Annotated in this window: 111 protein-coding genes and 2 pseudogenes (2 of these 113 cut by a window edge); 14 read left to right on the plus strand and 99 right to left on the minus strand. The window is 46.9% G+C overall.

Annotated elements, in window-relative coordinates:
• Positions 1 to 538, plus strand: the final stretch of a protein-coding gene (locus tag NYE54_RS18525) for an S-layer homology domain-containing protein (RefSeq protein WP_339265210.1). It extends 1,865 nt beyond the left edge of the window; 538 of the gene's 2,403 nt are visible here — the last part of the coding sequence; the start codon falls outside the window, past its left edge; it ends in the stop codon at positions 536 to 538.
• Between the two features lie 279 nt (positions 539 to 817).
• Here NYE54_RS18525 and NYE54_RS18530 read toward each other — a convergent pair whose 3' ends face one another.
• Genes NYE54_RS18530 through NYE54_RS18540 form a run of 3 tightly spaced genes read right to left on the minus strand, consistent with a single transcriptional unit; the run spans position 818 to position 2,158 of the window.
• Positions 818 to 1,411 (minus strand): YdeI family protein, encoded by a 594-nt coding sequence (locus tag NYE54_RS18530; protein ID WP_339265212.1) that lies wholly within the window; start codon positions 1,409 to 1,411, stop codon positions 818 to 820.
• A 12-nt stretch (positions 1,412 to 1,423) separates the two neighbouring features.
• Complete coding sequence (locus tag NYE54_RS18535; protein WP_215157030.1) at positions 1,424 to 1,984, minus strand: pyridoxamine 5'-phosphate oxidase family protein; 561 nt, start codon at positions 1,982 to 1,984, stop codon at positions 1,424 to 1,426.
• A 24-nt stretch (positions 1,985 to 2,008) separates the two neighbouring features.
• Positions 2,009 to 2,158, minus strand: coding sequence for a hypothetical protein (locus NYE54_RS18540; RefSeq protein WP_339265214.1), 150 nt, complete (start codon positions 2,156 to 2,158; stop codon positions 2,009 to 2,011).
• A gap of 287 nt (positions 2,159 to 2,445) precedes the next feature.
• On the opposite strand from NYE54_RS18540, the gene NYE54_RS18545 reads away from it, so the two are divergent.
• Positions 2,446 to 4,500 (plus strand): serine hydrolase domain-containing protein, encoded by a 2,055-nt coding sequence (locus tag NYE54_RS18545; protein ID WP_339265216.1) that lies wholly within the window; start codon positions 2,446 to 2,448, stop codon positions 4,498 to 4,500.
• Positions 4,501 to 4,574: 74 nt separating this feature from the next.
• Here the strand turns inward: NYE54_RS18545 and NYE54_RS18550 are convergent, their stop codons facing one another.
• Together NYE54_RS18550 and NYE54_RS18555 are read right to left on the minus strand one after the other, a co-directional pair.
• On the minus strand, positions 4,575 to 4,979 hold the full coding sequence (locus NYE54_RS18550; RefSeq protein ID WP_339265218.1) for a nuclear transport factor 2 family protein: 405 nt from the start codon (positions 4,977 to 4,979) through the stop codon (positions 4,575 to 4,577).
• Between the two features lie 109 nt (positions 4,980 to 5,088).
• Positions 5,089 to 5,556, minus strand: a complete 468-nt coding sequence (locus NYE54_RS18555) for a DinB family protein (RefSeq protein WP_339265219.1) — start codon at positions 5,554 to 5,556, stop codon at positions 5,089 to 5,091.
• Positions 5,557 to 5,750: 194 nt separating this feature from the next.
• Between NYE54_RS18555 and NYE54_RS18560 the strand changes: the two genes are divergently transcribed.
• Together NYE54_RS18560 and NYE54_RS18565 are read left to right on the plus strand one after the other, a co-directional pair.
• Positions 5,751 to 6,653 (plus strand): LysR substrate-binding domain-containing protein, encoded by a 903-nt coding sequence (locus tag NYE54_RS18560; RefSeq protein ID WP_339265221.1) that lies wholly within the window; start codon positions 5,751 to 5,753, stop codon positions 6,651 to 6,653.
• 195 nt (positions 6,654 to 6,848) lie between these two features.
• A complete protein-coding gene (locus NYE54_RS18565; protein WP_339265223.1) occupies positions 6,849 to 7,772 on the plus strand; it encodes an LD-carboxypeptidase in 924 nt (307 codons plus the stop codon).
• 306 nt (positions 7,773 to 8,078) lie between these two features.
• Here NYE54_RS18565 and NYE54_RS18570 read toward each other — a convergent pair whose 3' ends face one another.
• The 4 genes from NYE54_RS18570 to NYE54_RS18585 form a co-directional block, all read right to left on the minus strand.
• Positions 8,079 to 8,339 carry an ATP-binding domain-containing protein gene (locus NYE54_RS18570; protein ID WP_339265225.1) on the minus strand — a complete coding sequence of 87 codons (261 nt, stop codon included), beginning with the start codon at positions 8,337 to 8,339 and terminating at the stop codon, positions 8,079 to 8,081.
• A 400-nt stretch (positions 8,340 to 8,739) separates the two neighbouring features.
• A complete protein-coding gene (locus NYE54_RS18575) occupies positions 8,740 to 9,720 on the minus strand; it encodes an aldo/keto reductase (RefSeq protein ID WP_339265226.1) in 981 nt (326 codons plus the stop codon).
• Positions 9,721 to 9,781: 61 nt separating this feature from the next.
• Complete coding sequence (locus tag NYE54_RS18580) at positions 9,782 to 10,189, minus strand: MerR family transcriptional regulator (RefSeq protein WP_213646652.1); 408 nt, start codon at positions 10,187 to 10,189, stop codon at positions 9,782 to 9,784.
• A gap of 51 nt (positions 10,190 to 10,240) precedes the next feature.
• A complete protein-coding gene (locus NYE54_RS18585) occupies positions 10,241 to 10,807 on the minus strand; it encodes a sugar O-acetyltransferase (RefSeq protein WP_339265230.1) in 567 nt (188 codons plus the stop codon).
• A gap of 181 nt (positions 10,808 to 10,988) precedes the next feature.
• On the opposite strand from NYE54_RS18585, the gene NYE54_RS18590 reads away from it, so the two are divergent.
• Positions 10,989 to 11,732 (plus strand): SDR family oxidoreductase, encoded by a 744-nt coding sequence (locus NYE54_RS18590; protein WP_339265232.1) that lies wholly within the window; start codon positions 10,989 to 10,991, stop codon positions 11,730 to 11,732.
• A 268-nt stretch (positions 11,733 to 12,000) separates the two neighbouring features.
• Here NYE54_RS18590 and NYE54_RS18595 read toward each other — a convergent pair whose 3' ends face one another.
• The 12 genes and pseudogenes from NYE54_RS18595 to NYE54_RS18650 form a co-directional block, all read right to left on the minus strand.
• A complete protein-coding gene (locus tag NYE54_RS18595) occupies positions 12,001 to 12,420 on the minus strand; it encodes a DUF4181 domain-containing protein (RefSeq protein WP_339273557.1) in 420 nt (139 codons plus the stop codon).
• Between the two features lie 30 nt (positions 12,421 to 12,450).
• Positions 12,451 to 12,528 (minus strand): annotated as a pseudogene (locus tag NYE54_RS18600) (glycosyltransferase); the annotation flags it as partial.
• A gap of 37 nt (positions 12,529 to 12,565) precedes the next feature.
• Complete coding sequence (locus NYE54_RS18605) at positions 12,566 to 13,444, minus strand: AraC family transcriptional regulator (protein WP_339265234.1); 879 nt, start codon at positions 13,442 to 13,444, stop codon at positions 12,566 to 12,568.
• Between the two features lie 90 nt (positions 13,445 to 13,534).
• The gene (locus NYE54_RS18610; protein ID WP_339265236.1) at positions 13,535 to 14,413 is read right to left on the minus strand and encodes an ADP-ribosylglycohydrolase family protein; all 879 of its coding nucleotides are present in this window, start codon (positions 14,411 to 14,413) and stop codon (positions 13,535 to 13,537) included.
• Positions 14,414 to 14,465: 52 nt separating this feature from the next.
• Entirely contained in the window at positions 14,466 to 15,998 is a 1,533-nt protein-coding gene (locus NYE54_RS18615; RefSeq protein WP_339265238.1) for a DUF4179 domain-containing protein, read from the minus strand.
• Positions 15,992 to 16,555, minus strand: coding sequence for a sigma-70 family RNA polymerase sigma factor (locus NYE54_RS18620; protein ID WP_076321556.1), 564 nt, complete (start codon positions 16,553 to 16,555; stop codon positions 15,992 to 15,994). The genes NYE54_RS18615 and NYE54_RS18620 overlap by 7 nt, the downstream gene beginning before the upstream one ends.
• A 125-nt stretch (positions 16,556 to 16,680) precedes the next feature.
• Complete coding sequence (locus tag NYE54_RS18625; RefSeq protein WP_339265240.1) at positions 16,681 to 17,502, minus strand: DUF5643 domain-containing protein; 822 nt, start codon at positions 17,500 to 17,502, stop codon at positions 16,681 to 16,683.
• Positions 17,503 to 17,785: 283 nt separating this feature from the next.
• Positions 17,786 to 19,036, minus strand: coding sequence for an MFS transporter (locus NYE54_RS18630; RefSeq protein WP_339265242.1), 1,251 nt, complete (start codon positions 19,034 to 19,036; stop codon positions 17,786 to 17,788).
• A gap of 119 nt (positions 19,037 to 19,155) precedes the next feature.
• Entirely contained in the window at positions 19,156 to 19,551 is a 396-nt protein-coding gene (locus tag NYE54_RS18635) for a VOC family protein (RefSeq protein ID WP_076321559.1), read from the minus strand.
• A gap of 632 nt (positions 19,552 to 20,183) precedes the next feature.
• Positions 20,184 to 20,681, minus strand: coding sequence for a DinB family protein (locus NYE54_RS18640; RefSeq protein ID WP_339265244.1), 498 nt, complete (start codon positions 20,679 to 20,681; stop codon positions 20,184 to 20,186).
• Positions 20,682 to 20,914: 233 nt separating this feature from the next.
• Positions 20,915 to 21,145 carry a hypothetical protein gene (locus NYE54_RS18645; RefSeq protein ID WP_339265246.1) on the minus strand — a complete coding sequence of 77 codons (231 nt, stop codon included), beginning with the start codon at positions 21,143 to 21,145 and terminating at the stop codon, positions 20,915 to 20,917.
• Positions 21,146 to 21,262: 117 nt separating this feature from the next.
• Positions 21,263 to 22,039 (minus strand): TerC family protein, encoded by a 777-nt coding sequence (locus tag NYE54_RS18650; RefSeq protein WP_339265248.1) that lies wholly within the window; start codon positions 22,037 to 22,039, stop codon positions 21,263 to 21,265.
• Positions 22,040 to 22,678: 639 nt separating this feature from the next.
• Between NYE54_RS18650 and NYE54_RS18655 the strand changes: the two genes are divergently transcribed.
• Positions 22,679 to 23,086 carry a FixH family protein gene (locus tag NYE54_RS18655; RefSeq protein WP_339265250.1) on the plus strand — a complete coding sequence of 136 codons (408 nt, stop codon included), beginning with the start codon at positions 22,679 to 22,681 and terminating at the stop codon, positions 23,084 to 23,086.
• 6 nt (positions 23,087 to 23,092) lie between these two features.
• Here NYE54_RS18655 and NYE54_RS18660 read toward each other — a convergent pair whose 3' ends face one another.
• Both NYE54_RS18660 and NYE54_RS18665 read right to left on the minus strand, forming a co-directional pair.
• Positions 23,093 to 23,779: a sulfite exporter TauE/SafE family protein gene (locus NYE54_RS18660; RefSeq protein WP_339265252.1), complete on the minus strand. Its 687-nt coding sequence runs from the start codon at positions 23,777 to 23,779 to the stop codon at positions 23,093 to 23,095.
• The gene (locus NYE54_RS18665) at positions 23,770 to 23,952 is read right to left on the minus strand and encodes a hypothetical protein (protein WP_339265254.1); all 183 of its coding nucleotides are present in this window, start codon (positions 23,950 to 23,952) and stop codon (positions 23,770 to 23,772) included. The genes NYE54_RS18660 and NYE54_RS18665 overlap by 10 nt, the downstream gene beginning before the upstream one ends.
• Positions 23,953 to 24,166: 214 nt before the next feature.
• Here NYE54_RS18665 and NYE54_RS18670 point away from each other — a divergent pair, with 214 nt between their 5' ends.
• Positions 24,167 to 24,706, plus strand: coding sequence for a hypothetical protein (locus NYE54_RS18670; protein WP_339265256.1), 540 nt, complete (start codon positions 24,167 to 24,169; stop codon positions 24,704 to 24,706).
• A gap of 87 nt (positions 24,707 to 24,793) precedes the next feature.
• Here NYE54_RS18670 and NYE54_RS18675 read toward each other — a convergent pair whose 3' ends face one another.
• The 13 genes from NYE54_RS18675 to NYE54_RS18735 form a co-directional block, all read right to left on the minus strand.
• Entirely contained in the window at positions 24,794 to 25,426 is a 633-nt protein-coding gene (locus NYE54_RS18675; RefSeq protein ID WP_339265258.1) for a flavin reductase family protein, read from the minus strand.
• 153 nt (positions 25,427 to 25,579) lie between these two features.
• Entirely contained in the window at positions 25,580 to 26,005 is a 426-nt protein-coding gene (locus tag NYE54_RS18680; protein ID WP_339265260.1) for a disulfide oxidoreductase, read from the minus strand.
• Between the two features lie 511 nt (positions 26,006 to 26,516).
• Positions 26,517 to 28,061 carry a right-handed parallel beta-helix repeat-containing protein gene (locus NYE54_RS18685; RefSeq protein ID WP_339273559.1) on the minus strand — a complete coding sequence of 515 codons (1,545 nt, stop codon included), beginning with the start codon at positions 28,059 to 28,061 and terminating at the stop codon, positions 26,517 to 26,519.
• A 177-nt stretch (positions 28,062 to 28,238) separates the two neighbouring features.
• Positions 28,239 to 28,553, minus strand: coding sequence for a thioredoxin (gene trxA, locus NYE54_RS18690; RefSeq protein ID WP_339265262.1), 315 nt, complete (start codon positions 28,551 to 28,553; stop codon positions 28,239 to 28,241).
• Between the two features lie 55 nt (positions 28,554 to 28,608).
• Positions 28,609 to 29,499 carry a class I SAM-dependent methyltransferase gene (locus NYE54_RS18695; RefSeq protein WP_339265264.1) on the minus strand — a complete coding sequence of 297 codons (891 nt, stop codon included), beginning with the start codon at positions 29,497 to 29,499 and terminating at the stop codon, positions 28,609 to 28,611.
• Positions 29,500 to 29,888: 389 nt separating this feature from the next.
• Complete coding sequence (locus NYE54_RS18700; RefSeq protein ID WP_339265266.1) at positions 29,889 to 30,728, minus strand: SUMF1/EgtB/PvdO family nonheme iron enzyme; 840 nt, start codon at positions 30,726 to 30,728, stop codon at positions 29,889 to 29,891.
• A 294-nt stretch (positions 30,729 to 31,022) separates the two neighbouring features.
• Positions 31,023 to 31,658 carry a glycoside hydrolase family 11 protein gene (locus tag NYE54_RS18705; RefSeq protein ID WP_076321573.1) on the minus strand — a complete coding sequence of 212 codons (636 nt, stop codon included), beginning with the start codon at positions 31,656 to 31,658 and terminating at the stop codon, positions 31,023 to 31,025.
• A 111-nt stretch (positions 31,659 to 31,769) separates the two neighbouring features.
• Entirely contained in the window at positions 31,770 to 32,048 is a 279-nt protein-coding gene (locus NYE54_RS18710; protein WP_339273756.1) for a hypothetical protein, read from the minus strand.
• The gene (locus NYE54_RS18715) at positions 32,032 to 32,505 is read right to left on the minus strand and encodes a MerR family transcriptional regulator (RefSeq protein ID WP_339265268.1); all 474 of its coding nucleotides are present in this window, start codon (positions 32,503 to 32,505) and stop codon (positions 32,032 to 32,034) included. Before NYE54_RS18715 ends, NYE54_RS18710 begins: the two co-directional genes overlap by 17 nt.
• 143 nt (positions 32,506 to 32,648) lie before the next feature.
• Complete coding sequence (locus NYE54_RS18720) at positions 32,649 to 33,062, minus strand: hypothetical protein (RefSeq protein ID WP_076321575.1); 414 nt, start codon at positions 33,060 to 33,062, stop codon at positions 32,649 to 32,651.
• A gap of 183 nt (positions 33,063 to 33,245) precedes the next feature.
• Positions 33,246 to 33,350, minus strand: a complete 105-nt coding sequence (locus tag NYE54_RS18725; RefSeq protein WP_015735743.1) for a DUF6254 family protein — start codon at positions 33,348 to 33,350, stop codon at positions 33,246 to 33,248.
• A gap of 80 nt (positions 33,351 to 33,430) precedes the next feature.
• Positions 33,431 to 34,177, minus strand: a complete 747-nt coding sequence (gene map / locus NYE54_RS18730; protein WP_339265271.1) for a type I methionyl aminopeptidase — start codon at positions 34,175 to 34,177, stop codon at positions 33,431 to 33,433.
• Positions 34,178 to 34,203: 26 nt separating this feature from the next.
• A complete protein-coding gene (locus NYE54_RS18735; RefSeq protein ID WP_339265273.1) occupies positions 34,204 to 34,962 on the minus strand; it encodes a TetR family transcriptional regulator in 759 nt (252 codons plus the stop codon).
• 302 nt (positions 34,963 to 35,264) lie between these two features.
• Between NYE54_RS18735 and NYE54_RS18740 the strand changes: the two genes are divergently transcribed.
• Positions 35,265 to 36,140 (plus strand): hypothetical protein, encoded by an 876-nt coding sequence (locus tag NYE54_RS18740; RefSeq protein ID WP_339265275.1) that lies wholly within the window; start codon positions 35,265 to 35,267, stop codon positions 36,138 to 36,140.
• A gap of 95 nt (positions 36,141 to 36,235) precedes the next feature.
• On the opposite strand, the gene glyA is transcribed toward NYE54_RS18740, so the two are convergent.
• On the minus strand, positions 36,236 to 37,477 hold the full coding sequence (gene glyA, locus NYE54_RS18745; RefSeq protein ID WP_339265276.1) for a serine hydroxymethyltransferase: 1,242 nt from the start codon (positions 37,475 to 37,477) through the stop codon (positions 36,236 to 36,238).
• 151 nt (positions 37,478 to 37,628) lie between these two features.
• Here glyA and NYE54_RS18750 point away from each other — a divergent pair, with 151 nt between their 5' ends.
• Entirely contained in the window at positions 37,629 to 39,059 is a 1,431-nt protein-coding gene (locus tag NYE54_RS18750; RefSeq protein ID WP_339265278.1) for a PLP-dependent aminotransferase family protein, read from the plus strand.
• Between the two features lie 61 nt (positions 39,060 to 39,120).
• Here NYE54_RS18750 and NYE54_RS18755 read toward each other — a convergent pair whose 3' ends face one another.
• The 9 genes from NYE54_RS18755 to NYE54_RS18795 all read right to left on the minus strand — a co-directional run bounded on the left by NYE54_RS18755 (position 39,121) and on the right by NYE54_RS18795 (position 46,792).
• Positions 39,121 to 40,353, minus strand: a complete 1,233-nt coding sequence (locus NYE54_RS18755) for a benzoate/H(+) symporter BenE family transporter (RefSeq protein ID WP_339265280.1) — start codon at positions 40,351 to 40,353, stop codon at positions 39,121 to 39,123.
• Between the two features lie 21 nt (positions 40,354 to 40,374).
• Positions 40,375 to 41,118 (minus strand): YggS family pyridoxal phosphate-dependent enzyme, encoded by a 744-nt coding sequence (locus NYE54_RS18760; RefSeq protein ID WP_339265282.1) that lies wholly within the window; start codon positions 41,116 to 41,118, stop codon positions 40,375 to 40,377.
• Positions 41,119 to 41,381: 263 nt separating this feature from the next.
• Positions 41,382 to 42,857, minus strand: a complete 1,476-nt coding sequence (locus tag NYE54_RS18765; protein WP_339265284.1) for a DUF4179 domain-containing protein — start codon at positions 42,855 to 42,857, stop codon at positions 41,382 to 41,384.
• Positions 42,844 to 43,371 carry a sigma-70 family RNA polymerase sigma factor gene (locus NYE54_RS18770; protein WP_339265286.1) on the minus strand — a complete coding sequence of 176 codons (528 nt, stop codon included), beginning with the start codon at positions 43,369 to 43,371 and terminating at the stop codon, positions 42,844 to 42,846. Before NYE54_RS18770 ends, NYE54_RS18765 begins: the two co-directional genes overlap by 14 nt.
• 273 nt (positions 43,372 to 43,644) lie before the next feature.
• On the minus strand, positions 43,645 to 44,205 hold the full coding sequence (locus tag NYE54_RS18775) for a hypothetical protein (protein ID WP_339265288.1): 561 nt from the start codon (positions 44,203 to 44,205) through the stop codon (positions 43,645 to 43,647).
• Positions 44,206 to 44,316: 111 nt separating this feature from the next.
• A complete protein-coding gene (locus NYE54_RS18780) occupies positions 44,317 to 44,610 on the minus strand; it encodes a hypothetical protein (protein ID WP_339265289.1) in 294 nt (97 codons plus the stop codon).
• A gap of 299 nt (positions 44,611 to 44,909) precedes the next feature.
• On the minus strand, positions 44,910 to 45,125 hold the full coding sequence (locus NYE54_RS18785) for a helix-turn-helix transcriptional regulator (protein WP_213646620.1): 216 nt from the start codon (positions 45,123 to 45,125) through the stop codon (positions 44,910 to 44,912).
• 9 nt (positions 45,126 to 45,134) lie between these two features.
• Positions 45,135 to 45,617 (minus strand): DUF2975 domain-containing protein, encoded by a 483-nt coding sequence (locus NYE54_RS18790; protein ID WP_339265292.1) that lies wholly within the window; start codon positions 45,615 to 45,617, stop codon positions 45,135 to 45,137.
• Between the two features lie 260 nt (positions 45,618 to 45,877).
• Positions 45,878 to 46,792, minus strand: a complete 915-nt coding sequence (locus tag NYE54_RS18795) for an arginase family protein (RefSeq protein ID WP_339265293.1) — start codon at positions 46,790 to 46,792, stop codon at positions 45,878 to 45,880.
• A 106-nt stretch (positions 46,793 to 46,898) separates the two neighbouring features.
• On the opposite strand from NYE54_RS18795, the gene NYE54_RS18800 reads away from it, so the two are divergent.
• Positions 46,899 to 47,240 carry a helix-turn-helix domain-containing protein gene (locus tag NYE54_RS18800; RefSeq protein WP_339265295.1) on the plus strand — a complete coding sequence of 114 codons (342 nt, stop codon included), beginning with the start codon at positions 46,899 to 46,901 and terminating at the stop codon, positions 47,238 to 47,240.
• Between the two features lie 136 nt (positions 47,241 to 47,376).
• Here the strand turns inward: NYE54_RS18800 and NYE54_RS18805 are convergent.
• Positions 47,377 to 47,678, minus strand: a pseudogene (locus NYE54_RS18805) (hydroxylamine reductase); the annotation flags it as partial.
• A gap of 172 nt (positions 47,679 to 47,850) precedes the next feature.
• On the opposite strand from NYE54_RS18805, the gene NYE54_RS18810 reads away from it, so the two are divergent.
• A complete protein-coding gene (locus tag NYE54_RS18810; protein WP_339265297.1) occupies positions 47,851 to 50,175 on the plus strand; it encodes a helix-turn-helix domain-containing protein in 2,325 nt (774 codons plus the stop codon).
• Between the two features lie 61 nt (positions 50,176 to 50,236).
• On the opposite strand, the gene NYE54_RS18815 is transcribed toward NYE54_RS18810, so the two are convergent.
• From NYE54_RS18815 to NYE54_RS18835, 5 genes are all read right to left on the minus strand, one after another.
• Positions 50,237 to 51,253 (minus strand): glycosidase, encoded by a 1,017-nt coding sequence (locus NYE54_RS18815; RefSeq protein ID WP_339265299.1) that lies wholly within the window; start codon positions 51,251 to 51,253, stop codon positions 50,237 to 50,239.
• Positions 51,254 to 51,329: 76 nt separating this feature from the next.
• Positions 51,330 to 52,943, minus strand: a complete 1,614-nt coding sequence (locus NYE54_RS18820; RefSeq protein ID WP_098745742.1) for an extracellular solute-binding protein — start codon at positions 52,941 to 52,943, stop codon at positions 51,330 to 51,332.
• Positions 52,944 to 52,996: 53 nt separating this feature from the next.
• Entirely contained in the window at positions 52,997 to 53,908 is a 912-nt protein-coding gene (locus NYE54_RS18825; RefSeq protein WP_076321589.1) for a carbohydrate ABC transporter permease, read from the minus strand.
• A 16-nt stretch (positions 53,909 to 53,924) separates the two neighbouring features.
• Positions 53,925 to 54,914, minus strand: coding sequence for an ABC transporter permease subunit (locus NYE54_RS18830; RefSeq protein WP_339265302.1), 990 nt, complete (start codon positions 54,912 to 54,914; stop codon positions 53,925 to 53,927).
• Between the two features lie 684 nt (positions 54,915 to 55,598).
• The gene (locus NYE54_RS18835; RefSeq protein WP_339265303.1) at positions 55,599 to 56,075 is read right to left on the minus strand and encodes a GNAT family N-acetyltransferase; all 477 of its coding nucleotides are present in this window, start codon (positions 56,073 to 56,075) and stop codon (positions 55,599 to 55,601) included.
• A 335-nt stretch (positions 56,076 to 56,410) separates the two neighbouring features.
• On the opposite strand from NYE54_RS18835, the gene NYE54_RS18840 reads away from it, so the two are divergent.
• Positions 56,411 to 56,536, plus strand: a complete 126-nt coding sequence (locus NYE54_RS18840; RefSeq protein ID WP_339265305.1) for a hypothetical protein — start codon at positions 56,411 to 56,413, stop codon at positions 56,534 to 56,536.
• Between the two features lie 362 nt (positions 56,537 to 56,898).
• Here NYE54_RS18840 and NYE54_RS18845 read toward each other — a convergent pair whose 3' ends face one another.
• From NYE54_RS18845 to NYE54_RS18905, 13 genes are all read right to left on the minus strand, one after another.
• Positions 56,899 to 58,296 carry a DUF4179 domain-containing protein gene (locus NYE54_RS18845; RefSeq protein ID WP_339265307.1) on the minus strand — a complete coding sequence of 466 codons (1,398 nt, stop codon included), beginning with the start codon at positions 58,294 to 58,296 and terminating at the stop codon, positions 56,899 to 56,901.
• Positions 58,256 to 58,789 carry an RNA polymerase sigma factor gene (locus tag NYE54_RS18850; RefSeq protein WP_339265308.1) on the minus strand — a complete coding sequence of 178 codons (534 nt, stop codon included), beginning with the start codon at positions 58,787 to 58,789 and terminating at the stop codon, positions 58,256 to 58,258. Before NYE54_RS18850 ends, NYE54_RS18845 begins: the two co-directional genes overlap by 41 nt.
• A gap of 229 nt (positions 58,790 to 59,018) precedes the next feature.
• Entirely contained in the window at positions 59,019 to 60,476 is a 1,458-nt protein-coding gene (locus NYE54_RS18855; RefSeq protein ID WP_339265310.1) for a S8 family serine peptidase, read from the minus strand.
• Between the two features lie 160 nt (positions 60,477 to 60,636).
• Positions 60,637 to 63,555, minus strand: coding sequence for a hypothetical protein (locus NYE54_RS18860; RefSeq protein ID WP_339265311.1), 2,919 nt, complete (start codon positions 63,553 to 63,555; stop codon positions 60,637 to 60,639).
• Between the two features lie 108 nt (positions 63,556 to 63,663).
• Entirely contained in the window at positions 63,664 to 65,004 is a 1,341-nt protein-coding gene (locus NYE54_RS18865; protein WP_339265313.1) for an extracellular solute-binding protein, read from the minus strand.
• 44 nt (positions 65,005 to 65,048) lie between these two features.
• Positions 65,049 to 66,203: a biotin/lipoyl-binding protein gene (locus NYE54_RS18870; RefSeq protein WP_339265315.1), complete on the minus strand. Its 1,155-nt coding sequence runs from the start codon at positions 66,201 to 66,203 to the stop codon at positions 65,049 to 65,051.
• Between the two features lie 36 nt (positions 66,204 to 66,239).
• Positions 66,240 to 67,118 (minus strand): carbohydrate ABC transporter permease, encoded by an 879-nt coding sequence (locus NYE54_RS18875; RefSeq protein WP_339265317.1) that lies wholly within the window; start codon positions 67,116 to 67,118, stop codon positions 66,240 to 66,242.
• A 17-nt stretch (positions 67,119 to 67,135) separates the two neighbouring features.
• On the minus strand, positions 67,136 to 68,002 hold the full coding sequence (locus NYE54_RS18880) for a sugar ABC transporter permease (protein WP_339265319.1): 867 nt from the start codon (positions 68,000 to 68,002) through the stop codon (positions 67,136 to 67,138).
• A 175-nt stretch (positions 68,003 to 68,177) separates the two neighbouring features.
• The gene (locus NYE54_RS18885) at positions 68,178 to 68,882 is read right to left on the minus strand and encodes a DUF421 domain-containing protein (RefSeq protein ID WP_339265320.1); all 705 of its coding nucleotides are present in this window, start codon (positions 68,880 to 68,882) and stop codon (positions 68,178 to 68,180) included.
• A gap of 88 nt (positions 68,883 to 68,970) precedes the next feature.
• Entirely contained in the window at positions 68,971 to 69,447 is a 477-nt protein-coding gene (locus NYE54_RS18890; protein WP_339265322.1) for a YqeG family HAD IIIA-type phosphatase, read from the minus strand.
• A gap of 197 nt (positions 69,448 to 69,644) precedes the next feature.
• On the minus strand, positions 69,645 to 70,601 hold the full coding sequence (locus tag NYE54_RS18895) for a hypothetical protein (protein WP_339265324.1): 957 nt from the start codon (positions 70,599 to 70,601) through the stop codon (positions 69,645 to 69,647).
• A gap of 303 nt (positions 70,602 to 70,904) precedes the next feature.
• A complete protein-coding gene (locus NYE54_RS18900) occupies positions 70,905 to 72,266 on the minus strand; it encodes a HAMP domain-containing sensor histidine kinase (protein ID WP_339265326.1) in 1,362 nt (453 codons plus the stop codon).
• Positions 72,263 to 72,940, minus strand: a complete 678-nt coding sequence (locus tag NYE54_RS18905; RefSeq protein WP_339265327.1) for a response regulator transcription factor — start codon at positions 72,938 to 72,940, stop codon at positions 72,263 to 72,265. Before NYE54_RS18905 ends, NYE54_RS18900 begins: the two co-directional genes overlap by 4 nt.
• Before the next feature lie 258 nt (positions 72,941 to 73,198).
• On the opposite strand from NYE54_RS18905, the gene NYE54_RS18910 reads away from it, so the two are divergent.
• The gene (locus NYE54_RS18910) at positions 73,199 to 73,591 is read left to right on the plus strand and encodes a hypothetical protein (RefSeq protein ID WP_339265328.1); all 393 of its coding nucleotides are present in this window, start codon (positions 73,199 to 73,201) and stop codon (positions 73,589 to 73,591) included.
• A gap of 243 nt (positions 73,592 to 73,834) precedes the next feature.
• Here NYE54_RS18910 and ptsP read toward each other — a convergent pair whose 3' ends face one another.
• The 20 genes from ptsP to NYE54_RS19010 all read right to left on the minus strand — a co-directional run bounded on the left by ptsP (position 73,835) and on the right by NYE54_RS19010 (position 97,766).
• Positions 73,835 to 75,598 (minus strand): phosphoenolpyruvate--protein phosphotransferase, encoded by a 1,764-nt coding sequence (gene ptsP, locus NYE54_RS18915; RefSeq protein ID WP_339265329.1) that lies wholly within the window; start codon positions 75,596 to 75,598, stop codon positions 73,835 to 73,837.
• Positions 75,598 to 75,867, minus strand: coding sequence for an HPr family phosphocarrier protein (locus NYE54_RS18920; protein WP_339265331.1), 270 nt, complete (start codon positions 75,865 to 75,867; stop codon positions 75,598 to 75,600). The genes ptsP and NYE54_RS18920 overlap by 1 nt, the downstream gene beginning before the upstream one ends.
• A 58-nt stretch (positions 75,868 to 75,925) precedes the next feature.
• Positions 75,926 to 76,660, minus strand: a complete 735-nt coding sequence (locus NYE54_RS18925) for an SIS domain-containing protein (RefSeq protein WP_076321606.1) — start codon at positions 76,658 to 76,660, stop codon at positions 75,926 to 75,928.
• A gap of 36 nt (positions 76,661 to 76,696) precedes the next feature.
• Positions 76,697 to 77,455: a creatininase family protein gene (locus NYE54_RS18930; protein WP_076321607.1), complete on the minus strand. Its 759-nt coding sequence runs from the start codon at positions 77,453 to 77,455 to the stop codon at positions 76,697 to 76,699.
• Positions 77,456 to 77,469: 14 nt separating this feature from the next.
• Positions 77,470 to 78,462: a phosphotriesterase gene (locus NYE54_RS18935; protein WP_339265333.1), complete on the minus strand. Its 993-nt coding sequence runs from the start codon at positions 78,460 to 78,462 to the stop codon at positions 77,470 to 77,472.
• Between the two features lie 74 nt (positions 78,463 to 78,536).
• Positions 78,537 to 79,832 carry a PTS ascorbate transporter subunit IIC gene (locus NYE54_RS18940; protein WP_076321609.1) on the minus strand — a complete coding sequence of 432 codons (1,296 nt, stop codon included), beginning with the start codon at positions 79,830 to 79,832 and terminating at the stop codon, positions 78,537 to 78,539.
• Positions 79,833 to 79,855: 23 nt separating this feature from the next.
• Positions 79,856 to 80,119 (minus strand): PTS sugar transporter subunit IIB, encoded by a 264-nt coding sequence (locus tag NYE54_RS18945; RefSeq protein WP_076321610.1) that lies wholly within the window; start codon positions 80,117 to 80,119, stop codon positions 79,856 to 79,858.
• Positions 80,116 to 80,559 (minus strand): PTS sugar transporter subunit IIA, encoded by a 444-nt coding sequence (locus tag NYE54_RS18950; RefSeq protein WP_339265338.1) that lies wholly within the window; start codon positions 80,557 to 80,559, stop codon positions 80,116 to 80,118. Before NYE54_RS18950 ends, NYE54_RS18945 begins: the two co-directional genes overlap by 4 nt.
• A 35-nt stretch (positions 80,560 to 80,594) precedes the next feature.
• On the minus strand, positions 80,595 to 82,682 hold the full coding sequence (locus NYE54_RS18955; RefSeq protein WP_339265339.1) for a BglG family transcription antiterminator: 2,088 nt from the start codon (positions 82,680 to 82,682) through the stop codon (positions 80,595 to 80,597).
• A gap of 380 nt (positions 82,683 to 83,062) precedes the next feature.
• Positions 83,063 to 87,004 carry a polysaccharide lyase family 8 super-sandwich domain-containing protein gene (locus NYE54_RS18960; protein ID WP_339265341.1) on the minus strand — a complete coding sequence of 1,314 codons (3,942 nt, stop codon included), beginning with the start codon at positions 87,002 to 87,004 and terminating at the stop codon, positions 83,063 to 83,065.
• Between the two features lie 322 nt (positions 87,005 to 87,326).
• Positions 87,327 to 88,298 (minus strand): metallophosphoesterase family protein, encoded by a 972-nt coding sequence (locus tag NYE54_RS18965; protein WP_339265343.1) that lies wholly within the window; start codon positions 88,296 to 88,298, stop codon positions 87,327 to 87,329.
• The gene (locus NYE54_RS18970) at positions 88,273 to 89,520 is read right to left on the minus strand and encodes an MFS transporter (protein WP_339265344.1); all 1,248 of its coding nucleotides are present in this window, start codon (positions 89,518 to 89,520) and stop codon (positions 88,273 to 88,275) included. Before NYE54_RS18970 ends, NYE54_RS18965 begins: the two co-directional genes overlap by 26 nt.
• Positions 89,517 to 90,335 carry an MBL fold metallo-hydrolase gene (locus tag NYE54_RS18975; RefSeq protein ID WP_339265346.1) on the minus strand — a complete coding sequence of 273 codons (819 nt, stop codon included), beginning with the start codon at positions 90,333 to 90,335 and terminating at the stop codon, positions 89,517 to 89,519. Before NYE54_RS18975 ends, NYE54_RS18970 begins: the two co-directional genes overlap by 4 nt.
• A gap of 265 nt (positions 90,336 to 90,600) precedes the next feature.
• Positions 90,601 to 91,368 (minus strand): DeoR/GlpR family DNA-binding transcription regulator, encoded by a 768-nt coding sequence (locus tag NYE54_RS18980; RefSeq protein WP_339265348.1) that lies wholly within the window; start codon positions 91,366 to 91,368, stop codon positions 90,601 to 90,603.
• A gap of 104 nt (positions 91,369 to 91,472) precedes the next feature.
• A complete protein-coding gene (locus tag NYE54_RS18985; protein WP_339265350.1) occupies positions 91,473 to 92,024 on the minus strand; it encodes an aldo/keto reductase in 552 nt (183 codons plus the stop codon).
• A 126-nt stretch (positions 92,025 to 92,150) separates the two neighbouring features.
• Positions 92,151 to 93,359 carry an MFS transporter gene (locus NYE54_RS18990; RefSeq protein ID WP_339265352.1) on the minus strand — a complete coding sequence of 403 codons (1,209 nt, stop codon included), beginning with the start codon at positions 93,357 to 93,359 and terminating at the stop codon, positions 92,151 to 92,153.
• Between the two features lie 143 nt (positions 93,360 to 93,502).
• Positions 93,503 to 94,087: a TetR family transcriptional regulator gene (locus NYE54_RS18995; protein WP_339265354.1), complete on the minus strand. Its 585-nt coding sequence runs from the start codon at positions 94,085 to 94,087 to the stop codon at positions 93,503 to 93,505.
• A 187-nt stretch (positions 94,088 to 94,274) separates the two neighbouring features.
• The gene (locus NYE54_RS19000) at positions 94,275 to 94,610 is read right to left on the minus strand and encodes a hypothetical protein (RefSeq protein WP_339265356.1); all 336 of its coding nucleotides are present in this window, start codon (positions 94,608 to 94,610) and stop codon (positions 94,275 to 94,277) included.
• 596 nt (positions 94,611 to 95,206) lie between these two features.
• The gene (locus NYE54_RS19005; protein ID WP_339265358.1) at positions 95,207 to 96,199 is read right to left on the minus strand and encodes a phosphotransferase; all 993 of its coding nucleotides are present in this window, start codon (positions 96,197 to 96,199) and stop codon (positions 95,207 to 95,209) included.
• A 361-nt stretch (positions 96,200 to 96,560) separates the two neighbouring features.
• Complete coding sequence (locus tag NYE54_RS19010) at positions 96,561 to 97,766, minus strand: MFS transporter (protein WP_339265360.1); 1,206 nt, start codon at positions 97,764 to 97,766, stop codon at positions 96,561 to 96,563.
• A gap of 125 nt (positions 97,767 to 97,891) precedes the next feature.
• On the opposite strand from NYE54_RS19010, the gene NYE54_RS19015 reads away from it, so the two are divergent.
• Positions 97,892 to 98,506 carry a TetR/AcrR family transcriptional regulator gene (locus NYE54_RS19015; RefSeq protein ID WP_339265362.1) on the plus strand — a complete coding sequence of 205 codons (615 nt, stop codon included), beginning with the start codon at positions 97,892 to 97,894 and terminating at the stop codon, positions 98,504 to 98,506.
• 110 nt (positions 98,507 to 98,616) lie between these two features.
• Here the strand turns inward: NYE54_RS19015 and NYE54_RS19020 are convergent, their stop codons facing one another.
• From NYE54_RS19020 to NYE54_RS19085, 14 genes are all read right to left on the minus strand, one after another.
• Complete coding sequence (locus NYE54_RS19020) at positions 98,617 to 99,708, minus strand: hypothetical protein (protein ID WP_339265364.1); 1,092 nt, start codon at positions 99,706 to 99,708, stop codon at positions 98,617 to 98,619.
• 138 nt (positions 99,709 to 99,846) lie between these two features.
• Positions 99,847 to 100,650, minus strand: coding sequence for an ABC-2 family transporter protein (locus NYE54_RS19025; RefSeq protein ID WP_339273561.1), 804 nt, complete (start codon positions 100,648 to 100,650; stop codon positions 99,847 to 99,849).
• Positions 100,651 to 100,662: 12 nt separating this feature from the next.
• Complete coding sequence (locus tag NYE54_RS19030) at positions 100,663 to 101,472, minus strand: ABC-2 family transporter protein (protein WP_339265366.1); 810 nt, start codon at positions 101,470 to 101,472, stop codon at positions 100,663 to 100,665.
• On the minus strand, positions 101,469 to 102,452 hold the full coding sequence (locus NYE54_RS19035) for an ABC transporter ATP-binding protein (RefSeq protein ID WP_076321627.1): 984 nt from the start codon (positions 102,450 to 102,452) through the stop codon (positions 101,469 to 101,471). The genes NYE54_RS19030 and NYE54_RS19035 overlap by 4 nt, the downstream gene beginning before the upstream one ends.
• Positions 102,453 to 102,512: 60 nt before the next feature.
• A complete protein-coding gene (locus NYE54_RS19040) occupies positions 102,513 to 103,688 on the minus strand; it encodes a radical SAM protein (protein WP_215159469.1) in 1,176 nt (391 codons plus the stop codon).
• Positions 103,660 to 104,766, minus strand: coding sequence for a hypothetical protein (locus NYE54_RS19045; protein ID WP_339265369.1), 1,107 nt, complete (start codon positions 104,764 to 104,766; stop codon positions 103,660 to 103,662). Before NYE54_RS19045 ends, NYE54_RS19040 begins: the two co-directional genes overlap by 29 nt.
• 22 nt (positions 104,767 to 104,788) lie before the next feature.
• The gene (locus tag NYE54_RS19050) at positions 104,789 to 106,303 is read right to left on the minus strand and encodes a hypothetical protein (protein ID WP_339265371.1); all 1,515 of its coding nucleotides are present in this window, start codon (positions 106,301 to 106,303) and stop codon (positions 104,789 to 104,791) included.
• Positions 106,290 to 106,565, minus strand: a complete 276-nt coding sequence (locus tag NYE54_RS19055) for an acyl carrier protein (protein WP_076321631.1) — start codon at positions 106,563 to 106,565, stop codon at positions 106,290 to 106,292. Before NYE54_RS19055 ends, NYE54_RS19050 begins: the two co-directional genes overlap by 14 nt.
• A 553-nt stretch (positions 106,566 to 107,118) precedes the next feature.
• Positions 107,119 to 108,378: an MFS transporter gene (locus NYE54_RS19060; RefSeq protein WP_339265373.1), complete on the minus strand. Its 1,260-nt coding sequence runs from the start codon at positions 108,376 to 108,378 to the stop codon at positions 107,119 to 107,121.
• Positions 108,379 to 108,577: 199 nt separating this feature from the next.
• Positions 108,578 to 108,988, minus strand: a complete 411-nt coding sequence (locus tag NYE54_RS19065; protein WP_339265375.1) for a DUF6157 family protein — start codon at positions 108,986 to 108,988, stop codon at positions 108,578 to 108,580.
• A gap of 986 nt (positions 108,989 to 109,974) precedes the next feature.
• Positions 109,975 to 111,741: a sugar-binding domain-containing protein gene (locus NYE54_RS19070; protein WP_339265377.1), complete on the minus strand. Its 1,767-nt coding sequence runs from the start codon at positions 111,739 to 111,741 to the stop codon at positions 109,975 to 109,977.
• 37 nt (positions 111,742 to 111,778) lie between these two features.
• Entirely contained in the window at positions 111,779 to 114,253 is a 2,475-nt protein-coding gene (locus tag NYE54_RS19075; RefSeq protein ID WP_339265379.1) for a family 43 glycosylhydrolase, read from the minus strand.
• A 5-nt stretch (positions 114,254 to 114,258) separates the two neighbouring features.
• Positions 114,259 to 115,095, minus strand: coding sequence for a carbohydrate ABC transporter permease (locus tag NYE54_RS19080; protein WP_215159481.1), 837 nt, complete (start codon positions 115,093 to 115,095; stop codon positions 114,259 to 114,261).
• Between the two features lie 11 nt (positions 115,096 to 115,106).
• On the minus strand, positions 115,107 to 115,343 hold the 3' end of the coding sequence (locus NYE54_RS19085) for a sugar ABC transporter permease (RefSeq protein ID WP_339265382.1). The gene runs 657 nt beyond the window's last position; only the last 237 of its 894 coding nucleotides appear in the window; its start codon lies off the right edge, out of view; its stop codon occupies positions 115,107 to 115,109.

Below are 115,343 nucleotides of genomic sequence, written 5' to 3' on the forward strand. Positions count from 1 at the left end.
CGAGATCGAGACTTCGGATCCATCGCTCATCCAGTTAACCGCCCGTGATCATGGCATCCATGTAGCACCTGTTCCGAATGTCGATCAAGACCGCCCGGTCTCCCTGATCTTTAAAGTTTTCGAGAAGGATGCAGAAATCGACAAAGTCGAATTGCCCATCCGATTTGATTCCGAGCCTCCAACGGTTACAGAAGTTACTTACGACAGCGCTCAAGGACTCTTCTTATTCCAATCCAGTGAACCGGTATACTCTTATCCTCAGACCATTCAACTAAGAGCACAAGTGGATTATTCCGGTAACGGCGATTTCAGCCAAAATTCCATCGATATCTTCCCGTTAGTGGACGGAGAAGACTTCAATTTAGAAATCACACTGGATAAACGCGCCGTCACGCTCCAGCTTACCCCTATGGGCATTTCCAAGCTGGCCACCCAGCTTCCAGGTGGAAAGTTCAAAATCATGATTAACGGCATGAGTGATTTCGCTATGAATTGGCAGCCGGAGATTCATATCATTGACGCGCCGGAAACACCATAAACAGATGGAAGCCCGGATTTTTCAAGGAAGTACCCACGTTGTTCATTGCTACTCGTATATCCTCACTCTCGCAAAGTTAGATGGATTTGTTGTGTAAAAAGAGTTGAATTCCCTTCCAACATACAAAATCCCACTGATTCTTAATTTGATCAGTGGGATTTATTATCTGTGCGGACCCTTTAGATGAATATGTATTAATTTACTATATAACAGGCAGCACCTTTGTATGTGGGGCAGAACTGAGTCAAATACTCCAGGCTGTTGCTCGTGTGTTGTCGATCAATCATTTAATCCCTTTCCATTCAAGATATGCGGGATATATTTTTCAACCCTGGACTCTCGCGTTTTGGATTGCTTGGGTGCAGAAAAATGCAAAATGTAGGCTCTTTGCCGTCCCGGCGTTAATGCTTCAAAAGCCGTTTTTAAGCCTTGAATTTCAACGAATTTACTTTCTAATTCTTCCGGTATGATATATTCCGTATTCTTTTTAAAGCTCACTTGCAAACCGGCTTTCTCAACTTCGATGGCTTCAACAATATATGTTTTCAGGATAAGTTGCATTTCATCGATCTCTTGAACATTGGTGAACCGAATCTGACGCGCTGCCTGAACATTCGCCGTTTGCTGGATTAGGATTCCATGGGGATCTTTTAACAACGCGCCTTTGTGAAACAGAAGCGCACAGTAATCCTTAAAGCCATGAATCAAAACAATGTTTTTGTTATCTAACGTGTAACAAGGATGCATCCACTTAAAATCCTCGGTCAGTCCGCAGTCAAGAACGATTTCTCTCAGCAGATTGAATTCTTCCTTCCACTTCTTAAGCTTGTTAAAATAGGGATCAATCTTGGAATTCCTTTCACCGTTTGTCATAAGCTACCCCCTTTATGTCCTTGTTCGTTTCGCTAGAGATGTCGGCAATTGGTCGAGGCTGCTCAAATTCTTTTCTTGCCAGTAACTGTTCAAGCCTTCTTCACCTTTGTGCTCCGCCCACCGTTGGAGTGTTTCTCTCTCCTTTTCGTACGACATGAATGGTACCGCATAACCGCAGGACGTCTGGACTTTATGTATATCGACTGTAATGATCTGCCGGACTCCAGGCATCGGCTCGAACATTCCGTATAACAACTCCCACTCGGTGTGTTCCGGAAGAATTACCGTTCCGGTTCCGTACAGGCGCAGAATATTCGGAGGTCCCTGGAATGCGCAGAACATCATTGTGATACGACCGTTCTCTTCGAGATGGGCACTGGTCTCATTGCCGCTCCCGGTCAAATCCAAATATGCGACCTTACGATCGGACAAAATCCGGAACGTGTCGTATCCCTTCGGCGACAGGTTGACGTGCCCATCCCGCGACATGGGAGCCGTGCCGACAAAAAACAGGTGCTGCTTTCGGATAAAGGCCATATGCTCGGGGAGCATGGCCGGAAACTGTTTTCCCATCGTATCCCCTCCGATGAACTTGTATTAGGTTCGATTCACGCGTGAACACCGACCCAGGTCGAGCGCTCTGAGGCGTTCGGACGGATCGCTGGCTCCGGTCGTGATCTCGCTCTTGGCTATACGTTCATTGTATTCGAAGCCGCCACATAAGTATAATATATTCTTATCACGCATACATACACTCCGGTTATGAATAAGGCGACTAACTCTTCACAACTGTTACGGATGCGCTCTGCCTCGATTATAGTAATGCCTTGTTCGTTATCGACCAACAACATGCCCTTACATTTTACAACTGAATTTCCCCTCCCCCGCTTATTTATACATCGATATCTAACCCATATCTCTAACGAATCTTGCGTCCTGCTTCCTTTTTACTTTGACTTTACTTCATTTTTACTCCCATCTATTAAGCTAACGTGAGGTAGTAAATACCGAATTTATTTTAGGAGGAATTATTAATGAAGAAGATAGCTTCTGTGTTAATCACCGCTATGCTTTTTGCATTACCGGTTACACCTACTTTTGCTCAAGCGAATCATGATACTGTTAAGCAAAAGGCTCAAGCACTGGCTTCGGAGATGGTGTCCAATTATGATGTAAGTGGCTTGCAGTATGCGATTATGGATCATGGATCCATTGTGTTATCCGATAGCGCTGGTGTATATGATAAAGCTACCAAGGAACCGATAAACAAAGACACCATGTTTGGAATAGGCTCAGTCAGTAAAATGCATGTATCTGCTGCAACGATGATGTTAGCTGATTCGAATCAAATTGATATTGATAAACCACTGATCAAGTATATCAAGGAATTTAAAATGGCGGATGAACGATATAAAAAGATTACACCACGGATGTTAATGAATCATTCTTCAGGGCTTTACGGTAGTCACTATGCGAATAGTATATTTTTTGATGATAATGATACGAAAAATCATGATGAATTATTGGTAAAATTACAATCAGAAGTTTTAAAGTCAGACCCAGGCGAATATTCAGTATATTGTAATGATGGCTTTCAACTGCTTGAATTATTGGTTGAACGAGTAAGCGGTTTGAGTTATACCGAATTCATTGAACAATATATTAGCACCCCGCTGAATTTAGACTCTACTAAAACGCCACTCGATTCATTTGATAGAGAACGGCTGGCAAAAACTTATTTTCCTGGAATGAATCAGGCTTTACCCGTTGAGAATGCCAATATCCTTGGGACAGGAGGCCTATACTCCACGGCGGAAGAAGTAAGTAAGTTCGCTGAAGTATTAATCGGGAATCGAACGGATATTTTATCCGAGAAGTCAGCAAAGTCTATGCAGAACCATGAGTATCGAAATGGAATCTGGGTTTCTGAAGAGACTAACACCGTGAATTATGGTCTTGGTTGGGATGCCGTTCGTTTAGCACCTTTTAGTGATTACGGAATAACGGCATTATCCAAAGGTGGGGATACTGTTATGTATCACGCAGCTTTGACTACCCTACCCGATCATGATATTTCTATAGCTGTGCTTTCATCGGGAGGGAACTCAATTTTCAATAATGTGTTTGCATCTAACGTTTTATTAGAATATTTAAAAGATAAAGGCATTATTAAAAATATTCTACCCGAAAAAAGATTTGAGTCTTCCTTGAAAGTAGAAATGCCATCGGAATATCTCTCTTATTCTGGAGTATACGGTTCAGTGGGCACGACAATAAATATTGGAATTAAGAACGGAGAGATTGATTTACCTGCTCTATCAGGGGGAGAGATACCACCACAAAAATATGTATACACGGGCAATGGACAATTTAAAAACAAGGATGGAAATGTAGCCATTAGTTTTGACCAACAAAAGAATGGAAAAACCTATTTAAAGGTTAACGCGTATACGAATCTTCCGGGATTAGGTCAAACCGTTGCGGTAATGTATGAATATCAAAAGCTGGATCCCAATCCTCTAAATGATACAACTAAAAAGGTATGGGAGCATAGAAACGGAAAAAGTTATTATGCATTGGATGAAAAGATAACTTCTGGATTTTATCTAGCACCACAGGTCCTAAATAAGAAAATATCCGTTGATGTGGAACATGGGTACGCAAACGGCACTAAGATTGTGGATGAGAATCAAGCCGTAAACGCAGTTGAAATTCCTATCATGTATGGAAGGGATGTATTAGATTTGAAGTTCTATACATTGAACCGTACGGAGTATGTAATGGTCAATAGTCAATCCTATATCAGTGAAGATGCGATTCAACCCATATATGCAGGGAACTCCTCGATCAGCAGCATACCATTCAATGGTCAGGCTGTTTGGTATAAGATTGATGAAAAATCAGCCAATCGAGCCATGACTGTGGAGGCCCCTTCAAGTGGAGGATTTGCCGTTTATGACGGAAAGGGAAATGTTGTGAACTTTTCAAAGGCAAGCAACAATCACTCGGTTGTACTGCCTGAAAGCGGGATGATCGTTTTTGGTGGTAAGGCGGGAGATGTATTTCAAATTAATCTGAAGGCTAAGTAGGCTAGAACTTGTATTGGGAAGCCTTGAGCCGAATGGACCCGGCTTCCCAATATGCACGGCAGTGTTTATATCGATTATGGGGTCTCGTAGTTTTTTAACGGCATACCTACGTATTCCCGGAAGGAGCGAATCCGCTCTCCCTCGAACTCGAAGACGATTGCAAGCTCATTACGAAAAGGCCGCCCATTTAACAAACCTTCCGAGCGAAATACCACCACCCCGTTGTCCTCACTCTCAAGCTCGATGAGCGGAGTCAGTTGCATCTGAAATACGGAGCGCTCGAACCTGATCAATTCCTCGAACCGCTCTTTGCCTTGCTGTTCGTGGTTCCATCCCTCTAACGGAAGCGGAACGAAGAAATGGAAATCTTCCGTAACCGTTGTAAGAAAATCGGCTGTGTCCCCTGTTTCTAAAGCCTGCTTAAAAGCATCAAACACTTCACAAGTTCGGGATTGGACTGAGTCTAGAGATTTCTCCATGAACAAATCCTCCTTATTAAAGGTTTATTGTACTCTCTAAATATTGAGTTTACATTGAGTCGTTTTGATTGGTGAGACGCCATGTAAAAGGAATCTTGTTTAACATTGGTTAGTGCGACACAACCTTTAGCTGGCTCGATATCGTTCCAAGGTGAATGGCTTCGTGAATCAGAGCGAAGTTGAACAACTCGCCGGCGGTGTTGAATTGGAACGGGCCCAAAGCATACGGATTCGAAAGCTTCTCCCCCAGCATTTCAGGTGTCAACTCAGATAAGCGAGAAAGCTGCGCGGTTAACAACTCGACCAACTCTTCCTTCGATGGAGGAGTAAACGTCCAGTCCAAGGGCTTTGTTCCAGAGTTAAACAGCGTTTCGTACGAACCCGGTATAGCAGCCGGAGAGCCGAAGCTTAGCGTAGAATACTTATCCATCCAATAAATCACATGGCCGACATTCCAACGGATTGTATTGTTGAATCCTAGCCCTTGAATGTCGAACAGTTCCTCAGGGATCGCCTGCACCTGCTGCAGCACCAATTGACGTACGGTTGTTGCCGTGTTGATAACCATGTCAGACATGTTAATTTCCTCCTTTGTTATGAGAACCTTTTGCTATTCCCAGTTTAGATCTCATAGAACCTTCCATCAATGCAGTGGGCGTTACCGGAACGTTAAGTATCAATTAACGATTATTCGTTGACAGAAAAACAAGATGGAGCAACAATAATCAGTGAACACGATCCAGCGATACAATAGAAAGCAGGTGAAAATCGATGGAGTTAAAACAACTGCAATATTTCATGGCCATATGTGAAGAGCTTCATTTCACGAGAGCAGCCGAAAAAATGGGTGTCAGTGCACCCAATATCAGTCAGCAGATAAGAAGATTGGAAGAAGAATTAGGGGTTCTGTTGTTCGATCGTGTGGGTAAAACAATTGTTCTTACAGACGCTGGAGCAATTCTTCGTGAACATGGTGCTGCCGTGTTCAGGCATCTGCAGCAAGCGGGCGACGCCATTGCTGATCTGAAGCAAATGCAAGGCGGATCTCTTTCCATCGGGGTCTTGCCGGGTGACGCGGATCTCATGTTTAATGCCTTGCTACTGAACTTCCATCAAACCTATCCCACTATCTCCCTGTCCCTTTTGGAAACCACAAAAGTAACAGAACAAGCTCTGGACCGAAGCATCGATGTCGGCGTAACCATTGGACCTGTTATCGATGATCGTCTCACGTCAATTCCTCTGTTTCATGAAGAGTTCTCATTAGCAGTAAATATGAATGATCCCATTGCCACGGAGAACTTCATCCCCTTGAAGAGGTTACAAGCCTTAAAAATGGTCATGTTTCCAGCCGACCACCAATGCCGGAAGCTGATCGACCGATTTTGCATGGACAACGGGTTTACTCTGCAGCCGCACATGGTGACAACAACGTTATCTTCCCTCCTTCAGATGGTACAGAGCGGAGTTGGCGCTTGTGTTCTGCCGCGACTTCTATTGGAGAATCTTCACAATCCCGACATCAAGGTTGTGCACCTGAGGAACCCTACGCCATCTCAGGACATTTGTCTGATCTACCGTAGCGACAGGTATGTCGGATACGCCATGCGTACGTTTATCAAAACTTTGAGAGCCTACATCGAGACAGCTATCCAACATTCGAAGTCTTCATAGAAGGCAGCACTTTTCTGATCCTTCGGCGATATAGCAAGAGAAACGAGCCGGCAAAGTCTGCCCCACTTCTTCTATCTCAACACAGAATACGTTCATTCAAAATCTTTTTTAGTACTGCACTGCAAATTTAGTCAATATATTCTAAAGACACGATCACGATGGCTTCTTCTATTTTCAGGGAAGGAAGAAATGGATATGCCGATACGTCCGCCTATCTTGCAGAGCGGCGATACCGTTGGAATCGTTACCTTAGGTAGCCCGCTCGCTGCAAACATCATTAATGCACGAATCGAATATTTGAGAGCAATGGGGCTTAATGTTGTTTTGGGTCAATATGTATATGCGCAGAATGGATTTCTTGCTGGCACAGACGAGCAGCGGGCTTCCGATTTAATGATGATGTTTCGAGATGAGCAGGTCAAAATGATACTGCCCACAAGAGGTGGTACAGGAGTGGCCGGAATTCTTCCGTACCTTGATTATAATGAGATACGAAATCATCCAAAAATCGTTACAGGTTACAGCGACATCACGGTACTATTAAATGTACTGCATCAATACGTGGATCTAATAACATTCCATAGTCTGCTGCTTATTGACTTCAAACCCGAAACGCCCGCTTATAATTTCGATCAGTTTTTTTCTGCGACATCCGTGTATTCATTAACCCGGTCCATCTTGAATCCGCCGGAGATGCCGCTGATAAGCCATGTTCCGGGCAACGTTACGGGGCAGCTTGTAGGTGGTAATCTGACATCGTTTGTCGATACGTTAGGCACGCCTTTCGAAATCGATACACGGGGTAAGATTCTCGTTCTTGAAGAAACACATGAACCCACCAATACCGTCTACAGGTACTTGAATGATTTGAAGCTTGCCGGTAAATTTCGTGATTGCATCGGCATTATTATGGGAGAATGCTCAGGTTGCCAGGCGGCTTATGGCAAATCCTATGAAGATGTAATCAACGAATTTGTTGTACCTCTCGGTAAGCCGCTTATAACGAACCTTGCTACAGGTCATGGTGTTTATAAAGCCGCTTTGCCGATTGGCGCAACCGTTAATCTCGATTCAGTCCATAGTAGAATAACTATAGTTGAACCTACCGTCAGCGTTTGACATCGGAAAGACGATGAGCTGTGTCATGTCTAGCGACAAACCTCGCAGCGCGGAGTCTGCAAAGAAAGTCCTCTGCCCGTAATGTGTACGGCTCAGACGAACAAGCAGCAAAAAACAGCCTTGGCCGACGAACGGCCAGGGCTGTTTACATATGAGCGGTCGGGGCCTATGTTTGCGTAGGAGCTTACATGATCTTGCTTTCTTCTCACTCGAGCTGTCTATGGATGGTCGAGGAACAAATTGATCTGTTTTCGAAAATTAGCTGAAACTTGAGCAGCAATCTCGAAGAGAGTCATCCCCAATCCATCAATATGCTGCTTGCTCATACAAATCAACAGGCAATGCCTGCACGAACGGCGACCAGTCGCCCGTTGCATATACATGAAGCCGGTGCATGGCACGTGTACATACTGTATATAGAAGTTTGCGATCGTTTTCCCGGCTGTAAGCTCGAGATGATGCCTCATAAATCAGAACCGCATCAAACTCAACACCCTTGGCGAGATATAATGGAATGACCATCGCTCCTTTTTCAAAGGTAACCGTCTCCTTTGTAATGAGCTGCAACTCTTCCCTTCCTTGCACCTGTAACGACTCAAAGGCTGCGCGGCTTTCAGCCGCAGTCTTCGTAATGACGGCAATAGAGTCAGGCCTTCGACTTTAAGTGCCTCGATGTCTTTCAGTATACGTTCGTCACGCATCTCTCCGCCCTCCACCTTCATAAGAAGAGGTTTCGGTCCGCTCCTTTCAAAAGGGACGATTTCCGTTTTTTTTTGCGTTCAATTGATTTTTTATATTCTTGGCGTATCTGCCAATTTTTTTTATTTTCCCGTAAAATCGAACTCGCTCGCCCCCTCCCTATATAAAATAGAAAAAACCGAGTTGTAGGTAGAGGTCCCGCAACCCGGTTTTATCAATGTTTGTCCGCTGCTCTCCTCTATCGATACCTTTTCCTAACAAGCTCAGATTATAACGCGCCCACAACCCGGTGAGGTACATACGGCTCTTCAAGGGAGGCAATCTCCTCCAGTGTAAGATTGACCGAAAGAGCAGCTGCAGCGTCTTCGAGATGCGATATTCTGGTCGCACCGACGATGGGAGCTGTAATCGGTTGCTTTTGCAGCAACCAGGCAAGGGCAACCTGTACACGTGGAATGGCTCGCTCTACCGCAATCTGTGCAACCCGTTCCACAATCACCCGATCGGCATCGGCAGTGGCATCATACTTGGATTTTTGAACCATGTCGGTTTCGGAGCGATGCGTCGATTCTGACCAATCGCGTGTCAATCGTCCCGATGCTAGAGGGCTGTAGGGGATCACGCCGATTTTTTCAGATTTGCACAGCGGCAACATTTCGCGCTCTTCCTCGCGGTAAATGAGATTGTAATGGTTCTGCATCGAAACGAACCGCGTCCAGCCATTCATCTCGGCGACATGCTGCGCTTTTAGAAACTGCCACGCATTCATGGCTGAAGCTCCGATATAGCGGACCTTTCCGGCTTTCACCACATCATGTAGAGCCTCCATCGTTTCTTCGATAGGCGTATCATAGTCCCATCGATGGATCTGGTACAGATCGACATAGTCGGTACCCAAGCGTTTGAGGCTTTTGTCGATTTCACTAATGATCGCTTTCCGGGACAGCCCCATGCCGTTCGGTCCTTCGTGCATACGGAAATGAACTTTCGTAGCGAGGACGATTTGATCCCGATTTGCATAATCCTTCAATGCGCGGCCCACAATCTCCTCACTTGTACCGTCTGAGTACACATTCGCCGTATCGAAAAAGTTGATGCCGAGCTCCAATGCCTTTTTTATAATGGGACGACTGTTCTCCTCGTTAAGCACCCATTGATGCACCCACCGCTCTGCTACGCCAAATCCCATACATCCAAGACAGATGCGGGATACGTCGAGTCCGGTATTCCCTAGTTTCACATATTCCATGAACATCCCTCCTTAAATTTAAGTCTACCCCCTGGAGTTATCTCCAGGTCACGAGTGACAATCAGCATTCTGCGTCTTCCACAAATTTATTGAAAAGATTTTTGTTTTTTCCCAATTTGCGACTTTCCTCGTAGAATTGAATTTTCTTCTCTAACAATTTAAGATTCTCTTGATATATATTTAATTTAGCTCTGACTTCCTCTTGATGGTTATATAATATTTGCAATAATTCGTCTAATCCTTCTTGTCCTTTCTCCAAAAGATCGATGTATTTTTTAAGATCTTCTAACGACATCCCTGTTTGCTTCATGTGTAGAATGAATTTGAGCCAGTTCCCATCTTCGTCTGTATAGAAACGGATCTTGTTAGAATCTCTCTTGGGCACTACTAATCCCATTTTTTCATAGTAACGAAGTGTATGCTCACTAGTTCCTAATATGCGAGCCATTTCTCCTATTCGATAAGACATATGTCCATCCCTTTCATTTTACCCTTGAAAGTATCTCCTCGAATGAAACCTCTATTCTTCAATGGTTTTAATGATCTTTGCGGGTACGCCTGCAACGATTGTATGATCAGGAACATCTTTTGTAACCACAGCCCCGGCCGAAACAATTGAATTTTCGCCCACCGTTACACCAGGCATGATGGTTGCTGCAATCCCTATCCACGCCCCCTTTTTTATAACAATTTGTTTTGAAAAGGTTGATCTTCTTTGAGCTGGAGATATCGGGTGATTGATAGTCACAAGGTTTACTTTAGGACCAATTAACACGTTATCTTCAATCGTGATACCTCCCCGATCCATGAATGTACATCCTTGATTAATGAAAACCTTCTTCCCTACTCTAATACTTTGACCGTAATCCGTGTAAAACGGAGGAAGCAATTCAAATGTATCATCCACTTTACTCCCCGTTAACTGGCTAAAAAGTTCTCTAACTTTATTTTTGTTGTGATAACCCGTATTTAACTCTGCAATTAGCTTCTGTGCACGTTCGATAGCATCTGCCATTTTATGAAATTCAGGGTCACGAAGTGAAATGACCTCACCTGCGCGATCTCTTGCAAAAATGTCCTGGTTCATCCTATACGCTCCCTCGGAATTTTTTATGTTTAATGAGAAATTCCTCTTTACCGTAACACCTAGAGTTAACTCTAAGTCAAACAAAAAATTCAATCAGAATACAGCTTGACTTAAAGTCTGCTCAAAGTGATAGCCTTATAACACCTTACGAGGTAAATATGTTGGAAAAGGGGAACATTTTATGTCAAATGTAAAAGACCAAGTTGTTATTATTATGGGAGCATCCAGCGGAATAGGTGAAGCGACAGCACGTAAATTAGCAGAGCAAGGAGCCAGATTAGTCATTTCAGCTCGCCGTGAAGATCGTTTGAAGAAGCTTAAAGCTTCCATGCCCGATGCAAGCATGGCGTATCAAACCGCGGATGTAACAAATGATGAAGAAGTGCAAAAAGTTATCAATTTGGCAATGAAGGAATATGGACGAATTGATGCTATCTTTAACAACGCTGGTATTATGCCCACAGCTCCGCTCGCTGAGAGCAGAAAACAAGAGTGGAAAGCCATGTTGGACGTAAATATTATGGGCGTTTTGAATGGAATCTCAGCCGTTTTACCAATCATGCAAAAGCAGCATTCCGGAAAAATTATTACAACATCTTCGGTTGCTGGTCATGTTGTTTATCCAGATTCGGCTGTTTATTGTGGTACGAAATTTGCTGTAAGAGCAATTATGGAGGGACTGCGTCAAGAAGAAAGAGAAAACAATATTCAATCCATCGTTATTTCTCCTGGGGCAGTTGATACAGAACTATATACGTCCATTCATCATGAAGAGAATCGAAAGTGGGTACAACAAAATTCTGCTAACCCTGAGCTCAGCATGAAATCCGAAGATATTGCAGATGCGGTTGCTTATGTAGTAGGAACACCAAATAGCGTATCCATAAGCGAAATGGTTATTCGTCCAACAAAGCAGCCTATTTAAATACATCTCATGATTCAGCGAGTGGTTTTATTAGCAACCATGGAAATTAATATCATTATCAAGAAAGAGATTGTCCTTCAAGTCACAAAATGTGACCTCAGGCAACCTCTCTCTCATTTTACAAGCTCTGTCCAATTCGAAGGTGCAGCGGGCTCTGCCCAAGTCAGAGAAAGCAACCCTTTCGAGTGACTATGGAAAGCTTAAACGGCTCTTAATGGTTTGTTTTAGATAAAAAAGTTTCCTATAGAATTTCCGTGTTCTTGTGTTGTCACACAAATAGCTCGACACCAAGGAAAAAGAGAAAGCCGCTAACACTTGTATAAGCACTGAGGAGGTATTGTTTGGAATCCTTATTGAGGCGTCTTTCAACAACGGATCGGAATGCATGTAGAATAGCTATTACAAGAATAACGTCCTGATAAGCCGATAATCTCCATTCCATAACAAACCTCATGTAGAAAAGGCCGATTAGAAAAACAACTACAATGATGGACTCCCCAATTAGATGAAATCGATTAATATGCTTATACAGCAACCCATCTGAATCGTAGGATACCTTCAGCTTTTTTTTGATCCATAAGTACCCGGACGAAACGACGATCGCATACAAAATGATACTGAGTAGGAACATTCTAAAGTCCCCCTTTCCCAAAAAAATTACACTTATCTGGTAATGGAGGTTTATCATTCCTTTAAAATACACTATTTTCTTATTTGAATCAATACGTAAACAAAAGACGATTTCCGTAATCAACTGAAGGTGCGTATACAGCATATCTTGCAGCGTTTTAAACTCAATTAACAAGAAAAAACACTCGTAATGGAGTGTTTTTCTACCGGACTACTTTAATTACAGGAACCCATAACTCGACTTTTTTTTCTTCTGTAAACACCTGTTTTTCTATACCTACTTCGATATCAGGACCTACTTGTATCACTGGCCCTTCAACTTGCTCATACCCTGAGGAAGGAAACCATTCTCCATAAATACGGTGCCATTTCTCCTTCCCCCACGGGACCATAACTTCAAATACGACCCATGTCATAGCTGGTACAGATAATTTAGAGAAGTATTCTGGACAGGGTTCTGTTGAAGCAACTCCCATGTAATAATCAAAATCTTGCTTCAGTCGTATTGCATCTCCAACATTCACATGCAAAATTCCATATGGTTCTAAATTGTTAAGTGCTTTCAATAAGTTGTACGTTTCCTTGTCTGTTGATCCCCAGACCTGTGCCACACCAGGATGTTCTCCAGAATCTACTGGTGTAACTCTATTACTTATCCCAACCACTTGAAATGCGTCCTTTTGCTCAATTCTAAACCTCATGGGCTCACTACCTCCTATTGATAATCGGAAGGTCATTGGAGGAAAAGCTTGTAGTGAATGGCTGGTATTTCTTGCCTCTGTTGGTGTAATTCCATGTAATCCTTGAAAAGCGCGAGTAAATGCGTCTGGAGAATTGTAACCGTACTTAATGGCAATATCGATCACTTTGACTGTTCTGTCCTGCAAATCAAATGCTGCGAGCGTAAGACGTCTGCGGCGAATATATTCTTGAAGAGGAATACCTGCCAGGTATGAGAACATTCTTTTGAAATGAAAAACCGAACAGTAAGCACGTTTAGCTATCTCTTGTTCATCAATCTCATTCTCGAGATTCTGATCGATGTAGTCTAATGCTTCATTTAAATTTTCGAGCACATTCATCCAACGACCTCCCTTCATCCTTAGAATAGCAGGGAATGATATTAGACATCCGGCAGATCCTGTTCAATTTCTGCAGGGTGACAAACAACTCTATGAAGTTTTCAGTGCATACAGCTGCGAAATTATCCGATCGAGTCTCTCTTGGATGAGGATCGCTTCCACATATCGGGCAGGAATCCCATCATATCCGTAGTAGATACCTGCCATCCCACCCGCGATGGCGCCGATGGTGTCGGAATCTTCTCCTAGATTTGCCGCCTTCTGTACGACTCCTGCAAAATCTGATGTATGGAGCAAAATATGTAGTACCCACCGGAAGGTATGCACCACAAAACCGCTTGCCGGGCAATCCGGCTGTGCTTCAATGATGCCTTCGTATTCGCTTCCCACCACCTCGGCCATGATGGCTGCTCTTAAATTTTCGCCCTGTAGAAGGCGTTGCGCCATTCGGTTGTACATGACGCAGACTTCGGCGCACCTTGGATCATAATGCGTCATCCGTGACTGCAAGATTGCCACTCGGTCAATATCCACTAGGTCCTTATAGGCAAGAGCCGCCGGCAGGCAGCGCATGAGGGATCCATTCCCACCGCTTTGCCCTATATCCATGTGCGCAACAAAGGCCGCTTCAAACCAGTCTCCCTCGTATTTTTGAAAAACATGACGGATGATATTCCCTATGTCTTTGGGCCGTGATTGGTACCATTCCATAAAGAAACGCCCGATCGCCTCCAGCGGCTCATCAGGGTTTTCCAGTATCCCTTCTGCCACGCAAAGCGTCATCATCGTATCATCGGTCACTTCCCCTGGTTCCAACTGCCACACCCCGCCGCCGATAATCTCCGTCAAATAACCGTGCTTCTCCTTAATCTCTCGCTCGCTCATAAACTCCGTCGTTCCACCAAGAGCGTCGCCTACAGCCACTCCGTACAGGCCGCCCTTGATGCGATCATATAATTTGTTATCCATGCAACCACCTCATATTCATGTCAGAAAGGAATCAAGTAGTGCTTCTTCACGGTCATCGTAGTGAACGGATAGGAATTGTAATGTCTTGGTTTATCCGGACCGGGGCAGCTTCCCGGTACATTACAATTTCATAGGTTTCCAGCTTGGGAGCGAAAACTCGTACTTCATAGTAATCGTCCTGTTCGCTTCTCACTCGTGCTTCCCCTGAATCTATCCCGATGCCTTTATCGAAACGCTCCTGTAATTCGGGATTTAAACTCCCTTTGGCTTCAGGGTACATTGCAAACAAAATACCCAAACGCTTGTTATGATCGTTACTTTCCTTTTTAATTTTCAACCGCAAATAGTCGTTCTTGTAACTCGCCCCGATTATCGTTAACTCCTGGTCTTTAAAGCGGACTTTCTTTGGATACGTTTCGTCTAGCGAAAGGGTAAACGATCCGCCCGGGCTCTTTTCTGTCAGTAGCACTTGATCCAAGTGCAGCGTAAGAGAATTCACCGACTCATCGAAGTAAGGGGAGCCGGTAAACATAAGCTTGTTGCCGTTCATCCGTTTCCCACCAGGAACATCCACCATGTTTTGCGGGGTGTCCGTATGCAATTGGTATTTCTTCCCCTTATCATCCGTTACAAATGGGGCGGCGCCAGAATGGCCGAATAACAGATAGTAATTCGCTTCATCCGCGATTTTGATATCGAGATAGGTATTGGTCGGTGTAATTTTTATATGCTCCAGCGTCATTTCCCGCAAATCCGGATCCCCCGCCACCTTGACGGTCTGATGAATCGGTATGATGCGATCCTCCAACCAGTCCGTATGATGAAAAGGAACACTCATCTTGAGTGTATCTGTTGTTTGTTTACCGTCTTCATCAACGTAGGGTCGAATACCGATTTCAAATTGCAATTCTTTAGGGTTTTGGTTTAAAAACATGTTGACATCCTCTGGATTTACTTCACCAATCCGGCTGATGACCAGTATCGGCTCCTTTGCATCACCGCTCGATTCGATCACAACGCTAGCGCTGCTGCCTCCATCAGCAATTTCAGGAATATTTACGGAATAGATCGGTGCTTCCCTGTTAAGATCTAAACTGCCGTCCTGTCTTTTAAAGACATGTTGTTTCAAACGGTCGGATTTAATGAACACTTTATATGACAGCCTATCGCTCGTCAAATATACATCGCTGATGCTGACTGTCACCCCATCAAACTGTTTCACGACAGGTTCAAACGGACTGTAGCCATGGGATTGGGCGTTCTCAACGCCATCATGACCGCGCAGCGTGTCCAGCCAATCCGAAACGATGGAGAAGCCGGGAATCCCTTTGACCATAGCGGCAAGAGCCGGAGACTTCTGCACGGTGAAACCCAGAGATAAGGCCAATACCATGCAGGCTGCAGCTATTGTATACCTTCTTCTGCCGCTTCGCTGCCGGGGCTTCGTCACCACCATGTCCTCCTCCGGCTGCTGATAACAAAGCGGTACCTCCTTGGCAAATTGAATTAAAGAATCAGGAAGCGGAATTTCATCTAACGATTGCTGTATATTTTTCTTCAGCTGCCGTTCATCCTGGTTTAACATTCGATCACCTGCTCCATTTTTAGTCGGGATGCCGTTTGGCTCAGCTTTAGTCTGGCGGCATGAAGCCGCGATTTAACCGTCCCGGCCTTGATGCCCAGAACGTCGGCGATCTCATCGATGGATAGCTCCTGGTAATAATACAGCGCAATGACGGACCGATGGTGGATGTCCAGTGACATGACGCATTCCAGCAGTTCGGATCCCCTCTCTTTTTTCAGTACGGCTTCGAGCGGTGATTCATGCTCGTCCGGAAGCTCCAGCTCATCGATATTTCCCGAAACATTAGCGTGGCGTGACCTTTGTCTGACCAGATCCAATGCACGGCAGGCCGCCAAATGATTGAACCAGGATTTGAAATTCCTTATTTTCTTCCCTTTGATAATGGCTTGATAAGCTTCGATCAGCGTGTTCTGTACCGCATCCTCAGCCAAATGAGTGGAGCGCAAAATAGCCGCGGACGTACTGTATACTCGGCTCAGCAGAGGTTCCACCAGCTTAAAAAAAGCATCTTTATTGCCTTTCCGGCACAACTCAAACAATCGTTCTTCGCTTTCCATCCTGTCAACTCCCAAAAGTACTATACAATAAAGGCGAACAGAATGGAGGTTCGGTTCATTATTTGTGCAAAAAAAAACAGAAACGGCACTGATGGCCGTTTCTACTTCCTGCATATGGTTGGCTTTTACTGGAGCTTAATCCTCATCTCCAACTCTTTCAAAAACGTAACAGGCGTCATTCGCTTAGTCATCACCTGAAGGGCCGCATTTCGATCAACCGCCGGGAATTCAAGTTCGTAGCGGTAGACACCGTCTTTTAAGCCGATCAATTCCTTACGAGTTAAATCCAGGGCCTTTCCATTTTCCACGAGCCAAGTTCCAACGTTTTGAATGGATGCCGTCTCCCCTTCGATCGACAACGTTAGCACGGTCCGGTTCTTTTCGAATTTCACACCCGTTACGGTCATGGTTCCGATCTTGCCCTGATCCAGCTTAACCGGATAGGTATCCGATAGCTTCGCCGTTACGGTGGCTTTTTGCGCTAACTTTGTACTTTTATCATCATAATTGCCTCCTACATAGGGCTTGATGATAAGTTCCTTCGGTTTGCTCTTTAATGCCCCCAGTTTCTCTTTATAATAACGGTCAAACGTGCCATCCGGTTTTTCGCGCATTTTGTCTTCCGCCTGAATACGGTCGTAAATCCATCCGTTGCTGTCCATGACGACATAGTTCATAAGCATAATATTGCGGTCCATTTTCGGATCCATATTTTCAGGGACATTCCGTGAAATGACATATTCCGTGAATTGCGGAGTAGCTGTTAAAGATTCCAGTTCAAATACGGCTCCCCCGTATTCCTTTATAATAGCCGGATTCAGCTTGAATCCGGAGCTTACTACGCTTTGCCCTGCTTCCGCTTGGGAAGCCGCATGAACGGCGTGCGACGACAAAGTTCCTCCGATTAATAACGCTGTACTTAGATATACAATGGTTGTTTTTTTCATGATTATTTCCTCCTTTATCTGATGAAACAAAACACATATCCGGGCTCCTTTATCAATTTGGACCAAGATGATGCATTGTTGTTTCTACACTATAGGCGAAGGAAATAACAAGAAGGTTCAGACAGGAATCATTTTAGTCCGATGGATAGATTGCAAGTTACGCCATACTGACCGTAGCTTCATAGGCTGCTTGCGCTGAAAGTTAATCACCAGAAAATGAAGAAGAACCGACTCATTTTTCATAGCCGGCTCTTTTGCATCAAACCTTATAGATATCGCAAGACTAAAACTCATGTGCAGTAAGTACGTTATCCGGCGCTTTTTGGTTCATAATCGGCACCATGACCAGTGCTCCAAGAAGAAATAGGAATCCGGCTCCGCCATATATCGTACTCAGCGAAAAGGCATCCTTTAACGCACCAGCGAAAGACATGGAAATGACCATCATGCCTACGAACATCGGATTCAGAACCCCATTCACCCGACCGACAATGGAAGCATGTGACCATTTCAGGATCATGGTGCTGATTCCGATATGAATGCAAGGGAACACTAGCCCATTCAGAAATTGAACGGTCAGCGTGACCGTAACGCTCGTCGAATAACCGACAATGGCTGTGCAGACCGCGCCTGCGAGCATGCCTATTGCAAGAAGAACCTGCGGCGGAACCCGCTTCGCAAAGACGGCAACGATCCCCCCGCCGATCAGCATGGCTACGCCATTCACCATCAGCAGATATTGCAGGAACTCCTCGCTCCTACCCAGCCGCTCCGTTACGATAAACAGGTTGAGAGCCTGGGCTACGCCAACAGCAAGTCCTGCGAGAATGAACGCGAGTCCGAGCATGCGCAGCACTTGGCTTTGCCAAACATAGCGGAAGCCTTCCGCGAAATCTTTACGGAATTGCCCTTTGACTGCGGCCGTTTGAGATTTCATATTATCCTCAGGAAGGCGAATCAGGACGAGTGCGGAAAGCAGAAAGACCACGCCCATCACAGCGATTGATGTTTCAAGTCCAAACGTGCTGTAAACGAAGGTGCCAAGCATAGGGCCAAGCACCATGAAGATGGCCATCAGCGATTGAAACAAAGCCATCCCTTGCTGCAGTTGTTCTTCGGACACATGATACTTAAATAACCGCATACTTGAAGGTTGCGAGAACTGCGAAAGAATAGCCGAGATGAATGCGACAAGGTAGACGGATTGCCAAGAACCGAAATGTATGGTAAGAAGCACTACGAATACCGATACCGCGGATAATAAATCGCACCAGATCATCGTTCGCTTTGGCCTCCAGCGGTCCGCAAATGTACCTCCGATGAACGAAAAAACAAAAATAGGTGCGAATTCTGCTACGCTGATAAGCGAAATGGCGTATGGATCGTTATTTGTTCTATCCGCAACATACAGGAGGATCGCGAAATTACGTACCCAGATGCCGATCTGCAGGAGTACGCTTGATAATAAAATCGTCTGCAGGAACCGATTGCGTAGAAGGCTTGGTGCATTGGTGCTTTTGTCGTGCCTATTCAATCTTTTCAACCTCCAATTTGTCTTTAAAAGATGTCCGCCTTGATTATGGGTATGTCTCTCCTTTCCATTCCTTATTATAAGGACCTCATCATCGTTGACCTCCGCCTGAAGACTGAAATCTATAACAATTGCTGCGCTATCTCCCAAACATGTCCTGCCGGATCTGTGAAGGCAGCAGTGCGTACCCCCCACGGTCGATCCACTGGACCATTAAGTAGAGCAACACCTTGTTTATTCAATTCATTACATACTGCATCCACATCTTCCACCCTAATGGTAAACTGGAAACGAGATCCGGATTCTCGGCTTGCAACTGTTCCAGGATGGATCAGACCGTATGCCTCGGAAATATTCAGGAGGTTAATGCTCATATTTCCGAAATCAAATACTGCAGACACTTCGTCTTCATATGTGGCGGAAAATCGAAATACTTCTTGATAGAACGCTCTCACCCTTTGCAAATCCTCCACAAACAACGTTATAACATCTACATTCATCGACCCTAATGTCTTCATACGTACACTCCTTCAACAATCAGATTAAATGGAAGGTTTTACACTATCTGATTTGGACCAGCGTTTCCCGTTAACGTCAGTTGGTATTTGGAAAAATCAACGCCATCAGGACCGTGCATGATAAACTCCCGTGTACCGTCCGGCTTCATATCAAACTGCTGAATAGTCATCGTAAAACCTTGTGGCCCCACCACTTCGATAGGTGTTCCTCTTTCGTCCAAACATCAAACACAAGATCACGTGAAGCATCAAATACGCGGGTGATCACTTTGTTTGTTGCATTTGTTTTGGCTCATGTCCATCCCTCCAATATGAATGTGACTTGTTGACAACTCCTATTTTCGATCATAGCAAATTAATAATGCATGGATTTCTTTTAGATTGCTCTTTTGAATAACACAATGATTACACTCGAAAACGCCCAGTTCCTTTAAATAATTGATTCAATAAAACTGCCCGTTATCTTCAGGTTTGGCTTCTAAGGCCGATTGGAATTAGAGTATCATCTGCTCAGTTAGAATATAATTTTTTGTCTATATCCGCTGACAAAAAAAGCCGCGATTTCCGCGACTTCGTATGTGTATGTGTTCTTGTCTCTTACAAGTGCCCTGCGACTATTCGGCGCTTCTCATTCACTTGCCTTCCTCATCGGCTGAGGGACCGTAGATGCCCGGCACCGGAATATCAAGCAGCCGCAAATATACCCCGAGCTGCGCCCGATGGTGAACCATATGGCTTAAACCGAAGGTGCGAAGCGCGACTGCCCGCGGTTGGCGCAGAATGATATGGTCGCCGTTCCGCAAGGTCCATTCCTCTGCGAGCGCTTTCTCATCGCATTCGGCTAACAGCTGTTCAAGCTTGATAACGTTCGCGTCAAATTCCTCCAGCATGTCTTCGCGTCTTTCTAAAGCTTCCCGCCGAAGCGGCACGGTTGAAAGATCGAATTCCGGGTAAAGAAAAATCGCGACTTGCCAGTTCAGCAAGTTGATCAGGTGCGTGGCGAGCCCGCCTAACGTCATGGATTTGACGTGCGGTTTCCACGTCATATGCTCCTCGGGTAAGCACTCCAGGATGCGGCGCGTATGGGCCAATTCTTGCAGAGCGTCTCCGATGATCAGTTGTTTCACCATAAATTCCCACTCCTCCCTAATATGGTTAGCATACTATAAATCCGATCGAGTGAAAAGGCTTGTCTCGGTCGTTCGGCATCCGATAACGGACTACATCTCCAGAACATATATCCCTCCTCTGCATTCGAGGACTCAGTAATCCCCGTCATCGGCCGCTGGCCCAGGAGCAGACGGCTGATCGCATCCGCATTATAGCCGAAGCCGTGCCAGCTACTACTATTATCAGTATGATATCAGTCTTTATCTTCGTATTCAGCCCTTAAGTACGTTAAAATCTCCAAGGTACTCGGTTTTTCTTCAATGCCTTCGTTTTGAAGCATTTTTACGTATAACTTCCTTGCTTCGGCTAGTGTACATCCTGTTTTCTCTTGCACATATTTACAGACATGGAGCACATCGTTCTTTTGTAAATAATCCAAAACCTCAGCAGAATCAACCGTTTCGCCATTTATTTCATAATACATATATCAAGAACCCCTTGGTCTGTCTTTATTTGTTATCAATGAATCCTATTCAATCTGATGCAAAATGGCCCTCCGATACGGAAAGGCCATCTGCCTGCAATGAAGGAAAGCACGGAACTAGAGTTGACCGGTTTGTGACTGTTTATTTTTAGCAGGAGCAAACCAACCGAGAAGAGCTATCGCCACCAAGACACCATAGAAAATAATGGTCCAGACTGTGCTATGTGGGAAATCATGATTTAACACCCCGATATCCTCATGGGCCAAAGTAATCACAGCGAGCTTGACACCGACCCATGCCACGATGGCATAAGCCGTGGTCTCCAGTGCTGGCCGCTGCGCAAGCAGCTTTACAAACCATGTGGCAGCAAATTTGATCAGAACGAGCCCGGCGATTCCGCCAAGCACGACAACCAAGAATTGTCCTCCGTCCATACCGCCGAAATCCGGAAGCGGGGAATCTGGGAGACCCAGTGCCAAAGCCACTGCAGCAAGAATGGAATCAATTGCAAAGGCGAGATCTGCAATAGCAATTTTGCTTACCGTTGGCCAGAAGCCTTTACCGGCAGCATCTTTCTTTACGTCCTCGCGAATATTCTTGTTTTCCTTTCCGAAACGCGCTTTGATGATGTGCTTTAACCCGAGGTATAGAAGATAAGCAGCTCCGATCGCCTGTATTTGCCAGACATTCGCAATAAACGATATTGCAAACAGAGCAGCGAAGCGAAAAACAAAAGCCATAATGATCCCATAATTAATAGCCTTCTTCTTCTGGTCCTCCGGTAAGTGCTTCGCGATCACTGCCAGTACAAGGGCATTATCCGCCGATAGTAAACCTTCCAATCCAATTAGAATTAGTAATGCCCAAGCATACTCCAACCAAAGTGATTCCAACAGTACTTCTCCCCTCTTAACTGAGAAATTTTATGGTTAAACCTCTGACCAAAACAACTAAGCTCCAGTTAAAGCAGCAGAGGTTTATTCCAGTTTTGATTGTGCCATGACTCCCTTTCGTTATTACGTTGTCAAGTAACGTCTCGTTTCATTCATTTATGGCACAACTTTTTAATCTACTCTCTACAAAGCGACTTCTCGATCAGAAATCAAAAACCCCCTTTTCCAAGGGGATTTCCTTATGTACTCTTATTTCCGCCAAAAAAGTTGAACAGTCTGCCTTATCTACAATTAAACTCGATCATTTTCTCAAGTAATGAGAAATCAACCGGACTTTCCTACCGGATACGTATCAATTCTTAAGATTGGAGAGCCGCCTTCCCATCTATCAATATTCCATCCAAATCCCAAACGATCTTACAGAGTCCGCTATCAAAAAAATCCACAACCAGGTCACAGGGAAATTCCAACATCCCTAGAAGGTTGCGGAGGGGAGTAAGCTCCGGTATGGATTTCTTCTCCATATTAGGTTACCGGCACATATCCAGAATTAGAGTCTCATCTATATGTGCATGTTCTGACCTTTTCTTACATACCTATGAGAAAATACTCATGTTTTCAGGCGAAAGAAGGGATATCATGAAGACAAGATGGGGCATGGCTTTTCTGTTACTCTTTATGATCGCGGCTGTGATTTTGTACCGGCAGGTTCACGATCGACCCAAAGTAGAAGATCTTTATACCGATGGGCAGCTTCGCATGGAAATACAAACCGTTCACTCTGTTGCAGAACCCATGAAGGAGACGTCCTTTCAGGTTTTCATTACCGAGCTGCCTGAGAAGCCCGTTGTTAACGCCGATATCAAACTCAACCTCAAGATGCCAGATATGTTTTGTGGTGTGTTCCCCGCCGTAATTGTCGAATCAAAGCCGGGTGTATACAGTGCAACGGCCGTACCTGTTATGCAAGGACTTTGGCAGGCGGAAGCGGTCCTTCGTTGGGAGAATGAATATGTCACGGTGAAGACGTTGTTCAAAGTTCGCTAGTCCTGCTTACCATAACCATGGGTGAATTCCCGGAATCCATCCGTTGACGCTAAGTCCTTTTAAAATAGACAGCACTCCCATTAAAAAGGCCAGAAATCCGCCGAATTTACGCATTCCTCTACGCCACTTTTTCGTTAAACTGCCGGCAGACAGCCCCGTTAGGAGCAGAATGGGAAAAGTCGAAAGTCCAAACACCAGCATGATCAAGAGGCCTTCCAGACTAGAACCGGATGCCGCTGCATTCATCTGCATCGCATAGGTCAAGCCGCATGGAAGAAAACCGAGCAAAAGGCCGGTTAAAAATGTCGCTACCAACTCATACCGCTGACCAAGCCGTTCCAATTTCAGGTGAAAAAAAGAGTGTCTCGGCAGATGAGCGTTATAAATGGGCAATGTGTACCGCCGAAAAGTCCACAGCAGAATGAGCAGTCCGCCAATGATGCTGGCCGCTCCTTGGAAACCTACAAAGCTGCCAGCCACATCCAGGAAAGAGCCCACCATCCCCATAAAACCTCCGATCACTGTGTACGTTGTCACTCTGCCAGCGTTGTAGGCTAACACAGAAGCAAGCGGAGAACTGCTGGTTCGAAGGGCCAGAGACGAAACAATCCCTCCGCACATAATCAGACAATGCGGCGCCCCCATCAAGCCAGTCAGTGCTACTAACAGCAATCCGCTCCCCGTCAAGGCCATGCTCTTACACCCCGCTGTACCCATAACTGGGGGCCAAGCGAATGACCGACAACCAGCAAAGAACTGACTTCCATACCGGTTGTAATCTCTGCTTTTGGCTTCAAATCCTGTCCGAGCCTTCCTCCATCTATTTTCGGTTTCCCCCACATACGTAATATCGTTCCAAGAAGCATTCCATCCCCCTTCCCGGCCACATTTTATATGCCGTTCTTCATAGGTTTGCCACATCCATTCATTGTATGAAGGTGCGCAAATATTAAGAATAGCTATGAGGCTGCGTGATTATGGGGTTGGAGAAATTAGAGCTAGGTTTTCTACTAATATATTGATAGGTTACAAATTATGGTATATGCTATAAGCACTACAACTGAAGAGGTGCATATCCTAATGAAAAAGACTTTTGTATTACTTTTGATGCTGGCATTGTTCATTCCGTCACAGGCTTTTGCAGCATCCGTTTCTACGTCTGAGATTCATAAACTGTACTTTAAGGACTATAACGCACAGGTGAAAAAAGTGAAGGCTGCCCAAAAAGCGTACAAGCACCCTGTGTGCGTGAATGTGACCTCGCTAACCACTCAATTCAAACAACTTTCTACTGAATATAACAGCCTTAAGAAGGCTAAAGCCAGTAAAGAAGCGTTGAGCCAAGCGAAAATGTCACTTGATAAGGCAAAAAAAAGTCTCAGCGAAGCAAAGAAAACTTGTAGCAAGCAGACATCCGACATGAAAAAAAGAAGCAACGTCATGCTAAAGAAATTGAACAAATACAAATCCGACAGCATTCAAGAGATCAAGTCTTATATGCAAGGCAAAAGTAAAATGTCTTCGGAAGAGTTCAGCAAGTACATATCTGGAATGAACACTTATATCAATACCAGCATCGAAGAAATTTTAGTTTTCCTTGGGGCACCAGCGGCAGGTTGAATCCTGTCGCTTTTTTTATTGCAAACTTATTGAGTTCAAGCCAAACGCTAGTCCCACATCGCATACCCTTATATGCCACACCACTCATTACTTCATGCTTTCAACTGAATGTGGTCCGAATACCGGGGCTAATTTAGATGCAGACAATTGCTCACTTAAACCGAAATATTCACAAAAATTCATAATCATCGGATTCCATTTCGAAGGATCAATATAATTTGATTGGCCATCTATAAGAAGATTTTCCTCGATATGAACCTTTTCAATATGCACTTCGATGGCAACAAGTGAACTTGGTTCTTCAAAAGGATGGAGCTTTACAAACCTCGCTTCCAGATGGACGGGGCATTCTTTCACACGCGGCGCTTGAACAAGCTGGGACGGAAGTTGATTTAACCCTGCGACACCAAATTTATTCGCCTCGAACTTATATCCCCTCTCTGCTTTCGACTCAGGGACTGGGTTGCGACCTGTCAACAGGGTCAGACGATCAACTGCGGGAATCAAGTCAATCGACGGGAGATTAAGCACACACTCACCTTCACGGATCATATTTTGCACAGTCTGAGACTTGCTGCTCATTCCAAGCATACATGATTGATTGAGCCACCAGGCAGAGGACATCGGAGCCAGGTTGGGGGTGCCGTCTTCGTTGATCGTACTTATCAACACGACCGAAGTCCCGAAATAGTGGATTTTGGGGTTGATTACTTTATGCATAACAAATTCCATCTCCTCGTCATGATTTTTAAGTAATGTATCACAAGCTCCTTGTTGGAGGATAGGGATATGGAATAAGACCGCAAGATATAAAAGTGGGTGATGATTGAAAACAGCCGACCATTAGGCCGGCTGTTACTTGTCATTTACTTATCACTCGCTTGTTTGTTGCTTCTGCGAGCGCAGGGCCATCAATAGAGCTACAGCGATGAGCACGAACGCGGCAAATGCCAGCATCGGAATCGTCAACCAGCCGAACCAATTCAAGTAGTCATTCAAGCAGGAGACCGGCCCGCATGCAGCAATACCCGACTCTTTGGGGAGCTTTTGAATAATACTATGATATGTAGATATGCCTCCGCCAATGATAACCAGGGGCAGGATATATGGGACGATGTGTGTCTTTTGCCGATATGCTGCGATTCCCAAAACAATGACTAATGGATACATGAAGATCCGTTGATACCAACATAAGACGCATGGCGTAAAATGCCATACTTCACTAAGAAACAAACTTCCGCTAGTTGCTACAGCTGATACAGTCCATGCAAAAAATAACCAAACTCCTGTTTTATTCATTTTTCAAGCTACTTCCCTTCTATTCCATTCTTGTTCCAGCAGCCTTACGACTCGGTAGTATTACATGATTTTCTCATTTTCTCTTAATTATCTATATATGAAAATGGCTCATTCGGGCTATATGTGATCATGAGTCAAAAAAAGACTGCCGGTCATATTGACCGTCAGCCTTCTTAAGATTTTCATTTTCCATCAATACAATACAATCATCCAGGCATTGGGGTTCCCTGATTCCAAAAAGCCAATAGTCTGTCATGATTGACACGTGGCCAGCTGGCGCAGCATGTTCGTAATATTGCCTCGGTGGTAGGTGCCATGGGAAGTTCTTTGATTCTTCCCAGGATTGTTTGGTTGGCCCATGTGTAGTAGTTATACTTTTCTACTGATTGATTCGTCATTCGTTCCATCAAGTCACGGATAGTTATTGTTCCGAATGCTGCCGAGCCAGCTTGCTACTAGGCTCCCTTAACATTTCAGCTCTGTTTTGCCCATTTTCAAAAAAAACATTGCTCTACTCATCTGCGCCGATGTTCACATTGGCTCCTTGCACTCTTGGCTCACCGTCAATGTCCTGCGTTCCGATGATCGCGTGATCCGTCGAACCAGCATCTATCGCTGGGGACGAAGACTGAAGATGAAAATCGCCTTCGGGAGCATTTACGAATTTAGGATCCATGAACAAAGAATGCGCATCGTTGCCGGTTCCCGCTTTGTATGCGGAGAAGCCAGTATAGTCTTTGCTCTTCCATGTCCAGAATGCATCTGCACTACCGCCTGGAGAATAATATAGATTGTAATCCACGACGTTTCCTGAATTTTTGGCATATTCATTGTAGATCAGCACACCTGTGGAACTGGCCACAAAGATATTGTTCTTGATCACGTTATTTCTCGTATCATACTGGACATAGAGCTGGCCGCTACCATCACCTAAATTCTCGTTATTGTAGACGGTGTTGTTTACGACTTTACAATTCACCGTTGAGCCCCGCTCCTCGTCGTATCCACCCATGGCGATCCCCGTCAACCGGTTATTGTGCACCATGTTGCTTCGAATCGTAATATTGCTGGTGGATTTGCCCGCATGCTCGGAGGCAATTTCAATGCCGATATCATTGTTGTAGCTGTAGTTCTGCTCAATGATGCTGTCTTTGCCGCCATCAACATAAATACCGCCAGCTGAGTTACTGTTATTCGGGATTTTTTTCCCATAAGAAGGATTGTTGTTGGAAGAAATGTTGTATATCCGATTACCTTTCACCAAGCCATTTCGGGCCTGGTCGTATGCTTCTTCCGGCGCTGTCCCCTCGAAACCGATAATATCGATCCCAATGTTGTCGTTATCGTGAATGAGATTGTCCGTTACCGCGAACTTATCTACATTACCATTCAGTACCAGTGTCTCACTGGAACCAAGGACAAGATTATACAGCTCATTACCATGAATCGTAATGTCATGAAGCGATTCCGGAGCTTTGGTGCCATATACGGCGATACCATGAGCATCTCTTCCAAGCAAATCGCTGCCGGTTGGTGTGACCGTGCTCTTGATATCGTGGATCTTGTTGTTGGTCAGATTAATAAAGCCGCCTGAGCCTTGAACATAGATTCCAACAGGCACCGCATTTCTGGAAGTCGTCGTATAATTGCGAATCTCTAAGCCCTGAATAGTAATGTAATTCACATCTTTTATCTCGATTAGCCCTTCGATCCCGTTGACTGAAAGTCCAGCACCATCAATGATGGCTTTCTCCGAACCGTAGTTCGTGAAAGTAATGGGACCTTGTGCAGCTGTCCCGGAGCGTGTTATCTTAAGCTTCTGATTGTATACGCCGTCCCGAACGTAAATCATGCTACCCGGATCAGCCTCGTCTGCCGCATGCTGCAGCGTCTTCCATGGCGCACGGATCGTCCCTGGATTGGAGTCGCTGCCGTCGGTGGCGACATAATATTCTGTACTGGCTGCCGACACGGCGGTAGGTTGCACATTTCCAGAATCTAAACCAATTACAGTCATGCTCAATCCCACGAGCATAGCCTTTACTAATTTCAACATCATTCCTCATCTCCCATCTGTTCATATTTATATTACATTGAGGTCATCCATGAAGTCACGACGAATATGGAAAAAGCCAAAAAAGCCGCCCACAAAGCACGACTTCTTGTGCATGCATACCGTGATCCCTTTGAGATCTCATTTCTATTTATGAAGAACTCCTTTCATTTTGAGCCTTTAATTGGAGGCAGTGCGATGTTTCAAGACATGTTTCGGCAATATGCCTGATTCTTTATAAAGAAGCTTCCCATCTTTGAAAATAAGGGTGGTCGGTATGCTCATAATCTGATATTGGGAAGACGTCACCGGGTTATCGTCTACATTAACTTTAACTACTTTAATGGAACCTTTTGCTTCCCTTTCAAATTCCTCAAGAACGGGTGCAAACATTCTGCACGGACCACACCAAGAAGCCCAAAAATTCACTACGGTTACTCCTTCGGTTTGGACCATCCCTCTAAAAGTAGAATCTGTTGCGTGTTGAATCGCCATCACTATCATCCTTTCATCTTCTTGGTCTGACTACGTAACACGTGCGTAGTCTCGATCAAATTTTTCTTGTGTACATGCTTTGATCTTGCATTCGAACCAGTACTTTGCCATAACGACCACTCTGCCGGATGGTTACTTTGCCGGACGGATACGCTTGCTCCAAATAGTCTGCAACCAATTTCCGATTCTGATCATCTGCAGCAAGACCGTGACTGCGAAGCCAGTTCATCATTTCTTGTAACGCCGCTTCTCTTGTAACTTCCGTCGTTTTCGTTTCCCGTGTGATAAGGGACTCATAGGAATAGCCTTTGAGATACAGCAGATGAAGCAAATATCCGAACTCCAAGTGCTTCGATTGGAAGGGCTGACCGGTGATGAGCGGCCAGATTTCATTCACCAAACTGAGCTCCATAGAGCCTGCCGGCATACTGATATAACAATAATCCCGGGCGCATTGTAAAATCTTTTCGACGCTATCCCAATCCAGAATGACCGGACACATCGAAACAAAGACAAGATTGAAGGCATTGTCCCAGTCTCTGGCCAGCACGTCAATATCTTCAAAAGGTTCCGGTACAATCTTCACCTGGTCATTGGCGAATTTTGTGATATTTTCCTTCAGCAATTCGATCAATGGCAGAGAGGATTCTACGGCAGTTACGCGGGCCCCTCGCTCTGCAAACGGCACCGAAAATACTCCCGAAGCGGCGCCAATGTCCAGTACAGAGGCGTTGTCGAATTGAACCCCTTGTCCTTCAAGCCAATTCATGATCCGTGTGGTCCGTTTTCTTCCCTCTTCATTAAATGATTGCTCATTGAAGGTCTTCGCCTTATGATCAAAGGTTCGGGTCGGGTCGATTCCGGTCTTTTTCATCTTGTTCACAACGCGTTCGCCGTGTTCTTTCCATGCCTTCTCCCAAATGGCTTCATTAAAAAAATCGTTCATAACATCCATCTCTCTTCCGCTATAGTTTCTGAGGGCAGTGAAAAGCCCGCCTAGCCGCCTCCAATAAACTCCACATCGAATGTTGGTTGATCATTGGTTTTTTACTTTTACGGATCTACATTATCCATAATTGGAGCGAAAAATAACCTTCTTGCATACGCTATTGTTCCATTGCTAATGAGCCTGATCCGGTACGGATTATATTATGGATGTCTTATATCCATAATAAACGATTCAACTTCAGTTTGCAATAGGCGTCCATTATCAAAATTCTTTATTCGCTAGATACCAACGGCTAACGAACAAAAAACCGCCCTCTTCAGAGGACGGCGAGAGGTTTATATCATTTCTTGGGCGAATGAATCAACCTTAATTATGCCTTGTTCCGGCTATTCTCCGCGAACGACACGAAAACCCTGATCGGGGCCAAAGCCATTGGGATCGAACTTACCTCGGAAAGATATCTCGTTGTTGCTGACGTCGCCGATCCAACCTCCACCCTTTACTACTCGGAAGGAACCGCTTGGACTATCCAAGTCGCCATGCCAGTCCCAGCACCATTCCCTTACGTTTCCAGACATATCGTAAACCCCCAACTCGTTGGGTTTCTGGGTACCGATCGATTTTGTTGTATTATGATTGCTCTCTATGATAGGCCAGTTCCAATCCCCAGATAGGTATTTGTCTCCGGCGTTTTTCCAATACCATGCGACCTCGTCGGCATTATTGCTTCCGCTGTAGATGTAACCCTTGCTATTCTGACCTCCGCCTGCAGCATATTCCCACTCGGCTTCTGTAGGCAATCGGTAACCGTTAGCTCCCTCATTGATCGTGACAATCCATTTGATATGATCGTTATCATTCCTATGATTCGGATCTTTCTTACCCTTGTCTATGTTGTAATATGGTTTTAAGCCCTCTAGAATACTTCTTTGATTACAATACTCCACAACGTCATACCAACTCACCATTTCCACCGGCAAATGGTCGCCTTTGAATGCAGAGGGATTACTGCCCATGACTTCCACCCACTCTTTTTGAGTGACCTCATATTTGCCAATGTAAAAGTTCGATACGGTTGCGTTTTTTTCAGCGTAGTTAGACTGGTTGTTCTTAGAGGTCCCACCTTCCACAAATACAAAACCATCTATCTTTTCAGACTTCACTTGTGAACAAGCGCCGATCACAACCATTGTTGCTATTAAAAAGAACATTAATAGCTTTCTCATTGATATATCTCCTTTATGCTGATGCTGATCGGAACACTGATAGGCCATAACGGCATGTAACTCGCCTCCCCCCCGTTACGTTGAAGGCCGTTCGTATGGCGAGAAACGGCCCGCAACGTATCCGGACTTAGGGGTAAACGAAGGAAACGGCCACCGGTCTGTCTCCAATGTGGGGGATTGAAGTTTCCTTATGGTCGATTCGTTGTTGATACCATATCAGACAGCACAAACCCCGCTTATCCTCAGAGACGGCCCTACCACTCCCGTTCGTTTGAGTTTATTGATGGCGATCGGTTACCACACTGTTACGTTTGAGCTCCCGCTACTTTGATAACCCTCTGTTGCTAACACCTGATATGACCAGCTGCTTCCCAGATTCATTCCCTTGCTTGCCCATGCGTTCACGTGGTTGCTGAAAGTGATGGACGAGTTGACCCCGGTCGCTCTTTTCGATTGTCGAACACTCCAGTACTGGGCAAACGTTTGTGTGCCGTCAATGGAAGGTGCGTTGTATCTCATGGTCGTATAGATGTCATATGTGCCCCCATCACTGGTTACCGTGCCTTTATGAGTCCCGGTAGGTCGATACGTACCCCAGCTGTCAACGACGTAATATTCGATGAGTGCGTTTCTAGTCCATCCATAGAGAGTCAAATATCCATTGCCGGACGGCGCCCACACGCCGGCATTGTAGTTAATCGTCCGGTTTGGCGATCCCGTATTCCAGCCTTTACCGACAACAAAATTCCCGGTGTTTTGCCAGGTCACACTGTAATTACCGCCGGAGCCGTTAACGGCATTAACCGTTCCGCCGCCATCGGTCCAATTTTGCCAATAGTCGGTCGCAGCACTTGAGGTCGTTGCAAACAAACCAAAACTCATGGTAGCTGCAAGAATGACCGTCATCAACTTCTTACTGAATTTAAACATAATCTACCTCCTCATATTTTGATTTATCTTTTTCCTTTTACCTCCTTTCTAAGTAAATTATAGAATGACAGCGGTTACATAACACTTAGCAAATTAAATATGATATCTAGATTATTTTACAATTTTAGGCACTTGCGACCTTATGGAACAGGTCGGAAAGATTAAGACAAAAAAAGAAGACTGCCGGTAATTTACGCCGACAGTCTTATCATCCAAGTAGTATATTCTTTTTCCTTTTCGCTGGACAACGGTTCGAGTGTCCATCGCTATCGCACTCACATGGAGCATCGGCAGCACTGCGGATTGCCCATTCCATGCGTGTGTAAAGGCAAACAGTATCGCCAGAATGCCAGCAATCAAAAAATAGAAATTCCTAACGTTGATGCCCATGACATCCCTCCTCGGATATTCCCGGTTCCTGCTTGCGAATAGACCGGTAAAGTTCGCGAACGATTTCTGCCAGCCGTTGGTCGCTTTCATGATTAAAGTCCCTTAGCGTTTCGGCTGCTATGTCGAGCAATTGACTGACCTTTTCCAGATGGGCAATTTTCTTACGCGTTTCTGCATTCTTCGCATCGAGGAACCAAGCAACCTCACGGCAATAAGCTGGATCTACATTCTCCATTCTGTGGAACCCAAACGTTCCCTTGATCTCGTTAAGAGTGAAGTCCGCATACTGCATGATTTGAATATTCATCAAATCGATGAGGTCGTTCTTCGAATACCTGCGGTACCGATTGTCTTCACGGGACGGCGATACGATCCCAATCCGGTCATAGTACCGAAGCGTATCCTTTGGAATCCCAAGTAACTGCGAAACCTCTTGTATAGAATAAAGTTTTTCCATGTATTCAAAGTAACATTGGAGGAAGCTCCAATGTCAAGTCAATTTGTATATTCAATTTCGCATAATCAAGCAATCTCCAGATTCGTTGTGAGTCTGTTAAAGACAGATAAAAAAAGACCGTCCAATTATGGACGGTCCAAGCATTAGTATGATCTTGCAGCCAATGAAATCCAGTAGGGTCCTCCACCATCATTTACAACCACTTTGATTTTGTAGGTTCCTTCGATTTTGGGTTTAGTCTCCAGTTTAACTTGATAATCAGTCCGAGATGTTGAATTACCTGAAGCAAAAAGATTGCCATTTGGATCATAAACAAGGAGCTCCATACCAGCGCGTTCATCATCCCCCAGCCAGACACGTAAGTTCACTCCATCTGATTTTGCATAATCAAAAGTAACCTCATCTTCACCTGATATAACGAAATTCCATTGATCATGTGCAAGCGGGGTGATAATGCTGGATGATTGAGTTTGTAATGGCGTGTATGCAAATGCACTTGCTGGAATAGATAATAAAACTGCAGTAGCGGTAAGAATACTAGCAATTCTCTTTTTCATAGGCGCACGCTCCTCTTCATACAAATATTATTTTTAATTCCAATATCTACTATAATTGTAATATAAATAATTTTCAAGTTTTTTTCATATACTACTGAGATGTCTGATGAATGAATACAAAAAAGAAGACTGCCGGTATTTTACGCCGACAGTCTTTCTCTTCCAAGTAGTATACTTTTCACTCTATTCGCTGGACAATTCCTTGAGCGATTTGATTTTACCATGGGGATGCTGTTCTTGCTTTCGTGACTTCCAGGCAGCTTCTTTCCTTCTCTTCTGGTGAGCCATAACAGATATCCTCCTTTGGAAAATGAAATGTATACCACTTTCTTATATTGTCATTCCCCGGCTTTGTTCATTCAAAAAATTCACTGGGCCGTTAAAATCAGCGGTCCGTCAGCCGTGATTGCAATCGTATGCTCATATTGCGCCGACAGCTTGCCGTCGGCCGTTCTCGCCGTCCACTGATCGTCGTCGATCGTGATACGGAACGTACCTTCGTTGATCATCGGTTCAATCGTAAACACCATGCCTTCCTTTAACCGAATGCCTTTGCCGGCTACGCCGATATGCTCGTAGTTCGGCTCCTCGTGCAGGCTCCGCCCAATCCCGTGCGCCAGCAGATCGCGTACGACCGAGAACCCGTTCGCTTCCGCATGCTGTTGAATCGCCGACGTGATGTCGCCGAGCCGACCCCCGGGGATTGCCCGGGCGATCCCCAGATCCAAGCATTCCTTTGCCACCTTCATTATTTTTTGCGCCTCCGGCCGGATATTGCCTACCGCATAACACCAGCACGAATCGCCGAACCAACCGCCGTATTCCACAACGATGTCGAGCTTCAGCAAGTCGCCGTCCATAAGCACCCGATTCGAAGGAATGCCGTGGGCCACCACATCGTTGACCGAAGTGCAGGTTTCGGCGGGGAAACCGTTGTACCCTTTCGTAAACTGCTTGCCGCCCAGCTTGGTGATGTGTCTGGCAACAAAGTCATTGATTTCCCGGGTGGTGATCCCAGGCTCGATCAGTCTGGCCACCTCACGGTAGCAGTCCGCAACGATTTGGCTCGCCGGCTTCATCTCTTCGATTTCCCTAGGTGATTTTAAAATGATCATCTATGTTTATTCGCTCCTTATCAGCTCTATAGTTTTAAAAACCGTACGATATCCCTGGCCTCCTCGTGCAGCTTACCGCGGCGAAGTGAAAGCGAGGCACAGCCGACTAAGGCGGCCAGCAGCATTTCCGCGCGCTGCAGCCGATTTGGCGGCTCCGCCGCGTTTCCGCCAGAAGCGACAGCTCCTTCCGCCACACGGCCGGTTTCCAGTAGCGTGGCAAACGGAGCGAGCACCTCCCGGTGAAAGGCGGCTGAGAGCGGGGCGGAACGCGCTTCAGGTAGCGAGGCAAAGCCCTCACCGGCTAGCTTATGCAGCAGGTACAAGGCGTGGTCCTCAGCCCAAAGCTCCAGCAGCCGGACGCCGGAGGCAGCGACGGGGCTAAGCTCTGCGGCAGCGGCCGTTTCGCGGCTTCCGCTTCGGGAATCCGTGGCAGCGGAGTTCCCGGTATCCGCCGCCGCAGCCAAGCCGAAATGCCCGCCCGCCAGCGCCTCATCCGAAGCCGGAGCCCGCGCGACCTCCGGCGTAACCTTCAGCGGCGCCTCTGGTGGAGCCTCCAGCCATCCCCCGGCCCGCTCCAACGCGTCCCATAGCAGATCGTGGAGCAAATCGCCCTTATTGCTGTAATAATGGTATACCGTGCCATAGCCGAGCTCCGCCTGCGTGGCAACATCACGGATTTCCAGTAAAGGCCCTTTATTCAAAAACACATCGGCAGCGGCTTTACGGATTTGCGTCAGTCGCCGCAGCCGGATCTCTTCGTTTTGTTCCTTCGTGCGTGGAGTCATCTCGTCCGTTCACCTCTTTTATTTTTGACCTACTCTTATGTCAATATAAAACATCAGCCTACGAATTACAAGAGATTAGCTGGGACTTTTCTTATTTCAAGCTCTTACTACCAGTGCTCCAGTTTGACTGTTCTGCCATCAGCATAACGAGCTTTGCCTCTGCTGATTAACATCACTTCCTCTATGTCCCGCCTGGTCCTTTAAGCGCATGTCTACATTACTAGTTGCTATTATAATAGAATGAGACATCCCAAAGTTATCAGAAGAGCGAGCTTATCCCCCTCGATTGAAAGGAGTTATCTATGAATAACAAGCTGATGCGCGTTTTGAAAAAGCTGTACCACCACTCGAATAACGACTATGATCGGGAACGCGAGGTTTCCATCTATAAGACCGCTACACTTACTCCGGCCGAGCAGGAGCTGCTCCACGCCAGCGGATGGGTCCCAAATGAACTGCAATACATCCGTCATGACGAGATCATCGACAAGCTGATCAAGCTGCAGACGAACCCCTTCCTTTCCTGGAGCAGCGTAGGCAGCGCCTTTATCGCCGGGGTTGGCGGGAGCTACCCGCGAGGCATATCTTCGCTGGCCAGTTACCATTCCATGATACATGCGCGGGCGCATGCGTATGAGGAAGCCGAGCGCGTTCTTGCCTGTAGGGTGTGCGCATTCAGTCATAGCGACGAAGGCTGGGACAACTTGTCCTACATCCGTTATGCAATGCATCTGGGCAATAATTACAGCGGATCGAGCTTCGGCGCGTATGTAGACATGACCGAGTTCGTCAAACTGCTGGAGCAAGGTCCTATTCAACCAACGGAAAAAGACAAGCAAGCTTTCAGCGATCTGCTGCATAGCCTGGACCGGGCGGAAGCGGGCGAAACACCGGGGAAATATGAGAAACGACTCACCGCCGAGAAAATCATCAAAGGACACGCTGGCATACGCCGCGGCATGCTCAAGGCGCTCGCCATGGTCGGTGTGATCCCCAATCGCATCCTGGAGCTTGCCCCGGATCGCTGGACGAACATGGAGTCGATCATCAACGCCGAGTTCAGTCTGGACAACACCAAGGGCCGTTCCGATATGGAGATGCCTTGGGCTGGCTGGCAAGGCAGTCTGGGCGTGGATTGGAACAAAGCTCGCGCAATTTTCGGCGAATGGGTTGAGTAACTTGGGGTTATGATTGGCGACCCATTTAAAAATAGCTGTCGATTGAACTCGACAGCCATGAGTATTTGGCTACTAGCAGACTTAAAGCAAGACTATTAAAGCCCGCCATATAAAGGAAACTGAGAGATAATCTCACGTACACTTCCCAATATCTGATCTTTAACCGTCGAACTGTTCGGATTTTTAAAGGCAAGTCCAATCAGCTGGGCAACTTCTTTCATTTCCTTGGGGCCCAATCCTCTTGATGTCATAGCAGGGGTTCCGAAGCGAATGCCACTCGTTACTAACGGGCTTGCCGTATCATGAGGAATTGCGTTTTTATTAGCGGTAATCCCCACTTCATCAAGGATGGTTTCAGCTTCTTTTCCCGTAAGTCCAATCGTGCGCAAATCAACCAATACGATATGATTATCTGTTCCTCCCGATACAACGGTTAACCCTTCATTCATTAGTGTTTCCGCTAGTACATTAGCATTTTCAATAGTTTTTTCCATATACGTTTTAAAATCCGGTTGCAATGCCTCGCCTAGTGCAACCGCTTTGGCCGCGATGACATGCATAAGCGGGCCGCCTTGTGACCCAGGAAATATCGCTTTATCAATGGCTTGCGCCCATGGCTTACGGCACATGATGACTCCGCCTCTTGGTCCTCGCAACGTTTTATGCGTTGTTGTCGTTACAAAATGCGCATGCGGTACCGGGTTGGGGTGCAAGCCCGCAGCGACAATTCCCGCAATATGTGCCATATCCACAAAGAAAAGGGCTCCAACTTCGGCAGCAATTTGGGCAAACAACTCAAATTCAATTGTTCGAGGATAAGCACTTGCGCCAGCAACGATCATGCGGGGATGATGCTTATGAGCAAGTTTTCGCACTTGATCAAAGTCAATGCGTCCGGTTTGTTCATCGACACCATAAGGGACAAAATTGTAAAGTCTACCGGAAAAGTTCACCGGACTCCCGTGCGTTAAATGTCCACCATGGGATAAATTCATGCCCAAAATGGTGTCACCAGGCTTGACTGATGCAAAATAAACTCCCATATTCGCCTGCGCACCGGAGTGAGGCTGCACATTGGCATGTTCCGCACCAAAAAGCTCTTTGACACGGGAAGTGGCAAGCTCCTCTACGATATCAACATATTCACATCCGCCATAATATCTTTTTCCCGGATACCCTTCCGCATATTTGTTGGTCAGTACCGTACCTGTGGCTTCCATGACAGCCTGGCTTACAAAATTCTCCGATGCAATCAGTTCTATTGTATCCCGCTGCCGTATAAGTTCTTGCCGAATAGCATGTGCCACTGCTTTGTCTTGTTGTTCCAAATATTTCATGAACCCTCCTCCTCTCTGTATGCTCGTTTGTCTGCTTATATTGTGTTGTATAAGCAACGATTGTCATGATAGTATATCAATCAATGGAGTGTTATTTAATATCCATAAATCAGTAAATGGAGCAATCCATAATAACATCAGAGGTGTATGTATGCTAAAAGTTAACCGAGATGATGAACGTCCCATCTGGCAGCAGCTTCTGGATCAAGCAATCCATAATATTACGACCGGAAAATGGCCGCCAGGCGAATTACTGCTCCCCTCCCGCGAACTCGCTCCATTGATTGGCGTTTCCCGTTCAACCATACAGATTGTTTACGAGGAATTATTCAGCCGCGGGTACACCGTCACCTCTCGTCGCGGCGGGACAAGAGTTAGCGAATGGTCATATGCCTCACGTCCATCAGAGGATACGGCTACCCAAGGACCCGTCCTCCCTGAATTGCCCTTATTAAACGCTGCAGTTGGCCATTTACACAGTTGGTTCGGAGACAAAGAACATCGGAAAGTAGACATCGATTTCAGTCCCCATGAGCCTTATCTGGACGAACATTTTCAAAAGAATTGGAGACAATCTTTTTTACATGCGTCCACAGAAACAAACCTGGACAGTTGGGCTTACGGTAACGCTTATGGCTTCCTGCCGCTGCGAGAACAGATTCAACGTTATTTATCCCTTGAACGGGGCGTTCATGTGAATCTCGATCAAATCATATTAACTTCAGGCGCACAACATAGCATTGATCTAATCGCCCAAGCCCTTTTACATGAAGGAGATACGGTTTCGGTTGAAGATCCCGGCTTCCCTGCTGCCTGGATGGCGCTGAATTATCGGCGTATGCAAGTTGTATCCGTTCCGGTCGATGAGTACGGGCTGTATGTCGACCGCATTCACCCTCAATCCAAACTTGTGTTTGTTACGCCATCCCACCAGTGTGCGGTTGGAGTTATTATGTCGGAACCTCGCAGGCAACAATTGTTACATATGGCTGCTGAACAGCGGTTTTGGATTGTTGAGGACGATTACGACAGCGAATTTCGATATCGCGGCGACCCACTTCCAACCTTGTTCAGTCAGCGTCCTCAAAACACCTTGTACATGATGAGTTTTTCCAAAATGGTTGCTCCTGGAATTCGCATCTCGGCAATCATTGGTCCCAAAGAGGCTATTCGCCGGCTTGCCCAAGTTCAAGAACTAACCTATCGTCATCTTCCAATTATGGAGCAATTAACGCTTACTCATTTTATTAAACATGGTCATTTCATGCGCCATATGAGACGAGTTCGAAATGTATATCGGCGCAGACACGAAGCTATGACGAAAGCTATCATCGCGACGGGTCTGAATGAACACTTTACACTAAGCGGCGTAGAAACAGGGCTGCATATGCTTCTTGAGGCAGAACCATCGTTTGACGAAGAAGCCATGACGAAGTTAGCGCTCGAAAAAGGTATTCGTGTTTATCCGCTTAGCACGTATGGTTTGGAAAGCAATCGAAAAGGATGGGTACTGGGTTTTGCTAAAATAGATGAAGCTGCCATTGAAGAAGGCATTTATCGTCTCGCGGGGTTGCTTTTATAATACCAACAACCTCGCACCCGTCTTTTGACCCGCGCTATCCCTGTTTTCATGTTCCCACCTTCTATTGTTTTGGTTCCGCTTGCTGTACTCCGCTTGATCTGTATTGCTTTTTATGAAATTTCCCATGAATCAATAGATGTGCTGCCAAACCCGCAACAAGTCCCCAAAATGCGCCACCGACGCCAAGTAGAGTGACATTCGCGGCTGTCGCTAAGAACGTAATCAATGCAGTCTCCCGTCCCTTGGGATCCGTTAAAGCATTGGCAAGACTACCACCAATGGTGCCAAGCAATGCCAATCCCGCTAATGTCGCGATAAAGGTAGCCGGCAGAATCAAAAACAGAGCAGCCAACGTCACGCCAAAAATGCCGACAACAATATAGAAAATGCCACATGCAATGCCTGCAATATAGCGTTTTGTGGAATCCTCATGCGCATCTTTCCCTGTGCAAATCGCTGCCGTAATGGCTGCTACATTAAAAGCATGCGAGCCAAAAGGTGCTGCAAGAAGTGAACCCAGACCCGTTACGGTCAAAATCGGATTTGCGCTCGTCTTAAACCCGTCATTCCGCAAAACGAGCATTCCAGGCATGTATTGTCCTGTCAAAGTAATAATAAACAGCGGCAATGCAACACCTAATGTAGCATGTAGTGAAAACTCCGGAACGACAAATACCGGTGATGCAATCGCCAAGTGGATCGTGCTGAAATCCGCTATTCCCATAACAATCAAATAAATCAGTCCGATGGCCAGTATGCCAACAATCGCATAGCGGGATGTAAACCGTCTTAACACGATATAAGCGGCAAACAGGACAACGACAAGCAATGGATCAACTTTCGCTCCCCCAAAAGCTGAAATGCCAAACTGCAGTAAAATGCCTGCTAGTAGTCCAGAAGCAATACCTGAAGGAATAAGCCGGACAAATCGTTCGAACATGCCCGATAATCCTAAAACAATAAATCCTACGGCAGAGATTATGTAAGCTCCAATGGCTTCCGGATAAGGGGTTACCGCTAAGGCCGAAACGAGAAAAGCCACGCCTGGTGTTGACCAAGCCGTAATAATCGGTTCCCGGTAACGATAACTTAGCCAGATCCCGGTTATGCCCACTCCAATGGAGATGGACCAAATCCAGGAAGCGGTCATTTCGGGACTTAAACCCGCGACTTTTGCTGCCTGAAACACGAGAATAAAGGTGCCTCCATAGTTGACAATGACAGATATTAAAGCGGCTATGGTTGGCGATATCAAATCGCGGCCGCGCAGCGAAGGGGATGTTGTTGTATTCATGAGTGTTCTCCTGCCTTTCTCCTAATCGTCCTGTTGCGCGTGTTCGTTCCAGTAATAGCTGTCCGGCAAGTAACGCTGGCCGAATACGCTTGTCCCTACACGGATGATGGTAGCTCCCTCCTCGATGGCCACCTTATAATCACCGGACATGCCCATCGAGAGGATATCCATTTGCACACGAGGGAAATTTTTCTCTCTGATTTGTGTTTGAATACATTTTAGTAACCGGAAGCAATGCCGGGTCTCATCGTTGGTTGCATTCAGTTTGCCAATCGTCATTAAGCCTTTCACGTTTAACGTTTCGAACTGGGACAACTGTTCTACCAACTCCACTGCCATTTCCGGAGGAGCACCAAATTTACTTTCTTCATAGGACGTGTTGATTTGCACCAAAACATCCATGGTTTTGTTCTCTTTAACGAGCTGATGGTGAAGGGCCTGCCCCAGTTTCAAACGGTCCACAGAATGAATGAGCGTAACATATTTGACAACGTCCTTCACTTTATTCGTTTGCAAATGTCCGATAAAATGCCACTCTACCTGATTGAACTGCTGCATAAGCGGAAATTTGCCCCGTAGTTCTTGTGCTTTGTTTTCCCCGAATAGAGTCTCCCCCGCTTGTATAGCCATTTGCAATTTTTCAAGCGGTACGGTTTTGGTTGCCAACAACAATTTCACGTCCTCTATCTGGCGACCCGATGCTTGGCATGCCAATTCCATCTGCTGCTTCACGGTTTTGAGATTCTCTTCAACGAAATGCTCCATGTCTTCTCCCCTTTCTGCTGCACGTACAAGTCCATCATGACAACCTGCACGCTATTCAAAATTAAGTCCTGTTGTCATCCGCTTCTTAGAGCCATTCGACTCTCCTCCTTCTCTATGTTTACGCTAGTATATCAACAGATGGATTGTGGATATATATCCAAAACTGATGTAATCGAGCAATCCATAAAAGCGCACATTCCATTCCAACATCTTAGAAAGAAAAAAAACGAACTCATTCCCTGAGAGGAATGGTTCGTTTGTTTCTACTGTTTTATGAATACGGACCATTCAGGGTCTTTGTATCGTTTATCCACCACTTCCCTTACCAGTATAAGTTCCTCCGGAATCTGATCTAAACCCGGAATCCGGAATTCATAAGGCTGCTGTGTGTTACGATCCCCCATGCTGATAAATCCCTCTCTCCAATGATCAGTCAGAGTATTTACGAATGATGATGCTCCCCTCATAGTTACCTCATACTGCTTGCCTGCTGAATCATAGGCTTTCCATTCCTCGTGTCTTATTTCATTTTCCATTTCCCCGTAGAATGAGACAGCCATTTCAGAGATTCCGTCGCCGCTTTGCGATTCCTCAAGCGAAGTCCCAACCAACTCCACTCTATCATTCAATATTTTAAAGGCTTTGGGCTCGGTCAGCTGCGACGGTTTAAAGGAAACCCTGCTTCCGTCCTTTTCCGCGACCGAGTATCCATCCAGGACAAAACGGTACGGTTCATGCTCAGGCAGGTACTTGAACGTATAACTCCAACGCATTTTTCCGTTTCCTATCACTCTATGATCAGATGTCATCAGGCTGTTCATGTACCCCATTTTTCTCGGATTCATCGAATGAATCTCTTCTCCTTCTATGGTTTCGAAATGATAGCTTAGCATCTGCTTTTCCCATAAATCACCGGGGGATCTTCCCATTGCTTCATCATCAAGCTCGGTCTCCAGTTCGAACCGTACTCCTTGTACCATTCTCGTCAGCCTTTTTAATGTGATCGTCATGCCGTTCGGCGTTGTGTAGCTGCCAGACAATTCCTCTATTTTGGTCTGCTTGTTTGCTTCTTTCATATCCATGTCAAAGATAAAGTTCCAATTTCCTTCTATTGATGGTTCGTTCCTTTGTCCAAGCGTCCCAATATTCCCTTCTATCGTAATCTTGTCTGTTTGCAGCGGCTCACTAAAGAAAGCAACCATATAATAAAAATCGCTCGTGTACCCCATATCGTACATGCTGCCTACTTCGTTTCCTTTGTCATCTTTGATCGTAATCTTGTTCGGATCAATAAGGGCAAGCTTGTTGCGATCATGCTTCCCTTTTCTATCAAAAAGTTGAAGAGCAATCGTCACTCGGGTTGGATCCGCAACAGCTTCATCAATGACCAGCGTGTAACCTTCGTCCTTCACTTTAATATGGGGATCATGCACCAGTCCCAATTCTTGGGCTCGCAGGAGTCCGATATCCGAGTTGTCCTTGGCAAATAAAGACCTGAGCATTTCGGCAAATGTCGGCACTGTAAAGATTGAAACCGTACCTAGGACGAAAATGAGGGCTATAACTGCTGCTGCCCATCTCCATCGTTTAAGGGGATATTGCTTTTTCATATTCTGCTTAGAAAGTGAGGAAAGCGTGTTATCCACAGCAAGCTGTACTGTATCAGGAATGACCAAGTCTTGTGTTTTGGACTTTAACAATTGTTTAAGCTCGCGGTCGACCGGATCATGATAATTCATATTTGGCTTCTCCTTCCCCTAGGACGAGCTCGGATAATTGCTGTCTAGCCCTGAATAAACGTGATTTTACTGTTCCTTCGGAAACTTCAAGCACTTTGGATATTTCCTTGACCGATAAATCCTCGATATAAAAAAGCGTCACGATGGTTTGAAGCTGTTCATCCAGTTTGTCAATCACCTCAAACAGCTCGATTTGTTCATAATCACCCTTATATGATGTCTTTCTCATATCATAAGGGACAGGGTGTACTTGTTTCTTTTTCTTAATAATCCGATTACACTCGTTGATCAAAATTCGAATAATCCATGTTTTAAAATAAGCCGGCTTTTTCAGTGTATGTACATTAGAAAAAGCTTTAGCAATCGTCTCCTGCATCGCATCTGCACAATCTTCGTCGTTTTTAACGATGGATCTTGCTATAACAAATAGGCTTTGTTGAACAGCTTTTATTAAGTACATGAAAGCTTCCTTATCCCCTTGTCTTGCTAGCTCTGCTTTCTCTGGTAAATCCACGCGTAGTTCCCCTTTCCCCTCAAGTCCTTCTTCTAATTAGATCATCAAAGACTTGATCTGGTTCACAAGAAAAACACGACCTGTTGAAGGTCGTGCTTAACACAGGCGGTAATATTCTCGAAGTCGCATTCAGATTTAGGCGCCGGTTGCCTTTGCAAGCTACACCCCTAAAGTGTCATCCTATACTTAAAAGGCAGCCGATCATACTGGCGGCTGCCTTCAACTTATTATTCAGCTATGGTTCCCGTTCGCTTAGATAGGCTTAACAAGGGCTTATATCTGTTCCTTTTCCTTCATCCATTCTTTATATTCTGGTAAAGTATATTCGTCAGTTTTTACGACGGTCCAATGGTTGTTCTTATGTTCTAAGAACAGCTTAATTAAATATTCCCCTCCGGACTCATCAAAATCATCTCTCAAACAAATCATACTTGCATGAATAAGAACTTCCACGTTATTATCGTTTATCGATTTCACTTTAATTCGTTCATCATCTTCAATATTATAATTGGCATCCAACAAGTTAACATTTTGATTTAAGGATTCAACCTCATATTTCTCAATATTAACACCTTGCTTGTGGTCAATATTTTCTTTTAGATCTGGGTAATGATCCCACAAAATATGAATATCCTTGTTAACCACGGCTTGTGTTCTATAATACATGTACTCTCTGACTGGCGTTATATATTTCACCCAATCCGATGGTTCTGGCTCCACAAAACCTTCTATTTCTAATTCATTAGTGAGGTTTTCTGTTGAGGTCGTATTTTGCTGACACCCGATTAAAGATACGAAGAGTACAATCAATATACTTCTTAAAAGAATCATCATACTCTCCCCCTTCATTATATGACGATCTTAATTTCCATAAGTTGCAACGTTAAATTACCCTTTCGCTCTCCTGACCATTAGTTAAATAACTTTACACGTTAACGCACTCGTTTAACTATAGTGTGGAAACTGATCGCACATAAAAAGAGACATTGCTTCCTTCAAGTTTTTATTCTGGCTCATATATTCAAATAAGATGGTCGATGTGAGCACCGTTTCAGAATCTTCGATATGAATATTCCAGCAAGTTGGCTCCTCTTGGTTATTACTTTCCCTTACGATGCCATATGCTACACCTAACTTATCGATCATCTCATGAAGAATCTGATCCACTTCGCTGATCCATTGATCATTATCAATCTCACTATTTTCCTGAGAATTACCAATATTGCAGTTGTCCATCATACCTTACCCTCCTCATGTACACACGATAGATGTTTCACGAGCCTTTGTTTGTTGAACTTTCGTTTTCGTTACTAAAACAAAAAAATCTTCGATAATTACTCCCCGAATCAAGTATCGAGCCCCTCTTCAATTGTTCTTGCCAACAATATTACCACATACTGGGGGCAGTGATCCTTGCCTGCTATGCAAACCAAACTGCATGTCAGTTTATTGTTTCGATGCTGTTCCCCATCAGACATTCATCTCATCAACTATGAATCACCAAAATGGCGATTTTTTGCGTCCTTGCTTTATGATCCTTACGTGTTCTCGTCACTTTTGTATTCTAAAATATCTCCAGGTTGGCATTCCAGCGCTTTGCAAATGGCTTCTAAAGTTGAAAGCCTAATGGCTTTGGCCTTTCCATTTTTCAATATAGAAAGGTTAGCCATTGTTATTCCAACCCTCTCCGAAAGTTCGGTTACGCTCATTTTTCGCTTAGCCAGCATGACATCAATATTGATTATAATCGCCATAGTATCACCTCAGACCGTCAAATCATTTTCAGATTTTATATCAATTGCCTCTTGTAGAAGCTTTTGAAGAACTGCAGCAAAAACGGCAATCACCATGGACGCAAAAATCAGTGCCATTCCGATGAGTATGATACCTGGGGCATCGTCTTTCTCCGCAATCAGATAGAAGAGTGGCATACCTACCACAAACAAGCTGCTGATTATGGTTGCACAGTATTTTATATTCTTTAGAACGCGCACGGATAATTCTGAAAAAGCTTTGTTCTTGTCAATATAGCCTATAAGCTTATAAGCCTGATACAAAGCAAAATAAAAAGGTATCGCTGCTGCATACAAATCGATGAAAACGAGATATTTCAAATAAGTATGATCTGGATACAATTCTGCAGTGAAATTCGCTATCCTTGGTACCACAAATATACACAATGCAAGAATTGGGATTCCAATAAGAATAACAGCTATCCTTAGAAAGAGTGTGGATCCACGTTTCATTAAAAGCACCTCACTTCATTATTATGAATTTGATTTTATCAATAAATTTATCGTTTTACAATAAATATTTACTGTTTATTATTATATTTATATTGATATTAAGATATGAAGGCCTTCCTCAAGGAATGGCCTTCATTTAAACGAAATCAATCTGAATCATTGCACTTGCTACCATAAAAAAACACACCCTAAAACTAGGGTGCGGAATGTATTTTCTAAGTATATGCAGTTCGTTGTTCTATTAAAATACTTTTATAATTTTAGTTATTTAAAATGGGTATATCTCCAAGGAGTTTCTTCAAGTTAATGGAGTCCCACGGCAAATGCTCTGTTATACCTAATCCAACGACATCTGTCGCTTCAGATAATTCTTTAAGCAAACTCACTAGTTGAGGCATTTGCATGGTTCCCTTAGGAGATAAATTAAAGGGTTCTTCAGGGTTAGCGAATAATAGAGAACGAAATGCCTGTGGATCAAGTACGTCTAAATCAAGGTGAATAGCTAGGTGCTTAATGCCGCTTTCTTTGATCCATTCTTTTATAGATTCAGTACTGCTCGCTAACTCTTTCGTTCCGGCCGTTCGAATACCAAGTCTTTGAATCATTTCCGTGTCTGGTTCTGTAGGTGCAACACCTAGTCTTTGAAACGCTTCTGAAATCACTGCAAGTTCTTCTTCTGTAGGAGTCGCTAATCCTGCAATAAAGACATTTTCAGGTTTTAGCGGGATTTTCACATGTTTTGCAAACTCCTCATCTCCCTCTCCCAAAAGATTCCCGAGAGGTAATGCGTGCCCGTTATCATAGCCGACATAATTGACCAAATCAGAGTGAGCGTCGATCCATATTAAACCTAATTCCCCATCGTACCGCTCGTTTAAATAGGCAAAAGGAGCTTGTTCAACTAAGCAATCACCGCCAAACATGACGATGCGATCTGGCTTATGAGCTTCAATAAGATGATGAGCAGCCTCTAGCTGTTTAAGCAGCTGTTTTCTTCCATTCATTCCATCCTCGTTTTCTAGCGGAGTTCCATCATAAGTTTGAACCGGTACATGGATAAGGGGCTGATCACTGTCCGGAGCTAGCCAAGCAAGCAACTCGGCTCCAAAAGAGTAGTTCGGGTTGTTTCCCCCTTGCCACTGTGGCATTAACAGGCGTATTGTTTTTTTAGTCATTTGTTTCTCTCCTTTACATCAAAGTAAGGTTAGTATAGACTGAGCACAAATAAAAAAATAGTACGCACAATTATGATAGGTACTACCCGAAAGGATAGTGTTAAGTATGAGTATGGCTGAATTTAAAGGTAAAGTTAAAAATGTTCAAGATACACCTTTTGGATATACCATTTCAATTATTGGTGGTAAATGGAAAATGGTTATTATGTACCTTTTGGCAGAAAACCAAACCGTTCGCTTTAATGATCTGAAAAGACAAATAGGAGCAATCACTTACAAAACATTGAGCTCACAGCTCAAAGAATTGGAAGCTGACGGCCTGGTGTCATGCAAAGAGTATCCTCAAGTTCCGCCAAAAGTCGAGTACAGTCTTACAGATAAAGCGGAAACGCTATTACCCATCTTGGAACAGTTATGTGAGTGGGGAGCAAAAAACCAACACCATTAAGCCCAGCAAAAATAAAAAAATGGCGATCCCAGGGAGTTCATCCCTGTACCGCCATTTCCAAAAGAGTCAATTAAGCGGCTTTAGTCCTGAATTTCTTCAGGGTAAGGCCGTTTAATTTAATTTGCCATTTGAATAATTATGACAATGCCAGCCTGGCATTCATGTCTTCCTCCGCCGTTGTAATCAGCTTCAGGCTGAACATGTCGACCAGGATGTCCAGGACCCCATTGGAGATGAACTCCGGTGGTTTCGGTCCAATTCGGATATCTTGAATGCCCGACTGAATAAGCCCAGCAGAATAGCAACGGCCTTTTGCTCAAACCAGGACAGCACGATGCTGACGGGCAGCTCATTGACCGTACACCCGAATGCATCGGCCAACGCCAGTGCAATTTTGACGGTGCATTGCCCCAGATCGATATAACGAGGAATGCCTGTATCGCCAACGGTGAGGTTACGTTTAAGTAAAGAGTAATTATTAGAAATTTAATTTTTAATATTTCTCTGAATTATATCATTATAATGATATAATGTTTCAAGTAACTTATCGTTTTTGATAAAATCGGATTTCCGCAGACATGAAAGAATGCAATGGAGGATTTTCACCCAAATGACCATTCACAAGCTCAGATCATTCATCGTATCCACTTTCCGGATAAACTGGAATCACTTTAAGTCGAAGCTGCTCTTAAGATACGTTCTGTCTTATATTCTGATCTTCCTGATTCCCCTGACGGGGGTAACCATTTTCGTTTATGATAGCGCTGTCAACGGACTTCGTTCCGAGATTGAACTATCCAACATTAATCAATTGAACCAGGTCAAAATGAACATCGACTCCCGTATCGCAGAGCTTCGGGAGATTTCAGGCCGAATCGCTTATGACAGACGCTTAACTCCTTATATGGTTCGTGATTCTTATTACAGGGTGGAAGCCATTCAAGCTTTGGCCAACTATAAGGCGAACAGCAGCATCATTGAAGACATTTTCTTATACTATCATAACGACCCGGTTATCTATTCTTACCGCGGCCTAACGAATGTTAACGTTGCGTTCGATTCCTTTTATCGTTATGAGAACTGGAATCTGGAAGATATAATCGTTGCTCTGAACGAAACGAATCAGATGTTAATACGGCCTGCCGAGAATGTTACAATCAACAGCTCTAGGCAGGAGGCGATGCTGACTATAATCGTACCTATTAAGCCCAATGCTCCCTATCCCTACGGAAGTGTCATATATATGGTGAAAGAGTCCAACCTTACCGGGGTCATGGATTCCATTCTTAGCGATTTCACCGGGAGCAGCTACATCTTCAATCAAAATGATGAAGTGCTTACAGCCAACCATCAAGGCGTATCCCTGTCTCAAGAACATCTCGGGACATTGGCTGCGCTTGATGCCGGCATACACAATGTCTCCCTGAAGAATGACAAGTACTCCGTCGTATCCGTCAAATCCGGGGAGAATGGCTGGAACTACATGACCATCATGCCAAGCTACCAGTTCTTCAGCCGGGTCGCTCATGTACAGACGCTCATTCTCATGGTGTTTGGCATCGCAGTCGTAACCGGAGTGCTCGCCGCTTTTGTACTGGCTAGACGCCAATATCACCCGATTAAGGACTTGATGGAATTCGCCAAGCTCAGAGTCAACGATACCCCAGAGCCAAGAACGCGCAATGAATGGGATTGGATTCGTCAGACCCTTCACGATTACAGTGCCCGTATCGATATGCAAGAACCCTTCGTGCGCAACCAATGCATGCTGCTTCTACTGAAGCACGGCAAGCCGGATGATCCCGAAATCGAGCGAATGATCGCCGGAGTCGGACTGGAATCTCCCCAAGAACAAGTCATTTATTTCTGTGTGATTCTGTCCTGGGAAGAAAACGATGCGACCGAGGATGTCCAGAATGATCGTCAGCAGGTGCATGAAATTCTCAGCCATGTTGAACCATCAGGGCTTCATGCGAATATTTACGGCGTTGAATTCTCAGCCGATAATCAATTTGCGCTGATCGTATCACTTCCTGACCCTGGTCAAGATTTGCTGAAGCTCCGGATGGAGCAGATCATTCGCGCGGTCCAGGAATTGATCTCCGAGAACACGCGGCTCGATCCGAGCATGGGCGTAGGTACGCCTTACCGGAGTTTAGGGCAGCTGAACCAATCCTTCATCGAAGCCGCAACCGCACTGGAGCACCGAATGGTTGGCAGCAGCCGCATCACCTATTTCGACCAATTGGCAGAGCAGAGTCATCCTGTCGCCAAAGGCGTGTGGCTTCCAAGAAAATCGCTGCTCAAGCTGGAGCAAAGCCTGAAGCAAGGCAACGAGTCGGTGGCTGTGCAGATGATCGCCGAGATGATGGAGACCATCCGGAGCGAACCGCTGCAGATTCATCTGCTGCGCTGCATTTGCTTCGATCTGCTGAACGCACTGCTTCGTTCCGCCTCCGAGGTCGGAATGAACGAAGTATTCAGCAATATCTCGGACTATACGTCGTTTGAGACGCTTGAGGAATTCGAGGACAAGCTGTTGTCGCTGACGACAGAGGTTTGCGAGAAGGTTGAGCGCAACCATGAGCAAGCAGCGCCTAAACTGATCGATGATATCGTACATTATGTGAATCAGCAGTTTGCCGACTATACGCTCAGCCTGGAGCATGTTGCCCTTAAATTTTCCGTCTCTACCTCTTACTTAAGCCGCAGCTTCAAAGAGAAGACCGGGATCAGTTTCTCGCAGTATATCTGGAAGAGGCGCACGGAAGAAGTCATTCGGCTGCTTGTGACGACAAGCGCTCCCCTGAAGGAAATCATCGAACAGGTGGGCTACCTGGATGCACCCAATTTCATCCGCAAATTCAAGAAAGAAACCGGGCTTACGCCCGGTCAGTACCGCAAACAACATCACTCGAATAGGCTGGATATATAACAGAAGGGCCCTTTAGGAGATCTTGTCTCGAAAGGGCCCTGATGCTTCTACTTCACTTCACTCACTGCGGTTCGTTCAAGATATGCTCTACCAGCTCATCGACCGGCACGGTAGCCAGTGCAATTGCAGTATCGGTCACACCATAATAGATATAGAGCAGGCCGTCTTTGACCACGTTTCCTGTCGGGAACACCACATTCGGAATTTGATAACCGAATTTCTCATAATATGTTTCCGGTTCCATAATGAAATTCTTAGTTCTTGCTATGACCTTCTCAGGGTTGTTCAGGTCAAGAAGCATCGCCCCAACACGGTAAACGACCTTATCATCAACGCCGTGGTAAAGGACCAGCCAGCCTTTATCGGTTCGCACAGGTGGCGTTGCTCCGCCAATTTTCCTGGATTCCCACGCCGTATTCTCGGCCTTGGCCAGAAGCTTCGGCTCTTCCCAATGAACCAGATCCTCTGAGTATGTAATCCACATCGCCGCGCTGTCCGTTCCGTAAGCCGCACCCACGTATTCCTCCGGACGGCGCAGCAATACATATTTTCCGTTAATCTTCTCAGGGAACAAAATGTTGTCACGGTCGTTTATGTCGAGTGGTGTCGTATCTGCAACGAATTCCCAGTCGATCAGATTGTCCGACTTCACAATCGAAGAGCGAGTGAGCCAGTGGCCTTCCTCCTCTCCCCACCCGTCCGGATATTTCGGAATCGAACGCTCCGGTATGCCCGCTCCTGTCGGATAGTAACTCATGGCGCACGGCCTAAGGGCATAGTTTAGATAGTACGTGCCGTCAATTTTGACAATCCGCGGGTCCTGGACGCTTCCATATGGAAAGCCCAGCATGTCAGGAGTCACGATCGGCTCGTCTTTTACGTGCGTAAAATTCACTCCGTCTTCACTCTCCAGCAGTCCCAAAACATTCTTGCAAGGCGTTAGCGAGCCTGCGGTACGCTCGATCATGTAAAACTTGCCGTTGTCGATAATAACCGCAGGATTGAATACGGTGACTTTACGCCATTCGTACTTCCCCGGAACGACGATCGGATTGTTCGGATGTCTCGTAATTTTCATAGACTATGCCTCCACATTTGTATGATATTCAGGATTTAATCAGGCCCACTGGAATTCTGCTAGGCACAATTTATGTTTAGTTCGACTTCCAGCGGTCATATGCACCTTGGTAGATTTCAACGACCCGATCGGCACCCATTTTCTTCATCGTACTCAGGTAGTTATCCCAATTTGACAATGGTTCTGCTCCGGTAACGAATTTCGCCTCCATCTGTTGTACATACGTGCTCAGATCAGAGTTCAGACTGTTAATCTCGGTTTGCTCTTCAACGGTAAGAAACAAAGCAGGGAACGGAGGTCTGGCTCCGCGATCAAGCAGCTTTTCCTTCGTTTCCTTCTCAACCCACAGATCAAAGTCGGTCTTCAATCCTTTATTAATATCGTCCGTGTTGATGGTAGGAGCCGGAATGCCGTAATTTGGCGTCAAGGTCGCACGGTAATCCTCCATTTCCTTGCCGTCTGGAACAGGCAGATAGCGCTTCACACGATTGGCTTCATCCGTGTACTCCCACAGCTTGCCTTCAGGTCCTTTGTTGAAAAAGAGCGATCCTTCATAAGAGTAAAGGTAGTCCACCCAACGCATCGATGCTTCAGGGGCAGGATTGGTAACCGTGATTGCAAAAGCTCCCGTAGTAATCCCTCTGTTCTTGGCGATGGCCGGCTTGTCTACCAAATCGCTCTTCACCGGAGCGAACATCGGATCTTTGGTGGACGGTTCTCCCCCTTTGGTCATGTAGGCATGCCAGTCGGAGAACAGGGCCACCTGATTGTTCTGTGCCTTGGCCTTTTTCTGTTCTGCGGTTTGTGAATAGCTTTCGTGGTCAAGCAGATCCTCTTTCCATAGACGGTTCATATAGACCAGATACTCTCTGAAGCCCTCTTCTATCGGGGTATAATGAACAACATCCTCATCATCAACATAAATTTCGTCTTCATAAACGCCGAAAGCGCCAAGAAGCCAAGTACGAATATCCCGAGCATTGGTCGTTGCTGTCGATACGGAAGAGATCGGGATTTCATCGGCGACACCATTGCCGTTCGGATCTTCTTCTTTTACCCGCTTCAGGAAGGTATAGAGCTCCTCGGTCGTCTCCGGAAGCTTGTCGATATTCAGGGCCTCCATGAAATCTCCGTTATACCACATCGGGTTGCGATACCAGTGCTGGCTTAAATCGATCGCAGGCAAGGAGTAGATATGCCCATCAGGAGCGGTAATGGATTTACGGATCTCGGGAATCTCGTCCATCAGCGCCTTGAAGTTCGGAGCATATTCCTCGATAAGCTCCTCAAGCGGAATCAGAATTCCCTGCTCGCCATAGTTCATCTGTTCAGCCGCCGTCAAGCCTGCAGCATAGAAGACATCCGGGTAATCGCCGCTGGCAAATACGAGGTTCTTCTTCGTATCAAAGCTATCCTTCGGAGCGTTTAAGTATCGGAAGGAAATGCCCGTCATTTCCTTCATCTGCTGCAGAACGATCATATCCTGCCAGTTCTGAACACCGACATCAGGTGCCATCATCGTCAGTGTTAGTGGTTCATTAACAATCGGGAAGCCTTCCTTATTCACTGCGGCTGCTTCTGTTGACTTCGTACCAGTAGTCGTATCGCTGGCCGAACTGCATCCGGCGAGCAGAGACAGGGCCGTCATGCCCGTCAACACCAGCTTCCAAGGTTTGCTTGTCATCTTCATCCATGTTTCCTCCCTTTGAATACTCAAGTTCATATTTTTATAAAACGCTTTCATCATCCTTTTACAGAGCCAATCATGACCCCTTGGACAAAGTATCGCTGTAAAAAAGGATAGAGAGCCACAATCGGCAGTGTCGATACGACGATAACCCCGTATTTGATCAGTGATGCGGTTTCGGCTTTGGAATTCATTGCCCTGGCGGCATCCCCGCTGATTCCCGCGCCGGTCGTCTCCGCCGTCATTTCCTGAAGAACCAGAATCTGCCGTAATACCATCTGCAGAGGGTACTTGCTCTCATCGTTGAGATAGATCAGAGCCGGAAAATAGCTGTTCCAGTGACTGACCCCGTAAAACAAAGCCATGACTGCGATAATCGGTGCGGACAACGGCAGAATAATGCGGACGAACAGCTTCAGGTTGGTACAGCCGTCCATGTATGCCGCTTCCTGCAGTTCCTTCGGGATCGTCGTCTGAAAGAACGTCCGGGCAACAATTATATTCCATACCGATGCTGCTACGGGAAGAATGAGCGCCCCCATCGTGTTGATCAGCCCCAAATTCCGGACTACGAGATACGTTGGCACAAGCCCTCCGGTAAAGAACATCGTGAACAGAATAAATCCCAAGAACAGTTGACGACCGACTAAATCAGACCTGCTGAGCGCATAGGCTGCAGGCAGAGTTACGGCCAGGTTCAACAGCGTTCCTATCCCAGTATAGACTATCGTGTTCAGATATCCGTTCCAAATCTTCGGGTTTTCGAAGACCAGCTGGTATCCGGCCAAGGTAATCTCCTTGGGAAACAGCCACATCGCACCCGAATTCACCTGCTGCGGGCTGCTGATCGATGCGCTGAGAATATAAATAAGCGGATAAAGAACAACAATCAGAGCGATGGATAAATAGATATAGACGCTGCCAAGAAATACCTTGTCCCACTTCGATTCCTTCATAGCGGTAACCAATGTACTTTCCCCCTTTCTACCATAGGCTGTTCTCGCTGGTGCGTCTGGCAATCCGGTTAACCGTTACCAGTAAAATGACGTTGATAACGGAGTTGAACAGGCCAACGGCTGTCGAGAAGCTGTACTGCGCGTCTACCAGACCGGTCCGGTAGACATAAGTTGAAATGACATCAGAAGACTCCATATTCAGTGAGTTCTGCAGCAGCAGTATTTTTTCGAAGCCTATCGTAAGAATGTTGCCCATGTTCAAAATTAACAAAATGGTGACGGTTGGGAGTATGGCCGGCAGGTTGATGTGCAACAATCGTTTGAAACGACTGGCCCCATCCACGATCGCAGCTTCATGCTGCTGGGGATCGACACCGGACAGCGCAGCCAGATATATAATGGTCCCCCATCCAGTGCTTTGCCAGACCCCAGACAGAACATATACGGTCTTGAACCAGGCCGGATCCGACAGAAAATTCGGCGCGTCGATGCCCATCCATTTGATAAATTGGATCAGTATGCCTGTGGACGGCGATAAGAACGTAATAATCATACCCGCCATGACAACAACGGATATAAAATGAGGCGCATACGTAACGGTCTGGACTATTTTCTTGAAGGGACCCGTCCGGATTTCGTTGAAAGCAAGCGCCAGGATGATCGGCAGCGGAAACCCGATTAACAGCTCGTAGAAGCTGAGGCTGAACGTATTCCACAGCAAATCCCAGAAATAGTAGGAATGGAAGAAACGCTCAAAATGATCGAAACCCACCCATGGGCTGTCCATGATTCCTTTGCTAGGGATAAAGTTCTTAAAGGCAATCTGGATACCATACATGGGCGCATAGTGAAATACAAGGAAATACAGCATGACCGGCACCAAGAACAGATAGAGCTGCCAGTTCACCCTGATTCTTTTACCAAGAGACGTTTGGTTTACACCCTTATTAGGCGGCTTCGTTTCGCGATGGATTGAACGTCTTTCGGATATCACAGCAAGTAGTCTTTTCCCCTTCATGCTTCCCCTCCTTTCTCAAATATCGATTCATGTCAGGTTATCTGGTTCACTTACGTACATCACGTTTCAGTGATTAACAGGTAACGCTTACATTCCAAAGTGTAGAGAAGACAACATGACATCGTAAATGTGTAAGATGTGCATTGTCATCCGTCTGTCCGGCGTAATCCCGCTGCTATCATCAATTTTCTCATTCGAATCTCCGCGATCATTGCTCATATATGATGTTGAGAATGTGTGAATTATGAACCAATATCAAGTTTCATAAGTTACATATTGTGCTCCATCAAGCATTGTACGAACACCGCCTTCGAACACCGAACAACTCGCAGGAGAACAAGGAAAGACAAAATAAGATACAATATAGGAGAGAATCCTAATGAACCTGCCAGCCTCTATTATTGAGCATTTGAATGAAGCCGAAAAGCGGCTTAGCCATCATCCCAAACTGCAAAGATGGTACGGACACTGCTAGCCTTGAGTCGGGTAGCTTTCGCTCGCCCACAATTTGCTCAAGAAGAATCAATAACCAAAAGCCAGAAATGGCAGTGTAGGGATTACCTCCCTAGCACCGCCATTTCCTTATTATTGTTGTTTCTTTCATCTATCGAGTGGTCTTTTCGAGCGAACAGATCTTAACTTTTGGGACAATCTCTTCTAAGGTTGATCCATTGAAGCAGTGAATCAGAGTTGTAACACGGTTATTAACTCGTCTCCACTGCTTTCGCCGTTGTCACGGAAACCGTAGCTTTCATAAAGCTTTTTGGCGGCCATGTTATCAGCCTTATAAGAAATCCAACAGTAATGTGCTGGCCCTGCCGGAAAGGTACGGATAAATTCCAAGATTTTTGTCATGGCTTTTCGACCATAGCCCCTGTTCTGGTATTGCTTGTCCATCATCAGCCGCAGGATGCAATAGCTGTCGTCTGCGATTGTCGGGAGTTCGTACCCGGTGATTCTATAAGTAATCATAACAAAACCGACCGGCTGTTCATCCGCGTAAATGGCAAATGGAAATGGATGTCCGTCATTGGTTGCAAGGACATAACACGAAGCCACGCTCGACAGATTGGACGCAACGAAGCGCCGTTGATCTTCTGAAACTTCCAGATTAAATATGGCACGTCGGTTTTCTAACGTGATTTTTCTGAGTGTAATCATGCAAGACTTCTCCCCTCATTATCATGTCTTATTCGTTTTGCGCCGCGGTCGCTTATATAACATACAATTTATCCAAAAAAAGTAATAGACTTATATTGAATTTTTTTATATACTATCATGTATCTATGGCTTTATTGGGTATCAGAAATATCAGTCAACCGGCACATCCTTGTGCCGGTTTATTTGTTGTTAATATAAGCTGCCCCTTAGCATTCCTGTAAATGGATACTCCAGATGGAAAGCATTCATTTTGCTCGTTGTCGCTTATTCATCTGTTCCACCGCATTCTGCTAACTCATTGGGATTGACCGTTAACTTTCAGGCTGCCGCTAACCATGTCGATTGGGGAATTAAAATTGACCGAAAAGGTACTGGAAATGGTAAAGGTCAAGGGGATCAGCGGCGAAGGCGAAACTGCTCACGGTGAACATTTAAAAGTAGAGGCTGAAGATACATTTTAATGAAGTAACCCCCCATAAAGTCGATATTGTTGGAAACCCATATGGGAAACCAATCATACTTTAGGGGGGGTTATGAGGAAGGAGCTGATTGAACAACTCTTGAGCGGACCGTGATTCCGCTATTTGTGAACAAAGGTGCTAAGCATAAGGTTAAGCGGACACAGGTTCCGCTATTACCGATATATCACCGCAAAATCAGGGAAAAACCGAGAATAACGGATCCTGTGTCCGCGAATCCTTGAATTTGGTACAGTTGTTGGGAAATAGCGGACCTCCTGTCCGCAAACATCAGGTGCACTCCGCGCACAGCTGTGCACACCGACACATCATCCACACTGCCCATCAATCGTCCGACGTTTACATTATTGAATCGGTATTGTCATTTCCAGCTCTTTCGGGAAAATGGGATTTTTGTATTCATGGGTGACAAAGACTGGCTGTTGATCCGGATTCAAGGCCGGGAATTCGGTTACGTAATCATTATTTTGGGCGTCAACTAACTTCGTCTCCGTTTCTTCCGATGGAATAATGTACATGTCCCATGGGAAAAAATTGTACTTACCTTCCAAATCCTCGATGATCAGCCCTGTTTGCTGAAGGGGGTCAATGACTTCTTTCCGGTAATGTACCATCGTCTTATCTTTTAACCGTTCCACTTTCGTCACTAGCAGACGACCTAATTCCCCTTGAGGAATAATTAGAGGATGATCGGTCGACGGTTCATGATTCATCGGCACTCTAATTCCATATACCGGAACATCCCCGCGCAAATACGGACGGAGCGTAATGGACTTCGGTGTAACAAGGGGCACTTCAAATTGAAAGGTTCCCAGCTGAATATGCGTATCGTCTTTAACGTAGCCATCTCCTACCATCGCATAATATTCCAACTCAATTCCAGTATCTGTAATAGCCTGGATGTCATACATGGGATCTTGCGCTTTAGCTGCCGGCCGCCTGTATTCCAATTCCACATCCATCGTACCCGTACCTGGTTTAATGCCTATTTTTTTAATCAGCAGGGTGGTTTCCCCATCCGTTGCACTCATCATCGGCATCCATGATTTCATTCCGGAAACGGTCTTTTTAACGGGAATTGAAAAATCCCAATGGCCTTTAACTCCTCCCACGGCTGCTACTTCGATCGTTAGTTCGAACTCATCCGGTAACTTCTGTTTAAATGGCTGCAAGCTGATTTGTCCTACTCCTGTTTTGCTATCAATGGCTTGAGGACCACTCGCACCTACGGAGTCTGCGTAGGGCTTGCCGTCAATTTTGAATTTGATTCCGTTTGTGGGACCACCCATATCGAAAAAGCCATCCTCAACCTGTTGTATATAACCAATGGAGAGACGATCACCGTCATACATCACCTCTTGAATTTGCAGCGTGATCCCGTTATCGTTCACACTTTGCTCGAGTTGCGCAGTCATTCCTTTTTCAGAAGCTGTCTTCAAGCCGATATCGCGAACGTACTGAAACACAGAACCTACGAACGGAATTTCTTGTAGTACAGACGCCATAACTGGGAAGACAAAGCCGCTGCCGAGAATCACCGCGCAGGCCGTAAGAGTTCCGACTGCGGTTAGCAACAAGCGGCGGACAATCCGCTGTGAGCGGTTTTTATGAAGCATGCCGGTTGTACGTTCTGAACGATCCTCGCTGGCAACACTATGCCGGACTCTCTCCATCAAACGGTCAACATCTGTCTCCATTGATTCATAGGATCGTTTCGCATTCTGAATCTGTTGTTCGATCATGAACTCCTGCCTCCTTTAGCGATCGGTTAAGTTTTGCTCTTCCTCGTGCCAGTCTTGATTTCACGGTTCCTGTCGGGACGCCGGTAATGTCTGCGATTTGTTGGACGCTCAGCTCTTCTAAATAGTGAAGGACGATAGGGATACGCATAACCACTGGCAGTTGTAAAATCACTTCATACATCTCGTCGCGTGTTGCCGAACGCAGAACAGTATCCTCCGTACTAAGCGACGACCTTTCCGGAAGAAGGTTAGTTACGATTTCACGGAAACTTCGTCGCTTTGCCATTTTGCACTCGTTGATAACGATCTTCGCCAGCCATGGAAAAGGATCTCGCAGCTGATCAAACGTTCCCATCGCATAATACGCTTTGATGAATCCGTCCTGGACACGGTCATCAGCTTCAGCCTTGCTGTGAGTCAAGGTATACGCAAGTCTGTACAGACGGTTCGTATACTTCTCCATCCAGTCTCTTAATCTTTCTTCCTGCTCCACGAATCTCACGCTCCTTTCACAGGTAATATGCAGATCAATCGCTTCTGGTTCCCACAGTCCACAAAAAAGACAGAAATAGCGCTAGTCTAATCTTTAAGCTCAAGCTATAAGGCACTACAATGTAGCTAAGTCTATTACAAAAATGCTACCTCGGAATAACCCATGTACTCTATTCAAAACTGGCAACCCAGCTAACAGGCAAAGATCTTGTGAAACAATTGCTTCCCGCTTATCCATTTCTATCATTAAGCCATTGTATTAGCGGAGAGGCTTTTGAGAGAATAGAATCTGGATCATGCGTTGTTTCAAGTTGCGGAAAGAAGTCAGGAAACATGGCAAGATATTCGCTTACACACCATCGAACTGTCCAATTGATATCCGTTGATAATGGAATCCATTGGGAACCTTCATTTTTCCTTGCGTCTTGTAATAATGCATAGGCGTACCAACCACGAACGCCGCCTTCCGATTCCTGAGCTAATCGATCCCAGAAATCCTGTCGCTCCGCTTCGTTTATGGGCTTTTCCAAAGCCGAAACAGCGATTTTTTTTACGATGGGTGAATGATCGTATGTATATTGCCATAAAAGATCCCGTGAGCAAAGATGCTTTTCCACGAGCGTAGATAGAGCAACCGCCCTTTTCGTATCATCTTGTGAATGTAGTTCTTTAAGGGTGTGCCTGATCTGCAGGGATGGTAAAGTTTCTTGAGGTTGATTCGTTATCAAACCCAATTCAATCGCTGTTTTTGCTTTGGTGACGTTAATCCTAGGAGCTAGATTATCATAGCCATCTATACGATCGCCGTATGCAGTCAACGCAGAGCGTAGAGTTGTTGCATCTAAACCTTGGAAAACAGACATTAGGTATGCTGCGACTCCGGTTACGAGTGTTGCTGCGCCTGATGTTCCCCAATAATAGGAAACGATATCTGCTTTTTTATTGAATTCACAAAAAGGAACGGTTAAGTATACTCTTGGTGCTAGAACATCGGGTCTGAAGTGCCCCTCGGCATTTCGTCCATACGGTTCATCGGGAAATGGTAAATGGTTATGGTGCTCAGCGAGGCCACGGTCATTGTATCCCCCTACTGCTAGATAATCGCGAGGTGGCAAAATATTAGCTGTACGCGTATTCCCATTTGAACATACCACGAGAACCCCGCTTCTAACTGCTGAAGCTAGTGCCTGAACCGTGCTGTTTTTTCTTGTGCTTTTCAGATATACCTGATGATCTAGCGCATGCCATCCTGTACTTAATATGATTCGTATATTCCATTCTTTCTGTTTATTCATAATCCACTCGATGCCCGCTTTTAATCGTTCTCCTTCCCCGGTCCTGAACGCCCCGTGATTAAGTACGATATAATGAGCCGCCGGTGCAATTCCTATATGCGTTTTTCCTTGTACAACAAAAGATTTATGGGATAGTGCCAGTAGTGTCATTAATCCATGCTCACCACTAGCGTCATCATGGTCTACGGGCTTTTCTAAAGCTATATTTTGGCATGTAATGGAGAAGTCGTCATGAACGGTGACGTATTTTAATCGATCGCCTAAATGCTGAATTGCAGGATGAGGGGTAATTTTATCAATAATAACAATACCGATGTTTTTCCCGGATTCCGTAAAATCTGGAGCTTCTGGAAAGCCTAGGCGTGCCCATGTAGGATCGGGTAATTTACTCATGTATTTGTGCTCCTTATAAAATAGTATACGTATCTTTAACATAATGCTTGTTCAATCTGTTGGTTCTCTTAAAGGAATTAACAAAAAACAACCCCGAACATCATATATCTTCAGGGTTGTTGTCTTTAATAGCATGTTTGCATGTCGCTCGCTGATACGACTAATCGCTTTCTGTTTTTTTAGCCTGATCCTCTTCATAAGTATATGGATAGCTTTGACTTCCTAGCATTATTCTCCGCCCTTGGAACTCATCATACAAATTGATTCGAACCGCCCCTCCACTTACGATTTTGCTGAAGTTGCTATTCAAGTTAATGGAGTATGATTTGTTGTTGCCGATGGTCAAATCGGTACCGAGTGTTAATATCTTCTCTGTCGACTGTCCGGTTGGGTCAATCAGCTCCATAATGAGTTTATGGTCATAAGAACCGATCTCGTAATCCCCATTCCTGGAGAGATTATAATGAATAACGGTGTTGAGCATATCTTTCCCTGCGCTAAGCGTACCTTCTCCTCTCGTAATGGTGAGATGGTACGGAAACAATTCTACATTTTGCAGATTCGTTGCTGGTTGTGTAACTCTAGGGCTAAGCGCTAAACCCACCGTATTGATAGATCCCGTTGATTCTTCCCCTAATTCTGTCATCTTTCCGTTTGCTACACCTTCCCCGACATACAATACAAGCTCCGAAGTAACTACATTCTGCGGAAGCTTGCTCCAAACGGTCACCAGATTCTTCCCATTCGGACTTGTCTTATCGGATGATTGACTGATTTTCGCCTCAAAAAACTCGTTTTCCGGTGTTTTATAATAGGCAACAAGCTGTGCCTGTTTGGATTGACGTGTTTCCTGACTCACCATCTCCAATTCCGTATAAATTAAATTGGAACTGCTGTCTTGGTAAACGGTCGTCAATCGTTCACGGACTTCCGCTTTCTTGCCTGGCGTATGGATAAAATAAGATTCGCCGGCAGCGACCTGTTTCATAACATTGTTGAGCGAATTGGTATTCAGCGACAGAAATTTGTGAACGTCCTCTCCTGAAGTTTCCTGCAGATCGACTCTGAATTGATTGAATTGATAGGAATACGGTACATTGGCAAGTACATACAACTCCATGGTTTCATCCGGGGCCAGAGTTGTTTGATCGTTCGGTACTACAATTTGGGCCGTACTGCTTAGATCGCGCATTCCTGCCTTAACTGCAGCTTTGAACTCGGGCAGCGATACGGTCGACGATTTGGTATTACGAATACTGATTTGGGCTACAATTTGATCCACATCTCCCTGTGGCACCCGCTGATATGAGCTCAGCTTGACGCCGAATGTTCCATGAGCATTCTCGATGATATTTTCTACACCCAGATGACTTTTACCTTCCTGAGCATAAGGGATTTTATAGTGGGCTGCCGGGAAGCTGATCCTCCCCTCCACAGCAGGCTCTGTCAATTGCAGCTGCAGTTTATTCTGTTTCATATGCAATGGCACATCTGCACTGAGATCGATGAGCTTCTCCTCCAGCGGCTTCAGAGCAATCTTGTCAAACGCCTTCGCATTCACGGGGATGCTGTAACCTTCATCCGTGAGGATGGACAGCTCATAAGCTGGCAGCTTCAATGATTTTTCACTGAGATTTTTCACGCGGAATTGAAGGTTCCATTTGCCGGTATCGTTCTCTGCAAATACCGAAGCATGTTTCAGCTGCGTCTCCATCGTTTGATGGTTTATCGATATGTTTCGGATGGCATAATCCGCCGCAGGCACATCAGCGGTAATGGTCGGAAGTTTAAAGGTTTTTACCGGAAGCGTCATTTTCAAAGCTTCGTCTTCCTGTGTGAATTGCATCGTCATATGGTCTGTTTTCAGTTGGGACGGAACCTCTGCCAGATAATAAATCGTGCGTTTTTGTCCTGGCTGGATCCTGAAGCTGCCCCCGGTGTCATCCTCAGGCGAAAGATCGAATACCGAGCCGCCGGCCGACTTCAGTTGTACTTTATATCCGGGATCGCTCAGCACCTTCTTGCCTCCGTTTGCAAAATGAATCCCCACTCTCATATACACTTTTCCATTATGCTTCATTCGCTTCACACTTTCCGCCTTGACCGTAACAGGCTGTTGTTTCATAATCAGCTTTGCGCTTTTGCCCTTGGCCACGGCGATATCCGTCGCTGCCGCCGGAAGCTTGAACGTTTGCACAGGAAGATTGATTTTCAATGCTTCGTCTTCATGCGCCAGCTGCAGTGTCATGCCGTTCGTCTTTATCGTGGAAGGGATCTCCGCCCAATAGAAGATGATGCTGCTCTCCTGAGGCTGCAGCTTGTATCCGGTGCTGGCTGAATCGGAAATGAGCTCAAATACCGAGCCCCCGGCCGACTTCAAATTTGCCTTATACCCGGGATCGCTTAATGCCTTTGTCCCTCCATTCGTGAGCCTGAGTCCTAATTTTATATATACTTTTCCATTGATGGTATACCTCTGCAAGGTATCCGCCTTCGCCGTAACCGGAAGATGGTTCATCGTGATCTTCTTGCTCTTGCCTACCGGAACTACCGAAGAGTAATCGGCCGGAACTGTGATTTGCCCCAGTTTTTTCTGATAACTCGCGCTGTCAAAATCCCATCCGAACAGGGAAACCTTGGCTCCGTTTACCTTAGTTGATTTCCCAACGTTCACATAATACGTCACGGAGAGGCTGCTGTTCGCAGGCACCGTTCGTTTAACAGCGTCACTCGTAACTTTCTTGCCTGTTCCCGTTGCCCCACTTGGCGTAGAAACTTGGGAAAAATAATCAATAAGATCTACTCTACTGCCACTGCTGTTACTATAACGAAGCGTATAGACGAGAATATTCCCGTCTGGCTGAGTGAAAATTTCCATTCCCGTAAGCCTCACACTGACGTTCTGCTTCAATATAACCGAGCCCAGTTTATCTAGTGCCAGGCTGGACGCGACTGCAGCTGCTGATTTAGAAACAGAGTAGCCTGTTGAGGATGCCCCATACGCATCAAGGGCAAACCCATGACTTAACATCGCTGCACTAAGCATGATGACCGCGCATGTCTTTTTTGGTCCGTGCATAATGTACCTCCTGTATAAAAAGAAAATCAAAAAGCCTATTCTCCGTTGTCCCTCTTCTGTGCAATAGGAAGCAGCGCACAAATGTGGGCTGCTTCCTGGATGATCTTCCTATTCGTTTAAATAGGTGGTGACCCGGTTCTGGATCAGCTTCGCCACTTCTTCTGCCGTTTTCTGTCCGCTGAAGTACGCCAGAGACTCTTCACCGGCAATTGATATCACTTTACTGTCTAGATCCACGTATTGATCCGCGGACTGAACAATTTGTTTAAACACGTTGAATTGTTCGTCAGATACTTTGGCCGGCTGCCCATTCGGAAGTTTATAATCGCCGCTACCCACTTTTTCCTGAAGGTCATTGATCAGCTTTTCATTCACGGATTTAAGCATCGAGAACCCTTCTCTTTCCTGCAGTAATTGTGCTTCTTCAGACAATAGGAAGGAAATAAACTTCCAAGCTTCTTCTTGTGCTGGCGATTTGGCATGGATAGCGAACCCGGATGATGTAAAAACCCTCGCGCCTTTTTGACCTGCGGTTTCTCCAGCTCTGGGTAACAGCATGATCTTTGGATGATCAAATAGCATATAAGGGCCTTCGATAAAATTAAGCGGTGACACAATCGGGGTGGAACTGAACAATTGATTGCCCGGCTTTGCTTCATCGGATGTAATGATCTTGTCATCATTCATTTTCATGGCTTGCTGGAGCAAATCCACAAATTCCGGAGAGTCGAACGTTGCCTCTTTGGCTGTAGTATCAACAAATGAAGCGTAGTTTTCATAAAGCATCTCCTGAAAGAGGTATTCCGGCGGGTAGGACGCTAATGCATAAATCTCATCGGTACCGCTCTCCTTTGCCTTTTGGATAACTTCCTTTGAAACCTTCTCGAACTCCTTCCAATCCCAGGTTTTATCATCGAACGCCACATTGGCGTTACCCAGCATGTCCCCATTACCAACCAATACTCTCAAGGAGTATCCCAAAGGGATGGTATACACCCCGTCATTCAGTTTCAGACCGTCCAAAATATTCATTTGCAAATCGTCTTTATGGAGTGTCTGGTCTTGCTCCAGCAAATCATTCATATTGAGTAGGAAACCTTTGCTCACATATTCTTTAACAGGCAAGCCGCTAACTTCAATGATATCCATCCCTTTGCCCGATAACATGGCTGTATTCGTTGCAGTATGATACTTCTCGAATTCCCCAGGTCCCCATTGTTCACCCATGCTTTTATATGCATGGATCTGCAGATCGATATCCGGGTATTTCTCTTCGAACTTTTTTTCCAGCGTTTGATAGAACGGAGTCGACTCTGTCAGTGACAGGGTAAGCACCGTTTTTCCCTCTTTCGTTGCGGGCTTATCCACGTTCCCGCCTTCTCCTGAGCCGCAAGCGGTTAAACTCGCGATTAAAGCGCCCATAGAAATAAGTAAAAGCCATTTTTTCATCGTATGATTTCCTCCTGATATGTTCTGATTACAATGCCGCCTCACTATTCCAAGCGAACCCGGTTGCCATCCTGCAGAGGCTCGCTGCTTTTCAGAATGATCTTATCTTGTTCATAGATGCTATCCGTTTGGATCATCGTTTCTTTGTCATTCCGCTCGCTGAACTTGATGTTGACTTTTCGAGCAACAAAAACATTACCGAGTGCACCCGGCTGCTCTTCGACTACAAAAACGTACATGCCTTCCCGGTCCTGATGAATAGCTTCATTAGAAACAAGCAGCCCTTGATCGAGAGAGCTTTTCTCGATGTTAATCCGAGCCTGCTCACCTCCCTTCAGCTTGGCGTTGATGAGTTTTATACGAATCATCTTTTGAGGGACGGTTACCGTCTCCGCTCCTTCGGTTGCCCCCTCAATCATCGGCTCCGCATTGGTGATTTCTTCAATGATGCCTTCAATGACACTGGCTTGCTGCTCTTTATCTGTGTGTACCTCTACCTCGATCCGCTCACCAACGGATATTCCAATGCTGGACAAGCGTTTTGCATCGGCACCAACGTCAAACCTATAGCCTTGACTGCTATTCGAGACAATGACATCCGGCTCGCCCGCAGATGCCAGTCCTTCTACCGCATTCAGCTTCGTAATAATACCGTCGAAGGGAGCGGTAAGTATCTGATCTTTTGCCAGTCGTTCTTTCATCTCGTTGATCTTGCGTTCCTGCGTTGCAATATCAAGTTTCCCTTTTTCAATTTCGCGTTTTGCGCTGCGCAGCTTAAGTTCATCCTCTTCAATAGAAGATTGAATAAATTGATCCTGAAGATTTTGCTGCTCAATTCTTTGCTTTTCCAGATTCGTTACTTCAAGTTCGATTTCTTGTCTTGCCGTTGGGTTGTCATAAGCGATAAGCTTCTGTCCCTTCTTCACACGTTCACCTTCTTTTACGTGAATCTGCTGAACTTTCCAGTCGTTTGAACTGGATAGCTTAGCTTCGGCGATCGGCTGAAGTATTCCGCTTCCCTCAATCGATAGCACAATGCCTCCCTGTTTCGGCTGTTCCGTGGTCACCTTGGGCAAGGTCAACGACTGTAGCGTGTTACTAAACAAGGTAAACAGCAGCAGCATCCCCATAAAACCCATGAACACGAATTGAAGGATTCGCTTTCGTCTTTGGTCAGCTAACCCTTTTCCAAGCTCCATATCCTTTCTTCTCCTCCTAAAAACTGCCTTGAAAAGTTAACCCTTAACACCTGACAATTGGATTCCCTCGATGAAATACGACTCGGCGTACAGAAATAACATCACCATCGGGGCCATATAGAGCATGGATGCAGCAAAGGCAATCCCCCGCTCGCTATCATTAATCCTGGATAAAAAAACGGATAACGGCTGCTTAAACGGGTCGTCCAAAAAGATAAGCGGCTGTTCCACCATGTTCCAATAATCAACGAACAGCAAGATCACAAGTGCGGCCAATCCTGGCTTGATCATCGGAACAATCATCGTCATAAAGATCCGCAAGTGTCCGGCACCGTCTATTTTGGCAGCTTCGATGTAGGCATAGGGAATGTCCAGCATGAACTGTCTGAGCATAAACACGCCAAAAGCAGCGAAAATGCCAGGAGCAATGATGGCGCCTGTACTATTCAGCATGCCAAGCTTATCAACCATAATATAGTTGGGTACCAGAGTAACTTGGAATGGCATAAGCATCGTCATGACATATACCAAAAACATCGAATCCCGGCCGCGGAATTTCAGCTTGGAGAATGCATAAGCAGCCAACGCTGCTACGAGAGTCTGACCCACAATGATCGGCATCACCATAAACACGGAATTCCAGAACATCGTCAAATACTTCGGGTTATCAATGAACACCTTCCCATACTGTGCAAAAGATACCTTATCCGGAATCAGTTTCAGGTTTGCGAAAGAGCTGTCTCTACCTGGGATCACTTCATTCATTTGACCGATGAGACCATAATTGATCTGGATTTCCAGCTCTGTCATCAATGAATTTGTGAATGTAATCACAATTGGTGATATTAGGATTAACGCAATAACACCCATGACGAATGTTAATATACTTTTTTTCAATATGTAGACTACTCGCACAGACTTCGCTCCACCTCCTATTCCATGTACTGCCGATGTCGGCGCTCAATCGCAAACAGCATCAGGACGATCAACAGAATACAGACAAACATCAAGGATGCAGCAGCGGTCAGCTTCTGAATGTCGAGTGATACGAACATATTATTCATATAGTGCTGCATCATGTAAATGCTGTCATGGGGGTAATCGCCTGCGATCAGATACGTTTCCCGGAACACTTTGAATGAGTTAATAATGGACATAATCACGACAAAGAACATGGAAGAAGTCAGATAGACCAGCGTAACACTTCGGAATTGCCGCAGACGACCAGCCCCTTCAATCCGGGCCGTTTCGTAGTAGTCCTTCGGAATTTGCTGCAGCCCGGCCAAGAATAAAATGACGTTGTAACCGATGTTCTTCCATAGATACACCATGATCACGACCAATCGTGCCGATTCCGTCTTCATCCAGTCCACGCGTCCATATCCAAAGCTGTTCAGCCATGCGTTCAGGGAGCCGTTCCAATCAAATAGCATCTGCCAGATCATGATAATGGAGGCGACGGGCACAACAAGCGGCATGACGTAAGCAGTCCGAAGCCATTTTTGAAAATATGTATTTTTATGGAGCAGCATCGCTAACCCGAGTGACAGCATGACCATAAGCGGAACACTGACCGCGCTGAAGAAAAACGTGTTGGATGCCGCCTTGCGGAAGGAAGCACTCCCAAACAGATCCACGTAATTATCGAGACCCGCAAAATGGCCGTCTACCGATTGGCTCATAAAGGAATAGTACACGCCCATGGCAAATGGAATAAGATAAAAGAGTGCAAATCCAATACCGCTGGGCACGAGAAAGAATATGGCCGCCGAAGCATCCTTACGGAGCCATTTTTTCATAATATTCTTGATCCATCCTTTCACTGTTTAGTTTGTCCTTCAATTCTGATCCATGTTACTCTCCCCCGACACCTTTAGTTTAGGGAAGAAAACTTAAGAAAAAATATGGTAAATATTAAAAATATCTAAAGTGGTGAACGCAATCATAAGAATTGGGAACGTAGCGGAAGCGCCCCTACTTCTTGGGTTCAGAAAAAACTCGCACGTTCTCGTTCTCAACGGTTGCAAGCATTACATCGTGGATATTCGTATTAGCGGGTGCTATTTTTGAATGAAGCCAAGCCAAATCCTTACCCATTTCCTGAAGAAGCGACATATCGACTTTTCCATCTATGATGATCGGCCTTGAGATCGTAAACGGCCCCGTCTCTAATCTCATATCTGCCGGAGTAACCGGTTGGTATGGGGTGTCCATAAAAACCGATATGGTTCCACCCGGTTCCCATACGGCAAGGGCTACCTTTTGTATATCCTCTACTTTTTCCTTTCTTAGCTCAGAAAATAAAAAATCAATAGAGATTCTGGCCTTAGATAAGTTATGAAACTGGATGAGTCCATTTTTAACGAGTGTGATGGGGGATGGATCAAGATAGTGTTTGAAGAACGGCCACTTCAGGCTCAACCACGTCGCTATAATGTATAAAACGACGAGAACGATCGTCGTGATCATAGATCCCTTTAATCCCAATTCTTCATCTGAAAGCGGATGAGCAATAATATTGCCGAGCGTTAAAGCCAAAATGAAATCGAGGAATCTCAATTGAGAAATGGAACGCTGCCCCATTAATTTGGCTGCAAGAAGTAAAAAAACGAAGCTAACAACCCCTCTTAAGATCCATTCCACGGTTGTCAGCGATTCTTGACTTTGGTAAAAATCCAATCCATTCACCCCGCCGATTCACATCAATTATTGTTCAATATATTCATATATTCGCTTGAACGATTTCTTCATTCTGTAGCACGTCCGTTTATACTCGAAGTACCTTTACGAATAGTCGTTTTACAGCCCCTAAAATCCGAGGTTTCGCCCATGAAGTAGATATAAAAATCGTGTACATCCCCAGACGGTTTCCGCCCCATAAATCTGTAATGATGCCGTTTCCGATAACGGCTGTCTCGTTACTACGGGTTCCAAGCATATTCAATGCGGCTAAAAACGCTTTTTTCTTCGGTTTACCGGCTTCGAACAAAGCTGGAATTTCATGGACTTGTCCGTGGTCACCCATTGGAGGTTTGCTGTTAGAAACGATGATCACCTTAATTCCATATCTCGACTGCATGTTAGTCAGCCAAGATTTCATCGAATCAGTTATGGAGTCAGCTTTCTTGGTCGTTAATGTATTGGTCCAGTCAAGGATTATCCCTTTAATACCTGCCTGCTGGAGTCTTTCTCCGTTAATCTCATAAATCGAGCGCGCAATTTGCGATGGTTTAAAAATAGGCATAGTCTTCCTCCACTACTTTCATATAAGTGAGTCAATCGTGTATAGAATGCCTTCATGTTGTTAAAATCATACTTTTGAACAATCATTTCACCTGGTTGGTCTGTATGTAGTCTGTATGTATGGATTCGGCTAAACAAAAAAAGCCGCGATTACCGCGACTTCATAAGATGTTACAACGGATCGTCCGGTAAGCAAACCTACAAGGCGCGTCGTCGATCGTGCAGAACGAACAGAATGATTATGAACATCATGACGCCGAAGACGACACCGGCCTCCGTGGTTAGCATCCGCAGCAGCTGGTACTCTGGCGAGAACTGCGAATCGGTACGAATTGCGGAAAAGAGATTATAAGAGAACAGCATGCCCGACGAAATCCATGCCGATGCCATCGGGTACAGAAACCGCTGCGGCCCGCGACGGGAAGTTAGCACCAGCAATCCCCACGCCCCCGCAATGGACCACGCTCCGGTACTAAACGTTAGCAGATGCCACCACACATCACGATCGTCCAGTCTGGCCGGGTCAATACCGAGAGTGCCTCCGGTAGCCCAGTACACCTTAATGATACCTAACAGGACACAGCCGGCTCCAACCAGCCTGGACAATGTATGCTGCAATCTCCAAGTATTACCTGGTAACCTGCTATAGTCGATCGAATCACCGAACGCCTCCGGCCACCGTGTCCTCGCATAACCTGCGAAGGCGAGAGGCAGACAAATGCCGATGCCAACCAGCGAGACCATCACGAAGAACTGTTCGTACACCCAAACGTCGGCGGCCCCCGCCTCCTTATCCCGAGTCATAGCTGCCGGTCCTAGCACCGGTGCCAAGACCAGCATGGGAACGAGCAGACCGGTACCAACCCATACGGGAAAGGCAATCAGCCATGCAGGGAGACGTTCGCCCCACGGCCTGGTGAACGCCATGGCCAGCAGGATTCCGATAGCCGCTAGCACTGCGGTAGCTGCGTTGATCGCACGCCAGCTAGCGTCGCCCATTTGCTCGGTTGGTATGAAGTAACCGAAAGTCCATGCCATTTTAATCAATAGATACGGCGCCACCGCTATGGCAGCGCCATAACCAGAAATTCTACGTATCTTCATCCATTGCGGTGACTGCAGATCAGCTGAAACTTGCTCATGCTCAATCTTCATGTTGGTAAACTTACCTCCTTAAATAACTCTGTCTTCACCTTACACCTCATTCTATCCCCCTAATCGAAAAACAAAGTGACCTCAAGTTTAAGTTTGGGTTAAATTCGTTGACGAGAAGCCGTAGAGCTCTCTTTCCGGATTTAGGTATGTCAATACTCAAAAAAGAAGCTGCGTATAAGTCACTCTGAGCGACTTGAACGCAGCTTCTTCCTTGGTCTTCGAAAGGAAACGTATATTAAATTCGAATAACATGCGGGCGATTTCTATGTGACACTAGTTCCCTTTACCATACCCTATAAATGCTTAATCTGTCACGTTAGTTATAACACCGCAACTGCTATCCTTCCAAATATAAAAAGCACTTCCGTTTGCGTCGGATTTCAATTCCCATTGCATATCCATCTCCCTGGCCATCATCGATACAATGGACAACCCGATTCCTGCGCCTTTTTCAGGTGACTCGCTGCAGGATCCAGGCCCCTTATCGCTGATGACCAGCATCTGCTGCTTCTGACGCTCAATCATTTGAATGCCAATGTAGCGACCGGCTCCCGCATGACGTACCACGTTCTGAAACACATTATCCAGGATCCGGTTAAACCACAATGGGTCCGCATCCCAAATTAATGTCTGGTCAGGAAGCTCGACAAGGACATCAAATTCCTTAGCCTCGAATACCGGATACCACTGAGCCACTCGATTCCGAACCTCTTCTATAATATCAAATGGCTGCTTGTGCAGCGGATACTTCCCCGCCGATAATAGCGTGTATGACAGCAGATTATCCATTAGATTACTGATGTCATCGAGCTTATGCTCGATGACAGAAAGTGAAACCTGTCCCTGGGAGGAAGCAGGGTCTTTTCGAACGGTATGGACATGCTGTCGGATGACAGTCAGCGGGGTTCGAAGATCGTGGGAAATCGTTGAAATGAATTGCTTACGCAGTTCCTCCTCCTCCCGCTCCCGTTTTTGACTTTCTTTGAGCTCCTTCACCATCCGGTTAAACGAGCCTTCAAGTTCTCCGATCTCGTCGTCCTTCATGATCGTGACTTCATTCGGAATTTCTTTCAATCCGTTTACGGTCATTGCCGATTGAAGCCTGATCAGTCTTTTGCGAAGCTTAATGAAGAACAGCCATGACAGCATAAAGAAGCATCCACAGATCATTAAAAACAGAAAGATTAGGGGCAAGTTTCCCGAAAGCGACATTTCTGCATTAAGGATATGGGATTCCGGGACCCGCATCACCATAAAACCTTGCTTCGGATCGTTTCCGATGAGAGAGGTTAAGACCAGCGTTTCTTGATTACGGTCTTGCGCTCGAATCGAAAGAATATCCAGATAAGTCCATTGCTCAGGTATATCCTCTGAGAGGTCCCCGACTCCGTTCGTCCTCCCTGATGGGTCCACCCAGAATATCTCAGCATGCGGATAGTCCTCGTTCAACTCCCGCAGTCTAGTATTAATCCTATCCCTTCCTGCACCATCCAGGTTGGCTGCCTCCTGTTGCCACATGCGGGTTATCTCTTCCGGCCGATATACTGGATGATCGCTGAGCATATAACCTGGTAAATAAAACAGGGCTGGAATAATCGGCCATAGCAGTAAGGCGGTCAAAATAAAGATCAGGTATTTGCTCATTAACGAGCCGCGGATCCTCATGATCGCACCCGGTATCCTACACCGCGGATCGTCTCGATAATTTGGGGGGAGCCGGAATCCAACTCGATCTTCTCGCGCAGATGACGGATATGTACGTTCAACGTTTTATCTCCGTTCAGATGCGGTTCACCCCAAACGGCTTCATAAATCTGCTTCTGGGTCAATATGTGATTCAGGTGGTCCAGGAAATACATGAATATATGGAACTGCTTACCTGTAAGCACAATCTCTTCCCCGGTTTCGGAATTCCATACACGGTTTCCTTTTCGGTCGATGCTTAAATGCCGGATCAGAAGCTGTTCCGGCTCCGCGGTGACAGAACGCCTGAGGAGGACTTGAATCCGGGCAGCCAACTCATCCGGATGAAACGGCTTGGTCATATAATCATCAGCAAAAGACAAGCCAGTAAGCTTATCCTCGATTGCGGTTCTGGCCGTAAGCATCAGGATGGGTACGGCGGGATTGATTCGTTTTAGCCGCTGACCGACCGTGAATCCGTCCAGACCCGGAAGCATAATGTCCAAAATGACGAGATCGCAATGTTCCATTGCTGCTTCCGCATCATGGCCTGAGCTCTTCCATATCACTTCATAGCCTTGACCGATTAAAAAATCCTTGGACCAGGAACCGATTTCCTGATCGTCTTCAATGTACAAGATGGTAAATGTCTTCATCGTATGATGGACTCCTAAAAGTAATATATAGGTAGTCTAGCATATTATCGCTGTCAGGAGATCGGGAAATCCATCGAAAAAAAATTCACGTAAATCGCAAAGTATCGTCATAAGTTCACAACATGGATTTGTTAATGTTAATAACAGCCGAGAACTTGAAGCACAGGGGCATCGGCAATCATCATACTTGTTGGGGAATGAATTGGACTATGGCTTATCGACTTCATCATCCACAACATAGAGAGGAACGGATTGGATATGAGAACAATAGATATTGTGAAAGAAAATCTGCTTTTAATTCTTGGACTGGGCGCTTTAGCGCTTATCAGACCCATCATGAAGATGACCGGGATCATGGATCTGATCGGTCAAGCATTCGGCAGCATTCTGATGACGGTCCTTATCTCCTTGGCCTGGCTCATGATCGTTCTATTCAAAAGAACGGCTTATCCCGTTGTCATTCTTGTTTTTGCCGGTTTGAGTTATGCCTTATTTGCTATCATTATAAGCGGGATTGCCTCTCCCCTTATCGATGGAAAATTGCAAGGTCCTTTAACTAATCCACTGGCAATGGTAAGTGTCTTTGCGATAAATGCCGTTTGGGGCTTCATCGTGGGCCTAATTGCCAATGCATGGCGTCGTAAAGGGTAAGCATGCAGTTAAGTTACCATTCTAGGTTAACTCCCGTTCAATACTATCAAGCGAGTGTAACTACGCTCAGATCATTCGATATTCGAAAACAAAGAAATGGCGGTACCGGAGTAACCCCCTGTACCGCCATTTCTTTATTTGTAGCATCTATTTGACCCAAACTGGCGATCTCTCATACGGGCATGCCATTTCTTGGAACACCCTCAACACCTGCTAATAGTCCACGCCATGTGGATACGGAATCTATACCACTGCCTTTTGGGCGTGATGAAATTTCTCCAGCGCCTGACGAACCGCTTGGGGCGTATCAAGGCCAAGAATGCGCTTTGCCAGCTCGCGACATTCCTGACGATCCAGGCTAGCAAGCCTTTCCTTCATCCGGCTGAGACCACCGGCCTCCATGCTCCATTCGTCAAGACCTAGTCCGAGTAACAGCGGTGCCGCCAGCGGATCACCCGCCATACTGCCGCACATGCCGGTCCATTTACCGGCCGTGTGGGAAGCCTCAATGACCGTGCGAATTAACTGAAGCACAGCTGGATGGAAATAATCGTACAGGTGCGCGACGTGTTCATTCATGCGGTCCGCTGCGACCGTATACTGCACGAGGTCGTTCGTACCGATGCTGAAGAAATCGACCTCGCTCGCGAATCGTTCCGCCAACACGGCCGTTGAGGGAATCTCAACCATGATGCCAACTTCCATCTTCTCGTCAAACTGGATCCCGTCTTGCCTCAATTCCACCTGCACTTCCGTCAGGATGGCTCTTGCCTGCCTCCATTCCTGCAGACCGGAGATCATGGGGAACATCACCTTCACCGTACCGAAGGCACTGGCCCGCAGCACCGCCCTCAGCTGCGTGCGAAGCAGCTCTTGGCGGACAAGGCCTACCCGTATCGCACGGTAGCCCAGGAACGGGTTTGTTTCCTTCGGCAGCTGCAGATACGGAAGTTCCTTATCTCCGCCGATGTCCATCGTGCGGATGATTACGGGGCGGCCCTCCATCATCCGGGCCGCTTCCTGATACGCACGGAACTGCTCCTCCTCGCCCGGCATGGCCGGGGCGTTCATGAACAGGAACTCCGTGCGGAACAGCCCTACGCCGTCCGCGCCCTGCCGGACGGCGGTCTCGGCTTCCGCGGCGCTGCCGATGTTCGCCGCGAGCTCTACGCGCGTGCCGTCGGCGGTCACTGCCGGACGCGCCGCGTATACCTCGAGCGACTGTCTGCGCTCGAGATCTTCCTGCATGCGGAGCCGATACTGCTCCGCTTCCGCCTCATGCGGCCGGGCAATGCACAGCCCGGCTGAGCCGTCAAGGACGAGTGTATCGCCGTCCTTGATGCCGTCGACGCCGTCACCAGCGCCGACGATAGCTGCAATTCCGAGCGACCGTGCGAGAATAGCGGTATGTGAGGTCGCTCCTCCAGTACGGGTAATAAAGCCGATAACCAAGGCAGGGTCCAGCTGTACCGTATCCGACGGCGCCAAATCATCAGCGACCAAGATAACCGGTTCGGTGATTCCCGTAAAGTCACGCGATTGTCCTGGCAACAAGCAGGCGAGAAGACGATTACCGATATCGCGAATGTCCGCGGCGCGTTCCTTCATATAATCATTGTTCATGCCTTCCAACATGGAAGCGACCTGGCTCACAATTTCGGCAACGGCACTTGGCGCTGGCTCCAGCTTCTCTCGGACTCTTGCCTCCATCTTCGGATAGAAGGCAGGATCGTCCAGAAGCTTCCGCTGTCCCGCAAGAATGCCGGCTTGCTCTTCGCCCACGGCTTCCTTCGCTCTCTCCGTTAGCTTCTCCAATTGTTCCGCACAGCCTGCTTTGGCTTCACGGAGCTTAATAAGCTCTGCATCGATTGCGGCCGGGGTATCCGGAATAAGCTTCTCTTCGAGGCTGCTGTCACTGCTGGTCCCTAGCGAAGGCTTGTAAATGAATGCCTTAGCGATCCGGATTCCCTCCGATACGCCGATTCCTTCTATATGCAGCCTCTTCATCAGGCTTCACCAAACTTGCTTTCGACTAACTGTATCAGCGCTTCGACTACCTCTTGTTCTCCATCTCCGTTAGCTTCGATGGTCACGACAGCTCCTTGCTCAACGCCGAGCGTCATCAGCTCCAGCATGCTTTTGCAATCCGCGGTGCGTCCTTCGTTAGTCTTCAGATGAACCTCTGCTCCAAACTGTCCTGCTTTTTCCGAGAAAAGCTGAGCTGGACGGACATGAAAGCCTTGCTCATTCTGTATGGTTACGGTTTGTGCGAACATGTCTTTCCTCCTCTATGTCAGACCTCGTATATTTTCTTTACTGCTCGGTACATCCTGATCATGCCAATAAAGCGATCCGTCCTTTATAAGCCTCAACCAACGCGTTGTTGTGTTCGTCGGAACCATCGATATTTCCGCTGAGAAATACAGGGGGCTTGAAGCCTTGTTCAATCATAATCTCAATAGATTCTGCGAACAGGGAGTTCAATATGAGCGCCCCGACGACCGTCGAGCTCGGCGTGAAAGGCACCTGGAGGCCCGGATGGCTCAATACGGCATCTCCCTTAACCGAGAAATTATCGATTACCAGATCAACGGCATCGGCCAGATGCTTGCCGCTGCTGTGCCGGGACGGCATGCTTTTGGAATATTCCAGTGAGGTAATGCCTACAGTAAAGGCCCCCTTCTCCTTCGCCATCAAAGCGACATCCACGGGAACGGGATTTCGGCCCGAAGTGGACAGTACGAAGACAACCTCGCCCTCGCGGATATCCTGCTCCTTCATAAATTCGACAGCAAGGTCGTTTTGTCTTTCCAGCTCTGACGAACGGACCGCGCCTTCGTGAAGCATCAGCTTCTCGACCAGGATCGGGCGAATCGGTACGAGTCCGCCTGCTCGGTAAAAGACTTCTTCGGTCAATATATGCGAATGTCCACAGCCAAATAAGTGTATAATACCACCTTGCTGAATACAGGCAGCCACTTTCTCTGCCGCTTCACGGATCGACTTTGCCTGCTCTGTACGGACTTTGTCTAACAACCCGCCAATCACATCAAAATAGGTGTTCATCATCGTCTCTTTCACCTCGTTGTTCTTGTAGTTACAATGCTATCTGTTCTCTTCCGGTTGATGATCCGTTGACAATGCTCTTTTAGCCCGGAGCACCATCTCGGCCATCACTTCCAGGCTGCGCTCGATAATCTTCTCCCCCTTCTCCCTCGTTGCCAGCGTTGCATCCCCGAGTACGGCAGAGGAAGTCATTTCCTCCCACGGTGTTGGCGTGCAATCCGCTTCGATCGGGATATGCGGGGCGCCATCGATCGCTTTGCTCATGTCCACGTACTCGCCCGCAAGATAGAGCATGTAGGATGTTTCGATTTCATCGGCATGCATATAGCTCGCGTGTGCAGCCGAAGCTTCCCGTACCGAAGCCGTTACTTCCTTCGTGCCAGGATAAAAGAAATAGAACACCTTAAGTTCGGGCACCCGTTCGTATAACATTCTCGCAGCTTCCTTCAACGCAACCGCATTGCCGAGATGGCCGTTGACCATGACGAAAATGCCGAATCCTTGCTGGTACAAACTTTCGCCGATATCTGCAAGCAGTCGGATGAGCGCTTCGTTTGAGACGTTGATACTCCCCGGGAAATTGCGCAGACTCCACACCTGTCCATAGGGGAGGGTCGGCAAAACGAAGCTTTCCGTCCGCTCTGCCAATCTGTCCGCGAGTCTGGTCGCGAGCAGGTTATCGGTACCCAGCGGCAGATGGGGACCATGCGCTTCAACGGCACCAATAGGAAGTATGGCAGCGCGGAAATGGCGAATTTTATCCTTCACCTCAACCGAATTTTCGAATTCGAATTTCATAGCGAGCGCCCCCCTTACTTTTTAAATGAAAAGCAGTTGGCCGGGTTGCTTACGAAAAATTTCTCCACCAGTTTTAGTCCATCAAAACCGTTTCGGTTCGCCTCGTCTACAAAGCGCGGGACCCATTTGGAAATAATGTACTCCAGACCGAGACCCTGGTCGTAATGCTTGTAGTAGGTTTTCCGGGCGGTATCACCGCTGATGAGAATCTGATTTTCGAAGCCTTTGCGGACAAGCTCAAGAATAAGCGAGATTCGGGTGCTTTCCGGTGCATACTTGATTTTGCCGATACCGTCAAAGCTCATGTAAGCTCCCGTTGAGGCGATCTGCTCATGGTAGTAGGGGTCGGGATTGCGGTCCATATGTCCCAGGCTCAAAAAAGACAGATCCACACCTTCGCTCTTCAAGAGCTCGATTTGCTCCAACGCCATGGTGCCAACTTCGGTATGGGAATGGATGGGGGCCTTCGTCTCATGATGAGCGCGCGCTACAGCGCGCAGCGTCTTCTCCTCCAGAGGCGTAATGCGGTTATAGCCTGTCCCGAATTTAACCTGGCCTGCTTTGAAAGGTGTGCCTTCCAGCCCTTTTTCCACCTCCCGGATGACGAAATCCGCCAGCTCGTTGATGCTTTTTGCTTCAATCCACTGGGCGTAGGTTTCATAATGGCCGATCAGCGGTTTAAGCTCCTCTTTGATTTTGGCATCCCATAAAAAGCTCTTGTTGAATCCCGCCGTTCCTACAACATGAATGCCGGTTTCGATCGCGATTTCCTGTACCGCCTGAACATCCCGCCCATAATCGATGGCTGTAGCGTCCACGATCGAGCGTCCGCCGTGTTGTTTGAAATCAAGAACGTCGCGTTTGGACTTCTCCTTATCGTCCAGCAGCAAATCGTCCTCTCCCCGTTCTTGCCAGTAGGCTGGGCGGCATACGATATGTTCGTGGGAATACGTAAAGCCCAGCTCCTCTTTGCTGATATCTCCATGTAAAGTACGGATAAAGCCCATATCGTTTCTCCTCCACTCTGTTATCTTTTAGACGGCTGAGTCGAGGGGACTCAGCCGTCTTTGTTATCGGATGGTTAAAAGAACAGTTTCGCCAGGAAGTGCAGAATCGGTCCAATGATGAACATATCGGAATCAGCTGCCCACATGGCTGTATCCGGCACCGTCGAGGCGATGAAGAAGCGAACCATCAGAAACTGTCCCCAAGCTACAACGGTGGAAGTGATGAAGCCGCCGATAACGGCCCCGCGAACACCGCCTGTCGAGTTCCCGAACACCCCAGCCGTAGCACCGTGGAAAAATAAGACGATCATCGTTGGCACGAAAATGTAAGCAACGGTGTTGCCAAGTACAAGCAGCCAGATAATCGCTCCCGCGAAAGCTCCCAGGAATCCAAGAACCACCGCATTCGGCGCGTAAGGGTACACAACTGGCGCATCGAGTGCCGGTTTGGCGCCTGGTACGAGTTTGGTCGCGATCCCGTTGAAGGCCGGAACCAGCTCGCCGACGAACATCCGGACCCCCATCAGAACGATGGCGATTCCGCCTGCGAATGTGAACGATTGGATTATAGAGTAAATAATAAAGTTCTGGTCACCCGATTGTTTCATCAGTTCCGCAGCCGCCGGTGTGCCTTTCGTCGATAGAATAATGGCCCCGATCAGGAACAAAACTCCCATGCTGAGCGCAGTAATGACGTTGGAATCGCGGAGGAACTCAAAGCCTTTGGGTACTTTGATTTTCTCGGAATCGTTGTTTTTGTTGCCGAACAATTTACCGGACAAGGCAGCAAGCAAAGCAACCGAAGCCGATGTGTGACCAAGCGCAATGTTATCGTTGCCCGTAATTTTACGCAGGAACGGCTGAACCAGCGCCGGCTGGAATGTCCAGTACACACCAAGGACGACAGCGAGCATCAGTACCAGCTTCCAGATGGAGATGCCGCTGGCCGCATGAACGATCACGCCAGCGAAAACAGTCGACGTCCAGAACATCATGTGCCCGGTCAGGTAAATAAATTTAAACCGGGTGAAGCGTGCCAGCAGAACGTTGATCAGAAAACCGATAAGCATAGCAAGCGTAACGGCGCTTCCGAATTTGGAGTTGAATGCCTCCTGACCCATGAAGGTACCAAGGGATCCGCTCTCCAATCCGAAGACTTCCTTCCACATCGGCTCGAATACATTCAAGGCTTTTACGATGACATCAGAGCCTGCGCCGATGACGAGGAAGCCGATGATCGCTTTAAAGGTGCCGCTTACAAGCTGGCTCGTTGATTTCTTCTGAAGCAGAAGGCCGACCAGAACGATAAATCCGAGCAGAATGGCGGGCGTTCCAAAAATGTTGGTGGCAATCCAAAAAAGTACGTCCATATGCCCTCTCCCTTTCTAATGGTTTACAGCACTTCTTCCAGCTTCTGTTTGATTTCGTTATTGTCAAAATAGTTGTTGACGATAACAATTTTGGCCGCATGACCTTGAAGGCTTTGTGCCAGTTCATTGCTTGTAATGATATAGTCGGCAGCGGTTCCGGATGCCGTGGAAACGTCCGTATGCTCCACGTCGGCATTTACTCCCATACCGCTCAGCACGTTCTCCACATTCATTCTCAAAATCAGACTCGTTCCTTGTCCAAGACCGCATACGCATAAAATTTTCATTGTTCGTTCCCCCTAATCAGTTGTTGGATTGTCTCTACATCAGTTGCATTCATGAATTGTTCAATACTGCCCGGGCTGCTTAGCAAGGTGGTCAGCTTTCGCAGCATGGCGATATGCTCCGAACTTGAAGAGCCGCCGAGCGCAAATACAAGCTGTACCGGGTCGTTGGCCGCATGGCCGAATACGACCGGCTTCTTCAATTTAATCAGCGAGACGGACGCTTCATTCACCCCATCCTCTGCACGAGCATGCGGAAGTGCGATATGAGGTGCAAGAACAAAGTACGGACCTCTTTCACGGTAAGATTTCACCATGGCGTCGGCATAACGTTCTTCTGCCGCACCCGCTTTTACCAGCAGATCTCCTGCTAAGCGGATCGCTTCTTCAGCCGTCTTGGCCTCCACATCCAGCGCAATTAGTGACGATTCCAAAAATTTCATTCTCATCTCTCCCAAGTCCGATATTCTAATCGATGCTAAAGACCGGTGTTTAATTGCTGCAGTATCTCTTCTTTCGTCTTGGCCTCTTTCAGACGGATCAGGTTTTCCTTCTCCCTAAGCAGGATGGTCAGCTCCGACAGCGCTTTGAGGTGGGATTCACCGTCAATCGCCGCCAGTACCAGAATGATCTGAACTTGATGCCTTGCTTCTTCTGAGAAGGCCACGGGTTGCTCCAGTCGCAGCAGACTGATTCCCAGCCGCCGGACACCATCCTGCGGCTTGCCATGCGCAATCGCGATGCCTGGTGCAACGACGATGTAAGGGCCTAGCGCCTCCACTTTGGAAATCATCGCATCGATATAGACTTCATCGATGCGCCCATCCTTTAGCAGGGGTTCGGAGGCTTCGCGTATGGCGCTCCGCCAGTCGGCCGCTTCTCTTTTGATTTGGATCATCTGTCCAGTGATCAGATCCGATAATGATGGCTTGCGTGCTTCACTCAGCCATGTTTTCCCAACAGACAAGTAGTGGTTAAGCTCCTCCGTAAGTCCTGCTTCATCCCTAACCGCGGCATATTTATGGACGATGTCCAGCAGCGCTTGAACCGAGTACGCCGGGGTCTTTGATTTACGGCCGGCAACCATGTTGACTTGGTTCAGCAGGTGTTCCTTATCCTTATCGCTGAGAATCGGATTCACTAGGAGAACGGGCACTTTACTATCCGGCAGCGGTACCGTTGAGAAAATAAAATCAACATTCTCTTCATCAAACGACTCGTAATTCCGCAGCGAGAGTACCGCTGTAATATCCACTGCCGAGAAGAGGTTCTCCAGCTGCGATTTCAACATTCGCGAAGCGGAAATGCCGTTGACGCAGACGATGGCGGCCTGTCTACGTACAGCCGGCTTCGTGTTCTCTCTACGCAGCCAGCCGCCGAAATGCATGGCAAGGTATCCGATTTCGTTGTCGTCAAGTGGACGTCCAACCAGTTGTTCGAACGGTGTCGCGGAGCGACGGGTCAGCTCGAATACTTCCCTGTACTTGGACAGGATATTTTCGAGCAGCGGATTTTCAAGCCCGAGTCCGTATATGATCCGGTAATAAGCCGGCTTCAAATGGACAAGCAGATTCTCCTCCATCGCTTCCCGGTTCGGCAGGAATACGCAGGCGTAACGCTGAAAATCATCTGTCATCTGTCTGGTCACTTGCCGAAGCTGCTTGAGCACTTCTTCGGATCCGGTCATCTGTTCCATCCGATTGACTCTCGCTCCCAGCAGATGCATCGTAAAGTAGCAGATTTCTTCATCCGGGATAGAGACACCGAACATTTGGCCGAGACCTTCAGCAACCCCAGCGGCAACTTCATACTCTGGCATCCGCCGTAGCACGTTTCGTTCATCTTCGTCTATTGAGATAAACTGCTCTTCCTGAATACGTCGTACATACAACAGGAAGCGTGCCGTCAAATGAAATAACATCTCGTCCGTCAAATCTACGCCCAGCGTTACTTCGCTATCCGAGATAAGGCGATACACCATCTTCAGGTGCCCCGACTTCATAGGGGGAAATAAGTTTCGGGCAAGATCCGGTCCCTCCGATTCCGGTTTCCGGTTAAATACCTGCTCCCAGCCTGCATCGCCGAAAACCTGACCGAAATAATAGCTCAGGGCCTTCCGCTTGTCACGTTCCTCCCCATTTACGCCATAGCCCCACTTGCGATCGTAGGTTACCTTGAGCTTCGAGGTCTTCATGTCCGACCGGACCATATTCAAATCCTTGAGCACAGTCCCTCGGCTAACCTGCAAAAGGTCCGTCAGATGATGAACAAAGAGCGGACCCTCTGCCGACAACAGATAGAGCGACATCCACGCCATTCTTTCCCGTGGGGACAAATAATACGGCTGTGCATGAGGCTTCCCGGTTGACTGCGGAAGACCGGCCCTGCTTTCATCAGGTAAATAATAGCCAACTGTCCTGACATATTTGACCGGCGGAAGATGAATCGCTTTCAAGTAATCGTTTATTTTTTCCATATCATAATAAACGGTTCGTCTGGAGATACCGACCTTCTGCATCAGTTCTTCCAGCGATACATAATCGGCCGCCTCATAAAGCAGCGTCAAAATCCGGGTACTTCTTTCGTCCAGAATACGGCATCAACTCCTTTGCCGTTAGTGTAGTGCCTTTTGCAATTTGATTATACCCACAGGCAATTGATGAAAGACAGTTCAATTCATGGAGACCCTTTTGTGCAAAAATGAACTCAAGTGTTTTAAGTTAATCCCTCCCATAGCAATCAAAAAAAGCCGCATACAATGCGGCTTTCAAAGTCTTTCATAACTTCTATCGTAGACCAGCAAAACTCTTTTCATTAAATAACTCGGCATACCGCTATCCCATCTCACTCGTTGAAAAAGAAGTATTGAGCTCATTTTCTAAAGTTGCTTTTTCAATACGCGTAACAAGAAATCAACATTAGGCATTCCATGTTCTTCCTGTCCAACTAAATCAATGCCTGTGCATGCTGAAGTAAGTAGCGTCCGGCATCGCTATGAACATGTTTGCCGCTCTGTGCTTGAATTTCATGGATGAAACTGTTCAATTCACCCTTGTCGAGCTTTTGTCTCAAGCTGTTTGCGATACCGTTGTTGTCAATCCAGCCGTCCTTCTCAAATCTTGTGACCATTCCTTTGAGCGATTCGCTAGTCGCAGTCGTTTGAAAGTCCACACTGGCTCTTCCTATATTTCCTGCTGAATCGTAACCTGTAATTTCTAATGAATGACTGCCCAGTGAAAGTGTATAAAGCGGAATCGTTGCGCCTTGCTCCATAGGCTGTCCGTCAAGCAACAACGTTGTCTTCGTCTGATCGACTCCGGACAGATCATCGTGCACAACAAATTGCGGCAACAAGTCTTGATCTATACTGTAGCTTTCTGCTGCCGGATCGCCAACAATGATAAGTGGAGCCCCTGTATCCAGACTAAATGTAATCGTCTTTGCAGGCTCTGTGTTACCCGCATCACCCCTTGATTGATAGCTTATCGTATATTTACCGTCTTGACTGAATGTAACGGGTTCAGTGTATTCCTGCCATGAGCTGCCTCCGTCCAAGCTGTAAACCGATTCGGTTACCCCCGATAATTGATCCTTAGAGGCCAATGATAACGTTACAGGATGGACATACCAACCGTTGTGGCCGTCCGGCTGTTCCGGGGATAACGTGGCTATCGTGTCAGGCGGAACCGTATCCTGTCGTTCGAACAGAAGCACAGGCCGGTAAGCTGCATCCGTATGTTCCTTAGAGCCGTAAATAATCCAGCCGTTCGAGCCGTAGTTGGTCGTTTGAGCGAGTTGAACGGCGATCGTCCGTTCACCAACCAAGGCGGCATTCACTTGTGCGGTTACATCAATGCTTACGGGTGTTCCGGCTGCCGGGACGGTCCAGTTTCCGATCAGGCTGCCGGCAGCAGGCTTATTGTTCCAAGTAATGCCGTTTTCTGTCCATGTATGATTGCTTACTTCATAAGCGACGCCTTTTGTGTTGGCGAGTCCGGCACTTGTCGGAACCAGACGGATCTGCGCACTTTTAACTTGTTCCGGCAGCTGCGATAAATCAAATTTCAAATAAGAGTATCGGTGGTAGCCGGAGTTGGGATCGTTTTTAACGACCAATTGATCGGAAGAGCCAAAGTTGCTGTTTGCATAAGACCCGCTGCGAACGTAGGCATCATCGGAAGGTAAGATTGCATAACCAAGCGTTACGGATAATTCATTGGATGCGGCGCTTTCCATACCCGTGCTGTTAAGGGCTTTTATCGCAAAATAATACGTTGTCCCGCTGGAAAGGTCCGTGACCGTATACTGGTTGTTACCGCTGACTGCCGATATATCCACGGTTTTCGTATAACTGCCGGGCGCTGTACCATAATAAATGCGGTAGCCGGTAGCTCCGGCGCTGGCGTTCCATTTCAGCGTAGCTGAACCGGGTCCTGGCAAGGCTGCGATCAATTGAGGCGCCGCTGGCGGCGTCGTTGACCCTGTACTCAGCTTAGCCAGGAACGTTTTTCCAATCGCTCCTGCCGTATTCACTTCCAATATCGTAGTCGGAGAAAACTGTTTCACTGTAACGCCTGGATCAAGCAGCAGCGCGCCGGTTGTTGCACGGTGAAGTTCGACTTCAATGGTGCCACCGTTTGCTTTTGTCGGGTCTGAAACCCCGATTTGCAGCTCATTTCCGTTCTCGGCAATGGTGACGGATGCTTTCTTATTACTTGTCAAGTAATCTGCTCCGTTCACTTGAACGGTTTCAATCGAATCCGTCCAAAAGTTTGCTCCGACCGCCATTTGATCCGTGGTATCCATGACCGCCTGTACGTTTCCTGTGTTTTTCAATACGGTGAAGCCAGGGTCTGCCGCATAGTCTTCTGCCTCAGTCGTCGACGCTCCCGGATAAACGGCATAAGCATAGGAGGCTTGCACCGGATCGACGCCGTGATTCAGCGCGAGGCTTGCGTATTGTGCGGATACCATCTTATCGCTTCCATCGGTGTTTATATCCTTCCAGGATCCGGAACGCGTTTCACGGAGACCACGAACTGTCGCTCCTCCAGGGAATACGTATGCGATATCCGATCCCGGTACGCTGCCAGACAGATGCGCCCACTGCACGCCTGTCATCGTTTCCGTCCACCCGGTCGTTGAAGGCTTAGCCGTTCCATCCACCGTCAACGTATTTGACCCGCTCTCATTCAGCTTCCGATTTTCAACGATCGTCTCTACAGCGCGACCTCCAGTACTCGAAATGTCGGATCCGAGCGCTATATATTTATCGCCGAACAGAAACCATGACTTTTTGCCTGATAACGGAGTACCCGTATTTTTCGACATCGAAAATTCCATACCAACCGTTCCGTAAGGGCCATCAATCGATGAGCCTCCTACCCAATTCGACGTATTGAATTTAAAGCTGAAAGAGCCCACGCTGCTCGTAGAGCCGTCCGTAGTCGTTCCCGGCAATCTCACCGGATTGATCGTTGGCCAATAGGCTCCTGAAAACTGCGTCTGATCCGTGTTGTACAAATATGCGGCACCTGCGCCTTGCCACCATGGCTTGGAATTTTCGCCGTTACCATATTCAAAAGCAGAAATGCGCGTTGAGAACAAACCAAGCGCCAGTCCGAATTCAGGCCTTAAGTGTACGGCGCGATCCATACCAGCGAATATATGTGTATCGATCATATCGCCAGCGGGTTCAATGGATGGATCGCCCATCAATGCTTTTATTTTGCCGATACTGAAGATGGACAGCCCCTCCGTATAACTCGGGAACGTTGTATCCGACATCATTTGGCCTTTAGCAATTTGGCGTACCGTCGCAGCATCCCGAGCGTTCAGGCCGTCGGCCAGCATGACGAGTGAAGCCAAGATTTTCCGTCCCGCCTGATGATCCTGTGATGCTTCGCGCGATATCGCACGTCCTCGTACCGTATCCATCATGGCGCCTTTATACAGAAAAGGGCGATACGCCTCTGTTACCCAACGAATGACATTAGCGATATTCGGGTCCGTAACGTCCCAACTCGAACCGCCAAGGAGGTACAGCAGCTTCGCCATGTCTTCGAGCAGAACGGCACCGTAGCTTCCTGTATACGCGACATAGTCATGTTGAATAAACGACCCATCCTCGTAAAACCCGTCCCTGCTCTGCACATACAACAACACCTGGCTGATCGCATCACGGCCTTGAGCCATCTTGGCATCCGTCTTATTCAGCACGCCGCGTAAAGAGACAATCAGCGCTTTATCAAGCCGATTCGCACCCGTTTCTTGGAGTGAAGGGGAATTTGTACGATAGGTTGGATCCGGAACGAATTTGTCCAATGCCTTCGTGTAGTTTGTTTTTTGCGTTGCGGACATTTGATCATAAATTAAAATCATCGCATCCGTCAGGTTCATCGGCACGCCGATCTCCCAATCCCACCAATTGCCCGTTTCACCCTTCGTTTCGTTATATTTGTTAGCATACATCCAGTCCAGTCCACTCAGAATGTCAGCAGCTAGCTGCTCAGTTCCTTTCAGGGATGATCCTGTTGTAGCATAGGCCAGTGCCATTTCCTTCAGCCTTACATAGTTGGATGAAATCGTACTGGAAACGCTCCAGTTCGCCAAATCACTCCACAAATAAGTTCGCCCGGCGTTTTTGTTCATCGCTGCCCAGTACTTGTTTGCGTTTGTTTCGATTAGACTGATTTTCGCTGCAATTTCCGGGTCGGACGTATCAATTGCCGTCCCCCCAGTCAAATATACATGCCACCTCTCCCTCAGCAAATCGTACTCGTCTGCAGCGGTTGATGCTTGTACTGGTCCGGCAAACAACAAAATGGGATACAGCACTAAACTGGTAAGAAGAGAAACCACAGTGAATTTCCGCCAACGCAAGCTCATCACAATATCTCCTTCCAACTCTCAATTTAAACTACTGATTGATAACACCAGCATCCTTTGGTATGAATTCCGTCTGTTGCATCACCCCCTTTCATGCGGCCATCCGCTATTCACAAGATCGAGAAAAAAGCCACGTTCAATCCCTCAGATAGCATGGTGGCGTCAAGACAACATTCTAAAAGAAAGAGGCAGATTGAATATGGCTCAGTATGAAAGGAAGAAAATTCGCAGCTTATTGTTAACTCTTTAGGAACTCTATTTTCAGGATGAAGAGAAATTGCGTGGAAAAGGTAGTGAATCAGAACTCTACCCTATTGATATACTATCGATGAAGCTGAGCGACCGGCTTATGTATCGGTAATTCCGCGATAAGTCCGTCGCTCTGGCGGATCCATGTCTCGAACTGTCGTTCGCCCGCCTTTAATCGAATAACTCTTGCTCCCGTCGGAAACTTATCCTTACGCACACCATCTACATAACTAACGTAACGAGTAGACCTCCCGTAGCAAAGACGTATGCCGTGGAGTGTCCCGCAATAATCGTTAGAGTGGTCATGTCCGACGAATGTGCCCATCACATCGCCCATCTCTACCATGGCGGTGAACAAGCCTGAATTTACCTTCGGCGAGCTGATCCATTCGCTGCAATGGCCCTCACACACTTTCGTCTTCCATACCTCATCGTATTCCGGCAGCGGAATATGGAAAAAAGCCAGTGCGGGCAAAGGCGCCCCGCCATTTCGCTCGGCCAATTGCCGTGATTCGGATACATACCATTCGATTTGATCTCGGCGTATCCAGTCGTATCCGCCCACCGCTTCAATCGGTGAGTAATCGCCGCTATCGAGGAAAAACAACGAGGCCGCTGGCTTCTCCGCCCGATCGTCAATCGTCAGCACATAGTTTCCCGCTCCGCTAACCCCCGGAGGATCCGGTTGGGCTACGCAATATTCATGCAGGAGCTGCTCCTCATGCATTCTCTTTCGAGGCAAGCTCCCTTCCGAGTCATGATTGCCAAACACAGCCGCCCATGCTACGCGGTTTTCTTCAGCGACAGCGACCGCACTTCGGAACGATTGAAGCGGATCTTTGCTTCTAGCACTTGCCGTTAAGTCGCCTGCAAACACAACAAGATCCGGCTGCTCAATTGCGATGATTCTCTCCATCGTCGCCTTCGTCATCGAGTCGAGAAGCGGCGTCTCCGGATCCAGGTCCTCAGCGTCAATAAACTCTACATCAGAAAACTGTACGATGACAAACGTTCCATCCTCACGAAACTTTAGCTTTTTCACCAAGGTATACCCGCCCCTTTGTCGCATATTCTTTCCAATACCATAACCCGATCAAAATGAATACAGCAGCGCACGCCAAATACATTGATGTCACGCCATACTGCAAACCGACCACCCAATAAATCAATGTCGGACCGATCGCCGCCCCTAAATCGGTAGATACGGAATAAGCGGTCATGACTGTAATAACGGATGTGCTCTTCGCAGCGTCAGAAGCCATAGCGTCCATGATCGTACCCAGCGCAGTGCTTGTAATCATGACGAAAATGACAATAACAATCCAAATACCGATCGGCAGCTGCCACGGAAGTAATGCGTAACCGGCTGCCGCACCCGCCAACGATAGCATAAATAAAGGCAGCCTTCCTCTCGGTCCATCCGTACGCTGTCCGAACCATCGAGCCAAGAACGGCTCCCAAGTACAGCGCAGCGCTGTCAATACGCCGCCTAAGGCCGTACTGCCAATGATCAATCCGAACCATGGTATCCCCGTTGGATAACTCGTATCGATAAGATACGTGAGTGTCGCGCCGAACACGGCGTGCAGTAATGATATAACTAATCCGCTTAGAACGATTTTCTTCACCTGCAGCGACCACACCGTATTTATGTTACTACGAGTTAGTTCCATTTGATGTGTCCCGGAAGCTTTCCCTTGGTTTATGGATGCCGCGATCAACGGAAGTCCGACCAATGCCATCATGCCAAACCATATCGAGACAGACCGTAACCCGAAGAAGGGCACAAGCAACCCTCCAAACAGTACGCCTACCAAGCTGCCAAGGCGCCACAACCCGTTATACGTTCCCATTAAGCACCCTCGATTCGTATCGTCGGAGTAGCGAATGACGGTCAAATACCCGCCCATTCGCATCAAGGACCACGCAATCCCCCACACCGCTCGCAAAGCTATCCAAAGAACGAATCCTTTGAAGATGCCGTATCCTACTGTGGTAAGCGCCGCTAACAAAACGGAGATGAACAGACCGGTTCGAAGCGACATCCGATGATACAGCCAGCCAATTACAGGATTCAGGGGCAGCCTTACTAGTCGATTTACAGACAACAGTACGCCTACCTGCCAAAGCGCGTCCAGTCCCGCTTCCTTCCAATACACTGGGAGGACAATGTACAGCATGGAATCGCCGAAGAGGGTTAGCGCGGTTACGATGCCGACAATCCTAATCTGGCGCTGTTCAATTGCGTTGCTGCTGTCACTCGTCATAGGTCGACGATCAGACCATCGTAAGCCACCTTAATGCCCGCGGGTTCGAAAGCGCGTTCAAAATCATCATGCAGAAATCCGGAGTTATGTGTAAAATGAGTTACATATACAAGACCGTTACTCCCAAGCGTACCTTCTTCCCGCCACACGCGCTGAACCTCAAGCACAGTTTCAATCCCCATATGGTTTGGATTTCGATCATTGTTCGTAAAGCTATGCGTGCAATCGATTATCGCCATATCGATCACTTTGCCCTGAAGCCATTTCCAAGTATCCTCATGCAGCCATCCGGTGTCATTGCCGTAAAACAGCGTTTTGCCCCCTTTTTCTATGTAAAACAGCAAACAAGTTTCCATTGGGTCATGATTCGCAAGCAAAGGGGTGACTTGTGTGTCGCTGAGTGAAATCGTCTCGAACGGGCGCAATAAGTGGAACGCGAACCTGCCTCCAGCGTCCGGCCCAAGTGCGGCTATAGTCTGGTTAATGGCCGAATCGTTGCCGTAAATATGTAAGGGGTGATCGATACCGTGCGCAAATCCTTCAATACGGTTGTATAGATCCGATGGCTGAAAATGATCGTAATGCGTATGCGTGAACAATAGATGCTCAACCGCGCCCAAGTCGATCCGATCACGGAGCGCCTGCATATGCGAATCTGCGGAATAGTCAACCTTGATAACGCCATCAATCAATACAGAGCTTCTAGTTCGAATGTTTTTTCCTGCGAGCGACCTCGCGTTGCAGCAGGCGTCACAGCGGCAGAACGGGTTTGGAAATCCTTCCGCTGCAGCCGTTCCAAGAAAGTGGATTTTCATTGGTTTCTCCTCCTTTTTAGAAGCGATCGTTTATTTCCTCGATTCTTGATTAATACAGATAATACCACATATATACAATCAATCACATACAATTATTTATGATTTACAACCTTTTTTCTTTCGAAATCCGTTGACCGAACATGCCTGTCCCATCAACACATAAATACACATAAACACAACCCCTTATAACCAAAAAACCGAGTATAAACATAAAAATAAACGATCCCTGGTTCGTAAGAACCAAAAATCGTTCATATGGATTCTATTATTTATAGACGATTTCGATGCCGCTTTTGCTAAATGTATCAACGATATCCCGGTCGATTTTGGAATCCGTCACAAATCGTTCGACCTCGGTTACTCCGCATACTTTGATAAATGAATTTTGTCCGAACTTGCTGCTGTCTGCGAGGGCGATGCAGCGCTTCGCGTTCGCGTGCATTATTTTTTTCACTTGGACTTCGCCGATTGCGTTATCGGTAATTCCTGCTTCCAACGTAACCCCGCTCATACTCATAAAGAACAAATCCGCATGAAAGCGGGAAGTAAACTCTTCTGCCAGATCTCCGATGATGCTTTGCTCTTGATGACGAATAACGCCCCCGGTCATAATCACCGTATAACCTGGCATCGAAACGAGTTCGTTCACGATCGAAAGCGAATTCGTAATAACGGTTAATCGGTCGAACTTGGCCTTCAACGCCTTAGCAATCTGAGTGTTCGTCGTACTTGGGTCAAGCGCGATGGACATCCCTTCGGTCACATAACGAACCGCGATTTGAGAAAGCTCCGTCTTCTCTTCCATATATATAGACTCGCGGATCGGCAGCGGTATTTCCCGGCTATAGTCGGGCTCCTTCAAAATCGCCCCGCCGTGCACCCGCCGCAGGTAACCTTCACTTTCTAAATATTCGAGGTCACGTCTGATCGTCTCGAACGAAACCCCGAAATGCTCGATGAGCTCTGACGCTCGGATCGATTTGTCCTGATTCAGTTTCTGAATAATAATTTGATGCCGCTGCTCAGCAAACAACCACTCCACTCCTTACTTGCCTAGACTTCTTAATTAGAAGTTTACCATAAAAGCATTCAATCCTCCTGTTCAACCGTTTCGGGAGCAATTGTAGTGTTACCGCGTTATTTTACAAATAGCTTCATCAACTGTATGTAAATCGGATGTATCATGTAGCCAGTCGGGTTAACGGAATATCGTGTACCCGTATCTAGCTGCCAGATCCGGTCCATTTCTTCCTCGCTCAGATCAAAGTCAAAAATTTCGCTGTTTTCCTTTATCCTTTGCAAATTTAACGATTTGGGGATAATAATAACCCCCCGATTTATGTGCCAACGTAATATGACTTGTGCAACTGACTTTTGTTGATTACGGGCAATCTCAACGAGAACCGGATGCTCCAGCAAAGCCTTGTTTCCTTGACCTAGTGGGCCCCAAGCTTCATGCAGTACCCGATCACGAACCATATAGTCATGCAAATCGTGTTGTTGAAACTCCGGATGCGTTTCGATTTGGTTGATCATCGGTGATATCCGAGATTGCTTAATGAGATGCTTCAAATGCTTAATTTCGAAATTTGCTACGCCGATGACATTAATTCTCCCTTCCATGTACAAATCCTCCATCGCCGCCCACGCTTTCTCGTAATGAGGTCCAGCAAAATGAATCAAATACATATCGAGATACGTAACATTCAGTTTCCGACAAGTTTGCTCAAACGCTTTTTTCGTTGCATGATATCCAAGATCTGTTGTCCATACCTATCGATGTCACATTCCTGTAAGAATCAACAGTCATTCAGCTTATATCGCCGTGTGCCCCTTTTTTTCCGTAAAAAAGTACAGTAATGCCAAGATCGGAAAAAGAACGCCAACCCACATCGCCGCTTTCCAGCCGCCCATGGCGTAAGCCCAACCTCCGACTGCAGAGCCTATGGCTCCACCCGCAAAAAAGATCGCCATATACATGCCGTTCAGCCGGCTGCGCACCTCATCTCCCAAAGCGAAGATCGCTCGCTGTCCCAACACCATATTGGCTGAAACGCCCATGTCTAGAAGGATGGCAGCAATGACCAGGATAACGATAGAGAATATAGAACCTCCAGGAAACATAATCGGCAAAAGCCCCGACAGTATCACCAGCACGATGGACAATCCGGTTGCCGAACGTATCAGACCTTTATCTGCAAAGCGGCCAGCTATAGGCGCTACCGCCGCGCCGGAAACCCCTGCCAAAGCGAACAGCGCTACGCCTGTTGATGAAAAATGAAACACCGGACTCGTTAAAACGAGCGGAACCGTTGTCCAGAACAGACTAAACATGCCGAACAAAAACGCGTGATACAGTGCGCGGCGCCGCAGAATCGGCGTTGTCTTGAGCAAATGCAGCATGGATGAGATGATTACCGGATATTTGTCCTTAGTTTGCGGCTGCCTTGCCGGAAGGACTTTTGCCAAGACAAGAGCCAGTACCAAGAGCATGGCAGAGGAAATAATAAAGATGGCATGCCAGCCGAAATATTTATCCACCATACTCGAAACCGGACGGGCCAACATGATTCCCAAAAACAGACCGCTCATTACGTTGCCTACATTACGTCCGCGCGTCTCCTCAGGAGAAAGATGCGCCGCATAGGGAATCAGGATCTGGGCCGCGACGGCCCCCACGCCTATAAACAAGGAGGCGGCAAGAAACAGCGCCGCGTTCTGTGCCTCAGCGGCGATGATTAATACAATGGACGTCAGAATCAACAGCGTAACCACCAGTTTGCGGTTTTCGAGCAAGTCTCCCAAAGGGACGATAAATAACAAGCCGATTCCGTAGCCGATTTGAGTCAGCGTGACGATCAAACCTGCGGCTTCCGAAGATAACCCTATTGCCGAGCTGATCGATTCAATTAAAGGTTGTGTATAATAAAGATTTGCAACGATCAACCCACAGGCAACAGCAAGAATCAATGTGATCCATGTAGAAACGGATTTCTCCAACCTTTCCTTTGCGTTTTCATTCATGTTAAGCACTCCTTTTTTTATGAACTATTGCATTACAATACAGGAATGATCATTCCAGTTTGAAGATAGCTTGTCCCCTATGCTCAAACTCAAGGGGGTTGTTTTTCGGAATGTCATTCCAGTTTGATGAAAAAAAAATAGATTTACAGCATCTCGAAGACCGCATTCATCATACCGTGGACTTTATTAATATCGCTCTGGACCCTGGCCATTACGTTGATGCTATGGTTGAGATTCAGCAGCAGGTACGAGAACATTTTAATATCTTTCTCCGGGGCTATCTCTCCCGTTTCTTGCCCTTTCTTTAAGGTCTCATAAAACAGCTGCTCCAATTCCGTAAACCTTTGGCGAATCATATTCTGCAAGGGCTCATCCACCGTATCCAAACCAATAGAAGCATTCGTAATCAGACATCCATTGGGGAGAGCTTCGCCGTGCGTGGCAAAAGCGTTCATGATATGCAGCTCGAAATACTGGCGGATCCCCGCGATCGCAGAAGTTGCATGTATCATCTGATCGCGTTTTTTTTGCGACATTTTTTTATAATATTGGATGGCCTCGTAATACAGCGTCTGTTTATCGTGAAACGTTTCGTACATACTGGATCTGCTCAACTCCATGGATTCCAATAAATCCGGTATGCTTGTAGCTTCATATCCCTTTTCCCAAAAAACGATCATGGCCTTGCGCAGTACTTGCTCCCGGTCAAATTCCTTGGTCCGTCCCATTGATACCCCCTCCTTTTCTACATGAGTATAAACCAACTGGAACGAGTAGTCCAGTATTTTTTCAAGCAGCAGAAGACGATTCAAAAATGATACGGACGAGTATATTAAATGACCCTCACATCGGCCTGGGGTTCCAAAAATAATGAAGAGAAACGTCAACCTTCCCATGACCTTCCTCCTCATTCGTTCATTTAAATAGATTTTCGATAACCCCAAAATCGAAGTCGTTCACGATTTTATACTCCCTGTTGTACCTTTTATGATTGCTCGAACCGTTATAGATTCGCACGTGGTCTGAACTAAAGAAGTATACGGCGAAGGTCGGGCCGTTACGGCCCTGGAACCAAACTTCATATTCATTGTCACCGTGATCCACTCTGCTGGTTTTACGCAGTTTGACTTCGGAAAAGGTGTTCATGATGCGCTCGATCTCTGCGGGATCTGTAATTTCTATCACTTGCTCGTTCGGACGAAACCGATTTTTCCCGACGCTCATATGGCTAATAGTCCCAGGTTCATTCAACTGATCGAGGACTATCTCCTTAAACGATGTTCTGTTTTGAAACGCCGAATATATCATCGCGCTGATTAGAATCAAAACGCAAATTGCCAGAAAGACATACCATGTGCGTTTATTCAGCCGCCATCTCCTCCCTCGTGTCGAAATAAAGCGTCCACTTTGATTATAACATCAATCACAGCCCAGAATTATCCAATATCCAAAGTGTGGCTATATTTTCACCTTGTACCAGCCAGCTTCTCCTAAGAAATCAGACCTTGTCAATCCATCTTCACCTAACAAGCATCGGTAGTTCGTTACCGTTCCATCATGAGTTATGATAAAGACCCTCTTTACACGCAGCGCTTTAATCCACCTTATCAATCTCAATCCAAGTGGTGCGAATGCAGATTCAGACAACGTATTAATTCCCGTTTTCCATAACTCCGGATGATCCTTTTCCAATACAATATAGTCTGAATGGTCGGTTACGATCATACCAAGTGGATAGTGGATATCACATTTTAACACAAAGGCTTCGGGGTTTGAGGGCTTTCAGTTATGAAGTGTTTATCAAACATCTAACCATACTTGTTCCGTCTTTTCCTCGCTTTTATAAATTACTGGAATTTGTCGATCAACGAAATTCCTTTTAGAATCCGCATCCTACTATCACTTAAAAAATCACGGGTCCAACCATCTGCTTGAATTAGATCCCAACTCCGGTGCATACCGACAACCACGATAATTTCACGCAGTCTCAGGAAGAGCTCCAGCTGATCCTTCCAGCCGTCAGGCATTTGACGGCCATCCTCTGTATAGCCCCGCTCGAAATGTTTCATGAAAAGTTCGCACTGCAGCTTACGCTCTGCCTTCGAATCTTCCCCGAATACGTAGAGCAAATAATAAAGCTGGATGGCAATGTCTTCGACATACCAACTGTACTGGCATTCATCGAAGTCAAAGAGCGTTATTTCCCCTGATTCATCAACCATGAAATTTCCTACATTGATATCTCCGTGTATCAAACCGAAATTATCAGTAGTAACACGGAGACTGGACAAATGTCTTTTAAGTTCATCAAGTGCATGAAGAATTGGTAGATGCTCTGCAGGTATATAATGTTTGGCCCGTAATAGGTATTCATTGCATTCCCATGTGTGTCTATTTGCCTTTTGTTTGTAACGCTTCGACAGTTCATGGAGACGGCCAGTCAGGCGTCCGCATTGCTCGTAAAGTACTGGATTATCTAGGCATTCGGGGTATCCGATTTTACGACCAGGCGCATATCTGAATGAGGTCACGTAGAAATCAATATGATTTCCTTGGATTCGTTCAAAGTCCTTTCCATTAATCGAAGATACCGAGTCTGAAACTGCCAGACCATTCTCTGATAGATAACGAATCCATTCTAATTCAGCTGCAAGTCCTTCATCTGTGCGATGAGTGCTCGGTGTGAAACGGAGGATATATTTCATATGATTGCGATTGTAGGAATATACAAAATTTTGAAATCCTCCAATAAAAGTCAGCTCCTTGGGGCTAACTCCGAACCGTGCTGCACCTTCAATGGCATGTTCATCCAAGAACATTAATTTTATGTTTTGGTCCATGCGCACTCCTTTCATACGAACCCCATTTCGAATCGCTTGGGTGAAACTTAACTCAACATTAGGGGTGCAGGATATCCCATATAACAGGTCCTAGTGAGATTATACATTTTAAAGGACCTCCCCCTTTTCCTCATACCAGCGGATCATTCCCCAAGCCGGTATATTTGAGAAGAGTTCTGATTCTATACTCATTATATGTTTCTCCTTTATGAATTTTAAAGATCCTTACTGGCATACTTACTTCAGGTCAGTATATAGTTACTACCGATTTCATCACTATATTAACGTTAATATATTACAAGCATAGCATAACATGGATTATACAAGTTTTATCCAGCATGAAAAACAAACCTATATAGTCTTATGTTTTGCTGGGAAAACCATGTTTCTTCGAACTCCACGCAATAGTCAATGCAATGAGCAGCAGAATCAACAGCACTCCCGGAAACGACTTGACTCCAATAAACTCCAACAAAGCAGCCCCGACAATCCCGCCACCGGCGATGGCCAGATTCCAGACTGTAGTATTGATTGGCATTACGATATCCACACCTTCTTCACCACTTGCATCGGCAAGCGCTGTTTGCAGTATGGTGGCGGCACCGCCGAAGGTAAATCCCCATAATGCCACGACCGCATAAACGACGAATGCCGATGTGACGCCCGTCCCTAGTGCTGCGGCTGCCAGCAGGAAGCCCAACAGACTAAGTAGGACAAGCAGGCGCAGGTGTCGATCTATCAACAGACCCACAATCCAGATCGAGATCAGTGCGAACGCTCCAAATACAAGCAAGACCAGATCAACACGCCCAGCCAGTCCCAAAGGCTCAAGAAACGGCGCGATATACGTATATAAAATATTGTGTGCCAGCATCCACGTCAGTACCACCATAAGAATCGGACGGATGCCGGGCATAACAAACACTTGACGGATCGTCATACGTTGATTTCCAGGCTGTCCGGGATAGTCCGGCACCTGCCACAGAACCCATCCAATTAATGCGAGAGTCAGAAGTGACATGAGTCCGAATACAAGTCGCCAACCGATCAGATCACCGAGCAAGGTGCCAACCGGCACGCCTAGCGTAAGAGCAATCGGAGTACCAACCATCGCAACTGCCAAGGCACGACCTCTTAAAGCATCCGGAACCATACGACGTGCGTATCCGGGAATCATCCCCCATGCGGCACCGGCAGATACACCTGCGAAAAATCGCGCGACCAGCGTTAATGCATAGCTGCTTGACAGTGCGGTAATCGAGTTGAAGATGAAAAAACCTACAATAATAGCTAACAGAAGCGGACGTCGCCTCATCCCACCGGTAAACATAGCAAACGGAATTGCCGCCACAATGGAACCCAAAGCATAGGAAGTTACGAGCTGTCCGGCCATTCCTGTTGTAATATTCAAACCTCCCGAGATATGCGGTAGTAAACCGGCTGGAATGGTTTCTGTAAAGATACAAATAAAACCTGTCATCGCAAGCGCGAGCAGTGCTAACCAAGGAAGTCTGGCAGGCGTAATTACCGTTTGTGCCGTACTCGTGGAAGATGATAATTGAGACAAAATATTTTCCCCCTCATGATAAATTCAATTATGGATCGATCATTCCATATATTAAATTCACCCTTCTCCCTTGTCAAGGACTTCTGGATCGATTAGTATAAAAGTAATAAAGGAGGGGCATTTATATGGCACGAACGGGACGACCACGAGCTTTTAATCGTGACGAGGCAGTTGCTGCCGCCATGCTTCTGTTCTGGGAACACGGCTATGAATCCACTTCGCTTGCTCAGTTACGTGCTGCCATGGGCGATATATCTGCAGCGAGTTTCTATGCCGCTTTCGAATCAAAAGAATCTCTGTTCCGAGAAGTAATGGATGAATATATCTCGAGGTATGGACAAGTTTCTGAAAGTTTCAGGGATACAAGTGTGACATCAAGAACGGCCATCGAACAAGGACTACGACGATCGGCTCAAATGCAGACAGAAGGCTCCCACCCTCTAGGTTGTCTGTTGATTTTGTCCGCTGTGAATTGTTCACCCGAGCAACAACACATCCGAGAGATGCTTGCCAAGGAACGAGCTAGGGTCCACAGTTGGCTAAAAGGCTGTATAGAGCGGGCCGTAGCCAATAAAGAGTTGCCGGATTCAACGGATATCCCCATGCTGGTAACCTTATTCGAAACATTTCTGCAAGGAATGTCGACGCAAGCACGAGACGGTGTTTCATACGAAGCCCTGGATGCCGCCATTACTCAACTGATGAGCATATGGGATTCATTATCGACGAAGTTAGGCTAACGCGACCATCATTAAGCCATAAAGTAAAATAAACAAAAAACCTGCTAGCCATGGCTAGCAGGTTTTGCTCTAACAATACTTCCCCTATTACTGAATACCCGGTCTGCTTTCTAGTATGTATCGCATCGGGTTCCGCAGGTACTTACCAGTGACTCCTTCGAGCCTTCGAGCAGCGTAATCAGTTTTTGCAGGAGAACAGGCTCTTCCTTTTGGAACTCATCGAACCGGAGCCTCAGCCGTTCAAACATTTCTTTATCTTCGCGAATTTCATGACGAATATACTGATCTCTCAGCTTCATCGCCCTTTTGGTGATATCCTTGTAGCCAGCCACAAGCTCTTCATCATACGGGATGATCCCCTCATCAACCAAGTATCCAATCCGTTCGCTCATCATCTTTTTGTGCTCCCAGAGCACATGAAGGTGTCTTACATCGTTACGGTCACCGAGCCGGGAATCGTTACCCTCTACGGCATCAAAGTACAGTTGCAAATAGTCGTAGACCTTAATTCCAAAAGCTTCCTCGTTGTCCGAATTGTAATTGATCCGGTTGAGATGAGTTTCTCCGTTTAAATAATCGCGCAGCTGATCAATCGCGGCCGTTTTATCAAAAGGATATGGAGAATGCGGCTCATATTTATAAAAGTACGTATGATGGTCGGCCGTGAGCCTCTCCTTTAGAAGATGCCTCATGGACTGAACGGCGTCCTGGAACTCCCGGAACGGGATCTGCAAATTGCGGTAAACTCCCGTATGATCGAACATCGACGCATAGAAGACACTTTCGTCCCAATCGAAACCATATAGAAAAAGATGATGTGGGAACGGCTCCTTCTGATAGGAGGCCGCCGGCGATAGCCTGGCTTCGTCCAAAAACACAACGCAATAATAGCCGTTTTGGATCTGATCCGCGAAAAATTTCGGCCAGGCGTCCAATGCCAAACTCTCCAGAATCGTATAATTGACCGAGCAGGTGAGAAGAAACGGGTTGTTGAAATTCAGTTCGTTGGGCTTGCCCCGAAAAAAATCGACATAATACTGCCTGCCGTCCTCCAGAAAGTTTTTTTTGCAAAACATCTGGATAAAATTGCTGTAATACCAAGGCATCGTTTCTTCGTGGATGCTGGTGATCGAGAGTGTGTAAGCCCACCGCAAAAATCCTTTAAGCGGCGGATTCACCACCGGAAGCTGAAACGCGTTCATCTGATTCTCCCCTTTCTGACAAGTGATCCGGAATCCTGACCAGCAGTGTTCGGTGCGATTGAGCCCGGGCGCATCTACTCTCATTCCTCATGCAAGGATGCAAGCTTGGCATTCATTCAGACCCACCAAACTGCTGGCTTAACTGCTCGCGCTGCTGTATCCTTTTACGGCTTGTTTCCAGAGCAGCCGTACAGCTGCGAAGAGCAGAAGTGAAGCGGCCAGCGCCAGTCCCACATGCAGCCAGTTGAGCTGCTCAAGCAGAAACATCGGTCCGAAATTGGTAATGAGGAATAGAGGAATAACAAAGGTTCCGATCCGCCGGACCCAGGTCGGGTAAATAGCCATAGGGAAATTGTTGGCGTCCCAAATGGAATGGGCGATCTCGGATACGGAGCCCGTCTGGACGAACCAGAATGACAGCAGCGCCGGGATAATCATCAGGCAGTATGTGATGATAACAGAGGCGAGCAGCAGCAGGGCAAACCCCGCGAGCTGCAGGAACGTCAGCGGAATATCCATGGCATGCCAGCCGATACCGACCATGACGAACCCAACCAGAATATCGGGGATCGGCAGCGCCAAATCGACGTAACGCAAGGAAGCCATGAACTGAAGAGATACCGGCTTCGTCAGCATTAAATCAAGCGAACCGTCCTTAATATATTCTGGAATTTTCATGAAATTTGTAAAAAACAGGCCGACATAAATTCCGGTCACCACCGTATGCATGCCTATAAATAGAAGCAGCCCTTCGGGCGGTATGCCATCTACATGAAGATCGGTGCGGAACACGACGAGCACATATAACAGCTTGGCGAGCAGGTAGACGGATTCGACCAGCAGGCTCATCATAAAATTGCCCCGAAACTCCATTTGAGCGATGAGGCAATTTTTGATGAATAAACCGTACAGCCGCATGTATTTCTTCGCGTTTTTAAACATACGCAACGTCCGTTACCCCCCTACTGCCGAATATTTCTTCATGGAAATGCGCCAAGTCAGACGGGATAACCAGAAGAACAGCAGAATCCACCCACACTGGATTAGCAGCCCTTGGTACATAGCCGCCGCTTCCGCTTTGCCGCTGAGGATATTGACCGGAAAATAAATCGTATATGGGAATGGCGTGTACTGAAGTGCCTTCACAATCGACTCCCCGAAAATCTCGAGCGGAAACATGCCTCCGCTCAAAATATTGACGAGCAGACTTGTAATGACAAAAAAATACGAGATCTCATGCAGATAAAAAGCACTCGCACAGATGCAGTAGGCGATCAGGAAATTGAGCAAAAGCGCCCCCGATAGCGTGACCGCGAACAGGATCAGGCGTATAGCCTGGAGCTCGAGCACGCCACCAGCAGATGCGAAACCAATAATCCCGATGAGCAGTAAAGCTGTAATCCCGTAATAGATCGCCTTCTGGCCGAAAAAAGATACCAGCCGATACCCGAAATAGCTGATCGGTTTGATCAAATACTTGTTAAGACCACCGTTTTTGATATCGTCGGCAATCTGGTGCTCGAACTGGGTAGCGATCAGCTTGGACACCAATCCAGCCAAGATCGTATACAATATAATTTGACCGTACGAATACGAGAACAGCGCATCCTGACCGGAATGCCGGTACACCGCCGTCCAGATGAAATACTGGACAACAATCGGAAACGTGGCCCCCAGAAGACCAAGAAAGAAGTGAAAACGGTATTCCATCGAATGCTGGACGCCCATTGAAAAAACAGCCCTATACAATTTGCCTCTGTTCATCCGACGGATTCCTTGCGGTAGAGCATCGAAATACTCTCCTCGATCGCCACGTCCTCTATTGTCCAGTCCACGATCGGAAACGAATCGAGCACGGCACGCGACACTTCCTTCAAGCGGTACTTAGGCAGCTCCAAAACTGCGTTGTAGTCGTCTGCGCTGACGATTTTTCCGAATTTGGCCAACCGCTGCTCGGCAACGGGTTCGGAGAATTGCAGCCTTATCACTTTGTTCTCGCCAAAAAGATCGTTGATTTTATGAAGATCACCGTCATACAGAATACTGCCTTCATTAATGATGATCGTCCGCTTACACAGATCCTCCACATCCTTCATGTAGTGGCTCGTCAGCAGAATTGTCGCGCCGAATTGTTCATTGTAGTATTTCAGAAACTCCCTGACCTTCTTCTGGGAAGGGAAATCGAGGCCGATCGTCGGCTCATCGAGATAAAGCAGCTTAGGGCGGTGGATTAGAGCGGCGATGAGCTCCATTTTCATCCGCTCCCCCAGGGACAACCGACGCACCTGCACGTCCAAAAGGTCCTGCACATCAAGCATTTCCGATAACTCGGCAAGACTCCGGCGGTAGAGATCATCGTCCACGTCATAAATACATTTGTTCAAATAAATCGACTCGCTGGCGGGAAGGTCCCACCAAAGCTGGTTTTTCTGACCCATCACGATGGAGAAAAGCCGCTTGAACTCATTCTTTCGCTCCCACGGCACATAGCCGAGTACATCGGCCTCTCCGCTCGTGGGATATAGAATGCCCGATAACATCTTGAGCGTCGTAGTCTTACCCGCCCCGTTAGGCCCAAGAAAACCAACACACTCGCCGGGACCGATATCGAAGGAAACGGATTTAACCGCTTCCTTCACCAGTGACTTGCGAGCAAACAAGTTTTTCAATGAATTTTTGAGTCCGGCTTCTTTCCGGTAATACACAAACGATTTGTGCAGCTCCCGTACACGGATATAGTCCATCTCCGCTCCTCCCAAACGTATGCCTGATCTGCCTGAATGAACGGCATAAAGTTTAAACGCTTAAACTCCATTGTTATAAAGCAGCACACATTTCGAGCAAATCGGCATCAAACCGCAGGCCAGAACCTCGCGCTGTTTCCGAAGATCTTCGCCGTGGAAAATATCCGCCACGCTATCTTCATACAAATTGCCGACACTGAATTCCGGGAAAAATTTGCACGGATTCACTTTGCCGTCCGGCATCACGTCCATCCGGTTCGAGATCGAGAAGCACTTCGTCCGGTTCATGGCCGGCTTCTCGCTTCCCCGGATAAACCCTTCCACCTCTTCGGGCTCCAGCGCGGGCTGATAGCGGATACGTACATTCCATACGCGTGAATTGACGCGTTTCAGCTCTTCGATCAATGTATCGAAATGCTCCGGCGAGATGTGAAATGTGAAGGAGTGCCAGCTGTTTTTATGATCGTCCGCAAAACGGGAAGCTAGGTGCGGGAAATGGGCATCAAAGTAGGTATCCATTTTCTCCGCCGTACCGGAAGGGATGTACCAAGGGAAGCAGAAGTACACGGAATCTACGCCCATCTCTTCGAAGTATTCCATAAAGCTGTAAAGCTGGCCGACCATTTGGTCATTTACTGTCAGAGCTACAGATACTTTGCCTTTGTACAAGCCCTGCTTTTGCAGATCCAGCAGGAGCTGTATGGCGTGGATCACCTTCTTGAATGTACCTTTGCCTCTAATCGCGTCATTCTCTTTCTCGAAGCCTTCCAGGCTGATCAGCATGACCAGATTTTCCGACATTTTTAGAATAGAATCCAGCTTCTGTTCAATGAGAATCGCATTCGTACAAATGGTCGTATACCGGTCTTCTTTGGCCAGCAGCTCCGCCAGTTCATCGAACTTGGAGTAGAACAGCGGCTCCCCGCCCCACAGGAACACGCGCGATTTGCGTTCTCTCGTTTCGGCAAGTAGCTTCTCCACGACAGGAATCTCGATTTCATCGTTCTTTACTTCTTTGGCAAAGCCGTGATGGAAGCCTTCCGGATTCCATTCGAAGCAATGCTTGCAGCGCAGATTGCATCCGTTATTGAGTTTGATCCCAATCTCATAAGGCACAGGGGCCGCATAAGTCGGGTCCTCTTTGAGCTTCCTTCCCGTCTCGGCTAGCGGTACCAGGGTTCTTTTCATATTACGGAACGTCAGTTGGTCAAACGTAACTGCTGTTTTCGGCTGCATAGGTGTTCCTCCCAAAATGGTTGATTTTTGATCGCTGCTCCAACAAACGTCTGCAAATCTCCTCTAGCATAGGTTTCGAAAAATCCTGAGCTTTCCATTCCGCAAACCGGATACCGAAACCACAGGATTCCCAATAGGCTGAATTATGAAGCTCATGGTCGCCAAACGGTTCCAGCATGACAAAAGGGATTCCGAACGCCAGCGAGTCGTTCAGGGTCGCTCCCCCCGGCTTGCTGATGATTGCAACGCAATTTCGCATGAGGTCCGTGTAAGCAGAGTAATCCCCGAGTGGAAACTCCCGGAGAACGCCGTCTTCACGGACATAACGGACCATCGGCGGAAATGTGTGCCGCCCCTGCACATCCCTGCTCCACGGATCCCAGAAGGCCACCGTTCCGAAGTAGCGCGTAACCCCGTCGTCCTCCTCCACCTCGGAGGGATCGTAAACGATCACATCAAGGCTGTATCCGAGCTTACGAAGTTCTGAGATCGTTGCGGCATAGGTCCCGATCCCCCAGCCGCCGCCATGGATCAGAATGCGTCCGGAACGCTGCGCGTAAGGCAGAGGCTCCGCTTCGTCCGAAGCAAGGTAACTGTCCGGCGACAGCTTTGAGGGCTCATAGAACCAGATGTTGTCGTAGCCTAAATATAATTGCTTGTGTACCTTATAAGACGGCGTATCACTCGCATCCAACCGAATCAGCCGGATGTCCAGCGGGATGTCGGCAGCTGCCTTATAACGCTCCAGGATTGGCAGCCAGAAGCCGGTAAAGACGGCAAAACGGGAGACACCGGCCTGTCTCCAGTCCTCCAGCATTCTCCGAACCGCTTCCTCGGCCAGGGAAGAGTCAACGGGCTTGGCCAACTTATGGCCCATACGGGCAACGGAGAAATCCGCATGGAATGCTTTTTTGGTAGAGTGTATCTTGTGCCGAACTTCCTCGTGATACAAGTTCTCCAGAACATGAACCTCTGTTCCGATACCTTTGCCTTGCAGGTACGTATGCAGATGCATAGCCGGAATGTATGCGCCAAGCGAATTGCCCGACGCCAGCAAGGTGACCGAAGATGAATACATGCGCAGCCTCCGAGTTCCAGATTTAGTTGTACACTTTAACGGATAAGTCGGCGAGCATCTGACGCAGGCTTTTGACCAATTCGCTGCGATGTTCGTCGTCACGTCCCAGCACGGCTGCATACAGCCGTCCCTTCGGCATCCCCCGTTTGTTCTGTGTTCCTTCGGCGATACGGCGCCGTGTTAGAATCTCGTTCACCATGACGGTATTGGATGATAACGGAACGATCCCGTAATCCCCGGGTGCTGTCAACAGAAGACCGGATTCGCGCAGAGAATGCAGGAGTTTCCCGAATGTGAAGCCTTGCGGAAGACCGAGAGAGAAGAACGTAAGCCAGCCGGTAAGGCCGTATGGTTCCCACCATTTATCGAGATACGCGTTAATCAGTCCCATGGACTTGCGGGCGTTGATCTCCACAATGGATACGACTTCTCCGTCCTCCAGGATCATGGAGTCGAAGCAGACAAAGCCGTGGTAGCCGTCCTCGGCCAGCGCCCGGAGCGCTTTCTCTAACACCGTAAAATAGCCGGCGTTCTCCAGCATGTCGTTAAAATCTTCATCGGCTTGGATAGACCCGCTGTAATTTTGCTGGTGATTCATCATCCGCTGAACGGAGATGAACTCCTTCTCACCGTTCTCCCGGATGAACCAGTGAGAACTGAAATCGGTCACTTTCGGCAGCAGGGGCTCTAGCAGAAACTGAACGCGTAATCCGCTGCCCTCCTGCTTATACAGGTGCTCCGCTATTCTTCGCTGCATGGCTTCGCTGTCAATGAGCAAATTGCCCTTGCCCGAAACACCGAATGGATCTTTCAGCAAATACGGTCCTCGCTTCAAAAGTGTAGTTCCAATTGCCTCTATTTCCGCAGCGCTGTATGCCTCCAACCCGTAGCGCTTCTCGCCGATGCCAGCCAGGAGTCTGCTCGAGTATATCTTGGAGTTGACACGTACAACCGTCTCCATGTCCGGTAAAGGACTAAACGGTCCAGCGGCACGGAGGTAAGTTTCCGTTTCTGCCGTAATAGCGTACGGTGATAGAATGTTGGTAGCATTGGTGAACAACGCTTCATCCGGTGATTGTGTTTGGCGCAAACCGTTTGCGGCATATAAGGAAGAGATCGATCCCGGCAAGAGTGCACCCTCAGAATAACCGGCACCTGCCGTCTGCAGCACCCTGTTTGCCGTTATAGGATCTTGGGCTTGTTCGGCTGCAAGGCTGAACATGCACCGCTTGAAAACGTCTGATCCTGGTAAAGGCTTATGCTCATCGTTCAAATCATAGTGATAATGGGACTGAAAAGAAAAACCCAGCCCGTTCAGGTATTCGTGCAGCGCCGGATCAATTTTGCAACGACTGTAAAGGACATCGTCCGGTCCGCAAAATGGAAATAGCAGCTCGTCCATGCAGAGGACAATCGATTCCCGGTCCTTATCGGGCATAGCGGGCAGCCGGGCCAGATCCGGATCCCTCCAACGTGTTTCGGGATCGAAGGTACCCATCACGATTTTCGGAATCACGCCGGCATCATTGCTTGACATCTTCGTATAGGGGCTGCTCCTGCGATTGGCAGCTTTTCAGAAAAGTGATAAATGAGTCGATCGACTGGAGATGTTCGTAATCGAATTGGTCATAGTCAATGACCACGTTTAACTGATCTTCGACTTTGAGCATAAACTGGATCATTTGCAGAGAATCGAGGCCTATATCGTTGTTTAGATCCGTATCGAGGGACAGGTTTTGGCGGAGTTCCGGTTGGTCTTCTTTGATAGAGCACAAAATGTCTACGATTTTACCGTACATGACTACACTCCTTTAGTGGGTTAATATACGAGGTACAACCGAATCTTTACATTTAGAAATTCCATTCGAACAAAAACTCCTAAAACATATTCCCTCCTTTTACCATAGTTACAATTATTATCTTCCTGGTGTTAAAATCTGTCAACAATAAATATAACAGGATTCGATAGAACGAAAATTGCCGAAAACTACGTCCAGATGGTATTAGAAAATTATAAGGATGGATCAGAGTCTCGATAACCGCGGCTTCATCTACGTAGATATTCTTGTTCACGACAAAAGGAGCTGTAACCTCTAAAGGTCACTAGCTCCTTGTATTCATGACTTGGTAATATGCTTGATGGTTCCTATGCGCACGATAACCAGCCTGGGACACTTCGTATAAGCTTCCACACTTCATTCGGTATGTCGATTTTCTGTTGATCCTTTTTTCTGCTGATCCTTTAACGAATGGGGCGTTCGGATATTCATCCTCGCTTATTATAACTGGAAAAACATCCCGTGGCAGACGGATGTACTAGATCTGAAGCCGCTGTGGTCCAGGCTTGAAGCATTAATCCGAAGTGGCTTCTTGTTCTTTTGGCAGTGGCAAACCCGCTTCAACCAATCGCTTGTTCCGAGCGAAGAATACCGTAAGTACGAGCATAAACAGTCCGGTACCGATCAGCAGCCATTCGATTTTAACCACATCAGCAAGCGGTCCGAATATCAACATCCCGATGGGCATCATGGAAGTCGAGATCATCCCGAAGACACCGAATATACGTCCCAGATAATTTTCGTCCACCTTCTCCTGCAGCATGACGGTCGTCGGCGTATTAAATATAGGCATCGCTACTCCGAACACAGCCATGATGGCTAAGTAAATCCAGAATACAGGTACAATGCCGAGCGCAAAAGTAGACGCGGCCATGATGAAGCTGGCTATGGACATCGTGTACACTTTATTTTTGAACCCGCCCCATGACGCGATGATCCCTCCTCCTGCCATCATGCCGACGGAAAACGCGATTTCGATTGCCGTTAAGCGCCATACATCGTCACCGAAGCTGCGGGTAACCTGCAGCGGAGTCAGAAAGGCAGCAGGTGCCATGAGCACAAAGAAAAATGCGAAGAAGATAAAAAAGGATTTTAAAAAGGCATGCTGTTTTATATACGCCAAGCCCTCCTTGAAGTCGTCCAGGTAGCCTGTACTTTGTATATCAGATGCCTTTTTGTGCAGCGGAATTTTGAGAAAGACAAACAAGGTAAAGATCGCGATCGCAGCCGTAACGACGTCGATAAAAAAAATCATTTCGATCGTTGCCATCGTAAGCAAAGCTGCGCTGACAATAGGCGCTACGAACATGGTGAGTGCTTGCAGGCTGCCGTTAATACCGTTAACTTTCGTTAGCTTCTCTTGCGGTACAATTTGAGGCAATATCGCCCCGACCGCTGGTGTCTGAATGCCTGCCCCGAGTGCACGTACGGCAGAAATGACAAACAGCAGCCAAACCGCTTGGTAGCCAAGCATAAACGTAATGGCCAAAATTAGCGTAACCACCGCGATCATAGCATCCGCAATCATAATGAGCGATTTACGATTGAAGCGGTCCGCCCATACGCCCGCAAACGGCGACAGCAAAAACGTCGGAATGAATCCGCAAATAATATACAGCGTCATCATCATGCCTGACTGCGTAGTCAGCGTGATGTACCACATAATGGCATATTGCACCAAGGCAGAACCAAACAGTGAGAGTGTCTGGCTGCTTAAGAAGAGAATGATATTCCTTTTCCAATGGATTTTCTTATCATCTTCGGTTTCTGACATCATCCCACCCTTTCGTGTATTATCTCACGCGATTTACACTTATTTTAACTTAAAACATCATGTGACATTTCTTCTTAATTGCTCATTTTACGTCCATCAGAACGGCGGCCGATCCAATGATTTATGTTCCGATCCTTTGGTTACAATTCCTATGTGTCTCATTGAACTGTATAGGCGAACATGAAATTTCCGATATCTCCTATGCTCGTTTGGAGCGCATCGCCTTTACTTGAGCAATGCCTTTATCGTTCATGAGTTTTGCGTATTCCTCTGACTCTACGGCATAAATCGCGACTTTCCCTTGAGCGTCATGATGAATACCCCAGCCAAAGCGTTTGCTCAAGGACGAGGTTCGGAGACAAGGCTGCCCTTTGGAGAAGAACTTCTCGCGAGCGAATACTCTATCATTTTCCGAGATATGATTGCGCGCGGCAAACACTTCAAATAACACATCCTCTTGCGTGTATTGGTAGGGATGGTTCGATATCATCTCATACTGAATAACCGGTATGGTCTTAGACTCACCTTTTGCCTTCGGAATTTTAGCCGCGCTAACAGGGCAGTCTTCAGAAACTTGAATAAAGGTATTGTAATAATTCATATCTTTCATATTATAAGAATTACCTCCCGTTCATTTTTAGTTCTCTCTCATCCTGCCCTTTCCATATAAACATAATATCCTCATTTTCTTTGCAGAGATAGTGGTTTTCTCAGGACAACAACTTACGTCGTAACATAAAGTTCTCCCGTCTACATTGCATATTGTTCTCCTTACTAGAGATAACTTTTTGGATTGTAATATAATTTATTGTAGCGCCATTATATAAGACACATAGATGCACGACATGTTTCTTGTATCGCTATATCTCCTTTCCAATTTATCTACTTTTGGAAACATTAATATAATCTGAATATTTATCGCCAGGTGCGAAAAATATTTAAATTATAGAGAAACCCATATGGGAAACCAATGATACTTTGGGGCATTTTACGAGATAGAAGCTGTTAGACTAACTACGTGCGGACCGTGATTCCGCTATTCGTAAGCAAAGGGGCTTAATATAAGGTTAAGCGGACACAGATTCCGCTATTTCCTGATATACCACCCTAAAAACAGGAGAAACCGAGAATAACGGATTCTGTGTCCGCGAAGTCTTGAATTTGGTACATTTATTCGGAAATAGCGGATCTCCTGTCCGCATACATCAGACGCACACCGCATACAGCAGACGCACACCGTATACATCAGTGCACACTGCATACATCAAATGCACACTGCATACTTCAGTGCACACTGCCCATCAATTGTCCCGACGTTTGCATTTATTGAATAGGTATTGCCATTACCAGCTCTTTCGTGGAGTTTTTCGAGCTTATCCATTCTGTTCAGGTTGAGTTTCCGTCAAGCAACTCTTCATTATGGGCCTATATCCGGCACGTTGTATTTTCCCGTTATATGAAAAACAAACTCCAAAACGGCTGGAAGAAGCGGCAGGGACCCGTCGATTGACGAGTCCCTGTTCTTTCCATGCCTATATCTCATGAGAAAACATAACCTATTCCAGAAAAAAGTATGGTTGTACGTTCTCTATTCGCTTACGCCAAGTTTATGCTTCGAATTGAGTCCATGTTCACTTTCGGTTTACGATCGATCGTCAGCAAGCCGTTCACTTCCTGCTGCACGTCCGTAATTTGTGTATAGCAGAATCCGCTCACGTAGGGTAAATTTTTTATGGCTTGCGTAATTCCCTCGTATCGCTTCAAAAATTCCTCCTCGTTGCGAACCTGATTGCCGTAACCCCAACCCTCTTCGCTTGTGAAGGCGATGCCGCCATATTCGCTGATGATCACAGGCTGGCCTCGATAGCCATAACCCTGTGCGAATGGATAACGATGCTTGTTATGCGCAAATTCGTTGCCTAACAGCGCGTCTTTGTCCCGATATCGCTCTTCCAGCATAGCGCCTATCTCTTCATAATCGTGGAGTGTGATGATATCCGAAATCGTATGCTCCCAGCCATCGTTCACGATGACCGGCCGCATCTGGTCGAATGCCTTGGTCAAATGATAGATCGATTCGGTAAATTGTTGCTGCTTGCGGTCGGTGGCTATGTCGGTTATCCCCCAGGACTCGTTGAACGGTACCCATGCGATAATGGAAGGATGATTGTAATGCTGCCGGACAACAGCCATCCACTCATTCGTGAATCGCTCCACCGCATCGTCCCCGAATTCGTAGGTCGACGGCATTTCCGACCATACCAGCAGCCCTTTGCGGTCGCACCAATATAAGTAACGGGGATCTTCCAGCTTCTGATGCTTGCGCACGCCGTTAAAGCCTAGGGCAAGCGTTTTGTCGATGTCTTCCAGCAGCGCTTCCTCCGACGGAGGCGTCAGATGCGTATCGTTCCAATAGCCCTGGTCCAGCAGCAATCTCTGATAGATCGGCGTATGATTCAATATAATTTGATCGCCTACGATCCGGATGCTCCGCATGCCGAAATATGAATAGACCGTATCGATGGGATTACCGTTTTGTTTCAGGATCATCTCGACATCGTATAAATTCGGATGATTCGGATGCCATGGCTTGATCTTCCATTCCCCTACCGCTTCGTTGACGACGCTTACGTCAACCGTTACGGTTCCTCGCTCCACACTCGTTTCCGTCGAGCGGATCAGCTTCCCGTCAAACCGGATGATCGTCTGAAGGGTTAATCCATCATAATCATGCCCGGAATTGCCGAGTTCATAATGGAAGTTCGCTGCCCCGCGCTCAAGCTCAGGAGTTATTTTCACCCGGTTGATATGAATCGGATTCACGTACTCCATCCATACGGTCTGCCATATCCCCGTCGTCTGCACATACCAGCAGCCGAAGTTGTCCTTCATCCATCGCTGCTTGCCGCGCGGTTGGGTACAGCTGTTGCTGTCCACAGCTCGAACAGTAATCCTGTTCTCTCGGCCAAGCTCGACCGCCTCGGTAATATCGAAGGAAAAGGCTGCGTATCCTCCCTCATGCGTACCGATTTTGTTGCCGTTGACCCACAGGGTCGCCGAGTAATCGACCGCTTGAAAATGCAGCAAGACACGTTTGCCTGCTTCCTTAGCAGGTATGGCAACCATCCGCTCATACCATACGCAGGGATGGAACGATTCATCTGCTATACCGCTTGCTTTCGTCTCGAACGCGAAGGGGACCGTAATTTTGCGGTCGGCTTCAAGACGGTCGTACCACTTGCCATCTTCCCCTTCCCATGCATCGTCGAACCGGAAATCCCATTCCCCGTTCAGATTTTCCCAGTTTTCACGTACCAATTGCGGTCTGGGATAGTCTTTAATATATTTGTGCGAGCTAGACATTATGTTCCACTCTCCATCTTCTGTAAGTTTATCGTATCTATTTCGTACCTATGGATTCCACCGTCAAGTCGCCGAGCTCGATCTGCTCCACATGAACCGATCGCAGGCCTACTCTCCCCTGCATGAATGCCTGGGGATCATCGTATGTCAGGACCGGCTCTTCCCCGTCCTGCACATATACGCGAATCGTGCCTCGGACCGCCTCGATGCGCAAGCTTACCGGCTCGTTTGGTTCCAGCGAAACCTTGACGCTATGCAGCAATTCGGAATCGTAATTATGTTTGTACAGCTCGAGTTTCGTCGCGCTGACCGCAAGGAAATATCCCATCAGCGAATCGCTCACTTGATCCCGGAAATCCGACTCGTTAGTCACTCGGAAGAGCACGCCCGCCTGACCGGACGGATCGTCGCCCAGCTTCACGGTCGTCCGGATACGATAGTCGGTCCAAAGGGGGCTTCCTCCATACATCTTTGCATCGGAATTAGCAGCCCCGGCAAAACCGCCGACAGTTTCGATCCACTGGCCGTGGACATCCTCGGAGCTTGTTTGTTCCAAAAGATGCTCCAACTTGAACGTATGCTCGTCGACCAGCTCGAAGTCCATCGTTTTCCATTCCATCGTATGGTCGCTGTCCAATTGAATGGCAAGGCTATGTAATCCCTTTTCAAGCTTTAGGGATCCAACCCGAATTTTAACCCAGGGTTCGTTACCGGAGTAATGGCTGCCGTCGACTTTATAGTTTCCGGCTTTCTTATCGTCCACGAGCAGCTTGAAGGATGCCGGCCCCGCTCCGGCCTTGACCGTTAGGTCCAGCGCATACATGCCGGATTCCGACACGTTCACCGCATAACGCAACCAGTCGCCTTTTTCCGTCAGCGATGCCGAGTAGCTCCCATCCTCTGCCACCTGGATCGCCGTACCGTCAGAACTACGCCATGCGCTTGCTGCCGATGGATGACGGACCGAGAATCCTCTGCCTTCGCCGCTTAAGTAATGCACCGCTTCAATGCTGCCCGGAAGCGGTTTTGCCGTTTCGAAATCACTGCTGCCGGAAGCGTGATTCGAGAATGCCGTATACGAAAAGCTCGGCTCGCCGGTTTCGTATCGATAACCGATTTTGCCTGATCCAAACGGTTCCGCTGATTGATCGAGCTTCAGAGTGCCGTCCAGGTAAACCCGGAGCCGATCTCCTCCGCGCTCGACGCGAATCGTGTGCAGCTTGGACCAATCCGTGTCTTCGGAAATCTTCGCCGTTGCAAGCACATCGCGTGTTCCACCCTCCATCCTGCCCACGGATATCCGGTTTAGCTCGGGCTCGATTTCGGCGAATCCGTATTGATTCGCTTCCTGATACGCAAACAAAGCCGCGACGCGAGCCTTCGATGGGACCACGTTATATTCGGCCGTATACATTTGATCCGTGCTCTCCTTGCTCACGATTTGTGCCATTCCTCCAGAATTCACTGCTTCCCACCGGCTTTGATTGATGGCGGCTGCATCCAGCCTATCGGCAAAGACCGGCCCTCCCGGAACGGGCTGGTCGTAATTCGTAGGCCCCAGAATCTCCATCTTGTCTCCGTTGAAGACCAGCCTGTCGATGTTCATGCGACGGACAGGCGGGCCTTCCTGAGATCTTCCCGTCAAGTTATGATATACGAGATAATAGGAATCCAGATCGGGTCCGAGTACGGTCGAGCTGTGGCCGAGCCCGTAGAACTCCGGCTTGGTACTAATCACAAGCGGGTTGTTGACCGGAACGGTATACGGACCGAGCGGCGAATCATGGGACACGGCATAGTGAATGCGATAACCTTTGCTGAACACGTGATTGCCGGTATACGTCATGTAATAGGTTCCGTTCCGTTTGATAATCATGGACCCTTCCGTCCAATGTCCCAGATAGGGCCCTGGGATCGTCTGACCCACCCCGAATTCGGCGGGGCCGTCCATGGGAACGCCGACAATGCCTGACGAACCTGCATGCGTGAACAGCCATGAGCCGTCATCGTCGATAAACACCGAGCCGTCGATACTCATCCCGACGTTCTCGGAGATCCGTTCGAACGGGCCTGTCGGCGATTCGCTGCGAAACACATAATGCCCCTTTCCTGCCGGAGACGTATAGAGATAGAACCAGCCGTTCCAGTAAATCACTTCTGGTGCGTAGGCGCCGGTCGATACGGGATCCTCCGTCACCAGACCCGCATACTTCCAATCGACCAGATTGTCCGATATCCAAGCCTTGATGCCCGTCCGGTGATCCTTCGTGCTGACATACAAATAATAGCGGCCGTCATGCCGTAATACATACGGGTCCCCATTGCCGTAATCCTCCCATTCTTCCTCTAGGGAAGGAAAAGGATTGGCGTACATCTTTTCGTTGTAAATGTCCAAATCGACCGCCTCCGGTTTCGTTCTTGAATCGCATCCCGACAATGCCAATCCGGCCAGTAATCCTAACGTGCCAAGACAACAAACGATCTTCGTCAGGCGCGGCATACTTATCGGCACATGCCTCACCCCTTGATTCCGCTGATTGCCATCGACTCGATAAAATATCTTTGGCAGAAAAAGAACACGATGATTACCGGCACCATGGCGATGATAGCGGCAGCCATGATCATCGGATAGTCCGACTGGCCGATGTACATGGCCTGCATCGAGGCGATCAGCACTTGAATCGTTTGCTTCTCAGGCGTGTGCAAGTAAATCAGCGGACCAAGAAAATCATTCCAAATGCCCATAAAGCCAAGTGCGGCTTGAGCAGCGAGGGCCGGCTTCATGATAGGCAGCGCGATTTTGAAGAATATGCCCGGAAAGCTGCAGCCGTCGATCTTCGCCGCTTCGATCAATTCCGTCGGCATCGCGCTCTGCATATATTGCCTGATAAAAAAGATAACAACGATGTTGCCGAACAGGCCGGGCACGATGAGCGGCAGCAGTGTGTCCACCCAATCCAGCCTGGAAAATCCGATATACTGCGGTATCATAACGACCGAATACGGAATCATCATCGTTCCGAGCAAACCCATGAACAGCATGCCTTTGTAAGGAAATTCGAATTTACCGAACGCATAGGCAGACATCGCGGATACCAGCATCCCAATCGTTAGGACGATCACCACGATGATCAAGCTGTTCATGAATCCGTGAAGCAAGGGCGACTCCAGCCAGACTTTTGCATAGTTATCGAACGTAATCGGATCGGGAATCCACTGTGGCGGAATTTCAAATACGTTTCGCCGATCCTTTAATGAAGTCGAGATGGTCCATATGAACGGTGCGATCATAAAGATCGAACCGCAAAGCAACAGCAGCAGCGACCAGAGGTCCGTCATTTTTTCCCGTTTCACAGATTTCCCCCCTAGTCTTGGTAAACCCATCGATTGGAAAGCTTAAATTGAATGAGCGTAACGATAAAGATGAGAATGCCCAGTACCCAGGCCACCGCGCTGGCATAGCCCATATTGAAGTACTCGAACGCGTGCTGGAAAATATAATAGACGACCGTGGCACCGCTGTATTCCGGCCCGCCATCCACCGCAAGCACGTAAATTTGGCTGAATGACTGGAACGCGCCAATGATACCCATGACGACGAC

The sequence above is a fragment of the Paenibacillus sp. FSL K6-1330 genome (assembly GCF_037976825.1).
Lineage (GTDB): Bacteria > Bacillota > Bacilli > Paenibacillales > Paenibacillaceae > Paenibacillus_AQ.

Bases quoted from the DNA above. Each gene is read 5' to 3' on its own strand.
- NYE54_RS19035 (WP_076321627.1), bottom strand. From the start codon at position 102,452: ATGGACTATATCCGTGTACGGGAGCTGCACAAATCGTTTGTGTATTAC.
- NYE54_RS18830 (WP_339265302.1), bottom strand. From the start codon at position 54,914: ATGAAGGGGAAAAGACTACTTGCTGTGATATCCGAAAGACGTTCAATC.
- NYE54_RS18815 (WP_339265299.1), bottom strand. From the start codon at position 51,253: ATGAAAATTACGAGACATCCGAACAATCCGATCGTCGTTCCGGGGAAG.
- NYE54_RS18675 (WP_339265258.1), bottom strand. From the start codon at position 25,426: ATGCATAAAGTAATCAACCCCAAAATCCACTATTTCGGGACTTCGGTC.
- map (WP_339265271.1), bottom strand. From the start codon at position 34,177: ATGATCATTTTAAAATCACCTAGGGAAATCGAAGAGATGAAGCCGGCG.
- NYE54_RS18695 (WP_339265264.1), bottom strand. From the start codon at position 29,499: ATGAACGATTTTTTTAATGAAGCCATTTGGGAGAAGGCATGGAAAGAA.
- NYE54_RS18685 (WP_339273559.1), bottom strand. From the start codon at position 28,061: ATGTTGAAATTAGTAAAGGCTATGCTCGTGGGATTGAGCATGACTGTA.
- NYE54_RS18560 (WP_339265221.1), top strand. From the start codon at position 5,751: ATGGAGTTAAAACAACTGCAATATTTCATGGCCATATGTGAAGAGCTT.
- NYE54_RS19070 (WP_339265377.1), bottom strand. From the start codon at position 111,741: ATGTCTAGCTCGCACAAATATATTAAAGACTATCCCAGACCGCAATTG.
- NYE54_RS18750 (WP_339265278.1), top strand. From the start codon at position 37,629: ATGCTAAAAGTTAACCGAGATGATGAACGTCCCATCTGGCAGCAGCTT.
- NYE54_RS18665 (WP_339265254.1), bottom strand. From the start codon at position 23,952: ATGCTTCTTGGAACGATATTACGTATGTGGGGGAAACCGAAAATAGAT.
- NYE54_RS18810 (WP_339265297.1), top strand. From the start codon at position 47,851: ATGACCATTCACAAGCTCAGATCATTCATCGTATCCACTTTCCGGATA.
- NYE54_RS18930 (WP_076321607.1), bottom strand. From the start codon at position 77,455: ATGAAATTCGAATTCGAAAATTCGGTTGAGGTGAAGGATAAAATTCGC.
- NYE54_RS19025 (WP_339273561.1), bottom strand. From the start codon at position 100,650: ATGTTTAAAAACGCGAAGAAATACATGCGGCTGTACGGTTTATTCATC.
- NYE54_RS18945 (WP_076321610.1), bottom strand. From the start codon at position 80,119: ATGAAAATTTTATGCGTATGCGGTCTTGGACAAGGAACGAGTCTGATT.
- NYE54_RS19020 (WP_339265364.1), bottom strand. From the start codon at position 99,708: ATGAACGCGTTTCAGCTTCCGGTGGTGAATCCGCCGCTTAAAGGATTT.
- NYE54_RS19045 (WP_339265369.1), bottom strand. From the start codon at position 104,766: ATGTATTCATCTTCGGTCACCTTGCTGGCGTCGGGCAATTCGCTTGGC.
- NYE54_RS18610 (WP_339265236.1), bottom strand. From the start codon at position 14,413: ATGGATAACAAATTATATGATCGCATCAAGGGCGGCCTGTACGGAGTG.
- NYE54_RS18775 (WP_339265288.1), bottom strand. From the start codon at position 44,205: ATGATGATTCTTTTAAGAAGTATATTGATTGTACTCTTCGTATCTTTA.
- NYE54_RS19065 (WP_339265375.1), bottom strand. From the start codon at position 108,988: ATGAAAGATATGAATTATTACAATACCTTTATTCAAGTTTCTGAAGAC.
- NYE54_RS19050 (WP_339265371.1), bottom strand. From the start codon at position 106,303: ATGTCAAGCAATGATGCCGGCGTGATTCCGAAAATCGTGATGGGTACC.
- NYE54_RS18910 (WP_339265328.1), top strand. From the start codon at position 73,199: ATGAGAACAATAGATATTGTGAAAGAAAATCTGCTTTTAATTCTTGGA.
- NYE54_RS19005 (WP_339265358.1), bottom strand. From the start codon at position 96,199: ATGGACCAAAACATAAAATTAATGTTCTTGGATGAACATGCCATTGAA.
- NYE54_RS18545 (WP_339265216.1), top strand. From the start codon at position 2,446: ATGAAGAAGATAGCTTCTGTGTTAATCACCGCTATGCTTTTTGCATTA.
- NYE54_RS18865 (WP_339265313.1), bottom strand. From the start codon at position 65,004: ATGAAAAAATGGCTTTTACTTATTTCTATGGGCGCTTTAATCGCGAGT.
- NYE54_RS19030 (WP_339265366.1), bottom strand. From the start codon at position 101,472: ATGAACAGAGGCAAATTGTATAGGGCTGTTTTTTCAATGGGCGTCCAG.
- NYE54_RS19015 (WP_339265362.1), top strand. From the start codon at position 97,892: ATGGCACGAACGGGACGACCACGAGCTTTTAATCGTGACGAGGCAGTT.
- NYE54_RS18710 (WP_339273756.1), bottom strand. From the start codon at position 32,048: ATGGGCATCAACGTTAGGAATTTCTATTTTTTGATTGCTGGCATTCTG.
- NYE54_RS18645 (WP_339265246.1), bottom strand. From the start codon at position 21,145: ATGTATTATGAAATAAATGGCGAAACGGTTGATTCTGCTGAGGTTTTG.
- NYE54_RS18985 (WP_339265350.1), bottom strand. From the start codon at position 92,024: ATGTATTTGATTCATTTTGCTGGACCTCATTACGAGAAAGCGTGGGCG.
- NYE54_RS18820 (WP_098745742.1), bottom strand. From the start codon at position 52,943: ATGAAGATGACAAGCAAACCTTGGAAGCTGGTGTTGACGGGCATGACG.
- NYE54_RS18900 (WP_339265326.1), bottom strand. From the start codon at position 72,266: ATGAGGATCCGCGGCTCGTTAATGAGCAAATACCTGATCTTTATTTTG.
- NYE54_RS18635 (WP_076321559.1), bottom strand. From the start codon at position 19,551: ATGAAGACATTAGGGTCGATGAATGTAGATGTTATAACGTTGTTTGTG.
- NYE54_RS18870 (WP_339265315.1), bottom strand. From the start codon at position 66,203: ATGGAGCTTGGAAAAGGGTTAGCTGACCAAAGACGAAAGCGAATCCTT.
- NYE54_RS18595 (WP_339273557.1), bottom strand. From the start codon at position 12,420: ATGATAAACCTCCATTACCAGATAAGTGTAATTTTTTTGGGAAAGGGG.
- NYE54_RS18605 (WP_339265234.1), bottom strand. From the start codon at position 13,444: ATGAATGTGCTCGAAAATTTAAATGAAGCATTAGACTACATCGATCAG.
- NYE54_RS18580 (WP_213646652.1), bottom strand. From the start codon at position 10,189: ATGTCTTATCGAATAGGAGAAATGGCTCGCATATTAGGAACTAGTGAG.
- NYE54_RS19040 (WP_215159469.1), bottom strand. From the start codon at position 103,688: ATGCAGCCGAAAACAGCAGTTACGTTTGACCAACTGACGTTCCGTAAT.
- NYE54_RS18785 (WP_213646620.1), bottom strand. From the start codon at position 45,125: ATGGCGATTATAATCAATATTGATGTCATGCTGGCTAAGCGAAAAATG.
- NYE54_RS18840 (WP_339265305.1), top strand. From the start codon at position 56,411: ATGTCGATTGGGGAATTAAAATTGACCGAAAAGGTACTGGAAATGGTA.
- NYE54_RS18855 (WP_339265310.1), bottom strand. From the start codon at position 60,476: ATGAGTAAATTACCCGATCCTACATGGGCACGCCTAGGCTTTCCAGAA.
- NYE54_RS18725 (WP_015735743.1), bottom strand. From the start codon at position 33,350: ATGGCTCACCAGAAGAGAAGGAAAGAAGCTGCCTGGAAGTCACGAAAG.
- NYE54_RS18845 (WP_339265307.1), bottom strand. From the start codon at position 58,296: ATGATCGAACAACAGATTCAGAATGCGAAACGATCCTATGAATCAATG.
- NYE54_RS18585 (WP_339265230.1), bottom strand. From the start codon at position 10,807: ATGAACCAGGACATTTTTGCAAGAGATCGCGCAGGTGAGGTCATTTCA.
- NYE54_RS18800 (WP_339265295.1), top strand. From the start codon at position 46,899: ATGAGTATGGCTGAATTTAAAGGTAAAGTTAAAAATGTTCAAGATACA.
- NYE54_RS18795 (WP_339265293.1), bottom strand. From the start codon at position 46,792: ATGACTAAAAAAACAATACGCCTGTTAATGCCACAGTGGCAAGGGGGA.
- NYE54_RS18895 (WP_339265324.1), bottom strand. From the start codon at position 70,601: ATGAAGATTGAGCATGAGCAAGTTTCAGCTGATCTGCAGTCACCGCAA.
- NYE54_RS18620 (WP_076321556.1), bottom strand. From the start codon at position 16,555: ATGGAAAGCGAAGAACGATTGTTTGAGTTGTGCCGGAAAGGCAATAAA.
- NYE54_RS18740 (WP_339265275.1), top strand. From the start codon at position 35,265: ATGAATAACAAGCTGATGCGCGTTTTGAAAAAGCTGTACCACCACTCG.
- NYE54_RS18755 (WP_339265280.1), bottom strand. From the start codon at position 40,353: ATGAATACAACAACATCCCCTTCGCTGCGCGGCCGCGATTTGATATCG.
- trxA (WP_339265262.1), bottom strand. From the start codon at position 28,553: ATGGCGATTCAACACGCAACAGATTCTACTTTTAGAGGGATGGTCCAA.
- NYE54_RS18705 (WP_076321573.1), bottom strand. From the start codon at position 31,658: ATGTTTAAATTCAGTAAGAAGTTGATGACGGTCATTCTTGCAGCTACC.
- NYE54_RS18935 (WP_339265333.1), bottom strand. From the start codon at position 78,462: ATGGGCTTTATCCGTACTTTACATGGAGATATCAGCAAAGAGGAGCTG.
- NYE54_RS18550 (WP_339265218.1), bottom strand. From the start codon at position 4,979: ATGGAGAAATCTCTAGACTCAGTCCAATCCCGAACTTGTGAAGTGTTT.
- NYE54_RS18950 (WP_339265338.1), bottom strand. From the start codon at position 80,559: ATGAAATTTTTGGAATCGTCACTAATTGCGCTGGATGTGGAGGCCAAG.
- NYE54_RS18540 (WP_339265214.1), bottom strand. From the start codon at position 2,158: ATGCGTGATAAGAATATATTATACTTATGTGGCGGCTTCGAATACAAT.
- NYE54_RS18940 (WP_076321609.1), bottom strand. From the start codon at position 79,832: ATGGACGTACTTTTTTGGATTGCCACCAACATTTTTGGAACGCCCGCC.
- NYE54_RS18990 (WP_339265352.1), bottom strand. From the start codon at position 93,359: ATGAATGAAAACGCAAAGGAAAGGTTGGAGAAATCCGTTTCTACATGG.
- ptsP (WP_339265329.1), bottom strand. From the start codon at position 75,598: ATGAAGAGGCTGCATATAGAAGGAATCGGCGTATCGGAGGGAATCCGG.
- NYE54_RS18680 (WP_339265260.1), bottom strand. From the start codon at position 26,005: ATGAATAAAACAGGAGTTTGGTTATTTTTTGCATGGACTGTATCAGCT.
- NYE54_RS19060 (WP_339265373.1), bottom strand. From the start codon at position 108,378: ATGTCAGAAACCGAAGATGATAAGAAAATCCATTGGAAAAGGAATATC.
- NYE54_RS18625 (WP_339265240.1), bottom strand. From the start codon at position 17,502: ATGAAAAAAACAACCATTGTATATCTAAGTACAGCGTTATTAATCGGA.
- NYE54_RS18735 (WP_339265273.1), bottom strand. From the start codon at position 34,962: ATGACTCCACGCACGAAGGAACAAAACGAAGAGATCCGGCTGCGGCGA.
- NYE54_RS18640 (WP_339265244.1), bottom strand. From the start codon at position 20,681: ATGGTGAAACAACTGATCATCGGAGACGCTCTGCAAGAATTGGCCCAT.
- NYE54_RS18655 (WP_339265250.1), top strand. From the start codon at position 22,679: ATGAAGACAAGATGGGGCATGGCTTTTCTGTTACTCTTTATGATCGCG.
- NYE54_RS18720 (WP_076321575.1), bottom strand. From the start codon at position 33,062: ATGAAAAAGAGAATTGCTAGTATTCTTACCGCTACTGCAGTTTTATTA.
- NYE54_RS18835 (WP_339265303.1), bottom strand. From the start codon at position 56,075: ATGATTACACTCAGAAAAATCACGTTAGAAAACCGACGTGCCATATTT.
- NYE54_RS18970 (WP_339265344.1), bottom strand. From the start codon at position 89,520: ATGACGAGTGACAGCAGCAACGCAATTGAACAGCGCCAGATTAGGATT.
- NYE54_RS19055 (WP_076321631.1), bottom strand. From the start codon at position 106,565: ATGTACGGTAAAATCGTAGACATTTTGTGCTCTATCAAAGAAGACCAA.
- NYE54_RS18760 (WP_339265282.1), bottom strand. From the start codon at position 41,118: ATGGAGCATTTCGTTGAAGAGAATCTCAAAACCGTGAAGCAGCAGATG.
- NYE54_RS18790 (WP_339265292.1), bottom strand. From the start codon at position 45,617: ATGAAACGTGGATCCACACTCTTTCTAAGGATAGCTGTTATTCTTATT.
- NYE54_RS18780 (WP_339265289.1), bottom strand. From the start codon at position 44,610: ATGATGGACAACTGCAATATTGGTAATTCTCAGGAAAATAGTGAGATT.
- NYE54_RS18590 (WP_339265232.1), top strand. From the start codon at position 10,989: ATGTCAAATGTAAAAGACCAAGTTGTTATTATTATGGGAGCATCCAGC.
- NYE54_RS18920 (WP_339265331.1), bottom strand. From the start codon at position 75,867: ATGTTCGCACAAACCGTAACCATACAGAATGAGCAAGGCTTTCATGTC.
- NYE54_RS18960 (WP_339265341.1), bottom strand. From the start codon at position 87,004: ATGAGCTTGCGTTGGCGGAAATTCACTGTGGTTTCTCTTCTTACCAGT.
- NYE54_RS18615 (WP_339265238.1), bottom strand. From the start codon at position 15,998: ATGTTAAACCAGGATGAACGGCAGCTGAAGAAAAATATACAGCAATCG.
- NYE54_RS18555 (WP_339265219.1), bottom strand. From the start codon at position 5,556: ATGTCTGACATGGTTATCAACACGGCAACAACCGTACGTCAATTGGTG.
- NYE54_RS18700 (WP_339265266.1), bottom strand. From the start codon at position 30,728: ATGAGAAAGCTATTAATGTTCTTTTTAATAGCAACAATGGTTGTGATC.
- NYE54_RS18575 (WP_339265226.1), bottom strand. From the start codon at position 9,720: ATGGAATATGTGAAACTAGGGAATACCGGACTCGACGTATCCCGCATC.
- NYE54_RS18860 (WP_339265311.1), bottom strand. From the start codon at position 63,555: ATGCACGGACCAAAAAAGACATGCGCGGTCATCATGCTTAGTGCAGCG.
- NYE54_RS18565 (WP_339265223.1), top strand. From the start codon at position 6,849: ATGCCGATACGTCCGCCTATCTTGCAGAGCGGCGATACCGTTGGAATC.
- NYE54_RS18995 (WP_339265354.1), bottom strand. From the start codon at position 94,087: ATGGGACGGACCAAGGAATTTGACCGGGAGCAAGTACTGCGCAAGGCC.
- NYE54_RS18530 (WP_339265212.1), bottom strand. From the start codon at position 1,411: ATGACAAACGGTGAAAGGAATTCCAAGATTGATCCCTATTTTAACAAG.
- NYE54_RS18880 (WP_339265319.1), bottom strand. From the start codon at position 68,002: ATGAAAAAATGGCTCCGTAAGGATGCTTCGGCGGCCATATTCTTTCTC.
- NYE54_RS18890 (WP_339265322.1), bottom strand. From the start codon at position 69,447: ATGCCTATTTTTAAACCATCGCAAATTGCGCGCTCGATTTATGAGATT.
- NYE54_RS18715 (WP_339265268.1), bottom strand. From the start codon at position 32,505: ATGGAAAAACTTTATTCTATACAAGAGGTTTCGCAGTTACTTGGGATT.
- NYE54_RS18670 (WP_339265256.1), top strand. From the start codon at position 24,167: ATGAAAAAGACTTTTGTATTACTTTTGATGCTGGCATTGTTCATTCCG.
- NYE54_RS18765 (WP_339265284.1), bottom strand. From the start codon at position 42,857: ATGAATTATCATGATCCGGTCGACCGCGAGCTTAAACAATTGTTAAAG.
- NYE54_RS18975 (WP_339265346.1), bottom strand. From the start codon at position 90,335: ATGAAAATCCACTTTCTTGGAACGGCTGCAGCGGAAGGATTTCCAAAC.
- glyA (WP_339265276.1), bottom strand. From the start codon at position 37,477: ATGAAATATTTGGAACAACAAGACAAAGCAGTGGCACATGCTATTCGG.
- NYE54_RS18905 (WP_339265327.1), bottom strand. From the start codon at position 72,940: ATGAAGACATTTACCATCTTGTACATTGAAGACGATCAGGAAATCGGT.
- NYE54_RS18535 (WP_215157030.1), bottom strand. From the start codon at position 1,984: ATGGGAAAACAGTTTCCGGCCATGCTCCCCGAGCATATGGCCTTTATC.
- NYE54_RS18660 (WP_339265252.1), bottom strand. From the start codon at position 23,779: ATGGCCTTGACGGGGAGCGGATTGCTGTTAGTAGCACTGACTGGCTTG.
- NYE54_RS18925 (WP_076321606.1), bottom strand. From the start codon at position 76,660: ATGATGAACACCTATTTTGATGTGATTGGCGGGTTGTTAGACAAAGTC.